Source organism: Mesorhizobium sp. Mes31 (assembly GCF_024519675.1).
Taxonomy (GTDB): Bacteria; Pseudomonadota; Alphaproteobacteria; order Rhizobiales; family Rhizobiaceae; genus Mesorhizobium.
The window spans coordinates 55,088-159,689 of record NZ_JALJRL010000007.1 but is presented as its reverse complement, the minus strand read 5'-3'; the positions used below and the strand labels follow the sequence as shown (position 1 = coordinate 159,689).

Below are 104,602 nucleotides of genomic sequence, written 5' to 3'. Positions count from 1 at the left end.
CACTGCATTGACATTGCAGGGGTCACAGGTTCAATCCCTGTCACGCCCACCATCCTTTCAAAGATTTGGCCGATAGCCTCTGCCACATGGCAGCGCCATCGGATCAGGGATAGTTCTTTGTTGCGGCAACCCCATCGGCCGGCGAACCGTCAGGTCCGCCGCGTTGCAAGTTATCGCTGATTCGCACGCTGGAGTTTTGGTGTGATCGCGGAAGCCCGTGCCTATATAGCGGCCAAGGGCAGTTAGAACTTCATCGCGACACCGACCCTGAAATCATGTGTCTGAACTGTGTGTTCGAGCACGCAGCCGCCGCCACAATATTCAAGCGTCTTCTTGCCGAAGAACGAGAAGTCGTATTCGCCGCGCAGGAAGACGTTGTGGGTCAGCGCCACATCGATACCAGCACCGACAATGCCGCCAACAAGCGTCGCGTCCTGCTCCGAGAAGCCGATTGCGTTTGTCTTCAGCCGGGTTGCGGTGACACCTGCTGTCACGAAGGGCATATAGGCGCCCATATCGACACCGACCCTGCCCTTCAGCGAACCGAACAAGCCGAGCGAGGCGTCCAGTCTGCCCGGGCCAGGGACATCATCGAAGGACGACTTCTTGAAGCGATAGCCCAGTTCGCCTTCAACACCGTAGACGACCTTGCCCGATTGGAAGTTGTAACCGGCAAAACCGCCAAGGGTCGCCGAGCCAACACTGTGCGTGGCACTGGCGCCGATGTTCGGCTCGTGAATCTTGTAGTGCTCAAGCGTTCCCGCACCAAACACGCCTGCATAAGGCCCTTGCCATGTCCATTCTGGCGTTACGGTTGGCGTTGCCATATCGGCAGCCATCACAGGTGCGCACAGTGCGAGACCAAAAACTGAAGCGAGCAAGAAACTCTTCATCAGAATCCCCACCGAATTCGACAAGCACCAAAGTGTATCAGCTTTGTCAGTTATGTATGTAGCCAGAAAGTCACAAGCTCAGAACAAAAGGCGAAGCGATCCCCAGATGATCTTGGCCAGCGCTGAGGGTTGTTACAAATCCGTAGGTCACGGACCTCAGCCTGGTTTCAATAGATTGACCGGGAAAAGCGAACCAATTCAGCCCTTCGCAGCTCATTGAGCTCCTACATCCGACAGCCCGCTGCTACCCCCAAATAACTCCCGTTTTCCCCACCGAGCCCCGCAGGTTCGTCGAACTACGAGAAGCCCGTTGCAGAACCGCCCTGGCCTAAGCCAGGACGGTGCGCACGATCAGATCATTGCGGTTCTGGATCTGGCGTGTTTCCGGGCCTGTCGCTGCCGCCCTTGCCTTCGCGGCAAGGCGCATCGCCGACACCGCAGCATTTGCCGTTGTAAGTGACGCTCGGCTTCAGCTTGTCGCATTCCCTGGGGCTGGTTGTCTTGCAGCCGGCCAGCACCGAAACGGCGAGGGCGGCCAAAAGGACGTTTCTTGAAACAGTAAGCATAAGACCTTCTCCTTGATGGACCATGTTTGGACACGCCGCTTGGTCGCGATCCCAGGAGAAATGGTTCAAAAGAAAAATGCCGATGCCGGCGAATTACTTCCATGCCTGCATGGCGGACGGTCCTGATGAGACCTCCGCACCGCCAGCCGCACATCATCTCGATCGCCGCGGCAATCACGCCGCGAAGCCTCGAGACCTGTGTTCGATCGCAGCTTAGAGCCAGGACGTCCTCAGCCGGCCGAGCCGCCACATGGCTCTCGCCATTCTGCCGGATTTCGGCTTCTTGCCCAACGCAACACGCCGCCTGATTCTCCTGAAAATAGGGTTTCCAGGCTCCGTCTTCACCAGCCTTGCCGCCATCTCCACTGCCGACGTCCTGTTCCCCAGCACTTCGAGAAGGATATAGGCCGAGCAAGCCATGGCGTAGGGATGGCCAGCGTTCGCCGCCGCGAAGAAAACCTCGAAGTCCTTCTCCATCGTCAGGCGACCGCCGAGCCGATCGGTCAGGATGTCCATCATCGGCAAGGGAATCTTGGAGCGCGCCATGGACTGGCTGGTCATCAGCGATTTCAGGATCGCCTCGCCCGAGGCAGGATCACCATCACGAAAACAGGCTGCCGCCATTTTCAGGTCATAGGCGTCGTTTCGCGGGTCCAGCATCTGGGCTTTCTCCAGAAGCTCCCTTGCTCGCGCCGGACTGATCTCGTCTTCCAGGGTCAGAAGGGTCCATTGATAGCCAAAGGCAGCCTCGAGCGGGTGATAGTCGGATTGGTGCGCCCGCAACTCTTCCAGGATGATTTCCGCCGCGCGCGACTTGCTGAACAGCGCGCTGGCGCCGACGCAAGGGACATCGCCCATCACCGATGCCACCGCCGCATAGATGCTGCCTCCGGCATGGATCTGCTGGCATCTTGCCATCAGCGCCATCTCGAAGAATGCGCTGAGGGCTTCCTCCCCCCTGAAGTCTCCGGCCCCGAAGTCGTCGGTCCGCAGCGCCCCGGTTTCGGCCTTGAGATAGTCGAGCGTGGCATGGTCCTGACCGATCAGGAGGGTTGTCAGGCCCCTCGACGAAAGTTCCGACACGATCGCCTTGGCCAAAGTCGAGGGAATGACCTTGTCGGCGAAAACCAGCCGTCTGCGATGATGGCCGTAGACGATGTCGCCGCTGCGAAGATGCAAGGCAGCCATCGGGCCGGGAAAGCGGCATTTGCCGGCCGCGTCGAGCGCCTGCCGCACGGCCGGCGAGAACCCGAAGGCTCGCAGCGCTTCGGACCTTCGCACCGGTTCGGCATCATCGTCGCGGAAGAAATCGAGGACGTCGAAGTCGTCGCAGATCCAGCCGCGCAGCGTTCCCTGTCTTGCAGCCGCGTCAAGGTCCGATGGCGTGAACGCGGTGCCGCCAAGGACGCCGAAATCGGAGGCCTTGATCTTCTCACCCAGCCAGTGCTTCTCGATGAAGGCGGCGGAGAAGATTTTCCCGACCACGTCGACGGTATGGGATTCCTGGTCGGTGATATCCCTACTGTTCCAGGTGAAGCCGAAACGGTAGCCGAGCCTGTCGGCGAGTGACTTTGCGTTGGCCATGGCCAGCAGGCGGCCGCCGAGCCCGTCATCCCTGTTGACGGCAATCAACATCGACCTGTCGTCATGCGGTCCCGAGCCGGACATCGCCCTTTTCAATGTGGCGGAGAAACCATGCATATGTCTGTTCCAATCCACTGCGAAGTTCGAAAGCGCAAACCGGCGGCTAAACGCGCAAGGGCGAGCTGTCATTTGCCGTCGCGGCTGTCCGGACCGCCAATTCGATGTCCCGGAAAAGCCGGTTGGCGGGTTCCGCCTCGAGTGATAGCGCAGCCATTGCCAAGGCGGCCTCGGTCTTGCCCAGAGCCGTGTGAAGGATATGGGCAGAGCATGCCGCGGCGTAGGGATAGCCAGCCTTGGCCGCGGCAAAGTAGAGTTCGAAGTCACGAGCCATGACATGGCCGCGCCACGAGGGGCCGGTCAAAACCTGCATGATCTGCATGGAATTTTCGGCGTCGGCATCGATTTCCCTGAGCATGAACGCTTTCAGAATTGCCTCGCCGCCTCGATAATTCTGGTCCCGAAAATAGCAGGCCGCCATCTTCAGCGCATAGGCGGGGTTTTGCGGATCGAGCGCGGCCGCCTTTTCGAGAATTCCCCGCGCCTGCGCTGGGCTGATGCTGTCCTCCAGAAGCAGGAAGGCCGACTGATAGCCAAAGGCCGCCTCCAGCGGATGGTAATCGGATTGCCGAACCTTCAATTCGTCCAGGATGGCCGTCGCTGTTCCACGTTCGCCGAACAAGGCTTTTGGTCGGAAGACCCGGATACCCCCCATCACCGAGGACATTGTCGCGAACACGCTGCTTCCCGCATAAATCTGCCGACACCGAGCCATCAATGCCATTTCGAAAAACGCCTTGAGTGTCTCGTCTTCGAACTGGCCCGCTCCGAAATCGTCGGAGAGGAAGGCTCCAGTCTCCGATTTCAGATAGTCGAGCGTTGCCCGGTCCTGGCCGATCACCAGCGTCGTCAGGCCTTTTGACGCCAGTTTCGACACGATCGCCTTGGCCAGCGGTGCGGGAATGACCTTATCGCAAAACTCCAACCGCGAGCGGTAGTTGCCGTGGATGATGTCGCCGCTGCGCAGGTGCAGCGCGGCCATCGGCCGGGAAAACCGACGCCCGTCGGCGGCGGCCATGGTTGCTCTCACGGGTTCGGAAAAGCCAAGCGTGCCAAACGTCCGATGCCTCGACCGGGCCGACCTGTTGGCTGGCAGCATCGCCCTGAACCACCCCTGCCGGAACGATTTTAGGATGCGGAAATCATCGCAGATCCATCCTTGGCAACCGTTTTGACGGGCATCGGCTGCCAGGCTGGACCGCGTGAATCGTGTACCGTCGAGGACACCGTACCGGGCTGCGTCGATCTTCTCGCCCAGCCAGTGTTTTTCGATAAAGCGGGTGGCAAAAACCTTGTCGACGGAATCGACAATGTGGAATTGCATGTCGTCGATGGATCGGCCGTTCCAGGTGAAGCCGAAACGGCAACCCAGTTTGTCGGCGAGACATTTTGCGTTGACCATGGCGAGCAGGCGCCCTCCAAGGCCGTCTGCCCTGGTCGCCGCCAATGTCATCATGGAGAAATCGCTCAAGCGGCGTCAACTTTCGGGCGCTGATAGCCGGACCTGGCCGGCTTCGATATGCCGGAGGAACCATGCATATGTCTGCTCCAGCCCGCTGCGCAGCGAATACCGGGGCCGCCAGCCAGTGGCAAACAGCCGCGAGACGTCCAGCAACTTGCGCGGTGTGCCATCCGGCTTGGTCGTATCGAATGTAATCTTCGCGTCGCCGCTGACGACCGAGGTGACCGTCCTGGCCAATTCGGCGATGGTGATGTCTTGACCCGTACCGACATTGACATGGCTTTCACCAGTGTAGGTTTTCAAGAGGAAGACCAGCGCATCGGCTGCATCGTCGACATGCAGGAACTCGCGCATCGGTTTGCCCGATCCCCATACCTGCAGGCTCTTGCGACCAGCCTGCTTTGCTTCATGCGCCTTGCGCATCAATGCGGGTATGACGTGACCGGATTCAAGGTGGAAATTGTCACCCGGACCATAGAGATTGGTTGGCATCGCCGAGATATAGTCGACGCCGTACTGGCGCCGATAGGCCTGGCACAGCTTCAAGCCTGCGATCTTGGCGATCGCATACCACTCATTGGTTGGCTCCAGCGGCCCGGTCAGCAGCGCATCCTCCGGGATCGGCTGCGGCGCGAATTTCGGGTAGATACAGGACGAGCCGAGAAACAGCAGTTTGCCAACCTCACTGCGAAAAGCAGCTTCGATGACATTGGTCTGTAGCGCGATGTTCTCATACAGGAAATCGGCCGGAAACCTGTCATTGGCCAGGATGCCGCCGACCTTGGCGGCCGCCATCACCACGGCATCGGGCCGATGATCGGCCATCCAGCGCCGCACGCCGGCCTGATCGAGGAGATCGAGCTCGGCGCGCGCCACGGTCAGGATCTCGCAGTCCTCACTCGCCAGCCTGCGCACGATGGCGGAGCCGACCATGCCGCGATGTCCGGCCACGAAAACCCGCTTGCCCCTGAGGTCGAAGGCCTCGTTCATCGCCCTGCCCTTGTCAGGAATAGCCGTGCCTGGCATCAGCGGCGACGCGTGCCAGATCAGCCCGCACCATCTCCGCCACCAGGTCCTTGAAACCGGTCACATGCGACCAGCCGAGCTTCGCCTTGGCCTTGGATGCATCGCCGACAAGCAGGTCGACCTCGGTCGGCCTGAAATAGCGCGGGTCGATGCGCACCAGCGCGGCGCCCGAGCCGGCATCGATGCCGATCTCGTCCACGCCCGTGCCCTGCCAACGAATGGTCCGCCCGGTTTCAGCAAAGGCCAGTTCGACGAATTCGCGCACCGAATGCGCCTCGCCCGTCGCCAGCACAAAGTCGTCCGCCTCGTCGTGCTGCAGGATGCGCCACATGCCCTCGACATAGTCGCGCGCATGACCCCAGTCGCGCCTGGCGTCGATATTGCCGAGATAGAGTGTCTCCTGCAGGCCACGATGTATGGAGGCGACGGCGCGTGTGATCTTGCGGGTCACGAAGGTTTCGCCACGGGTCGGGCTCTCATGGTTGAACAGGATGCCATTGGCGGCAAACATGCCATAGGCCTCGCGATAATTGACCGTGATCCAGTAGGCATAGAGCTTCGCCGCGGCATAGGGCGAGCGCGGCTGAAAGGGCGTCGTCTCGCGCTGCGGAACTTCCAGTGCTCTGCCATAGAGTTCCGACGTCGATGCCTGGTAGAAACGCACCGTTTTTTCCAGCCGCAGGATGCGGATTGCCTCCAGCAGCCTGAGCGTTCCCAACGCATCGGCATTGCCTGTGTATTCAGGCGTCTCGAAACTCACCTGGACGTGGCTCTGGGCGCCGAGATTGTAGATTTCGTCCGGCTGTGTCTCCTGAACCAGACGGATCAGGTTGGTGGCGTCCGTGAGGTCGCCATAGTGCAGGAAGAAACGGGCGTCGCGCTCATGCGGATCGATATAGATGTCGTCGACGCGCTCGGTGTTGAACGAAGACGAGCGGCGCTTGATGCCGTGGACGACATAGCCCTTCTGCAAAAGCAGCTGTGCCAGATAAGCTCCGTCCTGGCCGGTTACACCGGTGATGAGCGCCACTTTGTCTGCCATCGCTCTATTGGTCCCTGATCTGCACTCCCGCAATACAGATTCAAACCAACGACGCAAATCCCCGCGCGGGGATTCTTTTGGCCCAACTTCCCGTAGCTCAGACGCCGGCGACGGCGCAGAGGCTCTTCATCCTGGTGATGGCCACCTCCGGATCGGCCAGCAATCCCGCCTGGTCGGCGAGCCGGAAGACATCGGCGTAGTGGCGGATGCCGCGTGCCGACTGCATGCCGCCGATCATCGAGAAATGATCCTGGTGGCCGTTCAGCCATGCCATGAAGACAATGCCGGCCTTGTAGTATTCGGTCGGCGCCTCGAAGATCTTGCGCGACAGCGGCACCGTCGGCGCCATCAGCGCGTCATAGCCGGCGTGGTCGCCGTCCGCCAGCTTCGCCAGCGCGGCATTGGCGATCGGCGCAATCGCATCGAAGATGCCGAGCAGAGCGTGCGAGTGTCTCTTACCGTCGCCGGCGATCAGCTCGGGATAGTTGAAATCGTCGCCGGTGAACATGACGACCCCTTCGGGCAGCCGGTTCCTGAGCGCGACCTCCTTGCCGGCGTCGAGCAGGGAGATCTTTATCCCTTCGACCTTCCCGGCGTGGCGTTCGATGATGGCGACGACCGTGTCCAGCGCGGTCTCGAAATCGCTGCTGCCCCAATAGCCTTTCAGCGCGGGGTCGAACATGTCGCCCAGCCAATGCAGGATGACCTTGCCGGAGGCCTGGCTCAGAATGCGGTCATAGACACAGCTATAATCTTCCGGGCCCTTGGCGACTGCCGCCAGCGCCCGGCTGGCCATCATGATCGCCTTGCCGCCAAGGCCTTCGATGAAAGCGAATTGCTCCTCATAGGCGCTGATCACATCGTCGAGCGTCCTGGCGGCGGCCGGCGCCAGATGGTCGGTTCCAGCGCCCGACGCAAGGTCGGCGCCGTCGACGGTGCGTGCCTCGGCAATCGATCGACGGATCAATTCTTGTGCGCTTGTCCAGTCGAAACCCATGCCGCGCTGCGACGTGTCCATGGCTTCGGCGATGCGGAAGCCGAGCCGCCACAAATGGTGACGGAAGGCCATGGTCCGTTCCCAGTCGACCACCGGCCGCGACCACGGATCGGTCATCGCAAGCGGATCGGCGACGACGTGCGCGGCGGCATAGGCGATGCGGGAAAACCGCGCGCCGATCACCGGCCGCGCCGGCTGGCCGACCAGACGGTAGCGGGCGCTGCGGCCCTCTTCACCAGGCAAGGCAATGTCCATCGAACTCTCCCTTCTTCGCGCCTATAAATGGAACGTTCCAATAAATCAAGATGCTTTGCGAATCTTCGCCCATCCAGAGGAAAATGCTGCATTGCAGCACGGCAACCGTTATAGCGCATGGCATTCAGCGCTCGCCGATCAATTTTCTAGATGGAGAAAAAATCGCGATTGACTCATCCTAGGAGCAAGGATTAGAACGTTCCAATAGATTTGATCGAGACAACCGGGAGCACGCATCGGGATGGCCAGCCGGGCCAAGGCGACGATATTCGACATTGCCCGCGAGGCTGGCGTGTCCAAATCGACGGTATCGCTCGTGCTCCAGGGCAGCGGGCTGATCCGGCCTGAAACCGCGGTCAAGGTGCGCAAGGCGATCGAGGATGTCGGTTACGTCTACAACCGCGGCGCCGCCAATCTGCGCAAGGCCCATTCCAACGTCATCGGCATGGTCATCAACGATCTCACCAATCCTTTCTTCGCGGAACTGGCGGTCGGCATGGAGCGCGTCTTCCAGTCGGCCGGCATCGTGCCATTCATCGCCAACACGGCGGAGAACCCCGTGCGTCAGGAAGAGGTGCTGAAATCGCTGATGGAGCAAGGCGTCGCCGGCCTCATCGTGTCACCGGCGCGCGGCACCACGCTGGGCGCCTTCCGGCGCCTGGAAACGGCGGGCGTGCCGGTCGTCTTCGCCATGCGTCGGCTGCCTGAAAGCCGCATCCCGGTGATCGCACCCGACAATCATCGCGGCGCCTATCTCGCCACCGCTCATCTGATCGGCAAGGGACATCGCCGGCTGGTCTTCTTCGGCGGCACTTCGGACCTGGTGGTCTATCAGGAGCGACTGGGTGGTTTTCGCGAAGCCTGCGAGACGCTGGGCATCGCCGCCCGCGATACGCTTGTCGTCCAGGGCGAGACCAGCCGCAGAGGTGGCATCGCTTGCCTTGAGACCGCTCTCGCGATGGCTGAGCCGCCGACCGCGGCCCTCTGCTTCAACGACGCCGTCGCCTTTGGCGTCATGCTGGCATTGCGCAAGCGTGGGCTCGAGCCGGGAACGGATTTCGCCGTCGTCGGTTTCGACGATGTGGTCGAGGCCGAGCACTACATGCCGGCGCTGACCAGCGTCTCGGTGGATACGGCAGGTCTCGGCGAACGCGCCGCCCACGTCATGCTGAAGATGATCCAGTCGCGCACCACCCGCGCCGAGGACCATATCGGCGCCGTCAATCTGGTCGTCAGGGAAAGCTGCGGCCCAAATCGATCCGCGGACCTGGGAATGGGAGACGCGGCATGAGCGTCAGATGGGGACTGGTCGGCGCGAGCACGATTGCCAGGCAGTTCATGATCAACGCCATCCGGGCACAGTCCGATGGCGAGATCGCGGCGGTGATGAGTTCCAGCCCCGAGCGCGCCACGGCCTATGCCAGGGAAAATGGCATTCCAGCCGCTGTTTCGACGCTTGATGCCCTGCTCAAATCCGACATCGATGCGGTCTACATCTCGACCACCAACGAACTGCATCTCGAACAGGCACTCGCCGCCGCCAGGGCGGGAAAGCATGTGCTGTGCGAGAAGCCGCTGGCGCTGACCAGCGCCGATGCGCGCACAATGGTTGCCGCCGCCAGGGCTGCCGGCATCGTACTCGGCACCAACCACCATCTGCGCAATGCCGGCGCGCATCGCGCCATGCGCGAGGCGATCGCCGCCGGCCGCATCGGCAAGCCGATCGCGGCGCGTGTCTTCCATTCCGTCTATCTGCCGGAAAACCTGCAGGGCTGGCGCATCACCAAACCGGAAGCGGGCGGCGGCGTGGTGCTCGACATCACGGTGCATGATGCCGACACGCTGCGCTTCGTGCTTGGCGACGATCCCCTCGAGGTTTCGGCCTTCACCCAATCTGCCGGAATGGCCGGCAGCGGGCTGGAGGACGGCGCCATGTGCATCTGGCGCTTCAAGTCGGGCGTCATCGCGCAGTCGCACGAAGGCTTCACCACCAAATTCGCCGACACCGGCTTCGAGGTGCATGGCTCGGATGGCTCCTTGATCGCCAGCAATGTGATGACGCAGAAGCCGGCCGGCTCGGTAATGCTGCGCACCGCCAAGGGCGAGGAGCAACTGAGCTTCGACCGCGAGGACCTCTACTCCCGGTCGCTACGCCAGTTCCATGCCGCGATCCGTGGCGAGGGCCAGCCCGCCGCCACCGGCGAGGACGGCATCTGGTCGCTCACCGCTGCCGAGGCAGCGCTTCAGTCGGCCAACTCCGGCAAGGTCGTCAGGATTGACCCGAAACTCGGGAGCATCGATTGAGCAAGGTCGTTTCGGCAGCGCAGGCAGCGGGCCTCATCAAGGACGGCATGGTCGTTTCCGTGTCGTCGTCGAGCGGCCTTGGCTGCCCGGACGCCGTGCTTGCCGCGATCGGTGAGCGCTTCGACAGCGAAGGCCATCCCAAGGACATCACCACGCTGCACCCGATCGCCGCCGGCGACATGTATGGCATCAAGGGCATTGACCATCTGGCCAAGCCCGGCCTGTTGAAGCGAACACTGTGCGGCTCCTACCCGTCCGGTCCCTCCTCTTCCGAGCCGCCGCAGATCTGGAAAATGATCGGCGACAATTCGGTCGCCGCCTACAACGTCCCGTCCGGCATCCTGTTCGACATGCACCGCGAAGCCGCGGCCAAGCGGCCGGGCGTGCTGACCAAGGTCGGTCTCGACACCTTCGCCGACCCACGCCATCAGGGCTGCGCCATGAACGCGGCCGCCAGCGAGCCGATCGTTTCCGTGCAGCAATTCGACGGCGAGGAATGGCTCTATTTCCGCTCGATCGTGCCACAGGTCTCGATCATCCGCGCCACCACGGCGGACGAGCGCGGTAACTTGACCTATGAGCACGAGGGCGCCTATCTCGGCGGTCTCGAGCAGGCGCTGGCCGCCCGCAACAATGGCGGCGTCGTCATCGCGCAGGTCAAGCGCGTCGTCGAGAACGGCACGCTGAAGCCGCATGACGTGCGCGTGCCGGGCGTGCTGGTCGACCATATCGTCGTCGCGCCCGATCAGTTGCAGACGACGCTGACGCCCTACGACCCGGCGATCTCCGGCGAGATCTTCCGGCCGCTGTCGAGCTTCCGCAACGCCGAGATGAACGTCCAGAAGGTGATCGCGCGCCGCGTCGCCATGGAGCTTAGGGACGGCATGGCCGTCAATATCGGCTTCGGCATCTCGGCCAATGTGCCGCGCATCCTTCTGGAAGAAGGCCAGCACGGCAAGGTCACCTGGGTGATCGAACAGGGCGCGGTCGGCGGCGTGCCGCTGCTCGACTTCAAGTTCGGCTGTTCGTCGAATGCCGACGCCTTCATGCCGTCGCCGCACCAGTTCATCTATTTCCAGGCCGGCGGTTTCGACGCGTCGCTGCTGTCCTTCCTGCAGATCGACCGCCACGGCTCGGTCAACGTGTCGAAGCTCTCGGCGCGCCCACATGTCACCGCCGGCGCGGGCGGCTTCGTCGACATCACCGCGCGGGCGAAGAAGATCGTGTTCTCCGGCTTCTTCAATGCCGGCGCCAAGCTGTCGCTGGCCGATGGCGGCATCCGCATCGACCAGGAGGGCAAGGTCAAGAAGGTGGTCGCCGAGGTCGAGCACATTTCCTTCTCCGGCAAGCGCGCGGTCGCGCAGGGCCAGGACATCACCTATGTCACCGAGCGCTGCGTCATGAAGCTCACCCCGGAAGGTCTGGTCGTCACCGAACTCGCGCCAGGCATCGACCTCAAGCGCGACGTGCTGGCGCAGTCGGGAATTCCGTTGGCCGTCGCCAAGGACCTCAAGACGACTCCGGAAGCGCTCTATCGCGACCAGCCGATCGGCCTGTCGCTGAATGGTGGCGCGTCACTTGGAGGCGCGCATGGCTGAACCTCTCGTCACCTTCGAGCAGAACGGCGCCATCGGCACCATCACCTTGCGCCGGCCGGAGAAGTTCAACGCGCTGGACATTCCGATGCTGCGCGCGCTGGAGGCAGCACTCGACGAAGCAGAAACGGCAAACGACGTGCGTGTTGTGCTGCTGCGCGGCGAGGGCAAGGGCTTTTGTGCCGGCGGCGACGTCGAGGCGTGGGCCGCCATGAGCGCCGCCGATTTCCAGGTGCAATGGGTGCGCTACGGCCATCGTGTCTTCGACCGGCTGGCGCGTCTGCGGCAACCGACGATTGCCGTGCTGTCGGGCCATGCGCTGGGCGGCGGGCTGGAACTGGCCGCGGCTTGTGATTTGCGCGTGGCGGAAACACAGGTGAAGTTGGGCTTCCCCGAAACCTCGATCGGCGTGGTGCCCGGCTGGTCCGGCACGCAGCGCGCCGTGCGCCGCTTCGGCGCGCAGACGGTGCGTCGCATGGCACTTGGCGGCGAGGTTCTTCTCGCTCCTGAAGCGCTGGCCCTGGGCGTGGTCGACCGGGTGGTCGAAACCGGCAAGGGTCATGCGGAGGCCAAAGCCTGGGCCGAGAAGATCGCCGAGCGCGGGCCGCTGGCAACGGAAGCCGCCAAGCTGATGATCGCGGTCGCCGAAGGCGAGGAAGATGCCGCCGCCGTCGAAGCGCTGGCCAGCGGCTTCATCGCCCTGACCGGCGATCTCAAGGCCGGCGTCGGCGCTTTCAAGGCCAGGCAAAAGCCGGCCTTTTCGAGATCCTAGAGGAACCACATGAACGCTCCCCTCAACATCGCCATGCCCGCCGAGGCATCAGCCGCGCCAAAAACCTATCGGCTGCTGATCGACGGCAAGCATGTCGATGCCGGCGACGGCCGCATGCTGGAGCGCAAGAGCCCCGGTCATGGTTTTACCGTCTCGCACTATGCACAGGCCGGCGCGGCGGATGTGGAAGCGGCTGTCCAGGCCGCGCACAAGGCGTTCGAGACCGGCCCGTGGCCACGCATGAAAGCGGCCGACCGCGCCGCGATCCTGCTCAAGGCGGCCGACCTGATCGAGGCGCGGCTGGAAGAGATCGCACGGCTCGACGCGCTGGAATCCGGCAAGCCGATCGCCCAGGCGCGCGGCGAGATCGGCGGCGCCGTCGACATCTGGCGCTATGCCGCATCGCTGGCCCGCACGCTGCATGGCGAATCCTACGCCAATCTCGGCGACGCCATGCTGGGCGTCGTGCTGCGTGAACCGATCGGGGTTGTCTCGATCATCACGCCGTGGAATTTCCCCTTCCTGATCGTCAGCCAGAAACTGCCCTTCGCGCTCGCCGCCGGCTGCACGGCTGTCGTCAAGCCGAGCGAGATGACCTCGGCCTCGACCTTCGTGCTCGGCGACATCCTGATGCAGGCCGGCCTGCCGGCCGGCGTCGTCAACATCCTTGCCGGCCTGGGCGCCGATGTCGGCGCGCCGATGGTCAGCCATCCCCTGGTCGAGATGGTGTCGTTCACCGGCTCCACCCGCGTCGGCAAGACGACCATGGCATCGGCCGCGCAGTCGCTGAAGAAAGTCTCGATGGAGCTTGGCGGCAAGAACGGCCAGATCGTCTTCCCCGACGCCGACCTCGAGGCGGCAGCCGATGCGGCAGTATTCGGCGGCTTCTTCAACGCCGGCGAGTGCTGCAATGCCGGCAGCCGGCTGATCGTGCACGAGGCGATCGCCGACGATTTCCTCAGCACGGTGAAGGCACTTACTTCCAAGGTGGTTGTTGGTGACCCGCTCGACGATCGCACCAAGGTCGGCGCCATGATCTCGTCGGACCACCTGGCCAAAGTCGCCGGTTACGTTACGGCAGCAGCAAGCAATGGCAGCCGCGTCTACAGCGGCGGCAAGCAGCTGGCTTCCAATGCCGGCCAATACCTCGACCCGACCATCATCCGTGGCGTCACCGAGGACATGGCCATCGCGCGGGAGGAAGTGTTCGGCCCGGTGCTTTCCGTGCTGACTTTTGAATCGATTGAAAAGGCGTTGCACATCGCCAACAACACGCCCTATGGTTTATCGGCAGGCGTGTGGAGCGCCAGCATCGACACTTGCATGTCGGTGGCGCGTGGGGTGCGTTCGGGGACGGTTTGGGTGAACACATTCATGGAAGGTTATCCCGAGCTGCCTTTCGGAGGCTACAAGCAGTCCGGTCTCGGACGCGAACTCGGCAAACGCGCCGTCGAGGATTATACCGAGGAAAAGACAATCCAGTTTCATCGCGGCCAGCGCACCGGTTGGTGGCTCGGCTGAGTTGGGAAGAACCCGGTGGGCTCCACCGGTCGTGTAATGCAACAAGGGAGGAAGTACATGTTGCGCAAACTGCTTATCGGAACGGCTCTTGCGACGAGCTTTGCGTTCTCGGCGCATGCCGCGGACGTCAAGGAAGTGCAGATGCTGCATTGGTGGACGTCGGGCGGCGAAGCGGCTGCTCTCAACGTCCTCAAGGGCGACCTGGCCAAGGAAGGCTTTGCCTGGAAGGACGTGCCGGTGGCCGGCGGCGGCGGCGACGCTGCCATGACCGCGCTGAAGGCGATGGTCGCGGCCGGCAACTACCCGACCGCCTCGCAGATGCTGGGCTACACCGTGCTCGACTATGCCGCCGCCGGCGTCATGGGCGATCTGACCGAGACGGCCAAGAAGGAAGGCTGGGACAAGTCGGTTCCGGCCGCCCTGCAGAAGTTCTCGGTCTATGAAGGCAAGTGGGTCGCGGCTCCGGTCAACGTCCACTCGGTCAACTGGCTGTGGATCAACAAGGCCGTCATGGACAAGATCGGCGGCACCGAGCCGAAGACCTTCGACGACTTCATTGCCCTGCTCGACAAGGCCAAGGCGGCAGGCGTGATCCCGCTCGCTCTCGGCGGCCAGAACTGGCAGGAAGCCACCATGTTCGACTCGGTCGTGCTGTCGACCGGCGGACCTGAGTTCTACAAGAAGGCCTTCAACGATCTCGACGATGCTTCGCTCAAGTCCGACACGATGAAGAAGTCGTTCGACAACCTCGCCAAGCTCGTCACCTATGTCGACCCGAACTTCTCGGGCCGCGACTGGAACCTTGCCACCGCCATGGTCATCAAGGGCGATGCCCTGGTGCAGGTCATGGGCGACTGGGCCAAGGGTGAGTTCCACGCCGCCAAGAAAACCCCGGGCACGGACTTCCTGTGCTATCGCTTCCCGGGCACGGACGGCTCGGTGATCTACAACTCCGACATGTTCGGCATGTTCAACGTTCCGGACGACCGCAAGGCCGCCCAGGTCGCGCTGGCCACCGCCACCCTGTCGAAGAGCTTCCAGTCGGCCTTCAACGTCGTCAAGGGTTCGGTTCCGGCCCGTACCGACGTTCCGGACACCGACTTCGACGCTTGCGGCAAGAAGGGCATCGCCGACCTGAAGGCAGCCAATGACGGCGGCACGCTGTTCGGCTCGCTGGCCCAGGGCTATGGCGCGCCTCCGGCGGTCGCCAATGCCTACAAGGATGTCGTCTCGAAGTTCGTCCATGGTCAGATCAAGACCTCCGACGAGGCGGTGACCGAGCTGGTCAAGGCGATCGACGACGCCAAGTAAGCGCCTCGCATGAAAACACCTTCCCCGCTTCGGCGGGGAAGGTTTCATCCGCAATTGGTCGCGGCCTCGCCTCGGCCAAAACCCCGCCTGCCCGGGGGGCCGGCTTGCCGCATGACGGCAAGGGACGGACGACCCGAAACGGGAGGAGCCTCATGAGTACGGTAGCGACAAGCCAGATCAAGCTGACGCCGGAGCACGCCCGGCCACGCGCCTCGGTGCGCTCGCGCCTGCAGGATGCCCTGCCGAAGATCGTGCTGGCGCCGAGCTTCGCCATCACCATCGTCTTCGTCTACGGCTTCATCCTGTGGACGATCTACCTGTCCTTCACCAATTCCAAGACCTTCCCGTCCTATGTCATCACCGGCTCGCGCGCCTATCAGCGGCTGTGGGGCTGGACCTTCGACACCGACCCGCCATCGAGCTGGTACACGTCGATCACCAACATGGGCATTTTCGGATTTCTCTATATCCTGATCTGCCTGGCGCTCGGCCTGTTCCTGGCCATCCTGCTCGACCAGAAGATCCGCGGCGAAGGCGTGCTGCGGCCGATCTATCTCTACCCGATGGCGCTGTCCTTCATCGTCACCGGCGTCGCCTGGAAATGGTTCCTCGATCCCGGTCTTGGCCTCGAGCAGACCCTGCATCAATGGGGCTGGACGAGCTTCCATTTCGACTGGATCAAGAACAAGGATTTCGTCATCTACACGGTGGTCATCGCCGGCGTCTGGCAGGCCTCCGGCTTCATCATGGCGATGTTCCTGGCCGGCCTGCGCGGCATTGACGGCGAGATCATGAAGGCGGCGCAGATCGATGGCGCCACCACCTTCCAGCTCTATCGCCGCATCGTAATCCCGCTGTTGCGGCCCATCTTCCTGTCGGCCTTCATCGTGCTCGCCCACCTCGCCATCAAGTCCTACGACCTTGTCGTGGCGCTCACCAGCGGCGGGCCGGGTGGCTCGGCCTGGTTGCCCTCCAACTTCATGTATGAGTACACCTTCAAGCGCAACGAAATGGCCGTCGGCTCGGCCAGCGCCGTGATCATGCTGATGACCATCGTCGCCATCATCGTGCCCTATCTCTATTCCGAACTGAGGGAGAAGCCGCGATGAGCGCTGTCACCACTCCCGCCCGTCAGGCCTCCGGCGGCGTCAACGTCAAGACCGTCAACCGCATCGTCATCTACGGGCTGCTGGCGCTGTTCGCACTGTTCTACCTGATGCCGCTGTTCGTCATGCTGGTCACCTCGTTCAAGACCATGGACGAGATCCAGAACGGCAACATGCTGGCATTGCCCAGGGCGCCAACCTTCGACCCGTGGCTGAAGGCCTGGGGCGAGACCTGCGTCGGCCTCACCTGCGCCGGCATCAAGGGTTATTTCTGGAACTCCATCAAGATGGTGGTGCCGGCCGTGCTGATCTCGACGATGCTCGGCGCCCTCAACGGCTACGTGCTGACCAAATGGCGCTTCCGTGGCGCAACGCTGGTGTTCGGGCTGATGCTGTTCGCCTGCTTCATCCCGTTCCAGTCGGTGCTGTTGCCGATGGCGACCATCCTCGGCAGTGTCGGCCGCTTCGGCGTGACGCTGCAGAACTCGATCGGAACAAACTTCGGCCTCGGCAATTCGACGGTCAATCTTGTCTTCGTCCATGTCGTCTACGGCATCGGCTTCACCACTTTGTTCTTCCGCAACTATTACGAGGCGTTCCCGACCGAACTGGTCAAGGCGGCTCAGGTCGACGGTGCCTCCTTCTTCCAGATCTTCCGCCGCATCATGCTGCCGAATTCGATGCCGATCTTCGTCGTCACGGTGATCTATCAGTTCACCAACATCTGGAACGACTTCCTGTTCGCCTCGGCCTATGCCGGCACCGGCGACGCGATGCCGATGACGGTGGCGCTCAACAACGTCGTCAACACCTCGACTGGTGTCGTCGAATACAACGTCAACATGGCCGCCGCGATGATCGCCGCACTCCCCACCCTTCTCGTCTATGTGCTCGCCGGCCGCTACTTCGTGCGCGGTCTCATGGCCGGCGCCGTCAAAGGATAACCCGATGGCTTTTCTTGAAATTGATGGTCTGAGGAAGCGCTTCGGCCAGGTCGAGATCCTCAAGGGAATCGATGTCGAGCTTGAGAAAGGCGGCTTCCTGGTGCTGGTCGGCCCGTCCGGCTGCGGCAAGTCCACGCTGCTCAACACCATTGCCGGACTGGAGACGATCACCTCCGGCGAAATCCGTGTCGACGGCCGCACGATCAACGATCTGCATCCGTCGAAGCGCGACATCGCCATGGTGTTCCAGAGCTACGCGCTCTATCCGAACATGACGGTGGCCGGAAACATCTCCTTCGGCATGGAGATGCGCGGCGTGCCGGCGGCAGAGCGGCAAAAGGCGATCGACAAGGTGGCCAAGGTGCTGCAGATCGGCCATCTCCTGCAGCGCAAGCCGAGCCAGCTTTCGGGCGGCCAGCGCCAGCGCGTCGCCATGGGCCGGGCGCTGGTGCGCGATCCCAAGCTGTTCCTGTTCGACGAGCCACTGTCCAACCTCGACGCCAAGCTGCGCGTCGACATGCGCATCGAGATCAAGCGCTTGCATGCCACCACCGGCACCACCATCGTCTACGTCACCCACGACCAGATCGAGGCGATGACGCTGGCGACCAAGATCGCCGTGATGCGCGATGGCGAGGTGCAGCAGTTCGGCACGCCGGCCGAGATCTACAACAACCCGACCAATCTCTTCGTCGCCGACTTCATGGGTTCGCCGGCGATGAACCTCATCCCGGCGACGATCGGCACCAACGGCAATGCGTTGTCGGTGGTGCTGCAGCGCGAGGCGCGCGAGCCGATCTCGCTGCCGATGGCCAATGCACCGGCGGGCCTGTCGGCATTCCAGGGCAAGCCAATCATCTTCGGCGTCCGCCCGGAAGCCCTCACCGATCCGGAAGGCGCCGAGCGCAACGCCTCGAACATCGCCACCGCCGACCTTCACATCGAGGTCGTGGAGCCGGCAGGCTCCGACACCTTCGCCGTCACCAATCTCGGCGGCAAGGGCGTCGTGGCGCGGCTGCGCGCCGACGCCAACATTCAGCCGGGCACGGTGACGCCGCTCGCCTTCAACCTGACCAAGGCGGTGTTCTTCGATCCGGCGACCGAGAACCGCATTCGCTGACGGCTATGACCAATCCGGACATCGTCATCATCGGCTCCGGCATCGGCGGCGCCACGATCGCTTCCGGACTTGCCGGCAGCGGCGCCTCGATCCTGATGCTGGAGCGCGGCGAGCCGTTGCCGGCGACCCCGCATGCGCGTGACACACGCTCCATCTTCGTCGACGGCCATTACCGGCCGAAGGAGATGTGGCGCGAAGCCGGCGGTGCCGCCTTCAACCCCGGCAACTACTACTATGTCGGCGGCAATTCGAAGTTCTATGGCGCGGTGCTGATCCGCTACCGCAAGGAAGATTTCTCCGCCATGGAGCATTTCGGCGGCGTCTCGCCAGCCTGGCCGTTTTCCTACGACGAATTCGAGCCCTGGTATTCCAGAGCCGAACAGCTGTTTCGCGTGCGCGGTACGCTGGGCGAGGATCCGACCGAGCCATTCCACTCGATCCCCTACGCCTTCAAGCCGGTGCCCGACGAGACGCCGATCGCGCGTGCCCGCGCCGAACTCAAGGGTCTTGGCCTCCACCCTGCCTCGCTGCCGCTCGGCGTCGACATCGACACCTGGCTGAGGGAGGGCAAGACCGGCTGGGACGCTTTCCCGAACACCGGCCAGGGCAAGGTCGATGCGCAAACGGGACCGCTGACGGCGGCGCTGACCGACCAGAACATCAAGCTCGAGACCGGCGCTTATGTCGAATATCTCGAGGTGTCGCCTGACGGCAAAACCATATCAGCCATTCACTATCGCCAGAATGGCAAGGTGAAAAAGGTGACACCGAAGCTGGTCATCCTGTCCGCCGGCGCGGTCAATTCCGCCGTCATCCTGCTGCGTTCGCCCTCGCCCGGCAACAGCAAGGCAGGTGGCAAGGGCCTCGCCAACCGCTCCGACCAGGTTGGCCGCAATTTCATGAATCACAATTCGAGCGCCATGCTGGCGATCGATCCGCGCCGCCGGAACGATGCCGTCTACCAGAAGACGCTGATGCTGAATGACTATTATCTGTCCGACGGCAAGGGCGGCAAGCCGCTCGGCAACGTCCAGCTGCTCGGCAAGATCGACGGCAATATGCTCAGGGCCAATGTGAAGTTCGCGCCGAGATTCGCGCTCGACTTCATGGCCGGCCACGCGGTCGACTGGTACCTGATGTGCGAGGACCTGCCCGATCCCGAAAGCCGCATCATGGTCGATGGCAAGGATATCGTCATGCAATGGCGGCGCTCCAACATGCAGTCGTTGGACGGCCTGACCAAGGTGATGCGCGAGAATTTCCGCGCCTGCGGCTACCCCATCGTGCTTTCGCGCCCCTTCGACAAGCGCACCCCTTCCCACCAGTGCGGCACGGTGAGGATGGGCGATGATCCCGCCACCGCGCCGCTTGATCCCTTCTGCCGCTCGTTCGACCACCAGAACCTGTTCGTCGTCGACGGCGGCTTCCTGCCGAGCTCGGCAGCCGTCAATCCGGCGCTATCGATCGCCGCGCAAGCGCTGCGTGTCGCCGACCACATCCGCAAGACGGAGTTGGCGGCATGAGCCGCCCTGCAGCAATTGTCACCGGCGGCGCGCGCGGCATTGGCCTTGCCTGCGCCGAGGCGCTGGCGGATGCCGGCTTCGACATTCTCGTTGCCGACCTTGCTGAAAAAGCTGCCGATGAACTCACCGCCAACCTCACCGCACGCGGCGCGACATCCGCCTACCATCGGTGTGACATCGCCGATCTCTCCGCTCACGCCACACTTGTCGATGCGGCGATCCGCGCCTTCGGCCGCATCGACTGCCTGGTCAACAATGCCGGCGTCGGCGCCGTCGTGCGCGGCGACCTGCTCGAACTGAAACCGGAGAATTTCGATCGCGCAATCGGTATCAACCTGCGCGGCACCGTCTTCCTCAGCCAGGCGGTGGCCAGGGCGATGCTGGCGGCACCTGCCGACTCGCCGAGATCGATCATCACCATCACCTCGGTCAGCGCCGAAATGGCCTCGCCGGAACGATCGGACTACTGCATCTCGAAGGCTGGCCTTTCGATGTGGGTGAAAAACCTGGCTCTCAGGCTCGCCGCCGAGAATATCGGCGTCTTCGAGCTGCGGCCGGGCATCATCCGCACCGACATGACGGCAGGCGTGGCCGCCAAGTACGACGCCTTGATCGACGGTGGACTGGTGCCGGCAAAGCGCTGGGGCGAGGCCGCCGACATCGGCGCCGTGGTGGCGACCCTGGCTGGCGGCAAGCTCGGCTTCTCGACCGGCTCGATCATCAATGTCGACGGCGCGCTCTCCGTGCCGCGACTGTAAGTGGATAGTGTCATGACCGACTACATCATCGTGGGCGCCGGCCCTGCCGGTTGCGTTCTGGCCAACCGGCTGAGCGAAGACCCATCCAATTCCGTGCTTCTGCTGGAAGCCGGCGGCAAGGACTGGCATCCCTACATCCACATGCCGGCGGGCTTCGCCAAGATGACCAAGGGCATCGCTTCCTGGGGCTGGTCGACCGTGCCGCAGAAGCACATGAAGGATCGCGTCTTCTGGTACACGCAGGCCAAGGTGGTCGGCGGCGGTTCTTCCATCAACGCCCAGATCTACACGCGCGGCAATGCCCGCGACTATGATGCCTGGGAGAAGGAAGAGGGCCTGACCGGCTGGGGCTATCGCGACGTGCTGCCCTACTTCAAGCGGGCCGAGAACAACCAGCGCTACGCCAACGATTTTCACGGAGACCAGGGGCCGCTCGGCGTGTCCAACCCGATTTCACCGCTGCCGATCTGCGAGGCCTATTTCCGTGCCGGCCAGGAAATGGGCATTCCCTTCAATCCGGATTTCAACGGCGCTGCCCAAGAAGGCGTCGGCTATTATCAGCTCACCCAGAAGGATGCCCGGCGCTCCTCCGCCTCCGTTGCCTATCTCAAGCCGATCCGGGCGCGTAAGAACCTGACCGTCAGGACCGATGTGCTGGTGACCCGCGTCGTCGTCGAGAAAGGCCGCGCCATCGGCGTCGAAATCGTCGACAGGCCAGGCGGGCAAAAGACGATCCTGCGCGCCGAGCGCGAGGTGATCGTCTCGTCCGGCGCCATCGGCTCGCCCAAGCTCCTGCTGCAGTCCGGCATCGGTCCGGCCGACCATTTGAAGTCGGTCGGCGTGACGCCGGTACACGATCTGCCCGGCGTCGGCTCCAACATGCAGGACCATCTCGACCTGTTCGTCATCGCCGAATGCACCGGCGACCACACCTACGACAACTACGCCAAGCTGCACCGCACGGCGTGGGCTGGGCTGCAGTATCTGCTGCTGAAAAAGGGGCCCGTGGCCTCCAGCCTGTTCGAGACCGGCGGCTTCTGGTACGCCGACCCGACAGCCGCCTCGCCCGACATCCAGTTCCATCTCGGCCTCGGCTCCGGCATCGAGGCCGGCGTCGAGAAGTTGAACAATCCGGGGGTCACCCTGAACTCGGCCTTCCTGCGGCCACGCTCGCGCGGCACCGTGCGGCTGAAGAGCGGCGACCCGGCCGACCATCCGCTGATCGACCCGAATTACTGGTCCGATCCCTATGATCGCGCCATGTCGATCAAGGGGCTGCGGCTGGCGCGCGAGATCATGCGGCAGAGGGCGCTTGCCCCTTATGTGCTGCGCGAGGTGCTGCCCGGCCCGTCACTCGCCAGCGACGACGAGCTGTTCGACTATGCCTGCCGCAGCTCCAAGACCGATCACCACCCTGTCGGCACCTGCCGCATGGGCCATGACGACATGGCGGTGGTAACGCCGGATCTGCGGCTGCGCGGCATCGAAGGCCTGCGCGTCTGCGACGCTTCGGTGATGCCGCGCGTGCCCTCCTCCAACACCAACGCGCCAACCATCATGGTCGGCGAGAAGGGTGCCGATCTGGTTCTCGGCCGCGAGCCGCTGCCGCCGGCGGTGTTTTCCGGAAACCGGGCTGCGTAGGGGAAGAAAATGATCAGGCACTGTGTCTTCGTCAAATTCCGCAATGATGTCGGCGTCGGTGAACGCAAGGCGATCCACGCCGACCTCGAGGCATTGCGGCAGGTGATCGACGGCATGGATGCGGTCCAATTCAGCGCCAATGTCAGTCCCGAACCGTTCGCCCGCGGCTTCACGCATGGCTTCACCATCGATTTCCGCGATGCCGCCATACGCGACGCCTATCTCGTGCATGAAGCCCACCAGCGCGCCGGTGCCCGGCTGGTCGCGGCGCTCGAAGGCGGCACGGACGGATTGATGGTCTTCGATCTCGATCTTACGAAAAAGTGACAGCCGGTTTTTCGAAAGCCGGCTGATGGCTGTTCTCTTTTGCCAATCGGGCAACATATCGTTGCTCGGGGGATGGCAAAGGAGAAGCGCCTTGAACCTAACCACGCAGCAGAAGAAAACCGTCCTCGCCTCTTTCCTGGGCTGGACGCTCGACGCCTTTGATTTCTTCCTTCTGACATTCCTGCTCACGGATATTGCGACTGAATTCCAGACCGACGTCCCGGCAGTCTCCAAGGCGCTGTTCCTGACCCTGGCGACGCGCTTCATCGGCGCATTTTTCTTCGGCATGCTTGCCGACAAATACGGCCGCAAGCCCATCCTCATGCTCAACATCGTCAGCTACTCGGTGATCGGAGCACTGGCCGCCTTCTCGCCCAATCTGGGCATCTTCCTGGCGCTGCGCGCCCTGTTCGGCATCGCCATGGGCGGCGAATGGGGGCTTGGCAGTTCGCTTGCCATGGAATCCATCCCGCCCGGCGCGCGCGGCATGGTCTCGGGCATCCTGCAATGCGGCTATCCGGCCGGCTACCTCCTGGCGGCGGTGGTCTACGGCCTGCTCTATCAACAGACCATCGGCGGCTACACGATCGGCTGGCGCGCCATGTTCCTGCTCAGCTTCGTGCCGGCCCTGATTGTCCTGTTCATCCGCTCGCACGTGCCGGAATCGCCGGCTTTCGTCGAAGCGCGGAAGACCGCCAGGCCGGGCCTCCTGGAAACGCTGCAAAAGCACTGGGGCGTCGCCCTTTATGCCGTCGTGCTGATGATGTTCTTCAATTTCTTCAGCCATGGCACGCAGGACCTCTACCCGACCTTCCTGAAGAAGCAGCATGGCTTTGATCCGCATACGGTGAGCTGGATCACCATCGTTGCCAATATCGGTGCCATCGTCGGCGGCCTGGCGTTCGGCGCGCTGTCCGAGAAGATCGGCCGCGTCAACGCCATCACCCTGGCGTGCCTGATTGCCTTGCCGTCGATACCGTTGTGGGCCTACAGCACCACGCCTTTCATGCTGGCCATCGGCGCCTTTGTCATGCAGGTCGCGGTCCAGGGCGCCTGGGGCGTCATTCCGGTGCACCTCAACGAGCTTTCGCCGGGTGCGGTGCGTGCCACCTTGCCTGGTTTCATCTATCAGGCCGGCAACCTCGCCGCATCCTATGGCGGGCCCTATCAGGCAGGCATCGCGGAAAGCGCCGGCGGCAGCTACGGCTACGCGCTGGCGCTTTTTGCCGGCGTGGTCGCCGTCTGCATCATCGTCGTCATCCGCTTCAGTCCGGAGCGACGCGGCCAGGTGATGACCGTGCTCGGCTGACGGCAGTTATCCCAGTCGCAGTGCCACGACACCGGCGACGATGCTGAGCGCGGCAGCGCCGCGCCAGCCCGTCATCTTCTCGCCCAGCGCGAAGACCGAGATCATCATCGCGAACAGGATCGAGGTCTCGCGCAGCGACGCCACCGAGGCGATCGGCGCCTTGGTCATCGCCCACATCACGATCCAGTAGGCAGCGCCGCTGAGCACACCGGTGAACAGCCCCGTCTTCCAGTCGCGCGCCAGCACCGGCAGCGACCTCGGCCCGCGGAAGACGATGCACAGCACCAGCGCCCAGAGCGCGTCGCAGATGAACAGCCAGGCGGCATAGCTCGACGCGGTGGCGGCGAGCCGCGCGCCACTGCCGTCCGACAGTGTATAGCTGGCGATGAAGATCGAGGTGCCAAGCGCGAAACCAACGGCGCGCAGGTTCAGCTTTTCCAGATGCGCGCCACCGCGAAACGACATCACCAGCGTGCCGGCCGACAACAGGGCGATGCCGAGAATGGCGAGCGGCGCCGGAACCTCCTTGACCACCAACATGCCGCCGAGGGCCGCGAGCAAAGGCGCGGTGCCGCGCGCCAGCGGATAGGTCTGGGCGAAATCGCCGGCCTTGTAGGCGCCGATGAGGAATGTCCGGTAGCCCATGTGGAAGAAGACCGAGGCGATGATGTAGGGCCACACTTCGGCTTTCGGCACTTCGACGAAAGGCAGCGCCACGAGGGCAGCAGTGCCCATGCCGAGCGTCATCAACGTGATCGACAGGAAACGGTCGAGGTGCACCTTGACCAGCGCGTTCCAGATTGCGTGCATGGCGGCGGCGGCAAGCACCGCGAAAAAGACGAACAAGGTCATGTGCGGCTCATCGGCCTCCAGAAATGGTGGCGATGCCCGATGTTTCCAGGTCGATGTCGATCCGCAGCGGGAAATGGTCCGACGCAACCTCGCCGATATCGGCGCTGACCGAGCGCACGCGCCCGGCGAACATGCCGCCGACGAAGCAATGGTCGAGCCGGCGCTTGGTCAGCTTGCCGTCGATGGTCTTCACATGGGTGTGGAAATCCGCGGCCGGCTCGCCGGCGACGGCAGCCGCATCGACGAAGCCGTCGAGATAGGCGGCCCCGCGATGATAGGGCGTGCTGCCGACGATGCGGCGGTATTCGGCGCTGCCCGGTTCCATGTTGAAGTCGCCCATCCAGATCGCCGCCAGCGGGTTTTCCGGCTCGCCTTCGCCGCTGGTCCAGTTGCGCGCCGGCTCGTCATCGATGCCGCTCCACGGGCCGCCATCGGAAGGCGCCCGGCGGTGCTCGGCAAGCAGATGGTCGATCTGCTCCAGCCGCTCCTCGGCCGCGATGTGGGCGAGATGCAGCGACAGCACCCGCACCGGACCCGCCGGCGTGCGGATCATGCATTCGAGCGCCGCGTTGCGGGTGTTGAGCGGCCGCAGCGTACGGCGCATCGGCAGCGCATGCAGCCGTGACCAGACGATCGGCAGCTTCGACAGCACCATGGTGCCGAACTGCCGGCGCCGGTTGACGATCTGCCCATCACGCCGCTCGCTGGCATCCATGTCGAAGGCCGGGCCATAGACCCAGTGATAGTCGGGCAGCAGGCGGGAAAGCAGTTCGGGCTGGTCGTCGAAATTGCTGCGCTGCCAATGGCGCTCGACTTCCTGCAAGGCAATAATATCGGCACCGGCAACAATGCGCGCGGCACGCGAAAGATCGTAGCGACCGTCACCGCCGAATCCGTACTGGATGTTGTAGCTGACCAGCTTCATTGCTTATCCGGCTCAATTTCGATGTTGGCAGTAACGGTTCGACGATGGCCTTGCAATGGACCGCCACGATGGCGTGGCTGGGCCAGGAGCAGACACCCCCTATGTGGTAAGAGGCTGGAAGCGCCCAGCGGGCGAGGCCGCCAGTTCCGACCAGTCGATTTCCTCTTCCAGGCGATGGTAGGCTTCGTCGCCGATCGTGCCGTTGCGGCGCAGTTCCTCCAGCGTGTCACGCTGGCTGTTGATGGCATAGAGGCGCAGCCGGTCATATTCCGTCGCAGCCTGCGCGTTTTCCGGGTTTTCGGCGATCGTGCGCTGGGCCGTATATTGCTCGCGCACGGCAGCGGCGGCATTCGATGTCTTGCCGCTCAACACGTTGAGCGCGGCCTGCATGATGGCGACACGCGCCCGCGCCACTTCGCGGTCGACTGTCGTGTCCGGATCAAGGCTGAGCGCCTTCAGCAATGGCTTGAGCGTCATACCTTGCAGCACCAGTGTGCCGAGAACGACCGCGAAAGCGGCAAGCACGATCGGATCGCGGCCAGGGAAATTGGCCGGCAGGGCAATGGCGGCCACCAGCGTCACCAGCCCGCGCATCCCGCACCAGCCGACGAGCAAGCCGCCGCGAACCGAAGGCGCTTCTCGCCTTCGGTCCTCGCTGCCGAACCGGGCAAGCCATCTGATGATCACGCCGTAACCCAACACCCAGGCGAGGCGGGACACGATGACGACGGCCAGCACCGTTGCGGCGAAGACGAATGCTTCGCCCTGGCCATCCCCGGCAAGCCGGCCGACGATCGACCGTGCCTGCAGGCCCATCAGCACAAAGGCCAGCACGTTGAGCACGAAGACCGCCGACTCCCACACCGAATAGGTGCTGACACGTCTCCTTGCCGACATGCGGCGCGGCGCGCGGCGCGCAAGCGTCATGGCATAGACGACGATGGTGATGATGGCCGAAAGGCCCAGCCTGTCCGCCAGGATCCAGACGCCGAATGTCCCGGCGAACTGCACCACGGTGCTGCTTGCCGCATCCTCGATACGGGTAAGCGTCAGCAGCGAAAAGCGGCCAAGCAGATAACCCGCGACCAGACTGCCAATGGTTGACAGCAGGATCGTCGGAATGGCGTTGCTCAGCATGATCGCGCCTATCGCTGCCGAAACCGCCAGCCGGTAAATCAACAGCGCTGTGGCATCATTGAGCAGGCTTTCTCCCTGCAGGATGGCGGTGATGCGGTGCGGCACCTTGAATTGCCCGAGCACGGCACTTGCGGCCACCGCATCCGGCGGAGCAACGATGGCGCCGAGCGCTATTGCCGCCGCGATCGGCAGCCCGGCCATCTTCCAGCCGACAAAGGCGACGACCGCCGTGGTGAAGATGACGGCGCCGAGCGCCAGCAGCACGAGCGACAGCCGATACCGGTTGAGATCCCGCAACGATGTGTCGTAGGCCGCATCCAGAAGCACCGGCGCGATGAACAGCGCCAGCGCCAGCTCCGGGTCGATCTCGATCGTCGGCGCGCCGGGCACGAAGGCAATCCCAACTCCGGCCAAAGCCAGCAGGGACGGATAAGGAATCTCCAGCCGTCGCGACAGTGCCGTCAGCGCGACGGCGATCAGCAGGAGGACAAGTGTGAGTTCGAAAAGAGCCATGGCTCGTTATATCCGGAACCAGAACTGTCGGCAGTAGCTGGCCAACAACATGCCGTTGATTGGTCGTCGCGTACAAGCCGACCGGCGGAACGCCTGGAACTTGTGGCGTACCGCGCCCGGCATGCCGCACGAGCCCACACCGCGCGGATGGAAGGGCTGCCTGACTTTCAGATGGTGGTGCAGCCGTTCATAGCGCCGGCTCGAAAACGCCCGATGTGGGCGGGCCTGGGTGTGTCGAGATTGAGGTCACGCCGAGTCGAAGACGGTCGCGAAGCGACCAAACAAGGTGGCTTTCTAGAACCGGAGCGGAGCGTACTCAAAGTGGGTGAGCGCCGGAAGCGCAGGAAACCGCCATTTGCAGGCCGGCATCACCTGAATATCGGCACGGCCTAGTGCAGCACCAGCATATCGCTCGACGAAAACGAAATCTCGGCCTTCTCGCCGACCGCTGGTGGCGGCGTTGCCGGGCTGTTGAACGTGTCGAGCGAGACCGTGTTGCCGCCAATGCCGACCCGAACCCGGATGACAGAGCCGAGGAAATGCACTTCCGAGATCTCGCCGGACAGGCTGGAATCGCGACCGGGCTGGCGGCCGAGCGAAATGGCTTCCGGACGCAGCGCCAGCGACAAAGTATCTCCCGACTTGGATCCGTTGAGCTTGCCCTTGAGCAGGACTTCCTCGCTGTTGACGCGAACCTTCCCCGACGCGGCGTCGGTGACGGTGCCTTCCAGCACGTTCAGCGTGCCAACGAAATTGGCGACGAACTTGGTCGCCGGGCGGTTGTAGATCTCGAACGGCGTACCCACCTGCTCTGCCTTGCCGCCATACATGACTGCGATGCGGTCCGAGATCGACAGCGCCTCCTCCTGGTCGTGCGTCACGAAAATGGTGGTGATGCCGAGCTTCTTCTGGATCGAGCGGATTTCCTCGCGCAGCGACACGCGCACCTTGGCGTCGAGCGCGGACAGCGGCTCGTCGAGCAGCAGCAGTTTCGGCTTGGGCGCGATGGCGCGGGCCAGCGCGATGCGCTGCTGCTGACCGCCCGAGAGCTGATAAGGATAGCGGTCCGCCATCTGCGGCAGCTTGATGATGCCCAGCATTTCGGCGACCCGGGCATCGATGTCCGCCTTGGACATGCCCGCCACCTTCAAGCCGAAGCCGATGTTCTGCGCCACGGTCAGGTTCGGGAACAGCGCATAGGCCTGGAACACCATGCCGACATTGCGCTGGTTGGGCTTCAGCCTTGTGATGTCCTTGCCGCCTACGACGATCTTGCCGGCGCTCGGCTCCTCGAAGCCGGCGACCATGCGCAGCACGGTGGTCTTGCCGCAACCGGACGGCCCGAGGAAGGAGACAAATTCGCCCCGCTCGACGTCGAGATTGAAATCCTCCACGACCGTGGTGGCGCCGAAGGACTTTCGAACGTGCTGGATGGAGAGGAACGGGTCGGCCATGGAGTTGTTCTTTCGATCAGTTCGGGCGGTTCGCCGATTTCGGCGCGAAGCGGGACAGGATCTGGATCAACGACATGCACCCCCAGGTGATGGCGAAGGCGATGATGGCGAGGGCCGCCGGCTCATAGGCGCGGTTGGCACCGATGTTCTGCAGGTAGGGACCGAAGGCCGGCCGATTGAGCAGGCTCGCCATGGTGAATTCGCCGATGACGATCGCAAAGGTGAGGAAGGCGCCAGAGAGCACCGCGATCAGCACGTTGGGCAGGATGACGCGGGTGATGATGGTTCCCCAACCGGCCCCCAGAATCTGCGCCGCTTCAGTCAGTGTGCGCACATCGATGGTGCGCAGACCCGTATCGACGGCTCGATACATATAAGGCAGCGCCAGTGTCGCATAACCGATGACCAGCAAGGCGTTGGTGCCCGTGTCGGTCGCCAGGAACGGCAGCGGTGAATTCGAGCCATACATTCTGATATAGCCGAAGACGATGACGATGGCCGGGATGACCAGCGGCAGCAGCGTGATGAACTCGACGACCGGCCTGAGTTGCGGCAGGCGAAGCCGGATCCAGTAGGCAGCCGGCACCACGATGAGCACGCCAAGAATGATGGTGAAGACGGCGGCAAGCACCGAATAGCCGAACGTCGCCTGGAAGCGTGCGTCGCCCAGCACGACCTTGTAGGCGTCGAAGGAATAGACGCCGCGCCGCATGCGCATGGAGAACTCCACTGTCGCGATCAGCGGAATGAAGAAATAGGCCGCGCCAAGCGCGAAGACGACCCAGGCCCAGAACCTGCCAGCCTTCATTTGAGCCACCTCTCGGAGCGGGTGCGGAACCAGATGTAGAAGACATTGGCAAGACCGGTGATGACGATCATGCCGAAGGCTATGGCATAGCCGAGATGGGCATTGTGCAGCACGTCTCCACGGATCTGGGCATAGAGCAGGATCGGCACGATGTTGAGCGACGAGCCGGTCAACGCATAGGCGGTGGCGATGGCGCCGAAGGCATTGGCGAACAACAGGATCACGGTGCCGAGGAAACTCGGCCAGATCACCGGAATGACCACCATGCGCCAGTACTGCGCCATGGTCGCGCCCAGCGTCGCGGCGGCCTCGCCCCATTCCTTCTTCAGCCCGTCGATGGCTGGCACGATGATGACCACCATCAGCGGGATCTGGAAATAGACATAGGTCAGCGTCAGGCCCCAGAACGACAGGATGTTGAAGCCGTGCGCATAGATGTTGAGGCCGAACAGGGTGTTCAGGAGCACCGTCGCAAGGCCGAGCCGGCCGAGTGTGGCGAGGAAGGCGAAAGCCAGCGGCACGCCGGCAAAATTGGAGGCGACGCCGGAAAACGTCAGTGTGGCCGAACGTATCCAGTCCGGCAGGCCGCCGCGTACGATGGCGATGGCAATCGCCAGGCCCGCAAAGGCGCCAATCAGCGACGAGGCCAGGCTGACCTTGATCGAAATCCAGTAGGCGGCGACGATCGACGGCTGTGCCAGCGCCGCAATATTCTCGAAGGTGAACTCACCCGCATCATTCTGGAAAGCGCCCAGCATCAGATAAAGCGTGGGCAGGATCAGGAACATGATGGCGAAGATGAAGAACGGCGCGACGCCAAGCCATTGCGTCGGCAGCCGCAAGGCGCGCGCCTCACCGGGGGGTACGGTCTTCCCCGCGATGGCCTGATTGGAAAGCGAGAGATCGGTCATGCGCCGGCTACCGTCATCGAGGGAGTCCGGGCGGCCACGCGGCCGCCCGGATCGATTTCAAGTCTTACTTGACGTTGGCGCCGACAACGGCGTCCCAGTTCTTGGTGATGGCTTCCTTGGCCTTGCCCTGCTCGTCGAGCGTCGGGAACACCGCGGCCGCGTAGGACTCGGCCGGAGGCAGCTTGGCCAGCACATCCGCCGGGATCTTGTTGTTCTTGGCAAGATCGTTGAAGCGGATCGGGTGGCAGTAGCCCTTCAGCCAGGCGATCTGGCCTTCGTCGGAATAGAGGTATTCCAGCCAGAGCTTGGCTGCATTCGGGTGCGGCGCAAAGGCGCTGATCGCCTGCACGTAGACGCCGGCGACAACACCGGTCTTCGGCACGACGACGTCGACGGGCGGGTTGCCCTTCAGCGTGTCGCGGCCGGCGAGCGCGTTGTAGTCCCAGGTGACCAGGATCGGGGTCTGACCCTGGGCGAGCGTGGCGGCCTTGCCGATGACCGGCACGAAGTTGCCGGCGGCGTTGAGCTTCTTGAAGTAGTCGAGGCCGGCGGTGCCGGCGGCTTCGCCAGCGGCGGCGCCTGACGACAGGCCGGCGGCGTAAACCGCCTGGATGGCCTGGTTCGAGGCGCGCGGATCACCGGCAAGGGCGACCGAGTTGGCGAATTCCGGCTTCAGCAGGTCGGCCCAGTCCTTCGGCGATTCCTTGACCAGGTCCTTGTTCACCTGGAAGGAAAGCACGCCGTAATAATCGCCGGTCCAAAACCCTTCCGCATCCTTGGCGCTGTCGGGGATCGAGTCCCAGGTCGACACCTTGTAAGCCTGGATCAGGCCATCCTTCTTGGCGGACGGACCGAACGACAGGCCGACGTCGATGACGTCGGGAGCCTGCGGGCCCTTGTTGTCCTTGTTGGCCTTGATCGCCTCGACCTCGTCGCCGGAACCGGCATCGGGGTTGAGTTCGTTGATGGTGATTTCCGGATACTTCGCCTTGAAGCCGGCGATGACGTCGCCGTAGCCGCACCAGTCATGCGGCAGGGCGATGGTGGTGAGTTGGCCTTCTGCCTTCGCGGCCTTGACGAGATCGTCCATAGAAGCCGAGGACGAAATCACCGTTGACGCAAAAAGCGCCGCGGCCGAAAGGGAAAGCACCTTCCCCGTGAATTTGAACATGTGTTCTCTCCGTTGAACTGACGCCGTTGGACGCCTGCGATGCGGTATCGTTTTCATGTGACAGCCAGATGAAAGCTTTGTGAAACCGGCTGCTCGCAGTACGAAAAAGTAAACTCTTTTTAACCTGATGTAGCAATCGCCTCGCGATTCTTTTTCCGGCTAACTAGTTTCTGCCTTGCCCGTCATCCTCCCCCTTGTTTTTGTAGCCCCTTTTCAGATCAATTTCCCGTGCGGAAAACGTCTCAAACCGTGCCGGCGATGGCGTTTTCGAGCAACGTCAGCGCGGCCTTCTTGGTCAGCTTGACCGGGTTGCCGCCGGCGGTCGGATCGACCACCGCCATGTCGGCGATCAGCCCCTTGCGCTTCTTGTCCATGTCGAGACCCTTGATCAGGCCCGGCAGCGCATGCGGCACCTTCAATTCCTTGCGCAGCTTGATGATCGCCTTGGCAAAGCCGTCGAAGCCACCCTTGATGCCGCAATAGGCGGCGAGCCGCGCGATGCGCACCTCGATGGCATCGCGGTTGAAGGCCAGCACATAGGGCATGAACACGGCGTTGGTCATGCCGTGATGGGTGTCGTAGAGCGCGCCGACCGGATGCGACAGCGAGTGGATGGCGCCGAGCCCCTTCTGGAAGGCGGTGGCACCCATGGCGGCGGCGCTCATCATATGGGCGCGCGCGACGAGATTCTTGCCGTTGGCATAGGCCTTCGGCAGGTTCTCGAAAACGAGCCGGACACCTTCGACGGCGATGCCGTCGGCCATCGGATGATAGCCCGGCGCGCAATAGGCTTCGAGACAGTGGGCGAGCGCGTCCATGCCGGTGCCGGCTGTGATGAAGCCCGGCATGCCGACCGACAGTTCGGGATCGGCGATGACGATGGCCGGCAGCAGCTTGGGATGGAAGATGACCTTCTTGGTGTGCGTCGCCTCGTTGGTGATGACGCCGGCGCGGCCGACCTCCGATCCGGTGCCGGCTGTGGTCGGCACGGCGATGATCGGTGCGATCGCATCCGAATTGGCGCGTGTCCACCAGTCGTCGACATCCTCGAAGTCCCATACCGGCCGCGTCTGGCCGGCCTGGAAAGCGATCAGCTTGCCGAGATCGAGCGCCGAGCCGCCGCCGAAGGCGATGACGCCGTCATGCTTGCCCTTCTTGAACACGGCGATGCCGGCGGTGAGGTTGGATTCGACCGGGTTGGGCCTCACCTCGGAAAAGACGCCATAGGGGACCTTGGCATCGTCGAGGATCTTCAAGGTCGAAGCGACGACCGGCAATTTCGCCAGGCCCGGATCGGTGACGAAAAGCGGCCGCTTGATGCCGGTGGCCGCCAGAACCTCAGGCAGTTCCTTGATGCGCCCGGCGCCGAAGCGGACGGTGGTGGGGTAGTTCCATTTGGAGATCAGCTTGGACATTTTTGTCTCTCAATAAATCAGATGGCTTCACGCAGGTGGAATGACTTCGGCCTTGTCAGATTGTCATAGCCGATCGCCGACAGTGCAGCACCCTTCCCAGTGTCCTTTACGCCGGTCCAGACCAGGGCCGGATCGAGATAGTCGCAACGGTTCATGAACACCGTGCCGGTCTCGACACGATTGCCGATCGCCACCGCGTGCTCGGTGTCGCGCGTCCAGATCGAGGCCGTCAGCCCATAGGCGCTGTCGTTCATCAGCGCGATCGCCTCCTCGTCGTTGCGCACCTTCATGATGCCGACGATCGGGCCGAAGCTCTCCTCGCGCATGACGCTCATCTGGTGATCGACTTCGGTCAGCACTTCCGGCGCCAGATAGGGCGAGCCGGCCTTGTCGTTGGCCACCCTCATGTTGATGTGCGCCTTGGCACCCTTGCGCAGCGCCTCGGCCTTCTGTTCGCGGATCAGGTCGGCGAAGCGCGCCTGCGCCATCGGCCCCATCGTCGTCGCCTGATCGAGCGGGTTGCCGACCACGTAGTTCTTCGTCTCGGCGATGAAGCCTTCGACGAATTCGTCATAGACCTTCTCATGCACATAGACGCGCTCGATGCCGCAGCAGCACTGGCCGGAATTGTAGAAGGCGCCGTCGACCAGATTGGCGACGGCATGATCCATCTTGGCGTCCGGCAGCACGTAGGCCGGATCCTTGCCGCCAAGCTCGAGGCCGAGCGTCATGAAGGTACCCGCCGCCGCCTTTTCGATGGCGCGGCCGCCGGCGACCGAACCGGTGAAGTTGACATGGTCGATCTTGCCCGAGCCGAGCAGCTTCTCGGTCTGGGCGTGGTTGAGCACGACATTCTGGAACACGCCCTTGGGCAGGCCGGCCTTGTCGAAGGCTTGGCTGAAACGCTCGCCGACCAGCAGCGTCTGCGCCGCATGCTTGAGGATGACGGCGTTGCCGGCCATCAGTGCCGGCACGATGGTGTTGACGGCGGTGAGGTAAGGATAGTTCCACGGCGCGATCACCATGACCACGCCGAGCGGATCTTTCTTCACATAGCGGCGGAACCCTTCCTTCGGGTTGGAGGCCGGCACCGGCCGCAACGCCGCCTCGGCGATCTCGACCATGTAGTTGGTGCGTTCCTTGACGCCGCCGAACTCGCCGCCGTAACGCACCGGACGCCCCATCTGCCAGGCGATCTCCGGCACGATCTCGTCGGTCATCGCGACCAGCGCCTCCAGCATGGCGAGCATGTACTTGCCGCGTTCGACGATCGGCGTCTCAGCCCACTTCTCCTGCGCCGCCTTGGCGCGCTCGACCGCGGCATTGATCGCCTGGTCCGTCGCCACCGGCCGCTCGGCATAGATCGAGCCATCGACGGGGGATTTTATTCTCACGGTTTCCAACTACGCACTCCTGAGTTCAATTTCCTACGACGGTTGTAAGTCCGAACCAGACGTCTCCGACGTCTGGTTCACGCATACCTTCCGATAGCCAAGTCTTCACAACCTTGTCGATTATTTCGTCGGACTTAGTTCCATAGCGTGGTTCGACAACCCAGACTTTTTCCTGCCCTGTTATCGGCATGGCCCCTTTGGCCAACAGACCTTTCAGTGCCTCTCTAGTGAACTCTTCAAGATCTCGTCCTTCGAACCCAAACTCGTGACGCCCCACTGGAATGATCTGCCATAAGCCTACTGCATCTACCTGCAGCTCGTTCGGAATAAGCGCAATCCATTCTCCAGCCGATGTATCAAACGAGCGATGGAGCTTGTCTCGATCCATTGCCTAATACCGCTCGAACCCCCTGTGCAGTTCCCAATCCGTGATGCGGCGGTCGTATTCGAACTGCTCCCACTTTGCAGTGTGGACATAGTGTTCGAGCACGTCATCGCCGAGCGCCTGCTTCAGCATCTTCGACTTCGCCAGCGTCTCGGTGGCATCGCGCAGCGTCTTCGGTATCTCCGGCAGTCGTGACGCCTGATAGGCGTCGCCGACGAAAGGCTTCTGCAGCTCGAGCTTCTCATCGATGCCGGCAAGGCCTGCGGCGATCAGCGCGGCAAAGGCGAGATAGGGGTTGAGGTCGGCGCCGCCGATGCGGCATTCCATGCGGATGCCCTTGGTGCCCTCGCCGCACAGGCGGAAGCCGGCGGTGCGGTTGTCCTCGCTCCACATGATCTTGGTCGGCGCGAAGGTACCGGCCTGGAAGCGCTTGTAGGAATTGATGTAGGGCGCCAGGAACCAGGTGAACTCCTTGGCATACTTCAACTGCCCGGCCGCCCATTGCTGGCCGAGCGTCGACAGTGTCCACTCCGCCTTCTTGTCGAAGAACAGCGGCGTCTTGCCGTCGGCGCTCCATAGCGAATTGTGGATGTGGCTGGAATTCCCGGCGAACCCGTAATTGTACTTGGACATGAAGGAAATCGCCTTGCCCTCGGACTCGGCAATCTCCTTGGCGCCGTTCTTCAGGATAACGTGGCGATCGGCCATGTCGAGCGCCTCGGCATAGCGCACATTGATCTCTTCCTGGCCCGGGCCCCACTCGCCCTTGGAGTTCTCGATCGGGATGCCGGCCGCTTCCATCTCGTTGCGAAGCCGGCGCATGACGCCTTCTTCCTTGGTGGTGATGCCGATCTGGTAGTCGCCGATATAGGGCGATGCGGTGTCGAGGCCCTGCCAATGCTTCTTGCGGGCGGAATCGTAGGTCTCGTTGAACAGATAGAATTCAAGCTCGGAAGCGAAATAGCCGATATAGCCACGCTCCGTCAGCCGCTTGACCTGCTTCTTCAGGATGGCGCGTGGCGAATGCGGCAGGTCGTCATGGGTGTGGTGGTCGAGCACGTCGCAGATCACCAGCGCCGTCTTCTCCAGCCACGGAATGCGCCGCAATGTCGCCAGGTCCGGCTTCATGACGAAATCGCCATAGCCCTTGGACCAACTCGCCGCCTTGTAGCCCGGCACCGGCTCCATATCGATGTCGGCGGCCAGGAGGTAGTTGCAGCCATGCGTTTCATCATGCGCGGAATCGACGAAGTATTGCGCCAGGAAGCGTTTCCCTACCAGCCGGCCCTGCATGTCGACGATGCAGGCCAGCACCGTGTCGATCTCGCCGCTGGAGACCGCCTTCTTCAACTGATCGAACGAGAAATTTCCGGCCATTCCTTTGGCACTCCAGCGCTTTTCGATTGAGCAGATAAATCGAGACCATGGCCGGCACGATGCCGGCCATGGCGATGATGACTGAGTTCAGTGGCCGGTCTCGCCGACCGCCAGCTCGGCAGCCGCGATGGCAGCCTGGCGCTTGGCGATCTGGTCGCCGATCGGCGGGCCCTGGAAGCGGCGATTCTCGAAACCGAACCAAAGCACGGCGGTCAGCACGATGAAGCCAATGGTGATGTAAAGCACCTTGTCGTTCGGCGGCTGGATGGCAATGTAGAAGATGATCACCATGCCGACGAGCGACAGAACGCAGAACAGCTTGAACACGCCGCCACCGAGGTTCCACGGGCCCGGGTTCGGCCATTTCGCGGTTCCGAAGGCCATCATGCCGAGCATGATCGGGATGATGAAGGACAGGAACAGGAACACCAGCGTCGAATTGACGACGATGGTGTAGATGTTGGTGCCCCCGATCGAAATGAACTGAGCAAGAAAGACGTAGATGATCTCAAGGATCGCGGCGGTCCAGATGGCGTTGACCGGCGTGCGCCAGGTCGGGCTGACTTTGGCGAGAGACGCGGAACCGACCGGCATGCCACCATCGCGAGAGAAGGCAAACAGCATGCGCGAAGCCGATGTCACCGTGGCGAGACCGCAGAGGAACTGCGCGATCAGGATTCCCAGATAGAGCAGTTCCTTCAGCCACACCGGCAGGATCGTGTCCATGGTGGCGAAGAACACGTTCCAGCCCTGCTTGGCACCTGCCGCCAAGTCCGGGATCGCCAGAACGATAGCGCATAGCATCACCCAGCCGATCAGCGAGGACCAGACCACCGACGATACGATCGCCCGCGGAACCGAGTGCGCAGCCTTCAGTGTTTCTTCCGACGTGTGCGCCGACGCGTCATAGCCGGTGATGGTGTAGACCGGCAAAAGCAGGCAGAGCAGGAAAAGATAGCTCATGGAGTCGCTCTGTGGGAAAACGCCGCCGCCTGCGTCACCAGAATAATTGGTGAAGGTCCACAGCCGCGTGACGTCGATCGCTGGCGCAAACACCAGGCAAGCCACGATCAACACCGCGGTCGTTCCGAGAATGATGAAGCCGGAGGCGTCGGTCAACATCGCGGTCAACTTGATGCCGAAATGATTGAGCAAGGCCTGCAGGACCGTAATGAAAGCGACGAAGCCGACAATTTCGCCTGGCGTGCCGGTCATCCCGAACCAGCTTCCGAACGTTCCTGTGAAGAAGAACGCAGTGCCGATGTTGATCGCGCCGAGCACCGTGATCAGACCGAGCAGGTTGAGCCAGGCGGTGAGCCAGCCGGTGAAGCGGTTGCCGAGGATCGACGCCCAGTGATAGAGGCCGCCGGCGGTCGGAAACGCCGAAGCGATCTGCGCCATGGCGAGGGCGAAAAACCCGGAAACGGCACAGCCCACGATCCAGCCGATGCCCGCACCGGCGCCGCCGACCGACGAGGTTGCCTGGGCGAAGGAATTGATGCCGCCCGACAGGATGCAGATGATCGAGAACGAGATGGCGAAGTTCGAGAAGCGGCTCATGCTTCGCGACAGTTCCTGGGCGTAGCCCATACCGTGGAGTACCTTCAGGTCCTCCTTCTTGTCGACTTCCGTATAGTCTTGCGTTGACATTTTGAGTCCCCTTTTACGTTCTTAGCTGGCCGATTGTACTGACTTGCCGACTGCGCTTGGTCGAGAGCCCTTGGCCTCCTCTGGCTCCAGATCCGAAAAAATGCCCGTAAGCAGATCCGCCCATTTCCGCTGCCCGGCTTCGCCGGCGATTTCGTCATTGCGGATTTCGATCATCGCGCACGGCAAGCCGCGCGAACGTGCGTGGCGTTCCAGCGTGAAATAGACGCGGTCGGCCGGCGAATAGGGCTCGTTGACGCCGACGGTGACCCCGGCAAGCCGCTTCAGCGCGGCAATCAGCGGCGACGCCAGCCGGCGATCATCGTCGTGGATGATGCCGATATGCCAGGGCCGGTTGCGGCCCTTGTAGACCGGCGTGAAGGAATGCACGGAAACCAGGCGGGTCTCCTGGCCGCGCGCCAGCCTGTCTTCGACAATGTGTTCGATGGCGCCATGGAACGGCTGCCACGACAGGGCAACACGCGCCGCGCGCTGCTTCTCCGACAGGCCGGTATTGCCAGGTATCGCCGTGGTCTCGCTGACCGGCGGCACCAGGTCTGGCGCGTCGAGCGGCCGGTTGCAGTCGATGACGAGGCGAGAAATGCGGGTTTCGACCAGCGTCGCGTCGAGCGCCTCGGCCATGCGCAGCGCAACCGGCAGCGCGCCCGGGTCCCAGGCGATGTGGCGGGACAGGTCCTCGGCGGCGAGGCCCAACGTTCCGAATTCGGCCGGCAGAAAATTCGAGGCGTGATCGCAGGTCAGCACGAAAGGGCTCGATCCGCCCGGGTTCGTCACCCTTACGGTATCAGACGATGCAAGGCTGGCGGGCCGTGCTTTCTCCATAGTCTGCCGTCCCCGGGGAGCGCTGTATCGTATGTTACGTATTTTGCCTCATTGCGTCCCTATGGATGATTTCATACAGTTTGTCCGGCTTTGTCAAATACGATTTCGGAAAAGACCGTGGGCCAGGCCAGGGATGGGGAAAAGATGATTTCCAGCATTGCCGAATTGATCGCCGACCGCATCGGCACGATGCCGGCCAGCGAACGGCGGGCAGCACAGACGCTGATCGCCAGCTATCCTATGATCGGCCTGAAAACGGTTGCCGAATTCTCGGCCGCGGCCGGCGTTTCCTCGCCGACGATCCTGCGCTTCGTAGCCCGGCTCGGCTTCCAGAACTATCCGGAATTCCAGTCGAGCCTGCAGGATGAACTGGCGGCACAACTGCAATCCCCGGCGACAAGGACGCTCAACCCGCCCTCGCCCGGCGGCGGCACCGTGTCACCAATGCTGGAAGCGACGCTCGACAACATGCGCGAGACCTTCAGGCATCTGTCCGACAAGCAGCTTGCCGACATCGCGGCCCGGCTCGCCGACCGGCGCGGCAAGACGTTCCTGATCGGCGGCCGCTTCACCGATCCGCTGGCGCGTTACATGGCCGCCCACCTCGCCATCATTCAGCCCGATGTCTTTCACCTCGCGGGACAGGAAAGCATGTGGCGCGACCGGCTGATCGACATGGGCAAGCGCGACGTGCTGGTGATCTTCGACATCAGGCGCTACCAGGACAGCCTCGTCCGCTTCGCCGAGAAGGCGCATCAGCGCGGCGTGCAGATCGTGCTGTTCACCGACCAGTGGCTGTCGCCGATCGCCCGCTTTGCCCGCCATGTCATCGCCGGACGAACCGCGGTGCCATCGGCATGGGATTCCTCCGCTGCCCTGTTCGTCGTGGCCGAAACGCTGATCGGCGCCGTCACGAGGCAACTGGAAGCAAAAGGCGCCAAGCGCATCCGCGAGATGGAAAACCTGCGTTAGGCCGCCAACGTTACGTCGAGTCGATCTCATCTCGATCTCGTCGACCTCATCGGCCCGAGCCGCGTCGCCATCGAGTTCCACGATGGCGTCGATCTCGGTGCCGCTATTTCAGCAAGCGGCCCTCGATCGACCAGCGCGCGGCCAGGAAATTCAGCACCGCCGCCACAACGACACCACCGATCTTTGCCGGCCACACCCCGGCGATACCCGCGAACAGCGCGATCGAAAGGCTGGAGACACCAAGCGAAATCAGCGCTCCAAGCGAAACGAAGCGAAGGAAGGCAACGCGGGGCCGGATGGCCGGATCGCGCTCGAACGACCAGAAGCCGTTCGCCACGAAAGAGAAGGTGACGGCGATGAACCAGGCGGCGATGTTGGCAGGCAGCGGCGGAACATGCAGCTTGAGCAGCACGAAGAAGCCGGCAAGGTCGATGGCCGTGTTGGCCAGCCCGACGATGGCAAAGCGGACGATCTTGTTGCCGGTCGAACGCCCGGGCCGGTCGGCATCGCTCATTCCTTGCCGCCCATGATCTCGACGCCGGCACGGGACAGGCTTGCGCCGAATTCGTCCGATGCCAGGAACGCGAACTCGACCTCGCGCACGCCTTGCATCGGGTCACGCGCGCGCAGCGTCGCGTCGACATGGCCCGGATGACACATGAACAGCCCTCGCTCCGGCAACGCCTCGATGGCAGCCTGCAGCACTGGAGCAAACCGCTCGGGCTGCCGCCAGTCATAGATGCCGGCGAGCGGCTCGAAAATGGTGAAGCCGGCACGCTGCATCGACCGGTTGAAGCCGGCGGCGAGCGCCGCGATCGCGGCAACTTTCGGCGCCGCGGCTCCACCGGCCAGTGCCGGAGCGCCGCGCAGCGCCGGCCTGCCGCCGCCTTCGTCAAGGCGCGCGCGCAGCCATCTGCGGACGACGGGAAGGAAATGCACGTGCTGGTGCCCGTCGACGAAAGCGGGCCGGCGGCCCAGCGCCTCGACGAAACGGCCGTACTGGGCGTCGAGCTCGGCATGGATGTCGCGCTCGTCGACGCGGCCGCTCAGGATCGGCAATGCCAGCGAGCGGAGCGGCGGCAACCGGCCCTCCGGCGCCAGGCTCGACTGGCCGGTGATGGCGGGCTGGTCGGTCAAGGTAAGATGCAGCCCGATCGCGACACGGTCGCGTAGTGGCTTTATGCGCGCCGCCTCCCCTTCCCATTCTGGAAAGCCGGTCATGCAACTGGTACCCGTCAGGCGGCCGCGATCTAGCAGTTCGAGAATCGCTGCGGAAACCGCGGGCGCCAGGCCGTAGTCGTCGGCGATCAGGCGGATGCGCCGCGTCATGTCTCGGGAGCACCCGGCGACAGTTTGCCAGGGGCGTCACCGCGCACGACATCGCGCACGATGTAGACCGGCCGATCCTTGCTCTCGCTGAGCGTCACCCAGACATATTCGCCGATCAGGCCAAGCAGCGTGAGGTTGAGGCCGCCGAGCAGGACGACGGCGACCATAAGGCTGGGATAGCCGGGCACGGCGATGCCGTAGAACATCACCTCGAAGAACACCTTGGCCCCGTAAGCGAGGCCCGCCAACGCCGCCAGCATTCCGCTCAGGCTGATGATGCGCAACGGGATGACGGAAAAGGACGTGAACCCTTCCAGCGAGAAGGCAATCAGGTTGAGGCGGCTCCATTTCGACGTGCCGATGGCGCGGTTCTCCGGCGAATAGGGCATGGCTTTCTGGCGGAAGCCGGCCCAGGCGAACAGGCCCTTGTTGAAGCGCCGCTTGTCACGCAGGCTGGTCAGCGCGCGCACCACGGCACCACGCATGACGCGAAAATCTCCCGCGTTCTCGGGAATGTCGAAACGCTGGCTGCTGTTGATCAGGCTGTAGAAAAGCCGCGCCAGCTGGCTGCGCCGCCAACTCGCCTCACGCCGGTCGTTCTGCGCAAAGACGACGTCGATGTTCGGATTTTCCACCAGCTCGGCGATCAGTTTCAGGCTGATGTCCATCGAATGTTGGAGGTCTGCGTCCATGATCAGCACCATGTCGCCGCGCGACTGGTCGAGGCCGGCAAGCACGGCGACCTCCTTGCCGAAATTGCGACTGAGGCGGACGATCTCCCAGGAGCCCGACAGCACATGGGAGAACCGTTCGGCGCCATCGTCGCGGCTGCCGTCATCGACCAGGATCTTGTGGACAGTCATGCCGAAGCGCTGTGACACCGCCGCCTCGAGCTTGTCGAGCAGCCCGGCGAAGGCCGATGCCGATTGCGCCTCGTTGAAGAACGGTGCGACGATATCGAGAGAGGGTCGCAACTCAGCCATGTGCAACAGGCCCTTCATTCGCCACCTTGTCCCGCGCCCTTGCCCAGAACCACCACATCAGCGAACAGGCGATGAAGGTGACCGTGATCGGCCGGAACCAGGGATAGAAGAAATCGTGCACATGGCGCTCGACGCCGGTCAGTCCGGTCAGGAACAGCGCCATGGACAGCACCGAGGCCAGGACGCCGCCTTGTTCCTCGCGCCACAACAAGGCGATGGCGAGACCGGCGGGTACGGCGATCATGGCATAGGTGTTGGGCTCGACGCGCGGGTTGAAGACACACATGTAGAAAGTGGCCGTCAGGAAGATCGCCAGCCCCGCCGTTCCCTGTTCGAGCCTGCGGTCGAACCAGATGACCGCCGAAAGCGTCAGCAGGGCGATGACCATGCGCACGATCGTGGCATCGAATTCCGGAATGGGCAGTCCTATCGCGGTGAAGGGCGCCGTGAAATCGGTGGGAACAAAGTGGCTGGTGTTGTCGACGGCCATCGAGGTCAGCATGTGGGCGAAATCACGATATTGGTCGTTCAGATAGCCGGCGGGAGCGAACGCGTAAGGTAGGGCCAGCACGAACAGCACCGCCAGCACCAGAACCGGTATCAGCCGGGGTCGCAGCGCTCCAACCAGCAGCAGCATGATGATCGCGGTCGGCTTGGCGATGATGGCAAGCGAGGCCCAGAAAAACGTCTCGGCGCGCCGCCCTTCAAGCGCCGACAAAGTGAGAAGCCAGCAGGCGCCGGTCAAGAGGATCGTCGCCTGGCCGTTGCGGATCGCGCCGAGCGCCATCGGCAGGGCAAGGAAGAGACCGTACGAAAGCAGCCAGGTCAATTCCCCGCCGCCGAGCTTGCGCACCTGCCGCATCGCGGCGAAGGTCAACACCGAAAAGCCGAGAACATGCCACACCAGCCCGCCTATCTGCGGTCCCAGCTTGAACAGTGGAGCATAGAGCGCGGCAAAGGCCGGCGCGTAGAGATACCCCATCTCGGACTGAATATTGTACAGCGGCCGGCCGGCCAGAAATTCCTCGCTGCCATATCTGTAGGCTTGCAACACCGTGCGCGTGTCGGGCGACCACAGCACCAGGACAAGAACGATCAGGAACGCTCCGATCCACATGCTAAGTCCCAAACGGTCGAAAACCGGCTTGGAAATCGTCATCAAGTCACCCCACACCACCCCGGAACAGGCCCTTGCCTGCGCCGTCCGGCATTTCGATGGCGGCGGCATATCACGGACAAAGCAGCGTGGCATAGGGACTGAAAGACGCGGATATATATCCCGCCTGCCTGGTGGCGGCAGGACACCGGCTTTTTATTGACCATCAAGAGCCGTTTGGAAAGCTTGGCATTCGAGCTTCTGGTGTCCTTTCAAATGATGCTAAGGCTGGATGAACACCTTGCCGTTGGGCTTGGCCAGTTCGGCCGGAACCCGCGCCATCGCCTCGGAGAGCGGCACGACAGCCGTCACATCGGTCGACCAGCGCCCATCGGAAAAACGCTTCTGCGCCTCCAGGATCGCCGGGCCGCGACGGTCGCGGAACTGGCGCATCCACTCGCTCAGCCAGAAGCCCTCGATATGCTTGTGCTGGAAGATCAGCTGGCCGGGTTCACGGATCACTGTCGGCTTGGGATCGAGCCGCCCGTAGATGATCCAACGCGCCCGTTTCGGCATGGCGTCGAAGATGGTCGAGGCCAGCGGCCCGGTCACCGCATCGAGGAAGATGCGCGGCTGCTCGGCTTTGATCACCTCGCGCAGCGCCGTCTTGAAATCCGGCGCCTTTTCGTTGAGGACGTGCGCCGCGCCAAGCTCTTTCAGAGCCGCGATCTGATCGTCGCGGCGCACGGTGACGATCGGCCGGAAACTCGCTTCCCGGGCCAGACCGATGATCAGCTTGCAGAGCTGGCTGGCGCCGGCGGTCATGACGAAGGCCTTTTCGCCTTCTTCCCTGACGATATCGAACATGGCGAGCGCGGTGAGCGGATTGACGATCATCGCCGCGCCGTCCTGGTCACGCACCGTGTCGAGGAGCGGGATGCAGACCGCCGCCTCGGCGACGGCATATTCGGCCCATGAGCCCCAATTGGTGACGCCGGTGGCGAAGGCGACCCGCTTGCCGATCAGGCTTTTGGGATAAGGCTCGTCACCGCTGGCGACGACCGTGCCGACCCCCTCGAAGCCCGCCGGCTGTCCCTTGACGCGTGGCTGGCCGTACTGGCCCTTGACGAACATGACATCGGACGGATTGATCGAAGCCAGGCTGACCTTGATCAGAACCTGCGTCGGCCCGGGCGTCGGCACAGCGATACTGCCGGGCTGCAGATAGGGTTCCATCGCCTCCAGCACGCTGCCGGTGGGGGTCTTGGTGTAGCCGTCGCCGATCAGCAGCAGCGCTTTCATTTCGGACGGGACAGTCATCGGAACGCTCCTTGGTACCGGCAGAAAGACCGCAACGCGGCCACGCCGAGCTGCTGCTCAGACCCTTTCCTGCGTGTATTTCTTCAGCTCGGTGCGCGCCACTTGCCGGCGATGCACGGCGTCGGGCCCGTCGGCCAGGCGCAATGTCCTCAAATGCGTCCACGAGCGCGCCAGCGGCGTGTCCTGGCTGATGCCTTGCGCGCCGAACATCTGCACCGCCTCGTCGGTGACCTTGAGCGCGACGCGCGGCGCCACGACCTTGATCTGGCTGATCCAGGGCGCGGCGGCACGCGCATCGCCCTGGTCGATCATCCACGCCGCCTTGAGGCAGAGCAGGCGGGCCATCTCGATCTCCATGCGGCATTCGGCGATGATGTCGAAATTGGCGCCGAGTTTCGCCAGCTTCTGGCCGAAGGCCTCGCGGCGCACGGAACGCCGGCACAGCATCTCCAGCGCCATCTCGGCCTGGCCGATGGCCCGCATGCAATGATGGATGCGGCCGGGGCCGAGCCGGCCTTGCGCGATCTCGAAGCCCCTGCCCTCGCCGAGGATAAGGTTCGATACCGGTACCCTGACATTGTCGAAGCGGAGGTGCATGTGGCCATGCGGCGCGTCGTCGTCGCCATAGACCTGCATCGCCCGGACCTTGGTCACGCCTTTTGTGTCCGATGGCACCAGGATCATCGAATGCCGGCGGTGCTGCGGCTCTTCATCGCCGCCGGTCCGGACCATGACGATATAGATCGCGCAGCGCGGATCGCCGGCGCCGGAGGCCCACCATTTCTCGCCGTTGAGCACATAGTCGCCGCCCTGCGGCTCGCAACGCATCGAAATGTTGGTGGCGTCGGACGAAGCGACATCCGGCTCGGTCATCAGGTAGGCAGAGCGGATCTTGCCGTCGAGCAGCGGCTCCAGCCATGCCTTTTTGTGGTCGGCGGAACCGTAACGCTCCAGCACCTCCATGTTGCCGGTGTCGGGCGCCGAGCAGTTGAAGGTCTCGGCGCCGAGATGCGCCTTGCCCATCTCCTCGGCAAGAAAGGCATATTCGACGGTGGAAAGACCGTAGCCGCGTTCCGAGCCGGTCAGCCAGAAATTCCACAGGCCGCGCTCTCTAGCGGTCTTCTTCAGCCCTTCGAGGATCTCGCTCTGGCGCGCCGTATAGACCCAGCGGTCGCCGGCCTTGCCCACCTCGCCGAGGAATTCCTTGTCGAGCGCCATGATCTCGTCGCGCACCATCGCCGCGACACGCGCGTGGATCGGCTTCAGCCGCTCGGTCATTCCGAGATTCATGTCTGTCATCGGTCGCTAACCCTTCATGCACGCCGGGCACTTTACCCGTGGCAAGGATGACCGTACTTCGGATAGCCTTGTCAACGCGAACTGTTTTGCCCGTATGCCGGGGCAAGGCGCGGAGGATTGTGATGAGCTATCTGGACGAGCTGTTTTCGGTGGCCGGCAAGACCGCGCTGGTGACGGGCGCCGCGACCGGCATCGGCCGCATGGCGGCAACCGCGCTGGTCAGGGCCGGCGCCAGCGTGATGATCGCTTCGCGCAAGGGCGAGGATTGCATCAAGGTCGCCGCCGAGTTGAACGGGCTTGGCACTTCCGGCCGGGCCGAAGGCTTCGCCGGCGATGTCTCCAGCGAGGCTGGCATCGCGGCCCTGGTGGCCGAGGTCAAGGCACGGACCGACAGGTTGAATATCCTGGTCAACAATGCCGGCGTTTCCTGGGGCGCGCCGCTGGAGAGCTTCCCTTATTCGGCATGGGCCAAGGTGTTCGGCGTCAATGTCACCGCGGTCTTCCATCTGACCCGCGAATTGCTGCCGCTGCTGGAAGCCGCCGCCAGCAATGCCGATCCGGCCCGGGTCATCAACCTGGGTTCGGTGATGGGCACGCAACCGCTGGCCGACGATGCCTATTCCTACACCGCTTCAAAGGCCGCGGTTCACCATCTGACGCGCACTCTGGCGCTCGAGTTCGCCGCCCGACGCATCACCGTCAACGCCTTCGCCCCCGGCCCTTTCCAGAGCCGCATGACGGCTTTTGCCACCGGCAGCGACGAACAGGCGAAACGCGTCGGCAGCCACGTTCCGATCGGCCGTATCGGCGCCCCGGATGACATTGCCGGCGCAACGCTCTATTTGTGCAGCCGTGCGGGCAGCTATGTCACCGGCGCCATCCTGCCGATCGACGGCGGACAGTCGGTGCAGCATGGGCTGACCTTGTTCAAGGAATGACATTTTCCGGCCGCAGAAGCCGGGAGTGAACTGGAGGACATCAGCGTGGAACCGATCAGTCTCGATGTGCTTCTGGCCAGTGTCGGCAAGGAGGTTGGCGTGTCGCCGTGGCGGGTGGTCACGCAACGCATGATCGACCAGTTCGCGGACGCCACCGACGACCACCAGTTCATCCACTGCGACCCGGAGCGGGCCATGCGGGAGACGCCGTTCGGCGGCACCATCGCGCACGGCTTCCTGTCGCTGTCGCTTTTGTCGGCAATGACCTTCGAGACAATGCCGCCGCTCGAAAACAGCAAGATGGGCGTCAACCACGGCTTCGATTCGCTGCGCTTCCTGGCGCCGGTGAAGACAGGGGCGCGCATCCGCACCCGTTTCGTTCTGGCCGACGTCAAGGTCAGGCCGTCGGGCTGGGTGCAGACGGCCCATGACGTGGCGATCGAGATCGAGGGCTCGAAGAAGCCGGCGTTGACCGCGCGCTGGCTGACGCTGACCTTGATCGAACGCCAGCCCGAGACCGCATGAGCGATCCGAACGTTCTCGACCAGGCAGCGCTAGCGCCTTACCTTGAGGCGAACATTCCCGGCTTTTCCGGGCTTGCTGCAATCGAAAAATTCAAATCGGGCCAATCGAACCCGACCTATCTGCTGACGGCGGCAAGCGGCCGCTACGTGCTGCGCGCCAAGCCGCCTGGGCAGTTGCTGAAATCGGCGCATCAGGTCGACCGCGAATTCACCGTCATGAGCGCGCTTGCCGGAACCGCCGTGCCTGTGCCGCGGATGCTGCATCTGTCGGCGGAGGACTCGCCGATCGGCCGTATGTTCTACGTGATGGATTTCCTCGACGGCCGCATCTTTTGGGATCCGGCGCTGCCGGAGGCTCGCGACAACGATGAGCGCGCCGCCATCTACGATGCCATGAACGTCACGCTCGCGGCCATGCATGATGTCGATGTCAAGGCCGTGGGACTCGGCGAATTCGGCCGGCCGGGCAATTATTTCGAGCGGCAGCTGGCGCGCTGGACCAGCCAGTACCGCGCTTCGGAGACGGGCACCGTCGCCGACATGGACCGGCTGATTTCCTGGCTGGAGAAGCACATGCCCGCCGATGACGGCCGCGTCTCGCTGGTGCATGGCGACTACCGGTTGGACAATCTGATCTTCGCTCCGAATCAGCCCCAGGTGGTGGCGGTGCTCGACTGGGAACTGTCGACGCTTGGCCATCCCTTTGCCGACATCGCCTATCAGTGCATGCAATGGCGTTTGCCGCACGCCTCGGGTTTCCGCGGCCTGGGCGGTGTCGAGCGCTCCGCACTCGGCCTGCCCTCGGAAGAGGCCTACGTCGCCGCCTACTGCCGCCGGCGCGGGCTGGAGGGTATCGGCAACTGGACGTTCTTCCTGGCCTTCTCCTTCTTCCGGCTGGCCGCGATCTGCCAGGGTGTCTACAAGCGTGCGCTGGACGGCAATGCCTCCAATCCTGAAAAGGCCAAGACCTATGGCGAGGCGGTGAAGCTGCTTTCGCATCTCGCTTCGAAACTGATCGACAAGGAGGCGTGATGGGCCGTTTTGACGGAGCAACCGTGCTGATCACCGGTGCCGCCGGCGGGCTCGGCCAGGGCGCCGCGAAAGGCTTTGCCACTGAGGGCGCGCGGTTGGTGCTGTCGGACATCGACGAAAAGGCGTTGGCCGATCTTGCCGGGACGCTGCAGACCGAAACGGCGATCCTGGCCGGCAACATAGCGGACGAAAGCCTGTCCGAGGATCTGGTCAGGCTGGCGGTCGAGAAATTCGGCCGGCTGGACATCGCGGTCAACAATGCCGGCATCGTCCAGAACTTCGTGCGCCTGCCGCATGTAGCGTCGGACGAGGCCCGGCGCGTGCTGGAGATCGATCTGCTCGGCGTCTTCTATGCCATGAAGCACCAGATCCCGCAGATGGAACGGCAGTTCAAGGCGGCTGGCAAGGGTGGCGCCATCGTCAACATCGCTTCGGCCGCCGGCCTGTCCGGCGCGCCGAAACTCTCGGTCTACGCCGCCGCCAAGCACGGCGTCATCGGCCTGACCCGCTCGGCTGCGATCGAATACGCCACCAAGGGCCTGCGCATCAACGCCATCTGCCCCGCCCACACAAGGACGGCGATGGTGGACGGCTTCGTACGCCTCTCCGGCGTGCCCGAGGCAGAGGCATTGGCCGAACTGACGCGTGGCGTGCCGATGAAGCGGGTGGCCGAAGTCGAGGAGATCACCACCGCCATCCTGTTCGCCGCCGACCCCGCCAATTCGTTCATGACCGGCCATGCGCTGGCCGTCGACGGCGGCATCGGCGCCATCTGACACCTGCCGTTTGGGAACCTGTCGCGCCCTTGTTCGTTTTCGTACAGCGTATATAATTTAGCCGCGCACCAACCAAACGAGGGCACGAGATCTTGCCGCCGAGCGTCCAGACACGCCGCGAAAAACAAAAAGCCGAACTGCGATCCGAACTGGTCGAGGCCGCGCACAAGCTCGTCCAGGAAGAGGGTTATGAAGGCCTGACCATCCGCAAGCTGGCCAAGCGGGTCGGCTACGCGCCGATGTCGGTCTACTCCTACTTCGCCGACAAGCAGGACATCCTGTTCGCGCTGGCCGAGGATGCGTTCGAGACGCTTGCCCGGCGCATCGAGGAGCATTCGTCCGACGATCCGATCGCGGCATTGCAGGCGGTCATGACGGAATATGCCGCCTTCGGGCTCGGCAATCCCAACGAATACCGCACTGTCTTCATGACCGAAAAAACCAGGCTGCCGGAAGGCCGGAGCTACGAGGACATGGAAGAAGGCAACCCGGCGATGAAAGTGCTCATCAGCCGGGTCGAGGCCTGCGTCGCCGCCGGCAAGTTGCAAGGCGATCCGCGCGCCATCGCCACCATGCTGTGGGCGGTCGGTCACGGCACGATCTCGCTGCTGATCACCTTTCCGTTCTACCCCTTTGGCGACCCGCAGGCTTTCGTGAAGCGGATGTGCGATTTCACGCTTGCCTCGCTCAGCACGAAGAACGTGCCGCCGCTGACCGAGACACCGGTCAACTGCTGAACGACGCCAGCTCCTCTCGTTTTCATTGTCCTCACCACCCACCCTGGCCAAACGGGGGGCGAGCTTCTTGGTTAACAAAAAATTTATCGTACGCGTACGATTTCGACTTGAACTTCGCGATCGACGGTCGTATTTGTACGCCACACCGTACATGTACGGAAAGAATTCACCCGTCGAAAAACGGAGACTGACGATGAAAAAGACACTCCTCACCCTCGCCGCCGTGCTGGCACTTTCGGGCTCGGCCTTCGCCGCCAGCGCCACCCAGCCGGTCAAGCACGCGCCTGCCGCGACCTGCGTCGACACCAGGACCCACGTGAAGCTCGATTGCGCTTCGACCGGGTCGGTCGAGAAGAAAAGCTCCACGGAGAACACGGCTGACGGCAAGGGCCCGCGGCTCGGCATCAGCATCAATCCGTGGATTATGCCGAGCGCGTTCTGATATCAGCTTGAAATCACTTCTGGCCGGCACAAGCCGGCCTGCTTCAGGCAACCGGGATCGGTCGTTTAGCCGCTGAACTCTCGAAGGCCGCGTCGATCAGCTTCTGCATGTCGGCGGCACGCCGGAAGGACGGATCGCCGTTCCGGCCTGCATCCAGCGCCTCGGCAAAACGCCGGGCGTTGCGCTTGACATCCGGCAGCACAAGCGTTCGCCAGCGCTGCTGGTCGACATCCTTGCCCAGGCAAGCGGACAGGTGCGATGTCTTGCCGTCGGTCTCGACCTTGATGGCACCCTTGGTGCCGTGCAGGGCCAGTGACAAATCGTTGGCGTGGCCGGTCATGTAACGGCTTGCCACGATCGTGGCGAGCGCACCGGATTTGAACCTCGCCGTCATCGCCACGCTGTCATTGGCGTCCAGCACATAGTCGCCGATCCGCTCGCCCTCGGCCTTCGGAAACGTCACCAGATCCGCATGCAGGCCGACGATATCCTGGGCGGCGCCATAGGTGGCGAAGTCCAGTATGTGAATGCCGACATCGCCCAGCACGCCGGTCGAACCGTGCCGGCTCGACAGGCGCCACAGCCATTTGTCCTCGACCCGCCAGTCGCCCCACGATTTGCTGACCAGCCAGCTTTGCCGGTAGCTCGCCTCGACATGGCGCAGCTCGCCGATCTCACCGGCCTGCACCATGCGTCGGGCTTCCTGGATCGCCGGTGAGTTGCGATAGGTCAGGTTGACCATGTTGACGACCCCGGCCGCCTCGGCCGCTTCCGTCATGGCCAGCGCGTCGGCGTGATTTGGCGCCAGCGGCTTTTCGCAGAAGACATGCTTTCCCGCGGCGAGCAGCGCCAGTGTCGTCGCCCTGTGCGCGCCGTCCGGTGTCGCGTTGATGGCGGCGTCGAACTCGCCCCAGGCGATCGCTGCTTCCAGGCTCTCGAAGAAATCGCCTATTCCGTTGGCGCCGGCGAACGCTGCCGCGCGGCCCGGCACCTGGTCGACGCAGGCGACGATCGCGCAGCCGGGAATCTCGGCGAATTCCTCGACATGATGCCCGGCGATGCCGCCGGTGCCGAGCAGAAGCAATCGATGCATCAGCTCAGGCCCCAATCAACTCAAGCCCTTGTCGCCATCGGCATGCAGGCGCAGTCCCTTCTGGACGATCTTCTCCTTGGCCGCATCGGTCGGCACGTTCGGCGCATTGGTGATGCCGGACCATGCCGGCGCCGGGTTGTGCGCCCAGTGCACGGCGTTGCGCAGCACCTGCTGCACGCCCTCATTGTGGTAGATCGGGTAGGTCTCGTGGCCAGGCGAGAAGTAGAAGATCCTGCCGGCGCCGCGCTGGTAAGTGAGCCCGGACCGGAACACTTCGCCGCCCTCGTACCAGGAGACGAACACCGTCTCCAGCGGCTCCGGCACCGCGAACGGCTCGCCATACATCTCCGTCTCGCCGATCTCCAGGCATTCGCCGATGCCTTGCGCGATTGGGTGGCCGCGGTTGATCGCCCAGACACGCTCGCGCTCGCCCGCCTCGCGCCATTTCAGCGAACAGGGCGTGCCCATCAGCCGCTTGAATATCTTCGAGTAGTGGCCCGAATGGAGCACGATCAGCCCCATGCCTTCCCAGACCCGCTTCTGCACGCGCTCGACGACCTCGTCCTTGACTTCGCCATGCGCGGCGTGGCCCCACCACAGCAGGACATCCGTGGCGGCCAGGCGCTTCTCGCTCAAGCCGTGTTCGGGTTCCTGCAAGGTGGCCGTGGTCGCCTCGATGCCCTTGTCCTGGTTGAGCGCGGCGGCAATGGTGCCGTGCATCCCTTGGGGATAGAGGTCGCGCACGGCGGCATTGGTCTGCTCATGGACATTTTCGCCCCAGACAACGGCTTTTATCGGCATTTTCGTCTCCCAAAGCGCTTTAAATAGCATGCCCAATGGGATTGAGAAGGTCCGATCCGGCCTTGTCCGACGAAAATTAGATCTTACGCTTCTTGCGTCCGGCCACTGTCTTGGCCTTGCCCGGTTTCGCGGGAGCGCCGGGAATGGCCGTTCCCGTGATCGATATCGGATCGCTGGCCGGGAACGTGTCCTCGAGCCCCTCCTCGAGTTCCTGTTCGGCACTCGGCTCTTCGTGTTGCTCATGCTCCAGGGAGCGAACGGCCGGCGACTTCTTGGCCTGTGACCTTGGCGTGGAATTCGACGGCATCGGCATTCTCCCTCGGCGTGCGAATGCAGAACGAGCGCGCCCTGCAGAACGTTCCGAGTTCAGACCGCTGCGTCCCGCGATCCCTCGGACAGGAAAGTAAAGACATAGTCCGAGAAGGAACGCCAGCATTCGACCCGGAAGGCATCGGCGGCCGTGCGCAGCAGCACGATCTCGGTCTTGCCCAGGATGGTGCGTGAACACGCGCCGACCGGAAAGGCATCCAGCGACAGGTCCTGCGGACAGCCCGCATTGATCGTCGCGGCAGCTCCCGCACCCGTCACGGCAATCGCGACGTTGCGATGCGAGATGCCGACAGCCGAGTGCAGGGCGGAAACCCCGGCGCAGTCGGCGAGCGGATCGTTGCCGGCCTCATCGATCACCAGCCATTCATCGGGGCCGAGCCACAGTGCGGTCCGTCCGGCTTTCGAAGCCGAGGTCTTTGGCTTCTTCGGCAAGGTAACGCCGAGCGCCTTCGAGAGCGCGGCGACCGAGGCCTCCGGCGCGCGCAGCGAGATGCGTTCGGCCGGTGGCAGCACCTCGACCTTGACGGCGGGTGCGGAGGTGGTGCGGCCGGCCAGCGCCGCGCGGCGCTCGACCGAGGGCGTTGCGACAGTTGTTGCTTTTTTCGCGGCGGCCTTAGCCATTGAGGCGCCCTCCCGTCTCGTCGAAGAACACCATGCCGGTAACCTCCACCTCGATCACCCCGTTTGGCATCGGCACATAGAGCGTGTCGCCCATGCGGTCGCGGCCGCCGGCAACCAACGCCAGCGCGATGGAGCGGCCGCAATTTTGCGACCAGTAGCTCGAGGTGACATGGCCGATCATCTTCATCGGGATCGCCTGCTTCGGATCCTCGACGACCTGCGCGCCTTCTTCGAGCACTACCTTCGGGTCCTTGGTCTTCAGGCCGACCAGCTGCTTGCGGCCCTTGGCCACTAGGTCCGGCCGTGCCATGCCGCGGATGCCGACGAAATCGGCCTTCTTCTTGCCGACCGCCCAGTCGAGACCGGCATCGTTCGGCGTCACCGTGCCGTCGGTGTCCTGGCCGACGATGATGTAGCCCTTTTCGGCGCGCAGCACGTGCATGGCCTCGGTGCCGTAGGCGGCCGCGCCATGCTTCTGCCCCTCGGCCCACAAAGCTTCCCAGACAGCCTGGCCGTAGTCGGCCGGCACATTGACTTCGAAGCCGCGCTCGCCGGTGAACGACATGCGGAACAGCCGCGTCGGCACGCCGCAGATCTTGCCTTCGCGCACCGACATATGCGGCAGCGCCTCGTCGGACATGTCGATGCCTTCGACCAGCGGCGCGATGATGTCGCGCGACTTGGGGCCCTGCACGGCAATGACCGCCCACTGCTCGGTGATCGAGGTCAGCCAGACATTGAGATGCGGGAACTCGGTCTGGAGATAATCCTCCATGTGGTTCATCACGCGCGGCGCGCCGCCGGTCGTCGTTGTCACATGGAAACGATCCGGCGCCAGCCGGCCGACGACGCCGTCATCATAGATGAAGCCGTCCTCGCGCAGCATGATGCCATAGCGGCAGCGGCCGGGCTCCAGCTTCTCCCACGGATTGGTGTAGAGCAGTTCCATGAACTTGGCCGCGTCCGGCCCGACCACCTCGATCTTGCCGAGCGTCGAGGCATCGAACAGGCCGGCTGTCGTACGAACCGCCACACACTCGCGGTCGACCGCCGCGTGCATGTCTTCGCCCGCTTTGGGGAAATACCAGGCGCGCTTCCACTGGCCGACATCCTCGAACACCGCACCCTGGGCTTCGGCCCACGGATGGATCGCGGTTCTGCGTGTCGGGTCGAACAGCGGCCCGCGCGCATGGCTGACGATCGCGCCGAACGTCACCGGCGTATAGGGCGCCCGGAACGTGGTCAGGCCGACCTCCGGGATCGGCTTGCCAAGCGTCTCGGCGGCAATCGCCAGGCCGTGCATGTTGGAGGTCTTGCCCTGGTCGGTCGCCATGCCGTTGGTGGTGAAGCGCTTGACGTGCTCGATCGAGCGCATGCCCTCGTGCACCGCCTGGCGGATATCCTTGGCGGTGACGTCGTTCTGGAAATCGACAAAGGCTTTCACGGTCGTATCCGGCCCGGCGCCGGGGGCGGCGCCCAGCATGCCGCGCGACCAGCTTTCCGAGGCATCGACCTTCGGCTTCGTGCCCTTGGCGGTCTTTGCCCCGGCATCCTTGGCCGCCTTGGCGCCCGCCGCATAGGCCTCGTCGAGCGACGCCGACAGCCCATCCGTGCCGTTGCAGGCGCCGACCGAGACGCAATCCTGCGCGTAGGTGCCCGGCACGAAGCGCTTGGTCTCGTCGTTGAAGGCGACCTTGCCGCGCGACTGCGAGAACAGATGCACCGACGGCGTCCAGCCGGCCGACATCAGGATCGCGTCGACAGGAATGGTGCGTTCGCCGCCGCCATTCTTCGGCTGCACGGTCATCGACGATACCCTGAGCTTGCCGCCGGCGCGGATCACCGCGCGGCCGAAATTGACCTCGATGCCAAGCGCCCTCGCCTCGTCGATCACCGGACCGGTCGGATTGTCGCGCAAATCGACGATCGCCGCCACGTTGACGCCGGCCTTCTTCAGGTCGATCGCGGCCGCGTAAGCCGAGTCATTGGCGGTATAAACGCCGACATTCTTGCCGACCGCGACACCATAGTGGTTGAGGTAGGTGCGCGCCGCGCCCGCCAGCATGATGCCCGGCCGGTCGTTGTCGGCGAACACCATGTGCCGCTCGATGGCGCCGGAGGCCAGCACGACGCGCTTGGCGCGAACCTGCCACAGCCGCTCGCGCGGCAGGTCATGGCCGGGAGTCTTCAGATGATCGCTGACGCGCTCGACAAGGCCGACGAAATTCTGCGCGTAGTACCCAAAAGCGGTGGTGCGCGAGAGCACACGGACATTGTCCATGGCGGCGAGCTTCGCCACCGCACCTTGAGCCCAGGCAAAACCATCCTGGCCGTCGATCCTGGCGCCGCTTTCGAAACGCAGGCTGCCGCCGAACTCGGCCTGCTCGTCGGCGAGGATGACGCGCACCCCGGTCTCGGCCGCGGCCAATGCCGCCGCGATGCCGGCGGCACCACCGCCCAGCACCAGCACGTCGCAATGCGCATAGCGCGATGAATAGTGATCGGGATCCGGCTGATCCGGGGAAACGCCAAGACCGGCCGCTGCGCGGATCTTCGGCTCATAAAGGCTCTTCCAGGCTGCCTTGGGCCACATGAAGGTCTTGTAGTAGAAACCGGCGGAAAAAAATGGCGAGGCGACATCGTTGACCGCGCCGACATCGAAGGACAGCGACGGCCAGCGGTTCTGCGACTGGGCGGCAAGCCCGTCATAGAGCTCCTGCACGGTGGCCCGCACGTTCGGCGTCTTGCGCGCGGCGTCGCGCTTGATCTCGACCAGCGCGTTCGGCTCTTCCGCGCCAGCCGACAGGATGCCGCGCGGACGATGGTACTTGAACGAGCGGCCGACAAGGTGGACGCCATTGGCGAGCAGCGCCGAAGCCAGCGTATCGCCCTCGATGCCGGCGTAGGACTGGCCATCGAAGCTGAACCGCGCGGTCTTCGCCTGGCTGAGGCGGCCGGCGCTGGGAATGCGGAACGCGCCGCTCATTTGGCAACCACTTCGTTGGAGTTTTTGGGCAGCTTGGACGGCTTCGGCTCGCCGGCCTTGTAGGTCATGATGAACTTGTCGGTGACCGTGTCGCGCACGGCATTGAAGAAGCGGGCGCAGCCATGCATGTGCCGCCAGCGCTCATGGATGATGCCTTTGGGATTCGAGCGGATGAAGAAGAATTTCTCGAAATCGTCGTCGCTCTCGCCGGCAATGTTGGCCGAGCGCGCGATATGCGCCTCGCCGGCATTGCGGAATTCGAGCTCCGGGCGCTCTTCCTCGCAATAGGGGCAACGAATGAGAAGCATCGTGTTCGTTCCTACAATTCGCCGTGGCCGACGCGGGCGCCGGCCGGTTGGTCGCAAAGCCTCTGGCCCATCGCCGCAAAAGGCGCGACGAGCCGGATGCGCTCCTCCACGCTCGCGGCCGGGCGAAAAAGGTCGCGATACGCCATGTTGCCGATGGTGAGTTGCACCGGATCGGTCGTGACGATGACGCGACGTGGCTCGAACGTGTCGTCCTCGCCAAGATCGGCAGGCCTGTTCTCCAGGAACATGACCACCTTCTGGCCGCCGCTCCACACGCAGGCCAGCACGCCGTCGTCGACGGAAAACGGCCAGTTGGCCTCGTTCCCGGCGCGGCTGATCGGCTGCGTGCGCACTTCGTCCGCGGAAGGAAAATGGAACATGCCCTGTTCCCCCGCCAGCATCAGCGGCATCGCGACAGCCACCTGCGCCATCATCAGTGCGCCACGGCCGCCGCCGCCGCCTCGTCGATCAGGCGGCCGGTGCGGAAGCGTTCGATGGTGAAGGGCGCGTTGATCGGATGCGGGTCATCCCTGGCGATGGTGTGGGCAAAGACATGGCCCGAGCCCGGCGTTGCCTTGAAGCCGCCCGTGCCCCAGCCGCAATTGACATAGAGGCCGGGCACCGGCGTCTTGGCCAGGATCGGCGAGCGGTCGGGCGTGACGTCGACGATGCCGCCCCAGGAACGCAGCATCTTCATGCGCGTGAAGATAGGGAACATCTCGCAGATGGCGTCGAGCGTGTGCTGCAGGATGTGCAGGCCGCCGGTCTGCGAATAGGAGACATACTGGTCGGTGCCGGCGCCGATCACCAGCTCGCCCTTGTCGGACTGCGAGATGTAGGCGTGCACCGTGTTCGACATCACCACGCACGGCACCACCGGCTTGACCGGCTCGGACACCAGCGCCTGCAGCGGGTAGCTTTCCAGCGGCATGCGCACGCCGGCCATGTTCATGATGACCGAGGAATGGCCGGCGGCGACCACGCCGACCTTCTTGGCGCCGATGAAGCCGCGTGTCGTGTCGACGCCCATGACCGCGCCGTTCGGTGCCCGCTTGACCCCGGTGACCTCGCAATTCTGGATGATATGCACGCCGCGCGCCGAGGCGCCGCGTGCATAGCCCCAGGCAACCGCATCGTGGCGCGCCGTGCCGCCGCGGCGCTGCAGCGCGGCACCGACGACCGGATAGCGTGCGTCCCTGGAGATGTTCAGCGGTGGGCAGAATTCCTTTGCCTGCTCGGGCGACAGCCATTCATTGTCGATGCCGTTCAGCCGGTTGGCGTGGACATGGCGCTTCAACACCTGGATGTCGTGCACATTGTGGGCCAGCATCATGACGCCGCGCGCAGAATACATGACGTTGTAGTTGAGCTCCTGGCTGAGCCCGTCCCACAGCTTCAGGGCATGGTCGTAGATGCCGGCGCTCTCGTCATAGAGATAGTTGGAGCGAATGATGGTGGTGTTGCGGCCGGTGTTGCCGCCGCCCAGCCAGCCCTTTTCCAGCACCGCGACATTGGTGATGCCGTGCACCGTGGCGAGATAATAGGCGGTGGCCAGGCCATGGCCGCCGGCGCCGACGATGATGACGTCGTATTCTTTCTTGGGCTCGGGCGAGGACCACTGCTCCTCCCAGCCCTTGTGGCCGCGCATGGCCTCGCGGGCGATGGCGAATACCGAATATTTCTTCAACGTCCCAGCCTCGCGCCAACAGATCTCGCGGATTGCAGCCGGGCGTTCAGTCGGTCCCGGCGCGCGAGGTGTATCACTAGCGAAACCGGGCTTCCACCCTTGCGCTGTTTGCGACGGCGCTTGCCGTTTTGCGCCGCGACAAAAAAGACGCATCCGGGCTGGCCGATGCAACGGCCCTCGGCCACCATTCGTGTTTCCGAACCTTTGGACCAAGATTGTGGGCAATGCCTGGTGGAATTTGACATCGCGCTTCCTGCTGGAGCTGGCGGCCCTGCTCGGCCTCGGCATCGCGGGTTGGAAGCCTCTCGGACGCCTCGAGCTTCACCAAGGGAACAGCCCTGTTCGCGGATGGCGGTGTCTCGATCAACCGGACGTGAAGGGTTTTCGCGGCGAACATACCTGTTCGTCGCCATGACGCAGGCCTCGGGTCTTGCTTTTTCAGCGTGATTTGGCGATTCCGTTTGCTGTCGAAAAGCGGGTCTTGGAAACATGATGCTGATCAGAACCTATGTCGCTGCGAGCGCGATCGAGGGTGTCGGCGTGTTCGCCGCCGAGCCGATCAGGAAAGGCGCCTCGATCTGGCGGCTCGATCCCGACTTCGACCGGCTGATTCCGATGGCAAAATATGAAGCGGCACCCCCGCATCTCAGGGAATTGCTCGACCGCTATGCCTATCCGAGCCCCGACCGGCCAGGTTTCATGGTCTATGAAGTCGACAATGGCCGCTTCATGAACCATGCTGGAAATCCGAACACGGATTTTTCGCAGTATGGCGGCGCAACCGCCACCCGCGACATCGCCGCGGGCGAGGAAATCACTTGTGACTACGGCGAGTTCTTCAAGGATTTCGAGCGGCTTCACCTGGCCACGGCGTAGTCGGCTCCCTTATCCCGAGGTAAAACCGGCCATGGTTTGGCCGTCCAAGTTCATTTCGGCTGTGGACAGCGCGGGATGATTCTGCTATCAGCCGCCACAATTCGTGGTGTAAATCGCCGCGGAGGCTAGTGGCTATGGCCGCTTGCCTGTTGATATCAAACCCGAAAGACAGGATTGCCCGTGCAGGTACTCGTCCGCGACAACAATGTTGATCAGGCGCTTCGCGCTCTCAAGAAGAAGATGCAGCGTGAAGGCATTTTCCGCGAAATGAAGATGCGCGGACATTACGAGAAGCCCTCCGAGAAGCGCGCCCGTGAAAAGGCGGAAGCCGTGCGCCGCGCCCGCAAGCTGGCCCGCAAGCGCGCACAGCGCGAAGGCCTGTTGCCCATGACGCCTCGTCCGGTTGCCGCTGGTGCTGCCGGCGGTGCAGGTGGTGCTCCGCGTCCGCCGCGGTTCTAACGCCAATTTTTCGTCCTTTTCGAAGGATATCCAAGGTGGCGCGATGTGGAATCGCCGCCACCTTTTTGTTTTGATTGTGACCCGGCCCGGAGGGGGGATCCGGACTGAACGACGCGGCGCAAGTGAGGACAGGGCAGACATGAACGCAACAAGCGTGGAGCGCGGGACCGCATTGCGTGGTTTCGCCCTGACGGCGGCCCTGCTTTCCGGCCTGGCGATTGCCGGTTGCCAGACCGCTGGCCCGACCGGCGAATTCAACAACATCGACAAGGCGCAAGGGTCGAGCGAGAACATCTCCTCGCTGTCGGCGGTGATCCAGCGCAATCCCCAGGATCCCGAAGGCTACAATGTGCGCGGCTCGGCCTATGGCCGGGGCGGCCAGTACCAGGCGGCGCTCAAGGATTTCAACACCGCGATCCAGCTCAACCCGAATTTCTTCCAGGCCTATTCCAACCGCGCGCTCATCCAGCGCTTCCTTGGCAATCAGGCGGCCGCGCTCGACGATTACAACCACTCGATCCAGATCAACGGCAATTATGACGCCGCCTATATCGGCCGCGGCAATCTCTACCGCAAGGCGGGCCGCACCCAGGAAGCCTTCAACGACTTCCAGAAGGCGATCCAGCTCGATACGACCGATGCCCGTGCCTATCACAATCGCGGCCTGATCTATCAGAGCCAGGGCCAGCACAAGTTCGCCATCGAGGATTTCTCGACCGCCATCTCGCTCGCGCCTGATGCAGCCGAGCCCTACAACGGCCGCGGTCTCTCCTATCTGGCGATGAACGACGAGGACAACGCCTTCGCCGACTTCAACATGGCCATCAAGCTGGATGGCAAGAACGCCGAGGCCTGGTCCAACCAGGCGCTGATCTACGAGCGGCGCGGCGACAAGGCCAGGGCGGCGAAGTCCTATCGCGAAGCCGTTCACCTCGACCCCACCTACCAGCCAGCCAAGGACGGTCTGGCCCGCGTCAGCTGATATCGATTTCGGCAGCGCCCCCGCACCCATCCAAGTGCCGTGGTGTCCTTTGCGTGTCCGAAAGGACACGCGGCGCCACTGATCGCCGTCGATCCGGCAACCGCGCGTTAACCCCGGCGGCAGGCCGTCAGCCCTTGCCTTGTTCGCGCCAAGTTTTCGGCGGAACGGTCTGGCCATCCAAGCCGTTACTTCGAAGCAATTTGCGAAAGGACCCACCCATGATCAAGAAACTCGCCTGCGCCGCTGCCCTCGCCACGACGGTATTCGCCGCCGCCCCGGCCAGCGCCGGCAAGCTGCAACTCGGCACCCTCGACTGCACCATCGATGGCGGCACCGGCTACGTCGTCGCCTCCAACAAGGGCGTGTCCTGCACCTTCAGGCCGCATCATGGCGGTCCGTCGGAGATGTATACCGGCGTCATCTCCAAGATCGGAGTCGATGTCGGCAAGACCCATCAGGGCCAGCTCGTCTGGGCCGTTCTGGCGGCAACGCGCAACCGCGACGCAGGCGATCTCGCCGGCAGTTACTATGGCGTCAACGCCGAAGCGAGCGTTGTCACCGGCGGCGGCGCCAACCTGCTGGTCGGTGGCTTGAACAGCGCCTTCATGCTGGAGCCGCTCAGCGTCCAGGCGCAGACCGGCGTCAATCTTGCCGTCGCCGTGACCTCGCTCGAGCTGATCCACTCGTTCAAGTAAATGCATGGAGCAAGTGCTCCATGCCCCTCACCCTGCGGCGCGGAACCGGATAGGATGGTTCCGCGCCGTTTGATTTTTGAGGGGACCGCCATGCCGAAGACAGCCTTCGCCGCTGCCATAATCGCAACCGTGCTTGCCGGCGCGGCTCAGGCGCAGGACCGGGGCATAGAGCTCGGCACGCTTGACTGCGCCATCGGCGGCGGCACCGGCTTCATCTTCGGCTCGAGCAAGGATTTGAGCTGCACCTTCACCCCAGCCGACAAGAGCTTCGCGCCGGAAGCTTATTTCGGCGCGGTCAACAAATACGGCCTCGACATCGGCACCACAAAGCAGTCGGTGATGCAGTGGCTGGTGCTGACGCCGTTGAAGAACATCTACGCGCCGGGCGCGCTGGCTGGAGACTATGTCGGTGCCAGCGCCGAGGTGACGGCCGCCGTCGGCGCCGGCGCCAATCTGCTGGTCGGCGGCTCCTCGCAGGCCTTCACCTTGCAGCCGCTCAGCCTGCAGACGCAGACCGGCATCAACCTTGCGATCGGCGTCAGCCAGTTCCAGCTGCGCAGCACCGAGAATTGACCGCGACGAAGGCGGCCATTCTTGGAAGACGGCCGCGAGAACAGGCTCTCAAAAAAACTGCTTGAGCTCAACCACGGTTGAGGTTTTACAAGCCCGCCCCGAATGGAGCGGCGCCTTGCCAGGCGTTGCTGATGCGCATGGTCCTGCCGGAAACCCATACTGGCTTCTGGTGTCATGCGCTCGCATCGAGATATGGAAGGCGAGAATGACCGAAATCCGTACAAACAGGGTCGACTGGCGCGCATTGTGGGCAAGCGGCGACCTGGCGCGTTTCTGCTTCATCAGCCTCGGCATCCTGCTGCACGCCACCAACGAGACGATGGTGGCGACTGTCATGCCCGCCATGGTCGGAGAACTGGCTGGCGTGCAGCTCGTCGGCTGGTCGCTGGCGATCTACGAGCTCGGCGCCATCGTCGCTGGTGCTGCGGCCGGACGGCTGGTGAGCTATGTCGCGCTGCGCACCAACATGGTGGTCGCCGCCCTGCTCTATGCCGCCGGAGCGCTTGTCTGCGCCACCTCGCCTTCCATGCAATTGTTCCTTGCCGGCCGCCTGATCGAGGGATTTGGCGGCGGCGCGCTGGTGTCGCTGGCCTTCGTCTCGGTCGAGCGGCTGTTTTCACGCGCCATCTGGCCGCAGCTCTTCGGCATCATGTCGGCGATCTGGGGCGTCGCCGCCTTCAGCGGGCCGATGCTCGGTGCGATCATGACCGAGCTCCTGTCATGGCGCTGGGCCTTCGGCATCTTCACCTTCGGTGGTGCCGCCATGGCCCTGGCCAGTGTGATTGTCCTCAACACGCCCGAGGCAACCAGGCCGCAGGCGACCAGCGGCAGGGCACCGCCCTTCCCCTTCATCGCGCTCGGCTGCCTTGCCGTAGCCGTGGTGCTGATCGCCTCGGCCGGCGTCGACATCGCCTTGCTGCGCTCCTCGCTGCTGATGGTCCTCGGCCTCATTGGCCTGGCGCTGTTCTTTTACATCGACGCGCTCAAGCCCCGCTCTCGGCTGTTCCCGGCGAGGCTGTTCTCGTGGCGCACGCCGGTCGGTGCCGGCATGACCATGGTCGCCGCCTTTTCGGTGGCGACCTGCTCTTTCGGCGTCTACGGACCGCTGCTGCTGACCAGCCTGCATGACATTTCGCTGCTGACCACCGGCTACATCATCGCCGCCGAATCGATCGCCTGGTCGATCCTGTCGATCCTCGTCGCCAATGCGCCGCCGCGGCGCGAACGGCTGATCATCGTCGGCGGCGCGGTGATGATCGCGTCCGGCATCGCCGGTTTCGCCTATACGATACCGGCGGGGTCCATTCCTCTGATCCTGATGTGCGCCTTGTTGCAAGGCGGCGGCTTCGGCATCGCCTGGCCCTTCCTCACGCGTGTCATCGTGGCGTCCGCGCGCCACGACGAACAGACCATCGCCTCCGCGGCGGTGCCAACCATGCAGCGCATCGGCTATGCCGTGGGTGCCGCACTGGCCGGGATCGTCGCCAATGCCAGCGGCTTTTCAGAAGGGTTGAACCATGACGCGGCGGCGAATGTCGCGACCTGGCTGTTCCTCGCTTTCGTGCCGCTCGGCATTGTCGGCTGCCTGGCGGCCTTGCGGACATCGACGACGGCAAACCGGCTGCAGGAGGCTGTCGGTTAGGACAGGGTCCCCTAGAGGTCGAATGGACTCTCGCTCATTCGACCTCGCGCAAGCGGTAGCCGACACCGGTCTCGGTGGTGATATAGCGCGGTTGGTCGGGGGTCTTTTCGATCTTCTGCCGCAACTGCCGGACATAGACCCTGAGATACTGCACGTCGGTCGTATCGCCCCAGACCTGCTTCAACAGGAAATGGTGGGTCAGCACCTTTCCGGCGTGCTGCACCAGGATGCGCAGGATGTCGTATTCCTTTGGCGACAGCTTGACGTCCTTGCCTTCGACCTTGACGATGCGCTTGACCAGATCGACGGACAGGTCGCCGGTGTGGAACACCGGCTTCTCGCCCTGTTGTTGGAACTTGTGCCGCAGCGCCACGCCGATGCGAGCAATCAGCTCGTTCATGCCGAAAGGCTTGGTGACGTAGTCGTCGGCGCCGAGTTCCAGCGCGTTGACGATGCCGGCCTCGTCGGTGCGGCTGGAGAGAATGACCACCGGTATATCGAGGCCGTCGTCGCGCCATTTGCGCAACAGCTCATGACCGCCCATGCCGGGCAGGCCAAGGTCGAGGAGGACGAGATCGGGCTTCTCCGCCTCCATCAATTCGATCGCGACTTTGGCGTTCGGCGCCTCGCTGATCGCATAGCCCTGGCTGCCGAGGCCGACCCGAAGCAGCTTGCGGATCGGCGGTTCGTCATCGACAACCAGTATCCTGACGTTCGAATTTGTCATGCAAAGTCACCAACATCGTGGTCGCCCGCAATGCGGGCATCGAGATCGGGCGGGTTCGCCGGCTTCGGCATCCTGATGGTGAAAACCGCGCCCGAATGGTCGGTGCGGTTCGCCGCCGAGATCGTGCCGCCCATCGCCTCGATGAAGCCACGGCAGATCGACAGCCCAAGCCCGGTGCCGGCGCGGACCTGGTCGCGCTTGCGCACCCGGTAGAATGTATCGAAAATCCGCTCCAGATCGCCGGGAGGAATGCCCGGCCCTTCATCCATGAGCTGCAAGATGACGGAACCATTGTCGGTCCAGCCCTGCACACGGATCGTCGATCCGGCCGGCGCGTATTTTGCCGCATTGTCGAGGAGATTGAACAACGCCTGCTCGAACAGGACGGGGTCGACCTTCAACATCGGCAGATCCGAGGGGATGTCCGTCTCGATCTTGTGCTCGCCGATGATTTTCCTGGCTCTCTGCAACGCCGAGCCGACCATGTCGCCGACATAGTGGAAGGCGTAGTTCGGCTCCATCGCGCCGGATTCGATCTTGGTCATGTCGAGCAGATTGGCGATGAAGCGGTTCAATCGCTCGGATTCGTCGAGCACGGTCGTCAGCAGCTCCGCCCGGTCCTGTTCGGGCAGTGCCGGCGCGAATTCCCGCAGTGTGCCGGCAGCACCCATGATGGCGGCGAGCGGCGTCTTCAGATCATGTGAGATCGAGGTGAGAAGCGCCGAGCGCAGCCTGTCCGCCTCGGCGGCGAGCTTGGCGCGATCGACGTCGGCGACGAGCTGGATGCGCTCGATGGCGACCGCTGCCTGATCGGCCAGCGCGTCGAGCAGGCGCTGTTGCTCGGGCGTCAGCAGTGGGCCCTGCTTGTCGTTGTCGAGGCCGACGACGCCGATTGCGGTGCGCCCCGTCCGCAAGGGCAGATAGAGGCGCTTGGCGCCGGGAAGCGTATCGGCACCACGTCCCGCGGCACGGTTGTGCTCCCAGGCCCAGCGGGCGGCGGCGATGTCGGCCTCCGCCAGCGTGTCGTCGGGCGGATAGCCGGCCTTGACCGTGATCGTTCCGTCTTCCGGCAGCAGCAGCACCACGCGCAATTTCAGCATCGATGCGATCTGGAAGGCGGTGGCCCAGAGAACGTCGTCGAGCGTGCCGGCACCGGCGAGCTTCTTTGAAAAGAGATAGATGTCCTCCGTGGCCCGCGCCCGTGAGCGGGCGGCGACCGCCTGACGCTGCACGCGTGCCGTCAGATTGCTGGCGATGACCGCAACAACCAGGAAGACGCCGAGCGCGACGATGCTCTCCGGGTCCCGGATCGTCAGCGTGTAGCGCGGTTCGAGGAAAAAGAAGTTGAATGCAAGGGCGCTGACCAGGCAGGCGTACAGCGCCGGCCAGAGCCCGCAGGTTACCGCAGATGTCAGCACCCCCAGCAGAAAGATGATCGCGAGATTGCGAACGTCTAGAAACTGGTCGAGAACCGCGCTGACGGCGAGCGAGCCCAGGATACAGGCCGTGGCAAGCAGGTATGGCCTGATCTGGAACTGGCTTTGTTCGGCCGCCGCGTTGACCCTCCTCGAGGACGCCTCGGTGTTCCGCTCCGTTCCCGAAATGACATGGACGCTGATGTCGCCGGCATTGCGGATGAGATCATAGGTCAGCGAGCCCTCGATCAATTCCCGCCAGCGCGACCGGGTCGGCCTGCCGATCACGATATGGGTGAAGTTGTTCGCCGTCGCATGGCGAACGATATCCTGCGCGATGTTCTGGCCCGGGATGGTCGTCACCTCGGCGCCGAGCTGTTCGGCAAGGCGCAGGTTGGTCGCGAGCCGGTCCTTGTCCTCCTCGGGCATGCTGGCCGAGCGAGGGCCATCGACATGCAGCGCCGTCCAGGGGGCACGCAGCCGGTCGGCCAGCCTGCGCGCATAGCGGATGCGGGCCGCACCGCCCGGCCGCGAGTCTACGCAGACCAGCACCCTTTCTCCCGCTGCCCACGGCCCGGGAATGGCGTGGGCCTGCATATGGATCAGCAACTGGTCGTCGACGCGCTGCGCGGTGCGGCGCAGCGCCAGTTCCCTCAGCGCCGTCAGGTTGCCCGGCGAGAAATAGTTCTCGATCGCGCGTTGCGCGGTGTTTGGAAAATAGACTTTGCCTTCCCTAAGCCGCTTGATCAGGTCGTCGGGGGTGAGGTCGATGATCTCGATATCATCGGCCTGGTCGATGATGGAGTCGGGGACCGTCTCGCGGACCCTGACCTTGGTGATCTGCGCGACGACGTCATTGAGGCTTTCGACATGCTGGATGTTGAGCGTCGTATAGACGTCGATGCCATGCGTCAGGATTTCCTGGACGTCGAGATAGCGCTTGGGATGACGGCTGCCGGGCGCGTTGGTGTGGGCGAGTTCGTCGACGAGAACCAGCGCTGGCCGCCGGGCGATGATAGCGTCGATATCCATCTCGTCGAGGATGCGCCCCTTGTAATCGACTTTCTGGCGCGGGATGACTTCATAGCCTTCGACCAGGGCCAGCGTTTCCTTGCGGCCATGCGTCTCGACGACGCCGATGACCACGTCCACGCCGTCGGCCAGCCTGGCGCGACCCGCCATCAGCATCTCGTAGGTCTTGCCGACGCCGGGCGCGGCACCGAGGAATATCCGCAGACGGCCGCGCCCCTCGCGTTCGGCATGCTCGAGCAGCGCGTCCGGGGAAGGTCTGTTTTCGTTGCTTCTGTCGTCCGCCATCGGAACCGATCATGGATGGCGCCGGGGATACTGTCGATCCCCGGCCCCCACCATCCACTATTTCGCGGCGTCCAGCGCCAGGTTGAGCGCTAGCACATTGACCACAGGCTCTCCCATGAAGCCAAGCTCCCTGCTCTCGACCTGGCCATCCACAAGCGCCTTGATCTTGGCTTCGTCGATACCCCTGGCCTTGGCGACACGAGCGACCTGGAAGTAGGCCGCTTCGGGGCTGATATGCGGATCGAGGCCGCTGCCGGAGGTGGTGACGAGGTCCATCGGAACCGGCTGGTTCGGATTCTCCGCCTTCAGCTTTTCGGCGTCGCCCTTGATGCGGTCGATCAGCTTGGGATTGGTCGGACCGAGGTTCGAACCGCTGGAGGCGGCGGCGTTGTAGCCGTCACCGGCGGCCGAGGGGCGGCCATGGAAATACTTGTCGCTGGCAAAACCCTGGCCGATCAGTTCGGAGCCGATGACCTTGCCGTCCTTTTCGATCAGGCTGCCATTGGCCTGACGCGGGAACAGCGCCTGGGCGATACCGGTCATGCCGATCGGATAGATCAGGCCGGTCAGGACCGTGAAGAAGACGATCATGATGATCGCTGGTCTTATCTGGGTGAGCATGGACGTGTTCCTTAAGCGAGGCCGAGGGCGGTGACGATCATGTCGATCGCCTTGATGCCGACGAAGGGGACGATGATGCCGCCGAGGCCGTAGACGAGCAGGTTGCGGCGGAGCAGCGCGCCGGCGCCGATTGCGCGATATTTGACGCCCCTCAGCGACAGCGGGATCAGCGCGATGATGATCAGTGCGTTGAAGATGATGGCCGAGAGGATTGCGCTCTGCGGCGTTGCCAGATGCATGATGTTGAGCGCCTGCAGCGGGCCGGTCGTCTGTCCCGGCGCGACGTAGAAGACGGCGAACATCGCCGGGATGATGGCAAAGTACTTGGCAACGTCATTGGCGATCGAGAAGGTCGTCAGCGAGCCGCGCGTCATCAGCAGCGCCTTGCCGATCTCGACGATCTCGATGAGCTTGGTCGGATCGCTGTCGAGATCGATCATGTTGCCGGCCTCGCGCGCGGCGACCGTGCCGGTGTTCATGGCGACGCCGACATCGGCCTGGGCGAGGGCCGGTGCATCGTTGGTGCCGTCGCCGCACATGGCGACCAGCTTGCCCTTGGCCTGTTCGTCGCGGATGAGCTTCAGCTTGTCCTCGGGCGTTGCCTGGGCCAGGAAGTCGTCGACGCCGGCTTCCGCGGCGATCGCCGCCGCTGTCAACGGATTGTCGCCGGTGATCATCACCGTGCGGATGCCCATGCGGCGCAGTTCGGTGAAGCGTTCGCTGATGCCGCCCTTGACGATATCCTTGAGATGGACGACGCCAAGCAAGCGGCCGTCGCGCTCGACCGCCAACGGCGTGCCGCCGGACTTGGCGATCTCGTCGGCGACCGCCTGCAGGTCGCGGACGGCATCGCTGCTTGGGCGCGTGCCATGAGAGGCGGCCGCCGACTGGTTGACGTGTGCGAGCACCGCGTCGACGGCGCCCTTGCGGACCGACGAGCCATCGATGTCGACGCCGCTCATGCGGGTCTGCGCGGTGAAGGGCACGAAACTGGCATGCAGCGTTGCCATGTCGCGGGCGCGGATGGCGTATTTTTCCTTGGCCAGGACGACGATCGAGCGGCCCTCCGGCGTTTCGTCGGCGAGCGAGGCAAGCTGGGCCGCGTCGGCCAGTTCCTGCTCGGTGACGCCCTTGACCGGGCGGAAGTCGGTCGCCTGGCGGTTGCCGAGCGTGATCGTGCCGGTCTTGTCGAGCAGCAGCGTGTCGACGTCGCCCGCCGCCTCGACGGCACGGCCCGACATGGCCAGCACGTTGAAGCGCACCAGCCGGTCCATGCCGGCGATGCCGATGGCCGACAGCAGCGCGCCGATGGTGGTCGGGATCAGGGTCACGAACAGGGCGACCAGCACGGTCACCGAGATGTAGCCGCCCGAATAGGAGGCAAAGCTCGGGATCGTCGCGGTGGCCAGCACGAAGATCAGCGTCATGCCGACCAGCAGGATATTGAGCGCGATCTCGTTCGGCGTCTTCTGGCGCTCCGCACCCTCGACCAGCGAGATCATGCGGTCGAGGAAGGTGTGGCCGGAAGCCGCCGTGATGCGCACGCGGATCCAGTCGGACAGCACCTGGGTGCCGCCGGTGACCGCCGAGCGGTCGCCACCGGATTCACGGATGACGGGTGCCGATTCACCGGTGATCGCGGCTTCGTTGACCGAGGCGACGCCTTCGACCACTTCGCCGTCCGACGGGATGATGTCTCCGGCTTCGACAAGGACGACGTCACCGACCTTCAGGCTGGTGCCGGGCACGAGCTTGAACTTGGCGCGGTCCTCGCCGGCCAGCAGCTTGGCTTGGGTCTCGGTGCGCGCCTTGCGCAACGAGTCGGCCTGCGCCTTGCCGCGGCCTTCGGCGACCGCTTCGGCGAAATTGGCGAACAGCACGGTGAACCACAGCCAGATGATGATCTGAAGCGTGAAGCTGAAATCGCCGCCGCCGGTGACGAGATCCCTGACGAACAGGACAGTGGTCAGCGCCGAGACGACGGCGACGACGAACATCACCGGGTTCCTGGCCAGCGTGCGTGGGTTCAGTTTCCTGAAGGCCCCGCTGATGGCGGGGAGCAGGATGCTAGCATCCATGATGCTCGCGGATTTGGACTGGCTCATTTGGTGGCTCCAGTATCGATGTTGTTGGCAGGCACCGATCGATCGGATGCCGAAAAGAAGTGCGGCGGCCCGTAGGCCAGCAGCCAAATCACGATCATGACGGCCGCAATGCCGAGGAATGTGGACACGGTCGGGAAAGGAGGGGGGATTGTCTCCCCCTCCCTGTCGTTCCGACGCTCAACGTTGCGTCGCATGATGTTGAACCAGGGCATGATTTTGACCCAGGACGGGGCGGTATCAGAAGGTCTGCCCATGGATCATGGCCAGGTGTTCGACGATCGGTCCGATCGCCAGGGCCGGGAAGAAGGTGAGGCCGACGACGATCAGGATGACGCCGGCCAGCAGCCCGACGAACAGCGGGCCGTCGGTCGGAAAGGTGCCGGCCGAGGCCGGAACTGTCTTCTTCGCCACCAGCGAGCCTGCGATCGCCAAGGCCGGAATGATGACCAGGAACCGGCCCATCAGCATGGTGATACCGAGCGTTATGTTGTACCAGGGCGTGTTGCCGCTGAGGCCGCCAAAGGCCGAGCCGTTGTTCGCCGCCGCCGAGGTGTAGGCGTAGAGTATCTCGGAGAAGCCGTGCGGCCCGCTGTTGGCGATCGATGCCACGGCGCTTGGCAGAACCGCCGCAATGGCCGTGAAGGTGAGCATCGCCAGCGGCAGGCACAGGATGGCGAGCATCGCCATCTTGACCTCCTTGGCCTCGATCTTCTTGCCGAGATATTCGGGCGTGCGGCCAACCATCAGGCCGGCGACGAAGACGGCAACCACGATGAACATCAGGATACCGTAGAAGCCGGCGCCGACGCCGCCGACGATGACCTCGCCGAGCTGCATGTTGATGATCGGGATCAAGCCGCCGAGCGCGGTGAAGCTGTCATGCATGGCATTGACGGCGCCGCAGGAGGCGGACGTTGTGATCACCGCGAACAGCGCCGACATGGCAATGCCGAAGCGGCTCTCCTTGCCTTCCATGTTGCCGCCGTCGATGCCAAGCGCATGCACCAGTGGATTGCCGGCGGCTTCCGCCCAGTAGCAGACGGCGACGCCGGCGATGAACAGGACACCCATCGTGGCCAGGATCGCCCAGCCCTGGCGCTGGTTGCCGACCATGCGGCCGAAGACATTGGTCAAGGCGGCACCGAGCGCGAAGATCGTGACCATCTGGATGAAATTGGAGATCGCGTCGGGATTTTCGAAAGGATGCGCGGAATTGGCGTTGAAGAAGCCGCCGCCATTGGTGCCGAGCATCTTGATGGCGAGCTGCGAGGCGACGGGGCCGACCGCGATCGTCTGCTTCGCGCCCTCAAGCGTCGTGGCGTCGACATAGGGCCCAAGCGTCTGCGGCACGCCGAGCCAGACATAGACAAGGGTGAGCACGATGCAGAGCGGCAGGAGGATGTAGAGCGTGCAGCGGGTCATGTCGACCCAGAAATTGCCGATCGACTTGACCGACGCGCGGGCAAAGCCACGGATCAGCGCGACCGCGATGGCGATGCCGACGGCCGCCGACATGAAGTTCTGCACGGTGAGGCCCGCCATCTGCACGAGGTAGGACATCGAGCTTTCGCCGCCATAGTTCTGCCAGTTGGTGTTGGTCGGAAAGCTGACAGCGGTGTTGAAGGCGAGGTTCGGCTCGACAGCGGTCATGCCGGCCGGATTATAGGGCAGCACGCCCTGCAGCCGCTGCAGGAAGTAAAGCACCAGGAAGCTGGCGAGGCTGAAGAACATGATGCCTGCCGCGTAAGTGGTCCAGTGCTGCTCTTCGCGCTCGCTGGTTCCCGAAATGCGATAAAGCCCGCGTTCGAGGGGCCCGAGGACCGGCGAGAGAAATGTGCGATCGCCGTTGAAAACGCGATACATGTAGCCGCCAAGCGGCTTCACCAGCAAAACGACGATCCCGCAGTAGACGAGGATCTGTAGCCATCCGTTGAGAGTCATGGTTGTAGCTTTCCGTGCCTTGCGCCAGTTGCAGTCAGAAGCGTTCTGGGCGAACGAGGGCGTATGTCAGGTAGACGAGCAAGAACAGCGTCACGCCGCCACCGAGAATATAGTCGACGAACATTTTTTCGATCCTCGCGTTAAAGGATGTCGCAGGCTTTGATGTAGGCGAAGGAAAGGGCGAAAAACAAAACCCCTATCCCAAGAACAACGATGTCCATCGTGCATGTTCCTTATTTTCGTTTGTGATTTGCGCCCGCGGTCGGCAGGGTCGAAATCATACGAAAGCGTCCCGTCACCTATGACAAGGTGATCGAGATATGCGCCTTCCCGGTATGATATGCATCAAAACGCCATAAAGATTCGAGACGGCGCGGGGCGGAAAGAAATAGGAATTTTATAAAGATTTTCGCTATCTCGACCTGCATCCATCAGCGTGAAATTCAGCGCTCTGCGGGGCCCCGTTTAATCGAAACCGCGCATGGACTTAGCGGTAGCCAACATGACGCAAGCCCGGATGGCTGCCGCCACTGGACAAAAGCTCCCGAGCCGCAGCAACATGCCTGACTCGACTGGATAAGCAGCGATGCCGGCTTGGTGGCGCAAAGCTGCTCCCGCCCATTCGCCCAGCCGAGACTGTTAATTCAAAGCTCAAGGTGGGCTTGAGTACAGCGGCCGCGTGAAGCATCGAAGCCATCTCCACAGCCCTCGGCCGGATCTGCGACCGCTTCAAACTCACAGAACATCGAAACTTCTTCAAAGTGCAGTACATGGCGGCGACTAAAATGCGACGGACGTTGGCCTAGTACCTGGTCGATATCGATCTTAAATTATGGACGGACGAAACAATGGGCTGATTTGGAGAATACGGCGATGGGATTTTTCTCTGACCTGAACAAAAAACTATCGGACAACATCTACGCTCACGGTCACTACCTGACAGATCCTCATGCGGACGATCCTGAGAAACTGGGAGAAACGGTTGAACTCCTGATGCCGTTCGTCCGGTCGGAATCACGCGACCTGGTCAGGAGCCAGATCCTCGAACTTATCTCTCAGAATAAGCATGAGGACCTTCACCTTTGAGGCTTGATGCAGCAATCGGAATCTTCTTTTGATCCTCTTGGCGCCGTGGTGATTTTTGACCATGCCATCCATTCGACGAATGACCCAAATTTCTGTCGGGCTCCTGCTCGTTATCGTAATCCGCTCACTCGGCGAGGTGCTTCGTCTTCATTATACCGTCGGCGATCGCCTTACCGACGCACAGGTTGGCCCATTTGTGATCGGGGCTCTCGTCGCTGCAGTTGCGGCGCTCGCCGTTGCTACTCTTCATTTTCTGCATCTCGATAAAACCGGCATCGTGGTGACGATATCCACGGTCGTGGCCCTGCTGATTTACAAAGTAACCACTCTTGGTTGATCTGCCTCGAAGCGTTGCGCTTTCGCGAAGTGTTGAGGCAAGCTGCGCCACTGGAGCGCAATGTCGCTGTACCTCTTTGCGTTTAAGGGTGTCGCCCCACGCTTTCTGTTGGCGTGCGTGAAGGCGAGCGTCCTCGCTAACAATGCGACCTGAAATGGATGGCAAAGCTATCCCAGCTATCAACGCCCCATTTATGCGGGTGGATTTATCGAACTCACGCGAGCATACTGCCTCACTGCGTTCCTTTAATTGCGTTCCTTTAATTGCGTTCCTTCAATGAGGAATAAGCCGATGCGTCTCGGTGCGAAAAGCGTTCCGACCGAGTTCCATATAATCAGGATCGTTGCACCCGTCGCCGAGCGGCAAAGCCAAGTCGTCGGCTACCTTGCTGACCGGCCAATTTTTTCCACCGTCATAGACACTTTCGGCGACCATTATCAGTACGTCGGTCTTGCACCGCGCCTTGGAGATGGCGGGTACGATGTCGAGTCGCTTTCTCCAGGGGAATGATTGTCGAGCCAGGATTGATCTACCGATCAGAGGACGGCGGGAGTTGAACAAATGGCCGATGCCAGATCGAAGCTGCGAGGGGACATCACATTGCCGGATGCCGATCCGGATTTGGGCTTGGCGCTATCGGAAGCCCCCTCAGTAGTCCGCTACCTTGCCTCTGTTGCGATGACCGCCGCCGCGGCGACCGTGGCTGTCGGTATCGACAGCAGGGTGGCGATCCCGAACCTCTCCCTCGTATTTGTGGTGCCGGTGATCATAGCGGCCGTTAGCTTAGGCCTGGGTCCCTCGCTCTGTTCGGCGATACTTGGTGCTCTCGCCTACAATTTCTTCCTGACCGAGCCTCGCTACACGCTGATCGTCGACGACCCGGCAAACGTCTGGGCGATCGGACTGCTTTTTGTCGTCGGACTTATCGTGAGCGGCGTGGCCTTTACCTCCCAGCGCAGGGCTACCGAAACGGCACTTCTGAGGCGACAAGCGACAGTGCTACAAGGCTACAGCCGCGACGTGGCGGCAGCCGACAATGCGAAGGCGATCGTCTCAATCACTTCCCAAGCTCTTGCCGCGCTCTTCCAGGCTCCTGTCGTCGTCATTGTCGTATTGGATGGCAACGTGGTTTCCATTGAAAGGGTCGGTGACGTAGAGCCGCAGGAGGCCGAAATCGAGGTGGCGCGATCAGCGTTGACGACGGGGCTTGTCGTGAGCGCCGGAGTCTACCCGGCGTTGGCCTCACGCTTTGACTTTTGGCCTGTAGCAACAACAGCAGGGGGGCCGGGTGCTGCCATTGGGCTCTTGTTCGACCCCGATGAACGTCCATCGGCACCCTCCACGTTAGTCGAAATCGTGGCGCGTTTTTTGGCCTTGGCCCTTGATCGCCAGCATTTCCGGGTTAGCCGCGAGGCTCGACCGTAAATCAAACCCAAGGAGTTCACACGGAAGTCCGCGAGCCACCTTGGATCTCTAGACTGGGAACTGAAACTCGCTCGTCCTACCGCTGGCAGGATGGGCAACGCCTATGGAAGACCCCTTGGCAAGGGGCAGCCGTTTCGCGAGGCGCAACCCACTTTGGAGAAGCAGCGGAACAAATCCTCCAATGCGAGATTGTCGACCTGAGGGCCCCACCAAAGGAGATGACAATGGCAAAACAGAAAATGCTCGACGACCTGTTTCACGACACGCTGAAAGACATCTATTTCGCCGAAAAGAAGATACTGGCGACTTTGCCCAAGATGGCCAAGGCGGCACAAAGCGCCGACCTGAAAGCCGCCTTCGAAAAGCACCGCACCGAAACCGAGGGACATGTCGCGAGGCTGGAGAAGGTCTTCGGCGTCATCGGCAAGAAGCCCACGGGCAAGACCTGCGCCGCCATCATGGGCATCACCGAGGAAGGCGCCGAGATCATGGAGGAGTACAAGGGTTCCCCCGCCCTCGACGCCGGGCTGCTGGCTGCCGCGCAAGCGGTCGAGCACTATGAGATCTCGCGCTATGGCACGCTAAGCACCTGGGCCGGCGAACTCGGCCTCAACGAGGCGGTGACACTCCTCGAAGCGACACTGAAGGAAGAGAAGGCCACGGACGAAGCCCTGACGCAGATCGCGGAGTCGGCCGTGAACGTCGCGGCCGAGGCCGCATAGATCCGCAAGGATCGGTCGCCGCGTCTGCAATGATCTGAGGTGTGTTGAGATTCAGATCGGACCGAGCCGAAAATGCCGGGTTTCGGGAACCGGAGCGGAGCGGACAGGAAGTCCGCGAAGCACTGGAAGCGCGGAAACCCGGCGTTTGCAGACCGGCATCACCTGTATTGCGATGCACCTTAGCGCGGCTCACGCATCATGCTGAGATAGGTCGGATCGAACTCGGCGATTTCCTGCAGCCGATGCCAGTCGAGGATGGTCACCGTATGGTTTGCCCAGCTGACCACGCCGACCTTGCGCAACGCGCCGATGACACGGTTCATATGCACGACCGAGAGACCGAGTACGTCGGCCAGTTCCGCTTGCGACAACGGCAGATGGAAACTCATGCCATTTGTACGTTCGACCACCTGCAGCCGCACGAACAGCTCGCAGACGAGATGGGCAAGATGCGATGTCTTGGAGCGTCGTCCCATCGCGACGATCCATTCGCGATGGATGGCGCCATCGACCAGCGTGTCCAGCCACAAGAGCCTGGTGAGGTGTGGCGCTTCCTCCGTGATAGCGCGAAGCCTGCTGTGTTCTGCGAAGATGACGTGACAGGGCGACAACGCGACGATGCCGTGATCCATGGTCTTCAGCAGGAAGGCGTGGAGGTCGACGAAGTCGCCCGGCACCTGCAATGAGGTGAACTGCCGGCCGCCATTTTCGAGTACCTTGTAGCGTGCCGCCAGCCCGTCGAGGATCAGCGTCGAGTAGGTCGGCCGCGATCCGGAAGCGACGATATCCTGCCCGATGGCAAAATGCCTCTCGAACGTCATCGCGCCGGCCAGCAGCGCTTTTTCGGCATCGGAAAGGGCGTCGTGCTGACCGAGGTTCAGATACAGGGGTTCAAGCACCGCAATCTCCAGCGAAAAGACCTGAGAGCCGATCGCCAAGTGTTCTGTCGCAAGCCAGGAGCGGCTTCGGGTGCACTAGGCCTTCGGCCGATGACGGGCATTAACATTTGTTAGAGTGCGCTTGTTCGCTGGCCAATGCCACTGCTGATGGAACAACAACCTGGTTTGCAGATTGAAGGTTGAGCCACTCAACGTTCCATCACGCTCGGGTCCAGTGAGTAGATGCCAAGATATTTCATGGATTTGTACAGCTGCGACGGCCTCACGGTCGACGAAGAAGGACAGCTGTTCGATACGCCCGAGCGGCTGCGGCGCGAGGCGGTCCGCATCTTGCCTGACATCATCCGCGACGAGATGCTCGACGGCGACGGCGCCTCCATTACCCTCGAAGTGCGGGACGAGAGCGGAAATCGCGTCCTCGTGGCATCGCTGGTCATCTCCACGCGATGGTGCGACTGAGAATTGCTCAGCCCAGGTCGGGACGAAATTCAGCCAGCCATCATTTGTAATCGCCAACGCTGCCGCGCTGCCGCACCATTCCGAGGCAGGAGGTGCATTGAGATGACGATGTTCCCGAAAATGACGTACCGGCAGATCGCGGCCCAATATGTCGACAGCAGAAGAACGCTGGCGACGCCGATATCGACGAAGCGTGCGTTGCAGGCGCTGAAATCGGCGATGCCGGACTGCGCCCTCTCCGACCAGGAATTGGTGACCCTCGTGGCTGAGCTTGCCGTCGAGCGCGGCAGGAGCATTGATTTCGATATCCGGGTCGAAAGGGGCAGCGGCAAATGAAACGTGCGAAAGTCGACACAGAGCGCGACGAACGCGCCAAGCGTGAATCGCAGATCGTGATCGCCGCCGAGCGGGCGGCCCGTGAAGAAAAGACGGCCAGGCTGAAAGCGCTGCGCCTTGCCGCGCAACAGGCGGACGAGCCCGCGTCCACGGCCCGCGAGCCGGGGCGACGGCGCGGGGTGATTGTCGCGCAAGGCGCACGGCCAACTTCATCGACCTGACCAGGGGGCTGCGGGCTATTTGTGGGTCTCGAGGTGAAATCCCGGCCCGGCAAGGCCAAGCCGGGTTTTCCGTGGCGGCTGAGTTAGCCACCACGACAGGAAGCGGTATCACTCCTCATGCGGCGTAGCCGCCATAGCCGCGGGCAACGGCGCGGGCGCCGACCACCGGCTCGATATCCGGCCAGAGGATGCCGGCCGCCTGCGCAAATTCGACCAGCGCATGGCGCGCCTGCTCGATGGTGACATATCCCGGAATGGCGAGGTCACATGCCTGCACCGCGTTGCGGTAGAGCGGACCGCGGCGGGAGGTCGTCCACTCGGTCAGGAAATCGTGCATTTCGGCCAGCGAGGCGATCTCGCGCTTGAAGCCGAGGCCGACGGTCAGTGCGACCGGTGAATGAAACAGCTTGTCGTGCATGAAGCGGGCTCCTGATTATCACAGCGCCTGGAGAAATGTCCGGGCTGGTCCACGAACGGGACGCCAGGAAACGCGTTGCGAGGCGGGAGGTTCCAAGCTGTGTTTGTGGTCGCTCCGCCACCAGAAGGGAGTTGGCTCCGGTCCACTTTGAGCCATCAAGCCTGAAGCTGCTTTCGGGTCCGTTGATCGATATCAATTATCATCTGAATATCACACGATAACCTCTTCCATGAATTTCCGATCGCACCTCCCGGTGTCAATCAACGGAAGGGAAGACCATGGCCGAAGAAGCCTCCAGCCCGACTAGTCCGGCTTCCGGCAAGCCCCTGATCGAAGCCAATGTAGGCGAAGGCTTCTGGCGCAAAGGCCCGAACGACACGCTTCCGCCGCCTGACATGGTGGGGCCCTACATGCGCAATCGTGCCGTTCCGGTCGAGCCAGTCGAAGGGCGCAAGGCCTGGATTATCGGCAGCGGCATCGCTGGGCTGGCCGCCGCCTTTTACATGATCCGTGACGGCGGCATGAAGGGTGAGGACATCACCATCCTCGACACGATGAACGTCGCCGGCGGCTCGCTCGATGGCGCCGGCAATGCAGAAGACGGCTACATCATCCGCGGCGGCCGCGAGATGAACTTCAACTACGACAATTTCTGGGACGTTTTCCAGGACGTGCCGGCGCTGGAACTGCCTGAAGGCTATAGCGTCCTGGACGAATATCGGCTGGTGAATGACAATGATTCGAACTGGTCGAAGGCCAGGCTCATGCACAAGCAGGGCCAGATCCGCGATTTTTCGACGCTGGGCCTGAGCAAATCCCACCAGTGGGAGATCGTCAAGCTGCTGCTCAAGCGCAAGGAAGATCTCGACGATATCACGATTGAGCAATATTTCAGCGAGAGCTTCCTCGAAACGAACTTCTGGTATCTCTGGCGGTCGATGTTCGCCTTCGAGAACTGGCAAAGCCTGCTGGAAGTGAAGCTCTACATGCATCGCTTCTTCGACGCGATCGACGGTCTGAATGACATGTCGGCCTTGGTGTTCCCGAAATATAATCAGTATGACAGCTTTGTCGTGCCGCTGACCCGCCTTCTAAAAGAGAAAGGCGTCAAGCTGCAGTTCGACACCCGGGCCTATGACCTCGACATGGTCGAAGGAGCCGGTGGCCGCACCGTGATCGCGATCCGCTGCAAGCTAGGCGGCAAGGACGAGAGCATCGCCATCGGTCCGAAAGATGTGGTCTTCGCCCTCACTGGCTCGATGACCGAGGGAACGGCTTACGGCGACATGGACATCGCCCCGGTTCTTGCACGGGGCAACACTGAGCCGGGCGAAGACAGCGACTGGACGCTGTGGAAGAACCTGGCGCGGAAATCACCGGTCTTTGGCAAGCCGGAGAAGTTCTACGGCAATGTCAGGGGCTCGATGTGGGAATCGGCGACGCTGACCTGCAAGCCTTCACCCTTCGTCGACAAGCTGAAGGAACTGTCGGTCAACGATCCTTATTAGGGCAGGACCGTCACGGGCGGAATTATCACATTCACCGACTCGAACTGGGTGCTGAGCTTCACCTGCAACCGTCAGCCCCATTTCCCGACCCAGCCCGACGATGTGCTGGTGCTATGGGTCTATGCACTGCTGATGGACAAGGACGGCAACTACGTCAAAAAGCCGATGCCTGATTGCACCGGCCGGGAAATCCTGGCGGAGCTCTGCTATCATCTGGGCATCGTCGACCAGCTGGACGAGATTGCGGCCAATACCAAGGTTCGCCTGGCGCTGATGCCCTATATCACCGCACAGTTCATGCCGCGCGCGGCGGGTGACCGTCCTCGCGTCGTGCCCGAGGGCTGCACGAACTTGGCCCTGCTGGGGCAATTCGTGGAAACCAGCAACGACATCATTTTTACGATGGAATGTTCGGTGCGCACGGCGCGCATCGGTGTCTATACGCTGCTGGGTCTGCCCAAGCAGGTCGCCGATATCAGCCCCACGCAATATGACATCCGCAACCTGCTGAAGGGGGCGCGCGCGCTCAACAACAATGAGCCGTTCCCCGGCGAGCGGCTGCTGCATCGCCTGCTCGACAAGACCTATTACGCTCATATCCTTCCGCCCCTGCCCGAACAGGAGGAAACCATCCGCGAGCGCGCGGAAGCCGAGCTGTCCGCGCTTTTGGGCAAGGGAAGCCGGGCGCCCGGCACGGTCTTCGGCTGGCTCGACCAGTTGCGGGACGGGCCACGGAACATATCGAAATAGCGAAAAACCGGAAGGGAAGCGATGCGCGCCGGACATGGCTTCCGCTTACGCCGATCAGCGGCATACCCGCCAAGTGCGTCACCCTTTTCACTGGCGGCTGAGGATGCAATGGAGATAATAATCCGGCTGGATATTCTGACGCCCCCATCGAACGAAATGTAGGCTCTCGCCTGGCGGCCGTCGCGCCCACCAGTCATGAGATTTTGCAACCGGTGCAAGTTTGAGTTCGGAGTGAGTCCGCACATGCCCAAAATGCCTCAGGCCGGCCAACGCCTGAATTTTCCACCGGCAGCCCCAACTCAGAAGCCGATCCTTGTCGAGCGATCCGGAGAAAGCTGTCGAATTCGCACCTTGCGGCCAGGCGAAGTCAATGAGCGCTTCGCACGCTGGCTAGCCGATCCTGCCGTCGCTGCGGGATTGAACATGCCTGCTGCACCGCTGGGCCTCGAATCGTTTCGCGCCTATGTCGGAAGTTTCGACAACGTGCGGCGCAACTTGCTGGCGATCCGCACTCTCGATGACGACGAGCCGATCGGCTTGATCATGACGGAAATTGATCCTCGCCACCGCATTGGATCGCTACACCTGATAGTCGGTGATGCGGCACATCGACGGCTTCAGGTTTCGTTCGAAGCGACGCGCATCGCGATCTGGCACATGTTCGTTGAACGAGGGATGGAGAAACTGATGTTCGAGCCGCTCGCCCGCAATCAGGCAGCGGTGACCGCATGTCGGCTTGGGATGCTGCGCCAGGAAGGCGAACTGCTCTCGCACAGGCTCGATTCCAAAACTGGCGAGCGACTGGATCAGTTGATCTTCGCGCTTACGCTTGACGAGTTCAAAAACCGGGTACGTGCGGTGGCAAAACTTCCCGTTTTCGAGGGACCCGACCTGAAGCGAAACTTCGTGCGTGAAATAGCCAGGTCATATGGCCGTAAGCAGACTTAGAACCGGTATGAAATTCCGAAGTTCAAGGTTCCGAATCTCGGTTTGAAGTCAATGGAGTTGGAGACCTCCACCTTGTCAAAAAGGTACTCGACATACTCCGTCTTGAATGACCAGTTTGGTGCGAAGACATATTCCGCACCAGCGCCAAATGCGCCACCAACAAGCGTCTTGTTCACTGTTTCGGTCCCGCCGAACGCGAAATCCGCCGACGTTTCAACACGGGTGACCGCGACACCTGCCGTGCCGTAGAGCAACAGCTGGTCCGAAGCCAGGAAACCGGCGCGTGCACGCGCCGACGCGACCCAGTCCAGATCATAGGTATAGGAATTGGTCTTGCCGCCGAATATTGGGTCTATTGCTGTCTGGTCATGAAAGCCGAGGAAGTCGAAGCTCGCCACGCCGCCATATACAAACTGGCCAGACTGCCAATCGTGACCGACAAAAACACCACCGACAAATGCGCTCTCGTTGAAGTCCGAACCGCTTACGGTGGAACCGCCATCAAAACCCGGGTGTGAAAATCCTGCCCCGATTTCGGCACCGGCATAGTAGCCGGTCCAGTTGACGTCTTGCGCATTTGCTGGCGCGACAAGAGCCGCAAGAGCAACGGATGCGTAGAAAACTTTGATCATGAAATGCCCCAACCCAACCCCACCATAACCGCGCGGTATCGAAAAAGCTGTAGTAATGCCGTCACAGTCCATCACTCATAGATGGCGAAGCCGGTATTATCGAAAACCGTGAAATGTAGACCGCCGCTACAGGGGCGCGATCACATCTGATCGCTGTCAGGCTCTTTCGTTTGTCCCACCATTGTCGCCAGTTCCGAAAATGATGGGATGTCCGCTTCACCTTGTGCACTGCAGATCGCGTCGCGATTGGCTGGCGACATATCTTCACAGGTCCGCTCGTCACCCCTGACGGACGCCTCCGCCTTTTGCAGGGCGGTGTCGATATCGTCGATCGAACGCAGGCCTTTGTGGACCAGCAAATTGTTGATCGAGGCGAGTGCTATCATCGTCCCTCAAGCTGAAGATTGGCGACGTTCATGGCCGAGCCCTCTTTCCGCTGCTCGACGTTCCCCGGCTCGCTGGATCTTGCCCATCTGACTGATGCGTCTTGTCGTTCACTTCATCGGTGGACCGCGTCAGTCCAATCCCGCTCTTGGGCTTCTTGTTGCCAGCCGCATCCTGGGAGAACGCATCCGACGGGTCGGCACCGGTCTTGGCGGGATATTTCGTTGCTCCAGTTTCGCGATGGTTTTCGTTGCCAGACATTTTCGGTTCTCCAATGTGTTGACCGATAACCGCTCCACGCGCTGCGAGTTCCCCGTCCATGGAACATTCCTGACTGCTGGTCGTTGGCCAGCAAAGGAGATAACGGGCATGGCCAAGATCAAGGATCCCAGCGAGGCAATCATCAGGGAGCCGGAGAGTGCCGGCGTCAAAATCGAGCGCAAAAACCCAAGCGGGATCGACGCGGGTCAAGCACCGGTCAGCCCCAAGACGGCGGGGGCGGACAAGGACGCGGGCTCTCGTGCAGACCCGGACCCCAGGAGACGGAGCGACCAGTGAGCCGCAAGACGCCACGTCCCGTTACAGATCAGGAGAATAGCCATGCCGCCCAGACCAGAGCCAGACCAGGAACCGCCGGTGGATGCGCCGACCTGGACGCCTGACGTGCGTGAACCTGACCCCGATTTGCTGCCGGACGAGCTGCCAGTCCCCAACCCCGACGAGAACCGCGATCCTCCAAAGCGAACTCTGACATGAAAGCGAACTCTGACATGAGCGAAGATGACATTCGCGCGGGTGGTTGCCTCTGTGGTGCGGTTCGCTTCTCCGTGCAAGGCACTCCGCTTCGCGTTGGCCTTTGCCATTGTCAGGATTGTCGGCGTGCGAGCGGTAGCGCGTTCAACTTCTTCGGCGTTTGGTCGCGATCTGCCTATAAGGGCGCGGGCGAACTCCGGACATTTGAAGGCCGAAGCTTTTGCCCCGATTGCGGATCTCGCGTCGCCTCGTTGCGCGATGACGAGGCGGAGATCATGCTCGGCACGCTTGATCTTGCCCCCAGCGACATTGTACCGGATTACGAACTCTGGATCGGCCGGCGCGAACCTTGGCTGATGGACCTGCAGTGGGCTGAGCAATTCCAGCACGATCGCGAGCCACGTCCCATCGCAGCGCCGACAATTGAACCTGAAATTCCAGGACCGGCGCAACAGGAAAGAAAATGAGAGGTCTGGTTAGCTCGATGACATTTCGCCGATGAGTACATCGAGCGAGACGATATCAGCCAATGCGGCCACCTCCAGCGGATCCGTGCTCTGCTTCAGCGTCCTGAGCTGCGGCTTTCCGTCCGGTCCGACCGGCGCATAACTTGCGACCAGGATTTCCCGATATTGCCGAAGCAAGACAATTGCACGGTCGACAATTTCCTGTTTCATCGATCGATTTATAGCAGAACGCTATTGCAGGGGGATATTTCCACCTGAGGGGAAGGGGTTACCCGAACCCACGCAAGAGGCTCGCGTTGTAAAGCCTCCGATGTCGGCGTCTATCTCGCCCCTAGCCTTTCGATCGCCAAGGAAATGCGGCTGGATTTGGCTGTGCCAGGTGGGCAGGGAGCACAGCCAAATCCGATTGCAGGGCTAGCCCAGCTTGACCTTTGGCTCACGTGCCCACCAGCGCAGTTCGCCGAGCCTGGTGACGAACCCCGCGACATCCTTGACTGACGCGAGCCGGACAACCGCCTCGTCCTCGACCACGCCTGCCTTCGACAGCAGCGGCGCTGCCGCCTCGACGAAGCCGATGAATTTGCAATGCGCGAAGGCATCGGCGACAAAGTCGCGGGCCGTCGATTCCTTCAGCAGGTCGGCCATTGCCGGCTTTGCCGGCAACAGTGCGACCGCGTCGTAAAGCACCGAAGGTCCGCCTGATATCATCTGCTGCGCGTCGATCCAGCTGCCGTCGCTCGCCGTGGCGCCGCCGACCTTCGGCGCGATGATCTCGAAGCTTGCGCCGGCTTTGGTCAGCGCCTGCACGATCGCCTTCAGCAAGCCGGCGTCCGTTCCGTCGGTCACCAGAATTCCGAGCTTACGGCCCTCGAAACGACCGGGGCCGTTCTTGAGAATGCTGAGCGAGTCCAAGGCACCGAGGTCCCGGCGCGTCGGCACAGCAGCATCGGCCGGCTTCGGCATCGCTTTCAAGCCCAGCGCATCCGCCACCTTGCCGGCCAGCCCGTCATCGATGTTCAGAAGGTGGGACACGATGCGCTCGCGGATGACCGGAGTACGCACCTTGCTCAGTTCGAAAGTCAGCGCCGAGGCGATGTGGTCCTGCTCCACGGGCTGCTGGCTGATGTAGAACTGGCGCGCTTGACTGTAGTGGTCGGCAAAGGTCTCCGACCGCAACCGCGCCTTTGGTCCCGCTTCAACTTCAGCGAACGACCGGAACCCCTTGGCCGGCTGCTCACGCGGGCCTTCGTCCCATGAATTCGGCTGGTAGTTGGCGCGGCCGACCGGGTTGCGCATTGCCATATGCCCATCCTGCTGGAAGTTGTGGAAGGGGCACTTCGGTGCGTTGATCGGAAGGTGGGTGAAGTTGGTGCTTCCGAGCCGTTTGATCTGCGTATCGAGATAGGAGAAATTCCGCCCCTGCAGCAGCGGATCATTGGAGAAGTCGACCCCGGGCGGCACGTTCTGCGTCATGAACGCGACCTGCTCGGTCTCGGCGAAGAAATTGTCGGGCATGCGATCGAGCACCAGGCGGCCGACTGCGATCGGCGGCAGCACCTCCTCGGGAATGAGTTTCGTCGGATCGAGGATGTCGAAGTCAAAACTGTCGGCGAAGGCCTGGTCGAAGAGCTGCAACTGCAGCTCCCATTCCGGGAAATTGCCGGCATGAATCGCATCCCACAGGTCGCGACGATGGAAGTCGGGATCGGCGCCGTTGATCTTGACCGCCTCGTTCCAGGCGACGGATTGCAGGCCGAGCTTTGGCTTCCATAGAAACTTGACGAAGGTCGACTCGTCCTTGGCGTTGAGCAGCCGGAACGTATGGACACCAAAACCTTCCATGAAGCGCAGTGAGCGTGGTATGGCCCGGTCGGACATCGCCCACATGATCATGTGCATGCTTTCAGGGGTGAGCGAAATGAAATCCCAGAAATTGTCATGCGCGGTCTGCGCCTGCGGGAAGTCGCTGTTCGGCTCCGCCTTCGCGGCATGGATCAGGTCGGGAAACTTGATCGCATCCTGGATGAAGAACACCGGGATGTTGTTGCCGACGATGTCCCAGTTGCCCTCCTTGGTGTAGAGCTTTACGGCGAAGCCACGCACATCCCGCGCGAGGTCGGCCGAGCCCTTGTTGCCGGCAACGGTCGAGAAGCGGATGAAAGCCGGCGTCTTTTCACCAGCGCGCTGGAAAATATCGGCCCGCGTGTATTTCGCCAGCGATTCATAGGTTTCGAAGTAGCCGTGGGCGCCATAGCCACGCGCATGGACGACGCGTTCGGGAATGCGCTCGTGATCGAAATGGAAGATTTTTTCGCGGAAGTGGAAGTCCTCGAGTGTCGTCGGACCACGGGCGCCGATCTTGAGCGAGTTCTGGTCATCGGAGACCGGCCCGCCCTGAGCGGTCGTAAGCACCGGCGTCGAGCCGGCTGCGACCTGGTGCAATTCCCCACCTTCGCCGCGGTTCAGTTTCTGATCGTGGATCGTGGCAGACAAACCTGCCGATTTTGATACTTGCTTCGCCATGCCGGGAATTCCTTGAGGTTGAACGCGCGGGCTGCGCTGGTTCCTCAATGTCCCGGATGGCAATGCGTTCCGTGATGGTTTCCCTCGGCGATCGAGCCCCTAATTGCTCCCGCAAACGGCGTCTACGACCACGCCCCTCTTGCTGGTGGGTTCAAAGGTGTGTCGGCGAGCGCCGAATTCATATCATATTGATTTCGATAAATATTAACTGAAAAATGGCGGAGAGAGCGGGATTCGAACCCGCGTTACGGTCTCCCGTAAACACACTTTCCAGGCGTGCGCCTTCAACCACTCGGCCACCTCTCCGTCCTTGCATGTCGCGCCGGCCGGTTTCGCCACGCGGGTTGGGGATATGCATCTCCCTTGGGGCTTTGGTGCGGAAATTCCGCTCCACGGATGCCGCCAACCAGCGGGCACCCTTCCCCTGCACCTGAGCCGTCAAAGCAACAGGCGCGGGGCTCATCTAGTCGATCCCGCGCCGAATGCCAAGCCATAACGGCGGTCTATTCGCTTTGCCGGCCACACAGCGTTTCACGCCGCCGCCGGAGCCCCCCGTTTTGAGGCGCTGTCCTCGAATGATGTGCACAGGCAAGGCCGCAAGGCCAGCCGCGCTTGACTTCGCTCCCGGCCATCTGTCGAGTGATGCAGGCTTTGCGGGGGCATCGTCCGGACATGACATCGAGCAGTGGAAATCCGGGCAATGGAAAGACGCCAGCCGCACGGCCGGACAGCGGGCTCTCCTTCGTGCCGGTGGGCTGGCTCATCTTCGCCATGGCGTGGTCGGTCTATGGCCTGGCGTCGGCCTGGTGGCTGGTCGGCAATTCCGGCCTGCCGGACAAGATCTTCTATTTCATCCTTGGCGGGCTCGCCGCCAACGTCGTCACCGTCCTGTGGGGGCTTTACCTGCTTGGCCTCGCCTTCGGCCGTTCGGCGCGTTTCCCGCGCCATTTCACCATCTGGCAGATCGCCATCATCATCTGGCTGCTGGCAAGGCAGGCCTATGTGCTTGCCGTGCCCGATTTCGTCTTCTCGGCCAGAGGTCTGGCCATCACCGGTGCCGAAATCGCCATCGGCTTGCTCTGCATCTACCTGCTGCGCCGCGGTTCAGGTGCCGAGACCGTCTACGCCAAGCCGGAAACCGAAGCGCCGCCGGTCTTCGTTTCGATCGTCGCCGCCCTGCTCGGTATCATCCTTGGCGCGGTCATCGGCGCCGTCGCCGGCTTCCTCGCCGGTTCGGTGATTTCAGATGTCACCAACATGAGCTGCTTCGAAGGCGCCTGCGGCTATTTCGCCGCGTTCATCGGCCTGGCCGGCCTGGTGGTCGGCGCCATTGGCGGCGGCATTGTCGCGGTCTGGCTTGCTCACCGGCGCAGGCGCAAGCCAGTGGCATAGATCGGCTTCAAATTCGCGTATGGCGATTGCGAACCCGGCCTGCGCATTCTATCTCTCGTTCTGAAACGCGTGCCGAAAGGTCCTCGGGAGGAGCTTGAGCACTGGCCCGGGGGAAAAGGTCTCGAATGTTTCGCTTCATCTTTCGTCTTGCCGCAATGGTGGCGCTGTCGATCTCCGTCATCATGGCGGTGCTCGACGCGACGCGCACGGTGGCTGCTTCGGCGCTGGTGCTGACCCCGCTCAACACCAGCTGGCTGGCCGTCTCGCCGGACACGCGGGCGGCTTTCGAAACCTTCGTCCGGGCCAAGGCAGGCGCGCTGCTCTGGGACAGCGTCATCGCCTGGGTGCTCAACCAGCCCGGCTTCGCGGTTTTTGCCGTGCTGGCCTTCCTGCTCTATGCGATCGGTTACCGGCGGCAACGACGCACCGGACAATTCGCCGCCACCTGATCCGCGTCCTGCGTCCACCCAAAGGTCCCCCAGAGAAGGAAGACCGCGCATGTTCTTTCTCAGCGACATGCTGAACAAGAAGCTTCATTTGCCGAAGCCGTCCGAGGCTTTGCCGGGCCGCGCCCGGGCAATCCCGACCACATCCAGACACCACGTCTTGAAAAGGCCCCTCAAGGGACCTTATCCGGAGGGGCTGGAGACGGCGATGTTCGGGCTGGGCTGCTTCTGGGGCGCCGAGCGGCTGTTCTGGCAGCTCGAAGGCGTCTGGGTCACCGCGGTCGGCTACGCCGGCGGTTTCACGCCCAATCCCACCTACCAGGAAACCTGCACCGGCCTCACCGGCCATACCGAAGTGGTGCTGGTGGTCTACGATCCCAAGGTCGTCTCCTATGCCGAGCTTCTGAAGCTGTTCTGGGAAAGCCACGATCCGACGCAAGGCATGCGCCAGGGCAATGATGTCGGCACCACCTACCGCTCCGCGATCTACACGCTCGGTGACGCGCAATTCAGCGCGGCAAGTGCTTCGCGCGACGCCTATGAGGCCTCGCTGCGCGGTGCAGGCCACGGCAAGGTCACCACCGAGATCGCGCCGGCGCCGGAATTCTACTTCGCAGAAGCCGATCACCAGCAATATCTGGCGAAGAACCCTTACGGCTATTGCAACCTCAAGGGCACCGGCGTTGCCTGCGCCATGCCGGCCGCGGCCTCCGCCTGAAGCCTTTCGCGCAAGGATCAAGCCGCGGCGCGGCCTCCCCGCGCCATGCTTTTCCAAAAGGTCAAAATTCCGCGTGAAATTTGTTTCGGGCCGTGCCAGATTGCCCTCGAGCGGGAGGGGAATACACTCCAGGCTGACGTCGCATGCCTGCCGGCGAACCGGGCAGGCGGGCGGTGCGTAACGGAAAAAATAACCGACAGGGTGTGGATCACATGAAACGTATTGTTCTCGGCCTTCTGGCCGCAACCGCAATGGTTCTTCCGGCTTTCGCCGCGGATGTCCAGCCGGCCATCCTCTATGATTTGGGCGGCAAGTTCGACAAATCCTTCAACGAGGCAGCCTTCCATGGCGCCGAGAAATTCAAGACGGAAACCGGCATCGCCTATGTCGAGTTCGAGGTCTCCAACGCCTCGCAGCGCGAGCAGGCTCTGCGCCGCTTCGCCGAGGACGGCCGCAACCCGATCGTCATGGCGGGCTTCGCCTGGGAGGATGCGCTCAAGGTGGTCGCGAAGGAATATCCTGATCTCAACTTCGCCATCATCGACGATGCCGTCGACCTGCCCAATGTCCGCTCGCTGGTCTTCAAGGAGAATGAAGGCTCCTATCTCGTCGGCATCCTGGCGGCGATGGCCTCGAAGTCGAAGAAGGTCTCCTTCATCGGCGGCATGGACATCCCGCTGATCCGCAAATTCGAATGCGGCTATGTCGGCGGCGCCAAGTCGGCCGGTGCGACGGACGTCATCCAGAACATGACCGGTGACACACCGGCTGCCTGGAACGACCCGGCCAAGGGCGGCGAGATCGCCAAGACGCAGATCGACCAGGGCTCCGACGTGGTCTATGCCGCGGCCGGCGGCACCGGCGTCGGCGTACTGCAGGCGGCGGCGGATGCCGGCAAACTCGGCATCGGCGTCGATTCCAACCAGAACGGCCTGCAGCCCGGCAAGGTGCTGACCTCCATGATGAAGCGCGTCGACGTTGCCGTCTACACCGCCTTCATGGACGGCAAGAACGGCACCTTCAAGGGCGGCCTGCAAAATCTCGGCCTCAAAGAGGGCGGCGTCGACTACGCCATGGACGACAACAACAAGGCGCTGGTGACCGACGAGATGAAGGCGGCGGTCGAAAAGGCCAAGGCCGACATCATCGCCGGCAAGCTCGAAGTGCACGACTACACGGCCGACAACGCCTGCCCGTACTAAGCGGCACGTATATTCGACAGAACTGCAAACCGCCGGGTGCAAGCCCGGCGGTTTTGCGTTGGCCTACAGTTTGCCCGCCAGATAACCCAACCCGAAGGCCGCTATAAGTCCGAAGGCGACGGCAAATCCGCGCAGGCCACCAAGTGCTTGCAGGCCGATGCCATGCGGCCTCTGGGGCAGGCCGCGGATCACCGCTGGTGATCTGGCATCGCCCAGCCCCGAACTGCGCATCTGCGGCAATTCGGCGAGGCGTCGCGTAACCAGCTGCCAATGATTGCCGGGCAGGCCACCTGGTTTTCCCGCGCGGTCGAACATGTGCATGCGTTCGGCAAGCTGCACCACCGCGTCGCGGAAGGCGGGGTCGATCTCAAGATCGCGTTCGGCCCGTTCGCGGTCCGCGTCGTTCATCAGGCCGAGCACATAATCGCCGGCCCTTGCGATGCGGTCGCTCATGGCTTGTGCTCCCCTTCCCTACCAGTGCGGCGGCTTGGTGATCGGCACGTCGGGTGCTGCCTGTTCCTCCAGCGCCAGGAAACGGTCGGCCAGCGCGTCGAGCTTGCGCTGCATGCGCTCGATCACCTTCCACTGCTCGGCGATCTGGCCTGACAGTTCCTCGATGGTGTGTTCTTGTTCGGCGGCGCGAATTTCCAACGTCGTCAGCCGATCGGCGGGCATGGTCATTCAAAATCCCCAGTCTTGCACCGCAATGCCTTGCGCCACAGGGTTGCGACGGCTTGCCCATATTAGCAAATGTGGAGGTCCCGGCCACGTTGGAAATTGACAAGCGCACCGGGATTTGTCGAGAGTGAACGATGCTCCGGCCAATTGGCACGGGCGGAGCGTCATGCTAGGCGTTTTGACCAAGCGATAAAAAATAAGAGTGGGACAGGCTGCATGGCGCAAGCCGCAATCGAGCTGATCGGCATCAACAAGAGTTTTGGCGCCGTGCGCGCCAATCGCGACATCAATCTGGAAATCGCTCGCGGCACCATCCACGGCATTGTCGGCGAGAACGGCGCTGGCAAGTCGACGCTGATGTCGATCCTCTATGGCTTCTATCAGGCCGACAGCGGCGAGATCCGCGTCGGCGGCAAGCCGGCATCGATCAACACGCCCAACGATGCCATCGCGCTCGGCATCGGCATGGTGCATCAGCATTTCATGCTGGTCGACAATTTCTCGGTCTTGGAGAACATCATCCTCGGCGCCGAAAGCGATGCACTGCTGAAAAGGAGCATCGCCAAGGCGCGCTCCGAACTCGAGCGCCTCGAGCGCGAATACGGGCTGGAAGTCGATCCCGATGCGATCGTCGAGGAATTGCCTGTCGGCCTGCAGCAGCGCGTCGAGATCCTCAAGGCGCTCTATCGCGGCGCCGAGATCCTGATCCTCGACGAACCGACGGGCGTGCTCACACCCGCCGAGGCCGACCACCTGTTCCGCATCCTCAAGCAGTTGAAGGAACAGGGCAAGACCGTGGTGCTGATCACCCACAAGCTGCGCGAGATCATGGCCATCACCGACACGGTGTCGGTCATGCGCCAGGGAACGATGGTGGCGACGCGCGAGACGAAGAAGACCACGGTCGAGGAATTGGCCGAACTCATGGTCGGGCGCCGCGTGCTGCTCCGGGTCGAAAAAGGCGAGGCGGAAGCCGGCGACGTCAAGCTCGCGGTCAAGAACCTGACAGTCAGGGATTCTCGCGGCGTCACCATGGTCGACGACATCTCCTTCGACATCCGCGCCGGCGAAATCGTCGGCATCGCCGGTGTCGCCGGCAACGGGCAGTCCGAACTGCTCGAGGCGATTTCCGGCATCCGGCGCGCCGTTTCCGGTTCGGTCATGCTCGACGGCAAGCCGATCGACCTCACGGGCGCGGCCGATCCAGGTGAGTTGCGCGACCGCGGCCTCGCCCATGTGCCGGAGGACCGCCATCATGTCGGGCTGGTGCTGGCCTTCGAGGAGAACGAGAACTCGATCCTCGGCTATCACGACGATCCCCGCTACCTGAAGGGGCCGTTGCTCAACATCGATGCCATCCGCGACGATGCCAAGGACAAGATCGCCAAATACGACATTCGCCCGGCGGACTGCCGGTTGAAGACCGCCAATTTCTCCGGCGGCAACCAGCAGAAGATCGTGCTCGCGCGGGAAATGGAACAAGACCCGGGTGTCTTGATCGTCGGCCAGCCGACGCGCGGTGTCGATGTCGGCGCCATCGAATTCATCCACAAGCGCCTGATCGCCATGCGCGACCAGGGCAAGGCGGTGCTGGTGGTCTCGGTTGAGCTGGACGAGATCCGTTCGCTCTCCGACCGCATCCTGGTGATGTTTGCCGGCCGCATCGTCGGCGAACGCGGTCCGGAAACGACCGAGGGCGAGCTCGGCCTGCTGATGGCCGGCGTCGAGCATCAGGGGGCAGGACTTTGAGCACGCCTTACGCCAAGCTGCCGGCCTGGGCCGACTATGGCCTGATCCCGGTGATCAATCTGTTCGTTGCCTTCGTCGTCGCCGGCTTCGTCGTGCTTCTGGTCGGAGAGAACCCGTTCCGCGCCGCCGTCATCCTGGTCGAGGGGGCCTTCGGCAAGGGAACCGGCATCGCCTTCACCCTGTTCTATGCCACCACGTTCATATTCACCGGGCTTTCGGTGGCGGTGGCAGCGCATTGCGGGCTGTTCAACATCGGCACCGAGGGGCAAGCCTACATCGCCGGCCTCGGTATCGCCGTCGTCTGCCTTGCCTTCGACAGCGTGTTGCCATGGTGGCTCACTTTCCCGCTGGCCATCGTCGCTTCGGCGGTCGTGGGCGCGTTGTGGGCGCTGATCCCCGCCTATCTGCAGGCCAAGCGCGGCTCGCACATCGTCATCACCACAATCATGTTCAACTTCATCGCCGCGTCGATCATGGTTTTCCTGCTGGTAGGCCCATTGAAGCCGGCAGGGTCGCAAGCGCCGCAGACGCGCAACTTCCTCGCGGGCGCGGAATTGCCGAAGCTCAACTGGATCATCGAACTGTTCGGCGCCAAGATCCATTCGGCCCCGCTCAACATCACCTTCCTGCTGGCGCTGATCATGGCCTTCCTGGTCTGGCTGCTGATCTGGCGCACCAAGCTCGGCTACGAGATGCGCACCTACGGTCACAGCCCGAAGGCGGCTCGCTATGCCGGCATTTCGGAAACCCGCATCATCATCACCGCCATGATGATCTCGGGTGCCCTGGCCGGCATGATGGCGCTCAACCCGGTGATGGGCGACCAGCACAATGTCGCGATCGACTTTGTCAGCGGCGCCGGTTTCGTCGGCATCGCGGTAGCGCTGATGGGCCGCCTCCACCCTGTCGGCATCGTGCTGGCGGCGATCCTGTTCGGCATGCTTTACCAGGGCGGCGCAGAGCTCGCCTTCGAGATGCCGGCAATCAGCCGCGACATGATCGTCATCATCCAGGGTCTGGTCATCCTGTTTGCCGGCGCGCTCGAGCATATGTTCCGGCCTTACATCCAGGCGCTGTTCGCTTCGTTCAGTCCAAGATCGGTCGGCATGGAAGCGGTCAAAGGGAAGGGTGCCTGAGATGGTTGTCTTCATCGCCATCGTGCAGATACTCGACTCGACCATCCGCTTGTCGGTACCGCTCCTGCTCGCCTGCCTCGCCGGCCTCTATTCGGAGCGCGCCGGCATCTTCGACATCGGGCTGGAGGGCAAGATGCTGGTCGGTGCTTTCGCCGGCGCCGCGGCCGCTTCCGTGTTCCATTCGGCCTTGCTCGGCCTCGGCATGGCCATCCTGATCTCGGTCGCGTTTGCGATGATCCACGGCTTTGCCTCGATCACCCATCGCGGTAACCAGATCGTCTCCGGCGTGGCGATCAATTTCATCGCCGCCGGATCGACCATCATTCTCGGCCAGGCCTGGTTCCAGCAAGGCGGGCGCACACCGGCGCTGCAGCCGGGCGAGCGGTTCGACGCGATTGTCTGGCCCGGTGCCGAAGCGGTCAGGGACGTGCCTATCCTGGGACCGATCTATTCGGAACTGATCTCCGGCCACTCAATACTGGTCTATCTCGCTTTCCTGATGGTACCATTCACCTGGTGGGTGCTGTTCCGCACCCGCTTTGGTCTGCGGCTGCGCGCCGTCGGCGAAAACCCGGCCGCCGTCGACACGGCCGGCATTTCCGTTGCCTGGCTGCGCTACCGGGCGCTGATCTGCACCGGCATCCTGACCGGCATCGCCGGTGCCTATCTGTCGATGGTGCAGAATGGCGGCTTCGTGAAGGACATGACCGCCGGCAAGGGCTACATCGCGCTGGCCGCGCTGATCTTTGCCAAATGGAAGCCGGTCAACGCCATGTTCGCCTGCCTTTTGTTCGGCTTCCTCGACGCGCTGTCGATCCGCCTGCAGGGCTCGCCGCTGCCCATCATCGGCAAGGTGCCGGTGCAGTTCATGCAGGCGCTGCCTTACATCCTCACCGTCATCCTGCTCGCCGGCTTCATCGGCAAGGCGATCCCGCCGCGTGCCGGTGGCGTGCCCTACGTGAAGGAACGCTGAGCCGAAACTGCGGGTCAGGCCAATGCATGTCGCTCAAAAATGGCGCCGATCTTGAGACGACGAGATGCATGGAAACAAGACTTGAAGCGCGTCGGATGATTCCGTTTCGACGCGCCGCGCTTCAAGCGGGAATGCCGGGTTTTGGACACGATCATCGGAGAGAACAACTGAATGTCGCATGATCTGTTCGAGGCGGCCAAGGCGGCCATGGCCAAGGCCTATGCGCCCTATTCGAAGTTTCCGGTGGGGGCGGCACTTCGCACCGAGGATGGACGCGTCTTTGCCGGCGCCAACATCGAAATTGCCTCCTATCCGGAAGGCTGGTGCGCCGAAACCACCGCGCTTGGCCACTATGTCATGGGTGGCGGCGGCAAGATCGTCGAAATCGCCGTCATTGCCGAACGCATGGCGAAATGCTCGCCCTGCGGCGGCTGCCGTCAGCGGCTGGCCGAATTCTGCCGGCCGGAGACAAAGCTCTATCTCTGTGACAATGCCGGCGTGGCCGAAACCGTGACCATGGGCGAGATGCTGCCCTACGGCTTCCGGGGCGATATCCTGAAATGAAGAGCTGGGTGCAATGATGGAAAAGGCGCTGGACCATCTCGTCGAAAGGCTGGACGGCCTGGCGCCGGCGGCCGCGCTGGTCCTGGGCTCGGGCCTGGGCGGGCTGGTCGACCAGATCGAGGATCCGATCCGTGTCCCCTATGCCGACTTGCCGGGTTTTCCCAGGAGCGGCGTCACCGGTCACGCCGGCGAAGTGGTGGCGGGGCTGTTTGCCGGCGTGCCGGTGCTGACGCTGTCCGGCCGCGCCCACTATTACGAGCATGGCAACGCCGCGGCGATGCGGCCGGTGCTGGAAGTGCTTTCCGGTATCGGCATCACAAAACTGATCCTCACCAATGCCGCCGGTTCGGTCGATCCGGATATGCTGCCCGGCTCGGTGATGCTGATCACCGACCACATCAATTTCTCGGGCACCAATCCGCTGATCGGCGAGCCCAGCGACCGCCGCTTCGTCGGCCTGACCGAAGCCTATGATGCCGGTATCCGCAAGGCGCTCGAACGCGCGGCGAAGGCGACCGGCACCGCGCTTCACAAGGGCGTCTACATGTGGTTTTCCGGTCCCTGCTTCGAAACGCCCGCCGAAATCCGCATGGCGCGCATCATGGGCGCCAACGCCGTCGGCATGTCGACCGTGCCGGAGGTCATCCTCGCCCGCTTCCTCGGGCTGCGTGTCGCCGCCTGCTCGGTAATCACCAACCTGGCCGCCGGCATGACCGGAGCCGAGCTTTCGCACCAGGAGACCAAGGACATGGCGCCGATCGGCGGTGCGCGGCTGGCGACGATCCTGCAGCATTTGTTCCAGGAAGGCTTGCTGGATGGGTGAAGCGGTTTTTGCCCTCACCCTTGGGGAGAGGGTCGACGAGCGGGCCCTGCCCGCCCCGCTCCGCCCTGTGGAACGGCCTTACGGGGCAAGCCACTGGTCGTGCGCGTCCTTCGGACCCCCACAAGGGGAAAGGTAAAGCCGCATGCTTCCGCAAGAAATCATCCGCCGCAAGCGTGATGGTCTTAAACTGTCGGCGCAAGAGATCGCCAGCTTCGTCACGGGCGTGACCGACGGGGCCGTTTCGGATGGCCAGGTCGGCGCCTTCGCCATGGCCGTGTTCTTCAACGGCATGAGCCGTGACGAGGCGGTGGCGCTGACGCTGGCCATGCGCGATTCCGGCGACGTCCTCGACTGGTCGGACCTGCCCGGCCCCGTCACCGACAAGCATTCTACAGGCGGCGTCGGCGACAATGTTTCGCTCATGCTGGCGCCGATCGTCGCCGCTTGTGGCGCTTATGTGCCGATGATTTCCGGCCGTGGCCTCGGCCACACCGGTGGCACGCTGGACAAGATGGACGCGATCCCCGGCTATGTCAGCCAGCCCGATATCGCGCTGTTTCGCAAGGCGGTGCTCGAAACCGGTTGCGCCATCATCGGCCAGACCGCCGATCTCGCCCCCGCCGACCGCAGGCTCTATGCGATCCGCGACGTCACCGGCACGGTCGAATCGGTGCCGCTGATCACCGCTTCGATCCTGTCGAAAAAACTGGCCGCTGGCCTGCAGTCACTGGTGCTCGACGTCAAGGTCGGCAACGGCGCCTTCATGGAGAAGTCGCGCGACGCGACGGCCCTCGCCAACAATCTGGTCGAAATCGCCAACGGCGCCGGGCTGAAGGCCTCGGCATTGATCACCGGCATGAACGAGCCGCTGGCCTCGGCTGCCGGCAATGCCGTCGAGGTGCGCAATGCCGTCGATTTCCTCACCGGCCGTCTTCGTGACCGTCGGCTGGAGGACGTGACGCTGGCGCTGGCCGCCGAGATGCTGCAGTTGGCGGGACTGGTGTCGTCGAACCAGGATGGCATGCGCCGCGCCAGCGAAACGCTCGCCAGTGGCCGTGCCGCCGCCACCTTCGCGCGCATGGTGGCTGCTCTCGGTGGCCCCGCCGACTTCATCGAGAAGCCGGAGAGATATTTGCCGACGGCGGCGACCGAGCTCGCCGTCAAGGCGACCGCAGACGGCTTCGTCACCGGCATCGCGACCCGCGACATCGGGCTTGCCGTGGTTGGTCTGGGAGGCGGGCGCACACGGCCGGACGACAAGGTCGACCCCGCGGTCGGCATCACCAGGCTGCTGCCGGTCGGCGCCGAGGTCAGGACCGGCGAGCCCCTTGCATTGATCCACGCCCGTTCGCCGTCCGATGCCGAGACCGCAGCCGTAGCCGTGCTCTCGGCCTATGCAATCGGCGCTTCGAAGCCGGCCGCCGACAAGTCGGTCATCAGACGGATTCTGCCGCGGGGCTAGAGCATGATCCCGAAAAGTGGAATCCGGTTTTCGGGAAAGATCATGCTCAAACAAAGAGATAGGCCCCATCCCGATTCCATCGGGATGGAACAGGCTCTAGTTACTGGACGAGCAGCAGCGTCCCGTTCTCGGCCTGGTATTTGCTGAGCCGACTGAGGAAGCTCATGCCGATCAGGTTGGTGTGCAAAGCCCTGTCGTCGAGCACGATGACCTGGACGTCATTGACGGTAATGGTACCGATCTGTAGCCGGTCGATCGATGCCACGGCAGCCTTGATCGTGCCGTTGGCGGTGTTGACCTGGTGGCTGAAATCGGAAGGGTTGAGCGACAACCCAATCCTGCGTGCCGTCGAGGTGTTGATGGCGACCAGTGTCGCGCCGGTGTCGATCATGCCGTCGACCTGACGTCCGTTCAGCTTGAAGGCCGACGAGAAGTGCCCGCGCTCGTCCGCCGTGACGACGACCTTGCGGCCGAGCGGCAGCGGCGCCGCCGGCTTGTTGGGGACTGACACCAGGTTGACGTCGGGCTGGGCATCGACCGCGGGCTTGCTCGTCGCCGCCGATTTCAACAGGTTTTCGAGGATCCGCGGATTCGACTGATACACAATCGGTATCGATGCCGATGCACCGGCAAAAACGCCAAGGATGAGAAATTTGCGCAGCATGGATCGGCCTTTTTGACCGCCGATCCTTAAGCCCGGATGGTGTTTGCCGCTTTAACGCGCGCCAGAACCGCGCCTTTGCGTAAACGTTTGGTAAATAGCACCAGGCAACTTTGCCTGATACTACTTGGTCCCGTACATGCGGTCGCCGGCGTCGCCGAGGCCAGGCATGATGTAGCCCTTCTCGTTGAGCTGGCGATCGATGGAAGCGGTGAAGACCGGAACGTCCGGATGCGCCTTGGTGAAGCGTTCGATGCCTTCGGGCGCCGCCAGCAGGCAGAGGAAGCGGATGTTGGTGGCGCCGCGCCCCTTCAGCTTGTCGATCGCCGCGATCGCCGAATTGGCGGTGGCCAGCATCGGATCGACGACAATGACCAGCCGGTCGGCGAGATCGCTCGGCGCCTTGAAGAAATACTCGACCGCCTCCAGCGTTTCGTGGTCGCGGTAGAGGCCGATATGGGCGACGCGAGCCGCCGGCACCAGGTCGAGCAGGCCTTCCAGCAAACCGTTGCCGGCGCGCAGCACCGAGGCAAAGACCAGTTTCTTGCCCTCCAGCGTCGGCGCCTCCATGGTCTCGATCGGCGTTTCGATCGTCGTCGTCGTCAATTCGAGGTTGCGCGTGACCTCGTAACCGAGCAGCAGCGAGATCTCGCGCAGCAGCCGCCTAAAGCCGGCCGTCGAGGTTTCCTTCTTGCGCATGATGGTCAGCTTGTGCTGGACAAGCGGATGGTCGACGACGGTGACGCCCTTCATGATGTTCTCCTGATGCGTGTCGCCCGAAAGTGCGCGCATGGACCCTTTCGGACGCGCCGCGCTTCAAGCTGCTTGGGCGAACCCTAGCGGCAATGCGCCGGCCAAGGAACCGCTTGGCCTGCACCGACCACAGCTTTGTCGGAAGAAATCAGCGGGAGGCGCCGTTCAGGCGGGCAAGAAGCGCGGTCTTGGTCTTCCTGTCGACGAAGGCGGCTTCGATGGCGGTGCGGGTAATGGCGGTGAGCGCCTTTTCGTTCATCGAGAAATGCTCGGCGGCGATCTCGTATTCGCGCTTCAGCGAGGTCCAGAAATAGGGCGGATCGTCGGAATTCAGTGTCACCTTGCAGCCGGCGGCCCGCAGGGCCGGAAAGGGATGATCGGCAAAACTGTCGAACACCCTGAGCGCGATGTTGGAGCCGGGACAGCATTCCAGCACGACGCCCTCGTCGGCGATGCGCCGGACCAGGTCCGGGTTCTCGATGGCGCGCACGCCATGGCCGATGCGGGACGGGCGGATGTAATCGAGCGCTGCCTGGACAGTCTCCCAGCCCGTCAGTTCGCCGGCATGGACGGTAATGCCGAGCCCGGCTTCGCGGGCGATCTCGAAAGCCCTGACATAGTCCTCCATCTCGCCTACCCGCTCGTCGCCGGCAACGCCGAAGCCGGTGACCAGCGGATGCCCACAGCGCGCCGCGAAGCGTGCCGCCTGCTCGATCGACTCGACGCCGACATGACGCACCCCTGTGACGATCATGCGGCCCTCGATGCCGGTCTTGGCCTTGGCTCGCGCCATGCCTTCACCGAGCGCATCGGTGTAGGCCTTGGGCGACAGGCCGGCCTTCTTGGCATGATCCGGCGAGGTGAAGACCTCGGAATAGATCGCCCCGTCGCGGGCGAGGCTGGTCAGATAATGATCGGCCAGGCGCGCATAGTCCTCCTCCGTCCGGAACAGATCGGAGGAAAAATCGTAAGCCGCGAGGAAGGACGTGAAATCGTGCCAGACGAAGGAACCGTTCTGGATATAGGGCGAGGTATCCTTGCCATATTTCTGCGCCTGGCGGATGACGAGTTCGGGCGCCGCTGCCCCTTCGATGTGGCAGTGCAATTCCGCTTTCAAAGGCATTCAATCATCCCGTCGGTCAGTCCAGGTCTTGAAAACCCACCACCTGGAAGCGCGGCCGAACACCGCGCCTTAAACAATAGCGCCCGCACCATCGATCGGCTATGGTCCCGCCGGTTTTATGACGGATCAAAAAAATGTCAGTTGAGAGAACCACGGCCGCGGGCGGCATGGAAACCTCCTATGGTTTCAAGCGTGTGGGGGCTGGCGACAAGCAGTCCCTGGTCAACGATGTTTTCCACAAGGTCGCCAACCGCTACGACCTGATGAACGATCTGATGTCTGCTGGCCTGCATCGGCTGTGGAAGGATGCCATGGTCACCTGGCTCAATCCGCCAAAGCGGGCGGGCTGGCGCGTGCTCGACGTTGCCGGCGGCACCGGCGACATCGCCTTCCGCATCGTCGAGGCCAGTCACGGTCAGGCCCATGCCACGGTGCTCGACATCAATGGCTCGATGCTTGCCGTCGGCCGCGACCGGGCCGAAAAGAAAGGCCTGTCCGGCAACACCGATTTCGTCGAGGCCAACGCCGAGGAACTGCCCTTCGCCGACGCCACCTTCGACGCCTACACCATCGCTTTCGGCATTCGCAACGTGCCGCGCATCGATGTCGCGCTCGGTGAAGCATTCCGCGTGCTGAAGCCGGGCGGGCGGTTCCTGTGCCTCGAATTTTCCGAAGTCGAGATGCCGCTGCTCGACAAGGCCTACGAAGCCTGGTCGTTCAACGCCATCCCAAGGATCGGCAAGATGGTCACCGGCGACGGCGAGCCCTATTCCTATCTGGTCGAATCGATCGCCAGGTTTCCCAACCAGGCGAATTTTGCTTCCATGATCACCCGCGCGGGCTTCGATCGCGTCTCTTTCCGCAATTATTCCGGCGGCATCGCGGCACTGCATTCGGGCTGGAAACTTTGAGGCCCTCCAGCATTTCTCATGATCGATATGCCCTGCGCCGGTTGAAGAAACCGGCGGGACGGGCGCAACCATGAGCACTGTCAGCGCAGGATTTCGGCTGGTGCGGGCCGGCTGGGTGCTGGTCCGCGAGGGTGTCGTCGCCGCCTTGCCGGGCGAGGAACTGAACGGCCTGCCCAAATTCGGCTGGCGGCTGGCGCGGCTGTTCACCCGCCGCCGCGCGCTCGCCTATGAGCGCAGCGACCGGCTGGCCAAGGCGGTAGTCCGGCTCGGGCCGTCCTATGTCAAGCTCGGCCAGTTCCTGGCGACACGGCCCGACGTCGTCGGCAATGACATGGCGCTCGATCTCGCCATGTTGCAGGACAAGATGCACACCTTCCCCAGGGCCGAGGCGATCGCGGCGATCGAAGCCTCGCTCGGGCGCAAGGTCGGCGATCTCTATGCGCAATTCGGCGATCCGGTCGCCGCCGCCTCCATCGCCCAGGTCCATGCCGCCGACACCATCCATGACGGCGTTGCCACCAAGGTGGCGGTCAAGGTCATCCGGCCGGGCGTGCGCCGCCGCTTCTTCCAGGACCTCGAAAGTTATTTCCTCGCCGCTCGCCTGCAGGAGAAATACATCCCGTCATCACGCCGGTTGCGGCCGGTCGAGGTGACCGAGACGCTGGCGCAGACCACCAAGATCGAAATGGATCTTCGCCTCGAGGCGGCCGCTCTTTCGGAACTCGGCGAGAACACCAGGGATGATCCCGGCTTCCGTGTGCCATCCGTCGATTGGGAGCGCACCGGGCGCGACGTGTTGACCATGGAATGGGTCGACGGCATCAAGATGAACGATATTGCTGGCCTGGAGGCAGCCGGGCATGATCTGAAGGCGATCGCCGCCAACCTCATCCAGTCGTTCCTGCGCCATACTTTGCGTGACGGCTTCTTCCACGCCGACATGCATCCGGGCAATCTGTTCGTCGAGGCGAACGGCACCATCGTCGCCGTCGATCTCGGCATTGCCGGCAGGCTCGGCAAGAAGGAGCGCCGCTTCCTCGCCGAAATCCTCTATGGCTTCATCACACGCGACTACCTGCGTGTCGCCGAGGTGCATTTCGAGGCAGGCTACGTGCCGCGCCAGCACAATGTCGCGGCTTTCGCGCAGGCGATCCGCGCCATCGGCGAACCGATCCACGGCCAGCCGGCCGAGACCATTTCGATGGCCAAGCTGTTGACGTTGCTGTTCGAAGTGACCGAACTCTTCGACATGGCGACGCGGCCGGAACTGATCCTGCTGCAGAAGACCATGGTGGTTGTCGAGGGTGTGGCGCGCACGCTCGATCCGGCCTTCAACATGTGGAAGACGGCCGAACCGGTGGTTGGCGGCTGGATCGCCGGCAACCTTGGCCCGCGCGGCATGATGATCGATGTACGCGACAGCGCCAAGGCGCTGCTGACGCTGGCCCGCCAGGCGCCCGAGCTGGCCGCGCGCACCGAGCGGCTGTCGCGAGAGATCGACCTGATGGCCGAGCACGGCCTGCGCTTCGACGAGACGACTGCCCGCGCCATCGGCAAGGCCGAGGCGCGCTACAGCCGTTCCGGCCGCCTGGCATTGTGGGTGATCGCGTTGACGCTGGTCTATATCGCCTGGAAGATCATCTAGCGCCAAAGCGGCGTCCTGCTTCGCAACTTGCAGTACTTTGATTGCATTGCTATCATTGCCATCGATAGTCGCGGCAGAGTGCAATCAAATGGCCAGCATCACCATCCGCAACCTTGACGATGAGGTCAAGGAGCTGCTGCGCCGACTCGCGGTGGAGAACAACCGTTCCATGGAAGAGCAGGCGCGGGTCATGATCCGGGCCGCTGTTGACGGTGAGATCGGTCCGGGCCGTATCGACCAGATCGAGAAAACACTGCGCGAACTGACCAGCATGCACGGCGCGGCGATCCCGGCTGGCGCCCCGGCAGGCAAGACCTTTCCGCGAGGCACGCTTTCAGGCAAACGCATCCTGCTCATCATTGGCGGCGGCATCGCCGCCTACAAGGCGCTGGACTTGATCCGCCGTCTGCGCGAGCGCGGCGCCGCGGTGCGGGTGGTCATGACCGCAGCGGCACAGGAATTCGTCACCACGCTGTCGGTCGGCGCCCTCTCCGCCGACCATGTCTTCACCGAACTGTTCGACCGCAAGGACGAGCACGATGTCGGCCATATCAGACTGTCGCGCGAGGCAGACCTGTTGGTGGTGGCGCCTGCCACCGCAGACCTGATGGCCAAGCTTGCCAATGGCCATGCCAACGATCTTGCCTCCACCGTGCTCATCGCCACCGACAAGCCGGTGCTGATGGCGCCGGCCATGAACCCCAGGATGTGGGCGCATCCTGCGACACATCGCAATCGCGCAACGTTGCAGAAGGACGGCATCACCTTCGTTGGGCCGACCAAAGGTGAGATGGCCGAAAGCAATGAGGCTGGCGAAGGCCGCATGGCCGAGCCGCTGGAGATCGTCGCCGCGATCGAGGCGCAGCTCGATGTGAGCCCGAAACCATTGTCGGGCCGCAAGATCATCGTCACCTCCGGTCCGACGCATGAGCCGATCGATCCCGTGCGCTATATCGCCAACCGTTCGTCCGGCAAGCAGGGCCACGCCATCGCGGCGGCATTGGCGAGGCTCGGGGCCGATGTGCGCCTCGTCTCCGGCCCCGTCGGCATCGCCGACCCCACCGGCGTGAAGACGATCCATGTCGAACGTGCGCAAGAGATGCGCGATGCGGTGGAACAGCTTCTGCCCGCCGACGCGGCGGTGTTCGTTGCCGCCGTTGCCGACTGGCGTACCGAGAATTCGGCCGGTGAAAAGATCAAGAAGGTCGCGGGCGAAGGGCCGCCGGTGCTGCGCATGGTCGAAAACCCCGACATTCTCGCAGGGGTTGGCCATCACAGGCAGCGACCGACGCTGGTCGTCGGCTTCGCCGCCGAGACACAGGACCTTCTGCACAACGCCGAGGCCAAGCTCAGGAAGAAAGGCGCCGATTTCATCGTCGCCAACGACGTGTCGCAGACCAGCGGCATCGGTCCTTCGGGGGTGATGGGCGGCGATCGCAATCGGGTGCGGATCGTGTCTAAAGCCGGCGTCGAGGAATGGCCGGAGATGGGCAAGGACGAGGTGGCCGCGCGGCTCGCCGCGCTGATCGCCGAACGGTTGAAAACGATCGTCGTGTGAGCAGTGCTGGCGAAAAGGCGCTGCCCAACATTCCACCGCTCGTGAGACGCACCGCGACCGCCGCTCGACGGACACTTCTGAACAATGCCACCCTTGCCTTGCCGCGGCGAGATCGCGACGACAGACCGATTTCGTTTCGATCGCCGCCCGCATATGGCAGAACCGCACGGACGACCTATATTAAGGGTAAGTATCTGTTGGCGCGGGAATGAGTGGATGTCGGCGCTTCGACCATTGATTGTTTTTATAGCGGCAATGCTGGCAGGCGTTGGCTTGCCGGCTTCCGCGCAGGTCCTCGACCCCGGCAACGCACTCATCCGGCAGAACGACCTGCAGATATTGCAGAACAGGGTGCAGCGGCAGCAATACCAGCAGCAGCAGCAGCAGTATCGTGACCAGGACCGCCAGATCGTGCCGCAGCCACGTCCGGTCGTGCCGCAGCTCCAGCCAAGTTGCCAGACGCAGATAATCGGCAACACCGCTGTAACCAATTGCCGCTGACAAGCCGGCGTTTTTCATTTATTTAGCCGACTTATGTATTCGGATGCCTCGGGGCGCCGGCGGGCGTTTTGGTTTTGCAACGGTGTCCCCGTCGCGCTATGCGGCATTGCTTCGACTGGATCGTTTACGAATGGCAGCCACCAAGAAAAAGGCCGCGCGCAAGGCAAAGAAGGGCGAGAGGATCCGTCAGGTGGCGGCTATCCCCTTTCGGCTGAACGCCCGCGGCGATATCGAGGTGATGCTGGTCACGTCGCGAACGACCAGGCGCTTCATCGTGCCCAAGGGTTGGCCGATGAAGGGCAAGAGCGGTCGCAAGGCGGCCACCATCGAGGCGCAGGAGGAAGCCGGCGTGCTCGGCAAGACGCTGAAGGAACCGGCGGGCATCTATTCCTACTGGAAGCGGCTGGCCAACCGCTTTGTCCGCGTCGACGTCATCGTCTATCTGCTGAAAGTGACGGAGGAACTGGCCGACTGGCAGGAAGCCAAGAGACGGCAACGGGCCTGGCTGGCCCCGGCCGACGCGGCGATGCTCATCGATGAACCGGACCTTTCGACGCTGGTGAAGACCTTGACGATTACCCAGCCTCTGCCGATCGATCCGACGTAGGACCCTCTCACCGGTGTCGTCTCAGGGAACGGCCGTACCGGCGTGCCGGTATTGGCCCACAACCATTCGCGCCGCAGCGGGCCCTTGTTGCGGTCCGTTTCCGCCGACTGTTCCTCAGAAGCTTTAAATACAATCTGATTCAACTTGAAGCAGTCGTTTGACTGCTACGTAATATTAGATCGCTGAAATCAAAAAACGGG

Annotated in this window: 106 protein-coding genes, 1 tRNA gene and 2 pseudogenes; 55 read left to right on the top strand and 54 right to left on the bottom strand. The window is 62.9% G+C overall.

The window, feature by feature from the left end; translation table 11 throughout:
- Positions 1-242: 242 nt before the first annotated feature.
- From NR193_RS14360 to NR193_RS14345, 4 genes are all read right to left on the bottom strand, one after another.
- Positions 243-893, bottom strand: a complete 651-nt coding sequence (locus tag NR193_RS14360; protein ID WP_256751464.1) for an outer membrane protein — start codon at positions 891-893, stop codon at positions 243-245.
- Positions 894-1,249: 356 nt separating this feature from the next.
- Positions 1,250-1,459, bottom strand: a complete 210-nt coding sequence (locus tag NR193_RS14355; protein ID WP_256751463.1) for a hypothetical protein — start codon at positions 1,457-1,459, stop codon at positions 1,250-1,252.
- 213 nt (positions 1,460-1,672) lie between these two features.
- A complete protein-coding gene (locus NR193_RS14350) occupies positions 1,673-3,160 on the bottom strand; it encodes a hypothetical protein (RefSeq protein WP_256751462.1) in 1,488 nt (495 codons plus the stop codon).
- A gap of 46 nt (positions 3,161-3,206) precedes the next feature.
- Positions 3,207-4,178: a hypothetical protein gene (locus tag NR193_RS14345; RefSeq protein ID WP_256751461.1), complete on the bottom strand. Its 972-nt coding sequence runs from the start codon at positions 4,176-4,178 to the stop codon at positions 3,207-3,209.
- Positions 4,179-4,319: 141 nt separating this feature from the next.
- Here NR193_RS14345 and NR193_RS14340 point away from each other — a divergent pair, with 141 nt between their 5' ends.
- The gene (locus tag NR193_RS14340; protein WP_256751460.1) at positions 4,320-4,655 is read left to right on the top strand and encodes a hypothetical protein; all 336 of its coding nucleotides are present in this window, start codon (positions 4,320-4,322) and stop codon (positions 4,653-4,655) included.
- Here the strand turns inward: NR193_RS14340 and NR193_RS14335 are convergent.
- The 3 genes from NR193_RS14335 to NR193_RS14325 form a co-directional block, all read right to left on the bottom strand.
- The gene (locus NR193_RS14335; RefSeq protein ID WP_256751459.1) at positions 4,638-5,612 is read right to left on the bottom strand and encodes a GDP-L-fucose synthase; all 975 of its coding nucleotides are present in this window, start codon (positions 5,610-5,612) and stop codon (positions 4,638-4,640) included. The two genes, NR193_RS14340 and NR193_RS14335, sit on opposite strands and share 18 nt — an antisense overlap.
- Before the next feature lie 13 nt (positions 5,613-5,625).
- The gene (gene gmd / locus NR193_RS14330; RefSeq protein ID WP_256751458.1) at positions 5,626-6,690 is read right to left on the bottom strand and encodes a GDP-mannose 4,6-dehydratase; all 1,065 of its coding nucleotides are present in this window, start codon (positions 6,688-6,690) and stop codon (positions 5,626-5,628) included.
- 97 nt (positions 6,691-6,787) lie between these two features.
- A complete protein-coding gene (locus tag NR193_RS14325) occupies positions 6,788-7,942 on the bottom strand; it encodes a dihydrodipicolinate synthase family protein (protein WP_256751457.1) in 1,155 nt (384 codons plus the stop codon).
- On the opposite strand from NR193_RS14325, the gene NR193_RS14320 reads away from it, so the two are divergent.
- The 15 genes from NR193_RS14320 (at position 7,935) to NR193_RS14250 (ending at position 24,173) form a co-directional block, all read left to right on the top strand.
- On the top strand, positions 7,935-8,114 hold the full coding sequence (locus tag NR193_RS14320; protein WP_256751456.1) for a hypothetical protein: 180 nt from the start codon (positions 7,935-7,937) through the stop codon (positions 8,112-8,114). The two genes, NR193_RS14325 and NR193_RS14320, sit on opposite strands and share 8 nt — an antisense overlap.
- A 69-nt stretch (positions 8,115-8,183) precedes the next feature.
- Positions 8,184-9,233, top strand: coding sequence for a LacI family DNA-binding transcriptional regulator (locus NR193_RS14315; protein WP_256751455.1), 1,050 nt, complete (start codon positions 8,184-8,186; stop codon positions 9,231-9,233).
- Positions 9,230-10,246: a Gfo/Idh/MocA family protein gene (locus NR193_RS14310; protein ID WP_256751454.1), complete on the top strand. Its 1,017-nt coding sequence runs from the start codon at positions 9,230-9,232 to the stop codon at positions 10,244-10,246. The genes NR193_RS14315 and NR193_RS14310 overlap by 4 nt, the downstream gene beginning before the upstream one ends.
- The gene (locus NR193_RS14305) at positions 10,243-11,844 is read left to right on the top strand and encodes an acyl CoA:acetate/3-ketoacid CoA transferase (protein WP_375162706.1); all 1,602 of its coding nucleotides are present in this window, start codon (positions 10,243-10,245) and stop codon (positions 11,842-11,844) included. The genes NR193_RS14310 and NR193_RS14305 overlap by 4 nt, the downstream gene beginning before the upstream one ends.
- Positions 11,837-12,613, top strand: coding sequence for an enoyl-CoA hydratase/isomerase family protein (locus NR193_RS14300; protein ID WP_256751453.1), 777 nt, complete (start codon positions 11,837-11,839; stop codon positions 12,611-12,613). Before NR193_RS14305 ends, NR193_RS14300 begins: the two co-directional genes overlap by 8 nt.
- Positions 12,614-12,622: 9 nt before the next feature.
- Positions 12,623-14,134 (top strand): aldehyde dehydrogenase family protein, encoded by a 1,512-nt coding sequence (locus tag NR193_RS14295; RefSeq protein WP_256751452.1) that lies wholly within the window; start codon positions 12,623-12,625, stop codon positions 14,132-14,134.
- 57 nt (positions 14,135-14,191) lie between these two features.
- Positions 14,192-15,445, top strand: coding sequence for an ABC transporter substrate-binding protein (locus NR193_RS14290; RefSeq protein WP_256751451.1), 1,254 nt, complete (start codon positions 14,192-14,194; stop codon positions 15,443-15,445).
- Positions 15,446-15,597: 152 nt separating this feature from the next.
- Complete coding sequence (locus NR193_RS14285) at positions 15,598-16,554, top strand: carbohydrate ABC transporter permease (RefSeq protein WP_224686301.1); 957 nt, start codon at positions 15,598-15,600, stop codon at positions 16,552-16,554.
- On the top strand, positions 16,551-17,495 hold the full coding sequence (locus tag NR193_RS14280; RefSeq protein WP_256751450.1) for a carbohydrate ABC transporter permease: 945 nt from the start codon (positions 16,551-16,553) through the stop codon (positions 17,493-17,495). The genes NR193_RS14285 and NR193_RS14280 overlap by 4 nt, the downstream gene beginning before the upstream one ends.
- A 4-nt stretch (positions 17,496-17,499) precedes the next feature.
- Positions 17,500-18,615: an ABC transporter ATP-binding protein gene (locus NR193_RS14275; protein WP_256751449.1), complete on the top strand. Its 1,116-nt coding sequence runs from the start codon at positions 17,500-17,502 to the stop codon at positions 18,613-18,615.
- 5 nt (positions 18,616-18,620) lie between these two features.
- A complete protein-coding gene (locus NR193_RS14270; protein WP_256751448.1) occupies positions 18,621-20,138 on the top strand; it encodes a GMC oxidoreductase in 1,518 nt (505 codons plus the stop codon).
- Positions 20,135-20,896, top strand: a complete 762-nt coding sequence (locus NR193_RS14265) for a 3-ketoacyl-ACP reductase (protein WP_256751447.1) — start codon at positions 20,135-20,137, stop codon at positions 20,894-20,896. Before NR193_RS14270 ends, NR193_RS14265 begins: the two co-directional genes overlap by 4 nt.
- Positions 20,897-20,908: 12 nt before the next feature.
- On the top strand, positions 20,909-22,537 hold the full coding sequence (locus NR193_RS14260; protein ID WP_256751446.1) for a GMC family oxidoreductase: 1,629 nt from the start codon (positions 20,909-20,911) through the stop codon (positions 22,535-22,537).
- 9 nt (positions 22,538-22,546) lie between these two features.
- Entirely contained in the window at positions 22,547-22,864 is a 318-nt protein-coding gene (locus NR193_RS14255) for a Dabb family protein (protein ID WP_256751445.1), read from the top strand.
- 91 nt (positions 22,865-22,955) lie between these two features.
- Positions 22,956-24,173, top strand: a complete 1,218-nt coding sequence (locus tag NR193_RS14250; RefSeq protein WP_256751444.1) for an MFS transporter — start codon at positions 22,956-22,958, stop codon at positions 24,171-24,173.
- 6 nt (positions 24,174-24,179) lie between these two features.
- Here the strand turns inward: NR193_RS14250 and NR193_RS14245 are convergent, their stop codons facing one another.
- The 13 genes from NR193_RS14245 to NR193_RS14185 all read right to left on the bottom strand — a co-directional run bounded on the left by NR193_RS14245 (position 24,180) and on the right by NR193_RS14185 (position 39,005).
- Positions 24,180-25,025 (bottom strand): EamA family transporter, encoded by an 846-nt coding sequence (locus tag NR193_RS14245; protein WP_256751443.1) that lies wholly within the window; start codon positions 25,023-25,025, stop codon positions 24,180-24,182.
- Positions 25,026-25,032: 7 nt separating this feature from the next.
- Positions 25,033-25,950: an endonuclease/exonuclease/phosphatase family protein gene (locus tag NR193_RS14240; RefSeq protein WP_256751442.1), complete on the bottom strand. Its 918-nt coding sequence runs from the start codon at positions 25,948-25,950 to the stop codon at positions 25,033-25,035.
- Between the two features lie 99 nt (positions 25,951-26,049).
- Entirely contained in the window at positions 26,050-27,600 is a 1,551-nt protein-coding gene (locus tag NR193_RS14235; RefSeq protein WP_256751441.1) for a sodium:proton antiporter, read from the bottom strand.
- 389 nt (positions 27,601-27,989) lie between these two features.
- Entirely contained in the window at positions 27,990-29,054 is a 1,065-nt protein-coding gene (locus NR193_RS14230) for an ABC transporter ATP-binding protein (protein ID WP_256751440.1), read from the bottom strand.
- A 16-nt stretch (positions 29,055-29,070) separates the two neighbouring features.
- Entirely contained in the window at positions 29,071-29,862 is a 792-nt protein-coding gene (locus tag NR193_RS14225; RefSeq protein WP_091577904.1) for an ABC transporter permease, read from the bottom strand.
- The gene (locus NR193_RS14220) at positions 29,859-30,773 is read right to left on the bottom strand and encodes an ABC transporter permease subunit (protein WP_091577905.1); all 915 of its coding nucleotides are present in this window, start codon (positions 30,771-30,773) and stop codon (positions 29,859-29,861) included. The genes NR193_RS14225 and NR193_RS14220 overlap by 4 nt, the downstream gene beginning before the upstream one ends.
- Before the next feature lie 64 nt (positions 30,774-30,837).
- Positions 30,838-31,944 carry an ABC transporter substrate-binding protein gene (locus NR193_RS14215; protein ID WP_091577907.1) on the bottom strand — a complete coding sequence of 369 codons (1,107 nt, stop codon included), beginning with the start codon at positions 31,942-31,944 and terminating at the stop codon, positions 30,838-30,840.
- Between the two features lie 242 nt (positions 31,945-32,186).
- Entirely contained in the window at positions 32,187-33,359 is a 1,173-nt protein-coding gene (locus tag NR193_RS14210) for an iron-containing alcohol dehydrogenase (RefSeq protein ID WP_256751439.1), read from the bottom strand.
- Between the two features lie 17 nt (positions 33,360-33,376).
- Entirely contained in the window at positions 33,377-34,762 is a 1,386-nt protein-coding gene (locus tag NR193_RS14205; protein WP_256751438.1) for an aldehyde dehydrogenase family protein, read from the bottom strand.
- Positions 34,763-34,778: 16 nt separating this feature from the next.
- Positions 34,779-35,141, bottom strand: a complete 363-nt coding sequence (locus NR193_RS14200; protein ID WP_256751437.1) for a hypothetical protein — start codon at positions 35,139-35,141, stop codon at positions 34,779-34,781.
- A gap of 3 nt (positions 35,142-35,144) precedes the next feature.
- Positions 35,145-36,515: a glutamine synthetase family protein gene (locus NR193_RS14195; protein ID WP_256751436.1), complete on the bottom strand. Its 1,371-nt coding sequence runs from the start codon at positions 36,513-36,515 to the stop codon at positions 35,145-35,147.
- 87 nt (positions 36,516-36,602) lie between these two features.
- Complete coding sequence (locus tag NR193_RS14190; RefSeq protein WP_256751435.1) at positions 36,603-38,165, bottom strand: amino acid permease; 1,563 nt, start codon at positions 38,163-38,165, stop codon at positions 36,603-36,605.
- A gap of 21 nt (positions 38,166-38,186) precedes the next feature.
- The gene (locus tag NR193_RS14185) at positions 38,187-39,005 is read right to left on the bottom strand and encodes an N-formylglutamate amidohydrolase (RefSeq protein ID WP_256751434.1); all 819 of its coding nucleotides are present in this window, start codon (positions 39,003-39,005) and stop codon (positions 38,187-38,189) included.
- Between the two features lie 144 nt (positions 39,006-39,149).
- Here NR193_RS14185 and NR193_RS14180 point away from each other — a divergent pair, with 144 nt between their 5' ends.
- Positions 39,150-39,977 (top strand): MurR/RpiR family transcriptional regulator, encoded by an 828-nt coding sequence (locus NR193_RS14180; protein ID WP_256751433.1) that lies wholly within the window; start codon positions 39,150-39,152, stop codon positions 39,975-39,977.
- Positions 39,978-40,080: 103 nt separating this feature from the next.
- On the opposite strand, the gene NR193_RS14175 is transcribed toward NR193_RS14180, so the two are convergent.
- The 6 genes from NR193_RS14175 to NR193_RS14150 form a co-directional block, all read right to left on the bottom strand.
- Positions 40,081-40,491 (bottom strand): GtrA family protein, encoded by a 411-nt coding sequence (locus NR193_RS14175; RefSeq protein WP_256751432.1) that lies wholly within the window; start codon positions 40,489-40,491, stop codon positions 40,081-40,083.
- Positions 40,488-41,306, bottom strand: a complete 819-nt coding sequence (locus NR193_RS14170) for a ChbG/HpnK family deacetylase (RefSeq protein WP_256751431.1) — start codon at positions 41,304-41,306, stop codon at positions 40,488-40,490. Before NR193_RS14170 ends, NR193_RS14175 begins: the two co-directional genes overlap by 4 nt.
- On the bottom strand, positions 41,303-42,289 hold the full coding sequence (locus NR193_RS14165; RefSeq protein WP_256751430.1) for a glycosyltransferase family 2 protein: 987 nt from the start codon (positions 42,287-42,289) through the stop codon (positions 41,303-41,305). The genes NR193_RS14170 and NR193_RS14165 overlap by 4 nt, the downstream gene beginning before the upstream one ends.
- A complete protein-coding gene (locus NR193_RS14160) occupies positions 42,282-43,448 on the bottom strand; it encodes a glycosyltransferase family 87 protein (RefSeq protein WP_256751429.1) in 1,167 nt (388 codons plus the stop codon). The genes NR193_RS14165 and NR193_RS14160 overlap by 8 nt, the downstream gene beginning before the upstream one ends.
- A gap of 219 nt (positions 43,449-43,667) precedes the next feature.
- The gene (locus NR193_RS14155) at positions 43,668-44,705 is read right to left on the bottom strand and encodes a zinc-binding dehydrogenase (RefSeq protein ID WP_256751428.1); all 1,038 of its coding nucleotides are present in this window, start codon (positions 44,703-44,705) and stop codon (positions 43,668-43,670) included.
- A gap of 57 nt (positions 44,706-44,762) precedes the next feature.
- Positions 44,763-46,004 carry an acyl-CoA dehydrogenase family protein gene (locus NR193_RS14150; protein WP_256751427.1) on the bottom strand — a complete coding sequence of 414 codons (1,242 nt, stop codon included), beginning with the start codon at positions 46,002-46,004 and terminating at the stop codon, positions 44,763-44,765.
- Positions 46,005-46,126: 122 nt separating this feature from the next.
- Here NR193_RS14150 and NR193_RS14145 point away from each other — a divergent pair, with 122 nt between their 5' ends.
- The 6 genes from NR193_RS14145 to NR193_RS14120 all read left to right on the top strand — a co-directional run bounded on the left by NR193_RS14145 (position 46,127) and on the right by NR193_RS14120 (position 50,453).
- Positions 46,127-46,942 carry an SDR family oxidoreductase gene (locus NR193_RS14145; protein ID WP_256751426.1) on the top strand — a complete coding sequence of 272 codons (816 nt, stop codon included), beginning with the start codon at positions 46,127-46,129 and terminating at the stop codon, positions 46,940-46,942.
- A gap of 39 nt (positions 46,943-46,981) precedes the next feature.
- Positions 46,982-47,467: a MaoC family dehydratase gene (locus NR193_RS14140; protein ID WP_309145399.1), complete on the top strand. Its 486-nt coding sequence runs from the start codon at positions 46,982-46,984 to the stop codon at positions 47,465-47,467.
- On the top strand, positions 47,464-48,498 hold the full coding sequence (locus NR193_RS14135; RefSeq protein WP_256751424.1) for a phosphotransferase: 1,035 nt from the start codon (positions 47,464-47,466) through the stop codon (positions 48,496-48,498). The genes NR193_RS14140 and NR193_RS14135 overlap by 4 nt, the downstream gene beginning before the upstream one ends.
- Positions 48,498-49,274: an SDR family NAD(P)-dependent oxidoreductase gene (locus NR193_RS14130; protein ID WP_256751423.1), complete on the top strand. Its 777-nt coding sequence runs from the start codon at positions 48,498-48,500 to the stop codon at positions 49,272-49,274. The genes NR193_RS14135 and NR193_RS14130 overlap by 1 nt, the downstream gene beginning before the upstream one ends.
- A gap of 92 nt (positions 49,275-49,366) precedes the next feature.
- Positions 49,367-50,011, top strand: coding sequence for a TetR/AcrR family transcriptional regulator (locus NR193_RS14125; protein WP_256751422.1), 645 nt, complete (start codon positions 49,367-49,369; stop codon positions 50,009-50,011).
- Positions 50,012-50,204: 193 nt separating this feature from the next.
- The gene (locus NR193_RS14120) at positions 50,205-50,453 is read left to right on the top strand and encodes a DUF680 domain-containing protein (RefSeq protein WP_091577932.1); all 249 of its coding nucleotides are present in this window, start codon (positions 50,205-50,207) and stop codon (positions 50,451-50,453) included.
- 43 nt (positions 50,454-50,496) lie between these two features.
- Here NR193_RS14120 and NR193_RS14115 read toward each other — a convergent pair whose 3' ends face one another.
- The 8 genes from NR193_RS14115 to NR193_RS14080 form a co-directional block, all read right to left on the bottom strand.
- Entirely contained in the window at positions 50,497-51,546 is a 1,050-nt protein-coding gene (locus NR193_RS14115; protein WP_256751421.1) for a Gfo/Idh/MocA family protein, read from the bottom strand.
- 15 nt (positions 51,547-51,561) lie between these two features.
- On the bottom strand, positions 51,562-52,347 hold the full coding sequence (locus NR193_RS14110) for a ThuA domain-containing protein (protein ID WP_256751420.1): 786 nt from the start codon (positions 52,345-52,347) through the stop codon (positions 51,562-51,564).
- A 76-nt stretch (positions 52,348-52,423) separates the two neighbouring features.
- Entirely contained in the window at positions 52,424-52,654 is a 231-nt protein-coding gene (locus tag NR193_RS14105) for a hypothetical protein (protein ID WP_256751419.1), read from the bottom strand.
- A 59-nt stretch (positions 52,655-52,713) separates the two neighbouring features.
- A complete protein-coding gene (locus NR193_RS14100) occupies positions 52,714-53,298 on the bottom strand; it encodes a sarcosine oxidase subunit gamma (RefSeq protein WP_256751418.1) in 585 nt (194 codons plus the stop codon).
- Positions 53,291-56,284, bottom strand: a complete 2,994-nt coding sequence (locus tag NR193_RS14095; protein ID WP_256751417.1) for a sarcosine oxidase subunit alpha — start codon at positions 56,282-56,284, stop codon at positions 53,291-53,293. Before NR193_RS14095 ends, NR193_RS14100 begins: the two co-directional genes overlap by 8 nt.
- Complete coding sequence (locus NR193_RS14090) at positions 56,281-56,592, bottom strand: sarcosine oxidase subunit delta (RefSeq protein ID WP_256751416.1); 312 nt, start codon at positions 56,590-56,592, stop codon at positions 56,281-56,283. The genes NR193_RS14095 and NR193_RS14090 overlap by 4 nt, the downstream gene beginning before the upstream one ends.
- A gap of 11 nt (positions 56,593-56,603) precedes the next feature.
- Positions 56,604-57,026, bottom strand: coding sequence for a hypothetical protein (locus tag NR193_RS14085; RefSeq protein ID WP_256751415.1), 423 nt, complete (start codon positions 57,024-57,026; stop codon positions 56,604-56,606).
- Positions 57,026-58,279, bottom strand: a complete 1,254-nt coding sequence (locus NR193_RS14080) for a sarcosine oxidase subunit beta (protein WP_256751414.1) — start codon at positions 58,277-58,279, stop codon at positions 57,026-57,028. The genes NR193_RS14085 and NR193_RS14080 overlap by 1 nt, the downstream gene beginning before the upstream one ends.
- Positions 58,280-58,768: 489 nt before the next feature.
- Here NR193_RS14080 and NR193_RS14075 point away from each other — a divergent pair, with 489 nt between their 5' ends.
- The 6 genes from NR193_RS14075 to NR193_RS14050 all read left to right on the top strand — a co-directional run bounded on the left by NR193_RS14075 (position 58,769) and on the right by NR193_RS14050 (position 63,506).
- Complete coding sequence (locus NR193_RS14075) at positions 58,769-59,155, top strand: SET domain-containing protein (RefSeq protein ID WP_375162705.1); 387 nt, start codon at positions 58,769-58,771, stop codon at positions 59,153-59,155.
- A gap of 180 nt (positions 59,156-59,335) precedes the next feature.
- On the top strand, positions 59,336-59,614 hold the full coding sequence (gene rpsU / locus NR193_RS14070; protein WP_023810129.1) for a 30S ribosomal protein S21: 279 nt from the start codon (positions 59,336-59,338) through the stop codon (positions 59,612-59,614).
- Between the two features lie 139 nt (positions 59,615-59,753).
- On the top strand, positions 59,754-60,596 hold the full coding sequence (locus NR193_RS14065) for a tetratricopeptide repeat protein (protein ID WP_256751412.1): 843 nt from the start codon (positions 59,754-59,756) through the stop codon (positions 60,594-60,596).
- Positions 60,597-60,814: 218 nt separating this feature from the next.
- Entirely contained in the window at positions 60,815-61,291 is a 477-nt protein-coding gene (locus tag NR193_RS14060) for a DUF992 domain-containing protein (RefSeq protein WP_256751411.1), read from the top strand.
- Positions 61,292-61,381: 90 nt separating this feature from the next.
- Positions 61,382-61,864 carry a DUF992 domain-containing protein gene (locus NR193_RS14055; RefSeq protein ID WP_256751410.1) on the top strand — a complete coding sequence of 161 codons (483 nt, stop codon included), beginning with the start codon at positions 61,382-61,384 and terminating at the stop codon, positions 61,862-61,864.
- Between the two features lie 205 nt (positions 61,865-62,069).
- A complete protein-coding gene (locus NR193_RS14050) occupies positions 62,070-63,506 on the top strand; it encodes an MFS transporter (protein WP_256751409.1) in 1,437 nt (478 codons plus the stop codon).
- A 34-nt stretch (positions 63,507-63,540) separates the two neighbouring features.
- On the opposite strand, the gene NR193_RS14045 is transcribed toward NR193_RS14050, so the two are convergent.
- Genes NR193_RS14045 through NR193_RS14015 form a run of 7 tightly spaced genes read right to left on the bottom strand, consistent with a single transcriptional unit; the run spans position 63,541 to position 71,756 of the window.
- Entirely contained in the window at positions 63,541-64,233 is a 693-nt protein-coding gene (locus NR193_RS14045; protein ID WP_256751408.1) for a response regulator transcription factor, read from the bottom strand.
- Positions 64,230-66,965, bottom strand: a complete 2,736-nt coding sequence (locus NR193_RS14040; protein ID WP_256751407.1) for a sensor histidine kinase KdpD — start codon at positions 66,963-66,965, stop codon at positions 64,230-64,232. Before NR193_RS14040 ends, NR193_RS14045 begins: the two co-directional genes overlap by 4 nt.
- 57 nt (positions 66,966-67,022) lie before the next feature.
- On the bottom strand, positions 67,023-67,586 hold the full coding sequence (kdpC, locus tag NR193_RS14035; protein ID WP_256751406.1) for a potassium-transporting ATPase subunit KdpC: 564 nt from the start codon (positions 67,584-67,586) through the stop codon (positions 67,023-67,025).
- Positions 67,587-67,597: 11 nt separating this feature from the next.
- Positions 67,598-69,691, bottom strand: coding sequence for a potassium-transporting ATPase subunit KdpB (kdpB, locus tag NR193_RS14030; RefSeq protein ID WP_256751405.1), 2,094 nt, complete (start codon positions 69,689-69,691; stop codon positions 67,598-67,600).
- On the bottom strand, positions 69,688-69,903 hold the full coding sequence (locus NR193_RS14025) for a hypothetical protein (protein ID WP_256751404.1): 216 nt from the start codon (positions 69,901-69,903) through the stop codon (positions 69,688-69,690). Before NR193_RS14025 ends, kdpB begins: the two co-directional genes overlap by 4 nt.
- Before the next feature lie 25 nt (positions 69,904-69,928).
- The gene (gene kdpA, locus NR193_RS14020) at positions 69,929-71,632 is read right to left on the bottom strand and encodes a potassium-transporting ATPase subunit KdpA (protein WP_256751403.1); all 1,704 of its coding nucleotides are present in this window, start codon (positions 71,630-71,632) and stop codon (positions 69,929-69,931) included.
- Positions 71,633-71,666: 34 nt separating this feature from the next.
- A complete protein-coding gene (locus tag NR193_RS14015) occupies positions 71,667-71,756 on the bottom strand; it encodes a K(+)-transporting ATPase subunit F (protein ID WP_023691936.1) in 90 nt (29 codons plus the stop codon).
- A 1,023-nt stretch (positions 71,757-72,779) separates the two neighbouring features.
- Here NR193_RS14015 and NR193_RS14010 point away from each other — a divergent pair.
- The 4 genes from NR193_RS14010 (at position 72,780) to NR193_RS13995 (ending at position 75,202) form a co-directional block, all read left to right on the top strand.
- Positions 72,780-73,055, top strand: a complete 276-nt coding sequence (locus tag NR193_RS14010) for a hypothetical protein (protein WP_256751402.1) — start codon at positions 72,780-72,782, stop codon at positions 73,053-73,055.
- A gap of 291 nt (positions 73,056-73,346) precedes the next feature.
- Complete coding sequence (locus tag NR193_RS14005; protein WP_256751401.1) at positions 73,347-73,565, top strand: hypothetical protein; 219 nt, start codon at positions 73,347-73,349, stop codon at positions 73,563-73,565.
- A gap of 51 nt (positions 73,566-73,616) precedes the next feature.
- Positions 73,617-74,480 carry a DUF4118 domain-containing protein gene (locus NR193_RS14000; RefSeq protein ID WP_256751400.1) on the top strand — a complete coding sequence of 288 codons (864 nt, stop codon included), beginning with the start codon at positions 73,617-73,619 and terminating at the stop codon, positions 74,478-74,480.
- Between the two features lie 224 nt (positions 74,481-74,704).
- Positions 74,705-75,202, top strand: coding sequence for a ferritin-like domain-containing protein (locus NR193_RS13995; protein WP_256751399.1), 498 nt, complete (start codon positions 74,705-74,707; stop codon positions 75,200-75,202).
- A gap of 179 nt (positions 75,203-75,381) precedes the next feature.
- Here NR193_RS13995 and NR193_RS13990 read toward each other — a convergent pair whose 3' ends face one another.
- Positions 75,382-76,101 (bottom strand): Crp/Fnr family transcriptional regulator, encoded by a 720-nt coding sequence (locus NR193_RS13990; protein WP_256751398.1) that lies wholly within the window; start codon positions 76,099-76,101, stop codon positions 75,382-75,384.
- 237 nt (positions 76,102-76,338) lie between these two features.
- Between NR193_RS13990 and NR193_RS13985 the strand changes: the two genes are divergently transcribed.
- From NR193_RS13985 to NR193_RS13975, 3 genes are all read left to right on the top strand, one after another.
- Complete coding sequence (locus NR193_RS13985; protein WP_256751397.1) at positions 76,339-76,560, top strand: DUF6894 family protein; 222 nt, start codon at positions 76,339-76,341, stop codon at positions 76,558-76,560.
- A gap of 102 nt (positions 76,561-76,662) precedes the next feature.
- Entirely contained in the window at positions 76,663-76,896 is a 234-nt protein-coding gene (locus tag NR193_RS13980; protein ID WP_256751396.1) for a hypothetical protein, read from the top strand.
- A complete protein-coding gene (locus NR193_RS13975; protein ID WP_256751395.1) occupies positions 76,893-77,117 on the top strand; it encodes a hypothetical protein in 225 nt (74 codons plus the stop codon). Before NR193_RS13980 ends, NR193_RS13975 begins: the two co-directional genes overlap by 4 nt.
- A gap of 115 nt (positions 77,118-77,232) precedes the next feature.
- Here the strand turns inward: NR193_RS13975 and NR193_RS13970 are convergent, their stop codons facing one another.
- A complete protein-coding gene (locus NR193_RS13970; protein WP_256751394.1) occupies positions 77,233-77,535 on the bottom strand; it encodes a DUF982 domain-containing protein in 303 nt (100 codons plus the stop codon).
- Positions 77,536-77,813: 278 nt separating this feature from the next.
- Between NR193_RS13970 and NR193_RS13965 the strand changes: the two are divergent.
- Together NR193_RS13965 and NR193_RS13960 are read left to right on the top strand one after the other, a co-directional pair.
- Positions 77,814-79,793 (top strand): annotated as a pseudogene (locus tag NR193_RS13965) (oleate hydratase).
- 243 nt (positions 79,794-80,036) lie between these two features.
- Complete coding sequence (locus NR193_RS13960) at positions 80,037-80,741, top strand: GNAT family N-acetyltransferase (RefSeq protein WP_256751393.1); 705 nt, start codon at positions 80,037-80,039, stop codon at positions 80,739-80,741.
- Here NR193_RS13960 and NR193_RS13955 read toward each other — a convergent pair.
- The 3 genes and pseudogenes from NR193_RS13955 to NR193_RS13945 form a co-directional block, all read right to left on the bottom strand.
- Positions 80,738-81,373, bottom strand: a complete 636-nt coding sequence (locus tag NR193_RS13955; protein ID WP_256751392.1) for an outer membrane protein — start codon at positions 81,371-81,373, stop codon at positions 80,738-80,740. The two genes, NR193_RS13960 and NR193_RS13955, sit on opposite strands and share 4 nt — an antisense overlap.
- A gap of 140 nt (positions 81,374-81,513) precedes the next feature.
- A pseudogene (locus NR193_RS13950) lies at positions 81,514-81,791 on the bottom strand (hypothetical protein).
- Positions 81,788-82,018 (bottom strand): hypothetical protein, encoded by a 231-nt coding sequence (locus NR193_RS13945; protein WP_256751391.1) that lies wholly within the window; start codon positions 82,016-82,018, stop codon positions 81,788-81,790. Before NR193_RS13945 ends, NR193_RS13950 begins: the two are co-directional and overlap by 4 nt.
- A gap of 108 nt (positions 82,019-82,126) precedes the next feature.
- On the opposite strand from NR193_RS13945, the gene NR193_RS13940 reads away from it, so the two are divergent.
- Together NR193_RS13940 and NR193_RS13935 are read left to right on the top strand one after the other, a co-directional pair.
- A complete protein-coding gene (locus NR193_RS13940; RefSeq protein WP_256751390.1) occupies positions 82,127-82,315 on the top strand; it encodes a hypothetical protein in 189 nt (62 codons plus the stop codon).
- Positions 82,316-82,527: 212 nt separating this feature from the next.
- Entirely contained in the window at positions 82,528-82,977 is a 450-nt protein-coding gene (locus NR193_RS13935; protein WP_256751389.1) for a GFA family protein, read from the top strand.
- Positions 82,978-82,986: 9 nt separating this feature from the next.
- Here NR193_RS13935 and NR193_RS13930 read toward each other — a convergent pair whose 3' ends face one another.
- From NR193_RS13930 to NR193_RS13920, 3 genes are all read right to left on the bottom strand, one after another.
- Positions 82,987-83,187, bottom strand: a complete 201-nt coding sequence (locus NR193_RS13930; protein WP_256751388.1) for a hypothetical protein — start codon at positions 83,185-83,187, stop codon at positions 82,987-82,989.
- 204 nt (positions 83,188-83,391) lie between these two features.
- A complete protein-coding gene (locus NR193_RS13925; protein ID WP_256751387.1) occupies positions 83,392-85,500 on the bottom strand; it encodes a catalase in 2,109 nt (702 codons plus the stop codon).
- Between the two features lie 216 nt (positions 85,501-85,716).
- Positions 85,717-85,806, bottom strand: a tRNA-Ser gene (locus tag NR193_RS13920).
- Between the two features lie 366 nt (positions 85,807-86,172).
- Between NR193_RS13920 and NR193_RS13915 the strand changes: the two genes are divergently transcribed.
- The 4 genes from NR193_RS13915 (at position 86,173) to NR193_RS13900 (ending at position 89,258) form a co-directional block, all read left to right on the top strand.
- Positions 86,173-86,892, top strand: coding sequence for a hypothetical protein (locus tag NR193_RS13915; RefSeq protein ID WP_256751386.1), 720 nt, complete (start codon positions 86,173-86,175; stop codon positions 86,890-86,892).
- A gap of 125 nt (positions 86,893-87,017) precedes the next feature.
- Positions 87,018-87,341 carry a hypothetical protein gene (locus NR193_RS13910; protein WP_256751385.1) on the top strand — a complete coding sequence of 108 codons (324 nt, stop codon included), beginning with the start codon at positions 87,018-87,020 and terminating at the stop codon, positions 87,339-87,341.
- A gap of 49 nt (positions 87,342-87,390) precedes the next feature.
- Positions 87,391-88,056: a peptide-methionine (S)-S-oxide reductase MsrA gene (msrA, locus tag NR193_RS13905; RefSeq protein ID WP_256751384.1), complete on the top strand. Its 666-nt coding sequence runs from the start codon at positions 87,391-87,393 to the stop codon at positions 88,054-88,056.
- Between the two features lie 212 nt (positions 88,057-88,268).
- A complete protein-coding gene (locus NR193_RS13900) occupies positions 88,269-89,258 on the top strand; it encodes a BMP family protein (RefSeq protein WP_256751383.1) in 990 nt (329 codons plus the stop codon).
- Between the two features lie 63 nt (positions 89,259-89,321).
- Here NR193_RS13900 and NR193_RS13895 read toward each other — a convergent pair whose 3' ends face one another.
- Together NR193_RS13895 and NR193_RS13890 are read right to left on the bottom strand one after the other, a co-directional pair.
- Positions 89,322-89,711 carry a hypothetical protein gene (locus NR193_RS13895; RefSeq protein WP_256751382.1) on the bottom strand — a complete coding sequence of 130 codons (390 nt, stop codon included), beginning with the start codon at positions 89,709-89,711 and terminating at the stop codon, positions 89,322-89,324.
- An 18-nt stretch (positions 89,712-89,729) separates the two neighbouring features.
- Positions 89,730-89,939, bottom strand: a complete 210-nt coding sequence (locus tag NR193_RS13890) for a SlyX family protein (RefSeq protein WP_256751381.1) — start codon at positions 89,937-89,939, stop codon at positions 89,730-89,732.
- A 213-nt stretch (positions 89,940-90,152) separates the two neighbouring features.
- Here NR193_RS13890 and NR193_RS13885 point away from each other — a divergent pair, with 213 nt between their 5' ends.
- From NR193_RS13885 to deoA, 6 genes are all read left to right on the top strand, one after another.
- Entirely contained in the window at positions 90,153-91,685 is a 1,533-nt protein-coding gene (locus NR193_RS13885; protein WP_256751380.1) for an ABC transporter ATP-binding protein, read from the top strand.
- A complete protein-coding gene (locus NR193_RS13880; protein ID WP_256751379.1) occupies positions 91,682-92,821 on the top strand; it encodes an ABC transporter permease in 1,140 nt (379 codons plus the stop codon). Before NR193_RS13885 ends, NR193_RS13880 begins: the two co-directional genes overlap by 4 nt.
- A 1-nt stretch (position 92,822) precedes the next feature.
- The gene (locus NR193_RS13875) at positions 92,823-93,794 is read left to right on the top strand and encodes an ABC transporter permease (protein WP_256751378.1); all 972 of its coding nucleotides are present in this window, start codon (positions 92,823-92,825) and stop codon (positions 93,792-93,794) included.
- Positions 93,795-93,965: 171 nt separating this feature from the next.
- A complete protein-coding gene (cdd, locus tag NR193_RS13870; protein ID WP_256751377.1) occupies positions 93,966-94,358 on the top strand; it encodes a cytidine deaminase in 393 nt (130 codons plus the stop codon).
- Between the two features lie 13 nt (positions 94,359-94,371).
- Complete coding sequence (locus tag NR193_RS13865; RefSeq protein WP_256751376.1) at positions 94,372-95,181, top strand: purine-nucleoside phosphorylase; 810 nt, start codon at positions 94,372-94,374, stop codon at positions 95,179-95,181.
- A 142-nt stretch (positions 95,182-95,323) separates the two neighbouring features.
- Entirely contained in the window at positions 95,324-96,643 is a 1,320-nt protein-coding gene (gene deoA, locus NR193_RS13860; protein ID WP_256751375.1) for a thymidine phosphorylase, read from the top strand.
- Positions 96,644-96,743: 100 nt separating this feature from the next.
- On the opposite strand, the gene NR193_RS13855 is transcribed toward deoA, so the two are convergent.
- The 3 genes from NR193_RS13855 to NR193_RS13845 form a co-directional block, all read right to left on the bottom strand.
- The gene (locus tag NR193_RS13855) at positions 96,744-97,307 is read right to left on the bottom strand and encodes a TIGR02281 family clan AA aspartic protease (protein WP_256751374.1); all 564 of its coding nucleotides are present in this window, start codon (positions 97,305-97,307) and stop codon (positions 96,744-96,746) included.
- A gap of 120 nt (positions 97,308-97,427) precedes the next feature.
- On the bottom strand, positions 97,428-98,057 hold the full coding sequence (upp, locus tag NR193_RS13850; protein WP_010911460.1) for a uracil phosphoribosyltransferase: 630 nt from the start codon (positions 98,055-98,057) through the stop codon (positions 97,428-97,430).
- 148 nt (positions 98,058-98,205) lie between these two features.
- Positions 98,206-99,180: an adenosine deaminase gene (locus tag NR193_RS13845; RefSeq protein ID WP_256751373.1), complete on the bottom strand. Its 975-nt coding sequence runs from the start codon at positions 99,178-99,180 to the stop codon at positions 98,206-98,208.
- 134 nt (positions 99,181-99,314) lie between these two features.
- On the opposite strand from NR193_RS13845, the gene ubiE reads away from it, so the two are divergent.
- From ubiE to NR193_RS13820, 5 genes are all read left to right on the top strand, one after another.
- On the top strand, positions 99,315-100,091 hold the full coding sequence (gene ubiE / locus NR193_RS13840; protein WP_256751372.1) for a bifunctional demethylmenaquinone methyltransferase/2-methoxy-6-polyprenyl-1,4-benzoquinol methylase UbiE: 777 nt from the start codon (positions 99,315-99,317) through the stop codon (positions 100,089-100,091).
- Positions 100,092-100,161: 70 nt separating this feature from the next.
- Positions 100,162-101,736, top strand: coding sequence for a 2-polyprenylphenol 6-hydroxylase (ubiB, locus tag NR193_RS13835; protein WP_256751371.1), 1,575 nt, complete (start codon positions 100,162-100,164; stop codon positions 101,734-101,736).
- 88 nt (positions 101,737-101,824) lie between these two features.
- Entirely contained in the window at positions 101,825-103,294 is a 1,470-nt protein-coding gene (coaBC, locus tag NR193_RS13830; RefSeq protein WP_256751370.1) for a bifunctional phosphopantothenoylcysteine decarboxylase/phosphopantothenate--cysteine ligase CoaBC, read from the top strand.
- A gap of 216 nt (positions 103,295-103,510) precedes the next feature.
- Positions 103,511-103,795, top strand: coding sequence for a hypothetical protein (locus NR193_RS13825; RefSeq protein ID WP_256751369.1), 285 nt, complete (start codon positions 103,511-103,513; stop codon positions 103,793-103,795).
- Between the two features lie 130 nt (positions 103,796-103,925).
- Positions 103,926-104,402 (top strand): NUDIX hydrolase, encoded by a 477-nt coding sequence (locus NR193_RS13820; protein ID WP_256751368.1) that lies wholly within the window; start codon positions 103,926-103,928, stop codon positions 104,400-104,402.
- The last annotated feature ends 200 nt before the right edge of the window (positions 104,403-104,602 follow it).

Bases quoted from the DNA above. Each gene is read 5' to 3' on its own strand.
- NR193_RS14360 (WP_256751464.1), bottom strand. From the start codon at position 893: ATGAAGAGTTTCTTGCTCGCTTCAGTTTTTGGTCTCGCACTGTGCGCA.
- NR193_RS14355 (WP_256751463.1), bottom strand. From the start codon at position 1,459: ATGCTTACTGTTTCAAGAAACGTCCTTTTGGCCGCCCTCGCCGTTTCG.
- NR193_RS14350 (WP_256751462.1), bottom strand. From the start codon at position 3,160: ATGCATGGTTTCTCCGCCACATTGAAAAGGGCGATGTCCGGCTCGGGA.
- NR193_RS14345 (WP_256751461.1), bottom strand. From the start codon at position 4,178: ATGGCCGCCGCCGACGGGCGTCGGTTTTCCCGGCCGATGGCCGCGCTG.
- NR193_RS14335 (WP_256751459.1), bottom strand. From the start codon at position 5,612: ATGAACGAGGCCTTCGACCTCAGGGGCAAGCGGGTTTTCGTGGCCGGA.
- gmd (WP_256751458.1), bottom strand. From the start codon at position 6,690: ATGGCAGACAAAGTGGCGCTCATCACCGGTGTAACCGGCCAGGACGGA.
- NR193_RS14320 (WP_256751456.1), top strand. From the start codon at position 7,935: ATGTCCATCGAACTCTCCCTTCTTCGCGCCTATAAATGGAACGTTCCA.
- NR193_RS14325 (WP_256751457.1), bottom strand. From the start codon at position 7,942: ATGGACATTGCCTTGCCTGGTGAAGAGGGCCGCAGCGCCCGCTACCGT.
- NR193_RS14315 (WP_256751455.1), top strand. From the start codon at position 8,184: ATGGCCAGCCGGGCCAAGGCGACGATATTCGACATTGCCCGCGAGGCT.
- NR193_RS14310 (WP_256751454.1), top strand. From the start codon at position 9,230: ATGAGCGTCAGATGGGGACTGGTCGGCGCGAGCACGATTGCCAGGCAG.
- NR193_RS14300 (WP_256751453.1), top strand. From the start codon at position 11,837: ATGGCTGAACCTCTCGTCACCTTCGAGCAGAACGGCGCCATCGGCACC.
- NR193_RS14295 (WP_256751452.1), top strand. From the start codon at position 12,623: ATGAACGCTCCCCTCAACATCGCCATGCCCGCCGAGGCATCAGCCGCG.
- NR193_RS14290 (WP_256751451.1), top strand. From the start codon at position 14,192: ATGTTGCGCAAACTGCTTATCGGAACGGCTCTTGCGACGAGCTTTGCG.
- NR193_RS14285 (WP_224686301.1), top strand. From the start codon at position 15,598: ATGAGTACGGTAGCGACAAGCCAGATCAAGCTGACGCCGGAGCACGCC.
- NR193_RS14280 (WP_256751450.1), top strand. From the start codon at position 16,551: ATGAGCGCTGTCACCACTCCCGCCCGTCAGGCCTCCGGCGGCGTCAAC.
- NR193_RS14275 (WP_256751449.1), top strand. From the start codon at position 17,500: ATGGCTTTTCTTGAAATTGATGGTCTGAGGAAGCGCTTCGGCCAGGTC.
- NR193_RS14270 (WP_256751448.1), top strand. From the start codon at position 18,621: ATGACCAATCCGGACATCGTCATCATCGGCTCCGGCATCGGCGGCGCC.
- NR193_RS14265 (WP_256751447.1), top strand. From the start codon at position 20,135: ATGAGCCGCCCTGCAGCAATTGTCACCGGCGGCGCGCGCGGCATTGGC.
- NR193_RS14260 (WP_256751446.1), top strand. From the start codon at position 20,909: ATGACCGACTACATCATCGTGGGCGCCGGCCCTGCCGGTTGCGTTCTG.
- NR193_RS14255 (WP_256751445.1), top strand. From the start codon at position 22,547: ATGATCAGGCACTGTGTCTTCGTCAAATTCCGCAATGATGTCGGCGTC.
- NR193_RS14245 (WP_256751443.1), bottom strand. From the start codon at position 25,025: ATGACCTTGTTCGTCTTTTTCGCGGTGCTTGCCGCCGCCGCCATGCAC.
- NR193_RS14240 (WP_256751442.1), bottom strand. From the start codon at position 25,950: ATGAAGCTGGTCAGCTACAACATCCAGTACGGATTCGGCGGTGACGGT.
- NR193_RS14235 (WP_256751441.1), bottom strand. From the start codon at position 27,600: ATGGCTCTTTTCGAACTCACACTTGTCCTCCTGCTGATCGCCGTCGCG.
- NR193_RS14230 (WP_256751440.1), bottom strand. From the start codon at position 29,054: ATGGCCGACCCGTTCCTCTCCATCCAGCACGTTCGAAAGTCCTTCGGC.
- NR193_RS14225 (WP_091577904.1), bottom strand. From the start codon at position 29,862: ATGAAGGCTGGCAGGTTCTGGGCCTGGGTCGTCTTCGCGCTTGGCGCG.
- NR193_RS14220 (WP_091577905.1), bottom strand. From the start codon at position 30,773: ATGACCGATCTCTCGCTTTCCAATCAGGCCATCGCGGGGAAGACCGTA.
- NR193_RS14215 (WP_091577907.1), bottom strand. From the start codon at position 31,944: ATGTTCAAATTCACGGGGAAGGTGCTTTCCCTTTCGGCCGCGGCGCTT.
- NR193_RS14210 (WP_256751439.1), bottom strand. From the start codon at position 33,359: ATGTCCAAGCTGATCTCCAAATGGAACTACCCCACCACCGTCCGCTTC.
- NR193_RS14200 (WP_256751437.1), bottom strand. From the start codon at position 35,141: ATGGATCGAGACAAGCTCCATCGCTCGTTTGATACATCGGCTGGAGAA.
- NR193_RS14195 (WP_256751436.1), bottom strand. From the start codon at position 36,515: ATGGCCGGAAATTTCTCGTTCGATCAGTTGAAGAAGGCGGTCTCCAGC.
- NR193_RS14190 (WP_256751435.1), bottom strand. From the start codon at position 38,165: ATGTCAACGCAAGACTATACGGAAGTCGACAAGAAGGAGGACCTGAAG.
- NR193_RS14185 (WP_256751434.1), bottom strand. From the start codon at position 39,005: ATGGAGAAAGCACGGCCCGCCAGCCTTGCATCGTCTGATACCGTAAGG.
- NR193_RS14180 (WP_256751433.1), top strand. From the start codon at position 39,150: ATGATTTCCAGCATTGCCGAATTGATCGCCGACCGCATCGGCACGATG.
- NR193_RS14175 (WP_256751432.1), bottom strand. From the start codon at position 40,491: ATGAGCGATGCCGACCGGCCCGGGCGTTCGACCGGCAACAAGATCGTC.
- NR193_RS14170 (WP_256751431.1), bottom strand. From the start codon at position 41,306: ATGACGCGGCGCATCCGCCTGATCGCCGACGACTACGGCCTGGCGCCC.
- NR193_RS14165 (WP_256751430.1), bottom strand. From the start codon at position 42,289: ATGGCTGAGTTGCGACCCTCTCTCGATATCGTCGCACCGTTCTTCAAC.
- NR193_RS14160 (WP_256751429.1), bottom strand. From the start codon at position 43,448: ATGACGATTTCCAAGCCGGTTTTCGACCGTTTGGGACTTAGCATGTGG.
- NR193_RS14155 (WP_256751428.1), bottom strand. From the start codon at position 44,705: ATGACTGTCCCGTCCGAAATGAAAGCGCTGCTGCTGATCGGCGACGGC.
- NR193_RS14150 (WP_256751427.1), bottom strand. From the start codon at position 46,004: ATGACAGACATGAATCTCGGAATGACCGAGCGGCTGAAGCCGATCCAC.
- NR193_RS14145 (WP_256751426.1), top strand. From the start codon at position 46,127: ATGAGCTATCTGGACGAGCTGTTTTCGGTGGCCGGCAAGACCGCGCTG.
- NR193_RS14135 (WP_256751424.1), top strand. From the start codon at position 47,464: ATGAGCGATCCGAACGTTCTCGACCAGGCAGCGCTAGCGCCTTACCTT.
- NR193_RS14130 (WP_256751423.1), top strand. From the start codon at position 48,498: ATGGGCCGTTTTGACGGAGCAACCGTGCTGATCACCGGTGCCGCCGGC.
- NR193_RS14120 (WP_091577932.1), top strand. From the start codon at position 50,205: ATGAAAAAGACACTCCTCACCCTCGCCGCCGTGCTGGCACTTTCGGGC.
- NR193_RS14115 (WP_256751421.1), bottom strand. From the start codon at position 51,546: ATGCATCGATTGCTTCTGCTCGGCACCGGCGGCATCGCCGGGCATCAT.
- NR193_RS14110 (WP_256751420.1), bottom strand. From the start codon at position 52,347: ATGCCGATAAAAGCCGTTGTCTGGGGCGAAAATGTCCATGAGCAGACC.
- NR193_RS14105 (WP_256751419.1), bottom strand. From the start codon at position 52,654: ATGCCGTCGAATTCCACGCCAAGGTCACAGGCCAAGAAGTCGCCGGCC.
- NR193_RS14100 (WP_256751418.1), bottom strand. From the start codon at position 53,298: ATGGCTAAGGCCGCCGCGAAAAAAGCAACAACTGTCGCAACGCCCTCG.
- NR193_RS14095 (WP_256751417.1), bottom strand. From the start codon at position 56,284: ATGAGCGGCGCGTTCCGCATTCCCAGCGCCGGCCGCCTCAGCCAGGCG.
- NR193_RS14090 (WP_256751416.1), bottom strand. From the start codon at position 56,592: ATGCTTCTCATTCGTTGCCCCTATTGCGAGGAAGAGCGCCCGGAGCTC.
- NR193_RS14085 (WP_256751415.1), bottom strand. From the start codon at position 57,026: ATGATGGCGCAGGTGGCTGTCGCGATGCCGCTGATGCTGGCGGGGGAA.
- NR193_RS14075 (WP_375162705.1), top strand. From the start codon at position 58,769: ATGATGCTGATCAGAACCTATGTCGCTGCGAGCGCGATCGAGGGTGTC.
- NR193_RS14065 (WP_256751412.1), top strand. From the start codon at position 59,754: ATGAACGCAACAAGCGTGGAGCGCGGGACCGCATTGCGTGGTTTCGCC.
- NR193_RS14060 (WP_256751411.1), top strand. From the start codon at position 60,815: ATGATCAAGAAACTCGCCTGCGCCGCTGCCCTCGCCACGACGGTATTC.
- NR193_RS14055 (WP_256751410.1), top strand. From the start codon at position 61,382: ATGCCGAAGACAGCCTTCGCCGCTGCCATAATCGCAACCGTGCTTGCC.
- NR193_RS14050 (WP_256751409.1), top strand. From the start codon at position 62,070: ATGACCGAAATCCGTACAAACAGGGTCGACTGGCGCGCATTGTGGGCA.
- NR193_RS14045 (WP_256751408.1), bottom strand. From the start codon at position 64,233: ATGACAAATTCGAACGTCAGGATACTGGTTGTCGATGACGAACCGCCG.
- NR193_RS14040 (WP_256751407.1), bottom strand. From the start codon at position 66,965: ATGGCGGACGACAGAAGCAACGAAAACAGACCTTCCCCGGACGCGCTG.
- kdpC (WP_256751406.1), bottom strand. From the start codon at position 67,586: ATGCTCACCCAGATAAGACCAGCGATCATCATGATCGTCTTCTTCACG.
- kdpB (WP_256751405.1), bottom strand. From the start codon at position 69,691: ATGAGCCAGTCCAAATCCGCGAGCATCATGGATGCTAGCATCCTGCTC.
- NR193_RS14025 (WP_256751404.1), bottom strand. From the start codon at position 69,903: ATGCCCTGGTTCAACATCATGCGACGCAACGTTGAGCGTCGGAACGAC.
- kdpA (WP_256751403.1), bottom strand. From the start codon at position 71,632: ATGACTCTCAACGGATGGCTACAGATCCTCGTCTACTGCGGGATCGTC.
- NR193_RS14015 (WP_023691936.1), bottom strand. From the start codon at position 71,756: ATGTTCGTCGACTATATTCTCGGTGGCGGCGTGACGCTGTTCTTGCTC.
- NR193_RS14010 (WP_256751402.1), top strand. From the start codon at position 72,780: ATGCCATCCATTCGACGAATGACCCAAATTTCTGTCGGGCTCCTGCTC.
- NR193_RS14005 (WP_256751401.1), top strand. From the start codon at position 73,347: ATGCGTCTCGGTGCGAAAAGCGTTCCGACCGAGTTCCATATAATCAGG.
- NR193_RS14000 (WP_256751400.1), top strand. From the start codon at position 73,617: ATGGCCGATGCCAGATCGAAGCTGCGAGGGGACATCACATTGCCGGAT.
- NR193_RS13995 (WP_256751399.1), top strand. From the start codon at position 74,705: ATGGCAAAACAGAAAATGCTCGACGACCTGTTTCACGACACGCTGAAA.
- NR193_RS13985 (WP_256751397.1), top strand. From the start codon at position 76,339: ATGGATTTGTACAGCTGCGACGGCCTCACGGTCGACGAAGAAGGACAG.
- NR193_RS13980 (WP_256751396.1), top strand. From the start codon at position 76,663: ATGACGATGTTCCCGAAAATGACGTACCGGCAGATCGCGGCCCAATAT.
- NR193_RS13975 (WP_256751395.1), top strand. From the start codon at position 76,893: ATGAAACGTGCGAAAGTCGACACAGAGCGCGACGAACGCGCCAAGCGT.
- NR193_RS13970 (WP_256751394.1), bottom strand. From the start codon at position 77,535: ATGCACGACAAGCTGTTTCATTCACCGGTCGCACTGACCGTCGGCCTC.
- NR193_RS13960 (WP_256751393.1), top strand. From the start codon at position 80,037: ATGCCCAAAATGCCTCAGGCCGGCCAACGCCTGAATTTTCCACCGGCA.
- NR193_RS13955 (WP_256751392.1), bottom strand. From the start codon at position 81,373: ATGATCAAAGTTTTCTACGCATCCGTTGCTCTTGCGGCTCTTGTCGCG.
- NR193_RS13945 (WP_256751391.1), bottom strand. From the start codon at position 82,018: ATGTCTGGCAACGAAAACCATCGCGAAACTGGAGCAACGAAATATCCC.
- NR193_RS13940 (WP_256751390.1), top strand. From the start codon at position 82,127: ATGGCCAAGATCAAGGATCCCAGCGAGGCAATCATCAGGGAGCCGGAG.
- NR193_RS13935 (WP_256751389.1), top strand. From the start codon at position 82,528: ATGAGCGAAGATGACATTCGCGCGGGTGGTTGCCTCTGTGGTGCGGTT.
- NR193_RS13930 (WP_256751388.1), bottom strand. From the start codon at position 83,187: ATGAAACAGGAAATTGTCGACCGTGCAATTGTCTTGCTTCGGCAATAT.
- NR193_RS13925 (WP_256751387.1), bottom strand. From the start codon at position 85,500: ATGGCGAAGCAAGTATCAAAATCGGCAGGTTTGTCTGCCACGATCCAC.
- NR193_RS13915 (WP_256751386.1), top strand. From the start codon at position 86,173: ATGACATCGAGCAGTGGAAATCCGGGCAATGGAAAGACGCCAGCCGCA.
- NR193_RS13910 (WP_256751385.1), top strand. From the start codon at position 87,018: ATGTTTCGCTTCATCTTTCGTCTTGCCGCAATGGTGGCGCTGTCGATC.
- msrA (WP_256751384.1), top strand. From the start codon at position 87,391: ATGTTCTTTCTCAGCGACATGCTGAACAAGAAGCTTCATTTGCCGAAG.
- NR193_RS13900 (WP_256751383.1), top strand. From the start codon at position 88,269: ATGAAACGTATTGTTCTCGGCCTTCTGGCCGCAACCGCAATGGTTCTT.
- NR193_RS13895 (WP_256751382.1), bottom strand. From the start codon at position 89,711: ATGAGCGACCGCATCGCAAGGGCCGGCGATTATGTGCTCGGCCTGATG.
- NR193_RS13890 (WP_256751381.1), bottom strand. From the start codon at position 89,939: ATGACCATGCCCGCCGATCGGCTGACGACGTTGGAAATTCGCGCCGCC.
- NR193_RS13885 (WP_256751380.1), top strand. From the start codon at position 90,153: ATGGCGCAAGCCGCAATCGAGCTGATCGGCATCAACAAGAGTTTTGGC.
- NR193_RS13875 (WP_256751378.1), top strand. From the start codon at position 92,823: ATGGTTGTCTTCATCGCCATCGTGCAGATACTCGACTCGACCATCCGC.
- cdd (WP_256751377.1), top strand. From the start codon at position 93,966: ATGTCGCATGATCTGTTCGAGGCGGCCAAGGCGGCCATGGCCAAGGCC.
- NR193_RS13865 (WP_256751376.1), top strand. From the start codon at position 94,372: ATGATGGAAAAGGCGCTGGACCATCTCGTCGAAAGGCTGGACGGCCTG.
- deoA (WP_256751375.1), top strand. From the start codon at position 95,324: ATGCTTCCGCAAGAAATCATCCGCCGCAAGCGTGATGGTCTTAAACTG.
- NR193_RS13855 (WP_256751374.1), bottom strand. From the start codon at position 97,307: ATGCTGCGCAAATTTCTCATCCTTGGCGTTTTTGCCGGTGCATCGGCA.
- upp (WP_010911460.1), bottom strand. From the start codon at position 98,057: ATGAAGGGCGTCACCGTCGTCGACCATCCGCTTGTCCAGCACAAGCTG.
- NR193_RS13845 (WP_256751373.1), bottom strand. From the start codon at position 99,180: ATGCCTTTGAAAGCGGAATTGCACTGCCACATCGAAGGGGCAGCGGCG.
- ubiE (WP_256751372.1), top strand. From the start codon at position 99,315: ATGTCAGTTGAGAGAACCACGGCCGCGGGCGGCATGGAAACCTCCTAT.
- ubiB (WP_256751371.1), top strand. From the start codon at position 100,162: ATGAGCACTGTCAGCGCAGGATTTCGGCTGGTGCGGGCCGGCTGGGTG.
- coaBC (WP_256751370.1), top strand. From the start codon at position 101,825: ATGGCCAGCATCACCATCCGCAACCTTGACGATGAGGTCAAGGAGCTG.
- NR193_RS13825 (WP_256751369.1), top strand. From the start codon at position 103,511: ATGTCGGCGCTTCGACCATTGATTGTTTTTATAGCGGCAATGCTGGCA.
- NR193_RS13820 (WP_256751368.1), top strand. From the start codon at position 103,926: ATGGCAGCCACCAAGAAAAAGGCCGCGCGCAAGGCAAAGAAGGGCGAG.